This window comes from Aquamicrobium soli (assembly GCF_042646345.1).
GTDB classification, from domain to species: Bacteria; Pseudomonadota; Alphaproteobacteria; order Rhizobiales; family Rhizobiaceae; genus Mesorhizobium; species Mesorhizobium soli_A.
On record NZ_JBHRTK010000012.1, the window covers coordinates 237,481 to 344,744 of the forward strand.

116 protein-coding genes and 1 tRNA gene (2 of these 117 only partly in view) are annotated in these 107,264 nt (G+C 66.0%); 58 read left to right on the forward strand and 59 right to left on the reverse strand.

Annotated features, from left to right (window positions below; genetic code table 11):
• The 6 genes from ACFOHJ_RS10645 to dut all read right to left on the reverse strand — a co-directional run.
• Positions 1–512 carry the start of a GGDEF domain-containing protein gene (locus ACFOHJ_RS10645; protein WP_378220478.1) on the reverse strand. It extends 646 nt beyond the left edge of the window, so 512 of the gene's 1,158 nt are visible here — the first part of the coding sequence; it begins with the start codon at positions 510–512; its stop codon lies beyond the left edge, outside the window.
• A gap of 106 nt (positions 513–618) precedes the next feature.
• On the reverse strand, positions 619–1,611 hold the full coding sequence (locus ACFOHJ_RS10650; protein WP_378220479.1) for an adenosine kinase: 993 nt from the start codon (positions 1,609–1,611) through the stop codon (positions 619–621).
• A gap of 99 nt (positions 1,612–1,710) precedes the next feature.
• A complete protein-coding gene (locus ACFOHJ_RS10655; protein WP_378220480.1) occupies positions 1,711–2,712 on the reverse strand; it encodes a proline racemase family protein in 1,002 nt (333 codons plus the stop codon).
• Positions 2,712–3,512: an isocitrate lyase/PEP mutase family protein gene (locus ACFOHJ_RS10660; RefSeq protein WP_378220481.1), complete on the reverse strand. Its 801-nt coding sequence runs from the start codon at positions 3,510–3,512 to the stop codon at positions 2,712–2,714. The genes ACFOHJ_RS10655 and ACFOHJ_RS10660 overlap by 1 nt, the downstream gene beginning before the upstream one ends.
• A 126-nt stretch (positions 3,513–3,638) precedes the next feature.
• Positions 3,639–4,295 carry an HAD family hydrolase gene (locus ACFOHJ_RS10665; protein ID WP_378220482.1) on the reverse strand — a complete coding sequence of 219 codons (657 nt, stop codon included), beginning with the start codon at positions 4,293–4,295 and terminating at the stop codon, positions 3,639–3,641.
• A complete protein-coding gene (gene dut / locus ACFOHJ_RS10670) occupies positions 4,296–4,778 on the reverse strand; it encodes a dUTP diphosphatase (protein ID WP_378220483.1) in 483 nt (160 codons plus the stop codon). It lies immediately after the preceding gene.
• Positions 4,779–4,931: 153 nt separating this feature from the next.
• On the opposite strand from dut, the gene ACFOHJ_RS10675 reads away from it, so the two are divergent.
• The gene (locus ACFOHJ_RS10675) at positions 4,932–6,521 is read left to right on the forward strand and encodes a peptide chain release factor 3 (RefSeq protein ID WP_378220484.1); all 1,590 of its coding nucleotides are present in this window, start codon (positions 4,932–4,934) and stop codon (positions 6,519–6,521) included.
• Here ACFOHJ_RS10675 and ACFOHJ_RS10680 read toward each other — a convergent pair.
• From ACFOHJ_RS10680 to ACFOHJ_RS10695, 4 genes are read right to left on the reverse strand one after another with little or no spacing between them, the layout of a single operon-like run.
• Complete coding sequence (locus tag ACFOHJ_RS10680; protein WP_378220485.1) at positions 6,500–6,889, reverse strand: helix-turn-helix domain-containing protein; 390 nt, start codon at positions 6,887–6,889, stop codon at positions 6,500–6,502. The two genes, ACFOHJ_RS10675 and ACFOHJ_RS10680, sit on opposite strands and share 22 nt — an antisense overlap.
• A 10-nt stretch (positions 6,890–6,899) precedes the next feature.
• On the reverse strand, positions 6,900–7,427 hold the full coding sequence (locus tag ACFOHJ_RS10685; RefSeq protein ID WP_378220486.1) for a Smr/MutS family protein: 528 nt from the start codon (positions 7,425–7,427) through the stop codon (positions 6,900–6,902).
• Entirely contained in the window at positions 7,424–8,521 is a 1,098-nt protein-coding gene (gene mltA, locus ACFOHJ_RS10690) for a murein transglycosylase A (RefSeq protein ID WP_378220487.1), read from the reverse strand. The genes ACFOHJ_RS10685 and mltA overlap by 4 nt, the downstream gene beginning before the upstream one ends.
• Positions 8,522–8,544: 23 nt before the next feature.
• Positions 8,545–9,249 (reverse strand): Tim44/TimA family putative adaptor protein, encoded by a 705-nt coding sequence (locus tag ACFOHJ_RS10695; RefSeq protein ID WP_378220488.1) that lies wholly within the window; start codon positions 9,247–9,249, stop codon positions 8,545–8,547.
• A gap of 187 nt (positions 9,250–9,436) precedes the next feature.
• Here ACFOHJ_RS10695 and ACFOHJ_RS10700 point away from each other — a divergent pair, with 187 nt between their 5' ends.
• Positions 9,437–9,937 carry an FxsA family protein gene (locus ACFOHJ_RS10700; RefSeq protein WP_378220489.1) on the forward strand — a complete coding sequence of 167 codons (501 nt, stop codon included), beginning with the start codon at positions 9,437–9,439 and terminating at the stop codon, positions 9,935–9,937.
• Positions 9,938–10,047: 110 nt separating this feature from the next.
• The gene (secB, locus tag ACFOHJ_RS10705) at positions 10,048–10,545 is read left to right on the forward strand and encodes a protein-export chaperone SecB (protein ID WP_378220490.1); all 498 of its coding nucleotides are present in this window, start codon (positions 10,048–10,050) and stop codon (positions 10,543–10,545) included.
• Positions 10,546–10,601: 56 nt separating this feature from the next.
• Here secB and dnaQ read toward each other — a convergent pair whose 3' ends face one another.
• From dnaQ to ACFOHJ_RS10730, 5 genes are all read right to left on the reverse strand, one after another.
• A complete protein-coding gene (gene dnaQ / locus ACFOHJ_RS10710) occupies positions 10,602–11,312 on the reverse strand; it encodes a DNA polymerase III subunit epsilon (protein WP_378220491.1) in 711 nt (236 codons plus the stop codon).
• Positions 11,313–11,377: 65 nt separating this feature from the next.
• Positions 11,378–11,983, reverse strand: a complete 606-nt coding sequence (coaE, locus tag ACFOHJ_RS10715) for a dephospho-CoA kinase (protein WP_378220492.1) — start codon at positions 11,981–11,983, stop codon at positions 11,378–11,380.
• Positions 11,980–12,831 (reverse strand): shikimate dehydrogenase, encoded by an 852-nt coding sequence (locus ACFOHJ_RS10720; protein WP_378220493.1) that lies wholly within the window; start codon positions 12,829–12,831, stop codon positions 11,980–11,982. The genes coaE and ACFOHJ_RS10720 overlap by 4 nt, the downstream gene beginning before the upstream one ends.
• Entirely contained in the window at positions 12,824–13,423 is a 600-nt protein-coding gene (locus ACFOHJ_RS10725; protein ID WP_378220494.1) for a Maf-like protein, read from the reverse strand. Before ACFOHJ_RS10725 ends, ACFOHJ_RS10720 begins: the two co-directional genes overlap by 8 nt.
• A 124-nt stretch (positions 13,424–13,547) precedes the next feature.
• Positions 13,548–14,375: a pyruvate, water dikinase regulatory protein gene (locus ACFOHJ_RS10730; RefSeq protein ID WP_378220495.1), complete on the reverse strand. Its 828-nt coding sequence runs from the start codon at positions 14,373–14,375 to the stop codon at positions 13,548–13,550.
• Between the two features lie 403 nt (positions 14,376–14,778).
• Here ACFOHJ_RS10730 and hemE point away from each other — a divergent pair, with 403 nt between their 5' ends.
• The 8 genes from hemE (at position 14,779) to ACFOHJ_RS10770 (ending at position 23,662) form a co-directional block, all read left to right on the forward strand.
• Positions 14,779–15,810: a uroporphyrinogen decarboxylase gene (hemE, locus tag ACFOHJ_RS10735; protein WP_378220496.1), complete on the forward strand. Its 1,032-nt coding sequence runs from the start codon at positions 14,779–14,781 to the stop codon at positions 15,808–15,810.
• Entirely contained in the window at positions 15,810–16,346 is a 537-nt protein-coding gene (hemJ, locus tag ACFOHJ_RS10740; protein ID WP_378220497.1) for a protoporphyrinogen oxidase HemJ, read from the forward strand. The genes hemE and hemJ overlap by 1 nt, the downstream gene beginning before the upstream one ends.
• Positions 16,347–16,539: 193 nt before the next feature.
• Positions 16,540–17,805, forward strand: a complete 1,266-nt coding sequence (gene rho, locus ACFOHJ_RS10745; protein WP_378220498.1) for a transcription termination factor Rho — start codon at positions 16,540–16,542, stop codon at positions 17,803–17,805.
• Between the two features lie 143 nt (positions 17,806–17,948).
• Complete coding sequence (gene mnmE, locus ACFOHJ_RS10750; protein ID WP_378220499.1) at positions 17,949–19,271, forward strand: tRNA uridine-5-carboxymethylaminomethyl(34) synthesis GTPase MnmE; 1,323 nt, start codon at positions 17,949–17,951, stop codon at positions 19,269–19,271.
• A 140-nt stretch (positions 19,272–19,411) separates the two neighbouring features.
• Positions 19,412–21,286 (forward strand): tRNA uridine-5-carboxymethylaminomethyl(34) synthesis enzyme MnmG, encoded by a 1,875-nt coding sequence (mnmG, locus tag ACFOHJ_RS10755; RefSeq protein WP_378220500.1) that lies wholly within the window; start codon positions 19,412–19,414, stop codon positions 21,284–21,286.
• Entirely contained in the window at positions 21,283–21,912 is a 630-nt protein-coding gene (rsmG, locus tag ACFOHJ_RS10760) for a 16S rRNA (guanine(527)-N(7))-methyltransferase RsmG (RefSeq protein WP_378220501.1), read from the forward strand. Before mnmG ends, rsmG begins: the two co-directional genes overlap by 4 nt.
• Before the next feature lie 33 nt (positions 21,913–21,945).
• Complete coding sequence (locus ACFOHJ_RS10765) at positions 21,946–22,746, forward strand: ParA family protein (protein ID WP_378220502.1); 801 nt, start codon at positions 21,946–21,948, stop codon at positions 22,744–22,746.
• Between the two features lie 34 nt (positions 22,747–22,780).
• Positions 22,781–23,662 carry a ParB/RepB/Spo0J family partition protein gene (locus ACFOHJ_RS10770; RefSeq protein WP_378220503.1) on the forward strand — a complete coding sequence of 294 codons (882 nt, stop codon included), beginning with the start codon at positions 22,781–22,783 and terminating at the stop codon, positions 23,660–23,662.
• A 62-nt stretch (positions 23,663–23,724) separates the two neighbouring features.
• Here the strand turns inward: ACFOHJ_RS10770 and holA are convergent, their stop codons facing one another.
• On the reverse strand, positions 23,725–24,768 hold the full coding sequence (gene holA / locus ACFOHJ_RS10775; RefSeq protein WP_378220504.1) for a DNA polymerase III subunit delta: 1,044 nt from the start codon (positions 24,766–24,768) through the stop codon (positions 23,725–23,727).
• Between the two features lie 282 nt (positions 24,769–25,050).
• On the opposite strand from holA, the gene ACFOHJ_RS10780 reads away from it, so the two are divergent.
• The 4 genes from ACFOHJ_RS10780 to lpdA are packed head-to-tail and all read left to right on the forward strand — an operon-like array spanning position 25,051 to position 30,067.
• Positions 25,051–26,283, forward strand: a complete 1,233-nt coding sequence (locus ACFOHJ_RS10780; protein WP_378220505.1) for a 3-methyl-2-oxobutanoate dehydrogenase (2-methylpropanoyl-transferring) subunit alpha — start codon at positions 25,051–25,053, stop codon at positions 26,281–26,283.
• 3 nt (positions 26,284–26,286) lie between these two features.
• Positions 26,287–27,300 (forward strand): alpha-ketoacid dehydrogenase subunit beta, encoded by a 1,014-nt coding sequence (locus ACFOHJ_RS10785; RefSeq protein WP_378220507.1) that lies wholly within the window; start codon positions 26,287–26,289, stop codon positions 27,298–27,300.
• 3 nt (positions 27,301–27,303) lie between these two features.
• Positions 27,304–28,665, forward strand: a complete 1,362-nt coding sequence (locus ACFOHJ_RS10790; RefSeq protein WP_378220509.1) for a dihydrolipoamide acetyltransferase family protein — start codon at positions 27,304–27,306, stop codon at positions 28,663–28,665.
• Between the two features lie 4 nt (positions 28,666–28,669).
• Positions 28,670–30,067, forward strand: a complete 1,398-nt coding sequence (gene lpdA, locus ACFOHJ_RS10795) for a dihydrolipoyl dehydrogenase (RefSeq protein WP_378220510.1) — start codon at positions 28,670–28,672, stop codon at positions 30,065–30,067.
• A gap of 116 nt (positions 30,068–30,183) precedes the next feature.
• Here the strand turns inward: lpdA and ACFOHJ_RS10800 are convergent, their stop codons facing one another.
• Entirely contained in the window at positions 30,184–31,287 is a 1,104-nt protein-coding gene (locus ACFOHJ_RS10800) for a saccharopine dehydrogenase C-terminal domain-containing protein (RefSeq protein ID WP_378220511.1), read from the reverse strand.
• A 114-nt stretch (positions 31,288–31,401) separates the two neighbouring features.
• Between ACFOHJ_RS10800 and ACFOHJ_RS10805 the strand changes: the two genes are divergently transcribed.
• Positions 31,402–31,830, forward strand: coding sequence for an Lrp/AsnC family transcriptional regulator (locus ACFOHJ_RS10805; protein ID WP_378220512.1), 429 nt, complete (start codon positions 31,402–31,404; stop codon positions 31,828–31,830).
• A 113-nt stretch (positions 31,831–31,943) separates the two neighbouring features.
• Positions 31,944–33,170 (forward strand): argininosuccinate synthase, encoded by a 1,227-nt coding sequence (locus ACFOHJ_RS10810; RefSeq protein ID WP_378220513.1) that lies wholly within the window; start codon positions 31,944–31,946, stop codon positions 33,168–33,170.
• A 71-nt stretch (positions 33,171–33,241) separates the two neighbouring features.
• Here the strand turns inward: ACFOHJ_RS10810 and ACFOHJ_RS10815 are convergent, their stop codons facing one another.
• Positions 33,242–34,042 carry a lytic murein transglycosylase gene (locus ACFOHJ_RS10815; protein WP_378220514.1) on the reverse strand — a complete coding sequence of 267 codons (801 nt, stop codon included), beginning with the start codon at positions 34,040–34,042 and terminating at the stop codon, positions 33,242–33,244.
• Between the two features lie 160 nt (positions 34,043–34,202).
• The gene (locus ACFOHJ_RS10820) at positions 34,203–35,003 is read right to left on the reverse strand and encodes a DUF2270 domain-containing protein (RefSeq protein WP_378220515.1); all 801 of its coding nucleotides are present in this window, start codon (positions 35,001–35,003) and stop codon (positions 34,203–34,205) included.
• 241 nt (positions 35,004–35,244) lie between these two features.
• Between ACFOHJ_RS10820 and ffh the strand changes: the two genes are divergently transcribed.
• From ffh to rpsP, 3 genes are all read left to right on the forward strand, one after another.
• Positions 35,245–36,828 carry a signal recognition particle protein gene (ffh, locus tag ACFOHJ_RS10825; RefSeq protein ID WP_378220516.1) on the forward strand — a complete coding sequence of 528 codons (1,584 nt, stop codon included), beginning with the start codon at positions 35,245–35,247 and terminating at the stop codon, positions 36,826–36,828.
• Positions 36,829–36,836: 8 nt separating this feature from the next.
• Positions 36,837–37,154: a chorismate mutase gene (locus tag ACFOHJ_RS10830; protein WP_378220517.1), complete on the forward strand. Its 318-nt coding sequence runs from the start codon at positions 36,837–36,839 to the stop codon at positions 37,152–37,154.
• A 72-nt stretch (positions 37,155–37,226) separates the two neighbouring features.
• The gene (rpsP, locus tag ACFOHJ_RS10835; RefSeq protein ID WP_378220518.1) at positions 37,227–37,619 is read left to right on the forward strand and encodes a 30S ribosomal protein S16; all 393 of its coding nucleotides are present in this window, start codon (positions 37,227–37,229) and stop codon (positions 37,617–37,619) included.
• 82 nt (positions 37,620–37,701) lie between these two features.
• On the opposite strand, the gene ACFOHJ_RS10840 is transcribed toward rpsP, so the two are convergent.
• The 14 genes from ACFOHJ_RS10840 to ACFOHJ_RS10905 form a co-directional block, all read right to left on the reverse strand.
• A complete protein-coding gene (locus tag ACFOHJ_RS10840; protein ID WP_378220519.1) occupies positions 37,702–38,016 on the reverse strand; it encodes a glycine zipper domain-containing protein in 315 nt (104 codons plus the stop codon).
• A gap of 154 nt (positions 38,017–38,170) precedes the next feature.
• Complete coding sequence (locus ACFOHJ_RS10845) at positions 38,171–38,623, reverse strand: GNAT family N-acetyltransferase (RefSeq protein ID WP_378220520.1); 453 nt, start codon at positions 38,621–38,623, stop codon at positions 38,171–38,173.
• A gap of 68 nt (positions 38,624–38,691) precedes the next feature.
• Complete coding sequence (locus tag ACFOHJ_RS10850) at positions 38,692–39,726, reverse strand: aspartate-semialdehyde dehydrogenase (RefSeq protein ID WP_378220521.1); 1,035 nt, start codon at positions 39,724–39,726, stop codon at positions 38,692–38,694.
• 112 nt (positions 39,727–39,838) lie between these two features.
• Positions 39,839–39,961, reverse strand: a complete 123-nt coding sequence (locus tag ACFOHJ_RS10855; protein WP_378220522.1) for a hypothetical protein — start codon at positions 39,959–39,961, stop codon at positions 39,839–39,841.
• Positions 39,962–40,007: 46 nt separating this feature from the next.
• Entirely contained in the window at positions 40,008–40,889 is an 882-nt protein-coding gene (locus tag ACFOHJ_RS10860) for a DMT family transporter (RefSeq protein ID WP_378220523.1), read from the reverse strand.
• Between the two features lie 88 nt (positions 40,890–40,977).
• Positions 40,978–42,081 (reverse strand): 3-isopropylmalate dehydrogenase, encoded by a 1,104-nt coding sequence (gene leuB / locus ACFOHJ_RS10865; protein ID WP_378220524.1) that lies wholly within the window; start codon positions 42,079–42,081, stop codon positions 40,978–40,980.
• A 130-nt stretch (positions 42,082–42,211) separates the two neighbouring features.
• A complete protein-coding gene (locus ACFOHJ_RS10870) occupies positions 42,212–42,697 on the reverse strand; it encodes a peroxiredoxin family protein (protein WP_378220525.1) in 486 nt (161 codons plus the stop codon).
• Positions 42,694–43,284: a peptide-methionine (S)-S-oxide reductase MsrA gene (msrA, locus tag ACFOHJ_RS10875; protein WP_378221531.1), complete on the reverse strand. Its 591-nt coding sequence runs from the start codon at positions 43,282–43,284 to the stop codon at positions 42,694–42,696. The genes ACFOHJ_RS10870 and msrA overlap by 4 nt, the downstream gene beginning before the upstream one ends.
• Positions 43,281–43,730, reverse strand: a complete 450-nt coding sequence (msrB, locus tag ACFOHJ_RS10880) for a peptide-methionine (R)-S-oxide reductase MsrB (RefSeq protein WP_378220526.1) — start codon at positions 43,728–43,730, stop codon at positions 43,281–43,283. The genes msrA and msrB overlap by 4 nt, the downstream gene beginning before the upstream one ends.
• 120 nt (positions 43,731–43,850) lie before the next feature.
• Complete coding sequence (locus ACFOHJ_RS10885; protein WP_378220527.1) at positions 43,851–44,255, reverse strand: RidA family protein; 405 nt, start codon at positions 44,253–44,255, stop codon at positions 43,851–43,853.
• A 24-nt stretch (positions 44,256–44,279) separates the two neighbouring features.
• A complete protein-coding gene (locus ACFOHJ_RS10890; RefSeq protein WP_378220528.1) occupies positions 44,280–45,134 on the reverse strand; it encodes a hypothetical protein in 855 nt (284 codons plus the stop codon).
• Between the two features lie 30 nt (positions 45,135–45,164).
• Positions 45,165–45,770 (reverse strand): 3-isopropylmalate dehydratase small subunit, encoded by a 606-nt coding sequence (gene leuD, locus ACFOHJ_RS10895; RefSeq protein WP_378220529.1) that lies wholly within the window; start codon positions 45,768–45,770, stop codon positions 45,165–45,167.
• A gap of 119 nt (positions 45,771–45,889) precedes the next feature.
• The gene (locus ACFOHJ_RS10900; RefSeq protein WP_378220530.1) at positions 45,890–46,399 is read right to left on the reverse strand and encodes a glyoxalase superfamily protein; all 510 of its coding nucleotides are present in this window, start codon (positions 46,397–46,399) and stop codon (positions 45,890–45,892) included.
• Between the two features lie 223 nt (positions 46,400–46,622).
• Positions 46,623–47,792 carry an NAD(P)/FAD-dependent oxidoreductase gene (locus ACFOHJ_RS10905; RefSeq protein ID WP_378220531.1) on the reverse strand — a complete coding sequence of 390 codons (1,170 nt, stop codon included), beginning with the start codon at positions 47,790–47,792 and terminating at the stop codon, positions 46,623–46,625.
• Positions 47,793–47,888: 96 nt separating this feature from the next.
• Between ACFOHJ_RS10905 and ACFOHJ_RS10910 the strand changes: the two genes are divergently transcribed.
• Positions 47,889–48,770, forward strand: a complete 882-nt coding sequence (locus ACFOHJ_RS10910) for an HpcH/HpaI aldolase/citrate lyase family protein (protein ID WP_378220532.1) — start codon at positions 47,889–47,891, stop codon at positions 48,768–48,770.
• 28 nt (positions 48,771–48,798) lie between these two features.
• Positions 48,799–49,008 (forward strand): DUF1737 domain-containing protein, encoded by a 210-nt coding sequence (locus tag ACFOHJ_RS10915; protein ID WP_378220533.1) that lies wholly within the window; start codon positions 48,799–48,801, stop codon positions 49,006–49,008.
• A 12-nt stretch (positions 49,009–49,020) separates the two neighbouring features.
• On the opposite strand, the gene ACFOHJ_RS10920 is transcribed toward ACFOHJ_RS10915, so the two are convergent.
• Positions 49,021–49,443, reverse strand: a complete 423-nt coding sequence (locus ACFOHJ_RS10920; protein WP_378220534.1) for a metallopeptidase family protein — start codon at positions 49,441–49,443, stop codon at positions 49,021–49,023.
• 182 nt (positions 49,444–49,625) lie between these two features.
• On the opposite strand from ACFOHJ_RS10920, the gene ACFOHJ_RS10925 reads away from it, so the two are divergent.
• The 3 genes from ACFOHJ_RS10925 to ACFOHJ_RS10935 are packed head-to-tail and all read left to right on the forward strand — an operon-like array spanning position 49,626 to position 55,412.
• On the forward strand, positions 49,626–50,597 hold the full coding sequence (locus tag ACFOHJ_RS10925; protein WP_378220535.1) for an ImuA family protein: 972 nt from the start codon (positions 49,626–49,628) through the stop codon (positions 50,595–50,597).
• On the forward strand, positions 50,539–52,056 hold the full coding sequence (locus ACFOHJ_RS10930) for a Y-family DNA polymerase (RefSeq protein ID WP_378220536.1): 1,518 nt from the start codon (positions 50,539–50,541) through the stop codon (positions 52,054–52,056). The genes ACFOHJ_RS10925 and ACFOHJ_RS10930 overlap by 59 nt, the downstream gene beginning before the upstream one ends.
• Positions 52,053–55,412, forward strand: coding sequence for an error-prone DNA polymerase (locus ACFOHJ_RS10935; protein ID WP_378220537.1), 3,360 nt, complete (start codon positions 52,053–52,055; stop codon positions 55,410–55,412). The genes ACFOHJ_RS10930 and ACFOHJ_RS10935 overlap by 4 nt, the downstream gene beginning before the upstream one ends.
• Before the next feature lie 36 nt (positions 55,413–55,448).
• On the opposite strand, the gene ACFOHJ_RS10940 is transcribed toward ACFOHJ_RS10935, so the two are convergent.
• The 4 genes from ACFOHJ_RS10940 to ACFOHJ_RS10955 all read right to left on the reverse strand — a co-directional run bounded on the left by ACFOHJ_RS10940 (position 55,449) and on the right by ACFOHJ_RS10955 (position 58,062).
• Positions 55,449–55,685, reverse strand: a complete 237-nt coding sequence (locus ACFOHJ_RS10940; protein ID WP_378220538.1) for a Trm112 family protein — start codon at positions 55,683–55,685, stop codon at positions 55,449–55,451.
• 39 nt (positions 55,686–55,724) lie between these two features.
• Positions 55,725–56,393: an LON peptidase substrate-binding domain-containing protein gene (locus tag ACFOHJ_RS10945; protein ID WP_378220539.1), complete on the reverse strand. Its 669-nt coding sequence runs from the start codon at positions 56,391–56,393 to the stop codon at positions 55,725–55,727.
• A gap of 114 nt (positions 56,394–56,507) precedes the next feature.
• Positions 56,508–57,479, reverse strand: coding sequence for a thioredoxin (gene trxA, locus ACFOHJ_RS10950; RefSeq protein ID WP_378220540.1), 972 nt, complete (start codon positions 57,477–57,479; stop codon positions 56,508–56,510).
• An 85-nt stretch (positions 57,480–57,564) separates the two neighbouring features.
• Positions 57,565–58,062 (reverse strand): prolyl-tRNA synthetase associated domain-containing protein, encoded by a 498-nt coding sequence (locus tag ACFOHJ_RS10955; protein WP_378220541.1) that lies wholly within the window; start codon positions 58,060–58,062, stop codon positions 57,565–57,567.
• A 232-nt stretch (positions 58,063–58,294) separates the two neighbouring features.
• Between ACFOHJ_RS10955 and ACFOHJ_RS10960 the strand changes: the two genes are divergently transcribed.
• Both ACFOHJ_RS10960 and ACFOHJ_RS10965 read left to right on the forward strand, forming a co-directional pair.
• Positions 58,295–58,369 (forward strand) — tRNA-Gly (locus ACFOHJ_RS10960).
• A gap of 248 nt (positions 58,370–58,617) precedes the next feature.
• Complete coding sequence (locus tag ACFOHJ_RS10965; protein WP_378220542.1) at positions 58,618–59,919, forward strand: hypothetical protein; 1,302 nt, start codon at positions 58,618–58,620, stop codon at positions 59,917–59,919.
• A 133-nt stretch (positions 59,920–60,052) separates the two neighbouring features.
• Here the strand turns inward: ACFOHJ_RS10965 and ACFOHJ_RS10970 are convergent, their stop codons facing one another.
• On the reverse strand, positions 60,053–60,226 hold the full coding sequence (locus ACFOHJ_RS10970) for a hypothetical protein (RefSeq protein WP_378220543.1): 174 nt from the start codon (positions 60,224–60,226) through the stop codon (positions 60,053–60,055).
• Between the two features lie 260 nt (positions 60,227–60,486).
• Between ACFOHJ_RS10970 and nirK the strand changes: the two genes are divergently transcribed.
• Positions 60,487–62,055: a copper-containing nitrite reductase gene (gene nirK, locus ACFOHJ_RS10975; RefSeq protein WP_378220544.1), complete on the forward strand. Its 1,569-nt coding sequence runs from the start codon at positions 60,487–60,489 to the stop codon at positions 62,053–62,055.
• Between the two features lie 68 nt (positions 62,056–62,123).
• On the opposite strand, the gene ACFOHJ_RS10980 is transcribed toward nirK, so the two are convergent.
• Positions 62,124–62,996 carry a LysR substrate-binding domain-containing protein gene (locus ACFOHJ_RS10980; protein ID WP_378220545.1) on the reverse strand — a complete coding sequence of 291 codons (873 nt, stop codon included), beginning with the start codon at positions 62,994–62,996 and terminating at the stop codon, positions 62,124–62,126.
• A 193-nt stretch (positions 62,997–63,189) separates the two neighbouring features.
• Between ACFOHJ_RS10980 and ACFOHJ_RS10985 the strand changes: the two genes are divergently transcribed.
• From ACFOHJ_RS10985 to ACFOHJ_RS11025, 9 genes are all read left to right on the forward strand, one after another.
• A complete protein-coding gene (locus tag ACFOHJ_RS10985) occupies positions 63,190–64,392 on the forward strand; it encodes a 2-aminoethylphosphonate--pyruvate transaminase (protein WP_378220546.1) in 1,203 nt (400 codons plus the stop codon).
• A 32-nt stretch (positions 64,393–64,424) separates the two neighbouring features.
• Positions 64,425–65,684: a phosphonoacetate hydrolase gene (gene phnA / locus ACFOHJ_RS10990; RefSeq protein ID WP_378220547.1), complete on the forward strand. Its 1,260-nt coding sequence runs from the start codon at positions 64,425–64,427 to the stop codon at positions 65,682–65,684.
• 10 nt (positions 65,685–65,694) lie between these two features.
• On the forward strand, positions 65,695–67,149 hold the full coding sequence (gene phnY / locus ACFOHJ_RS10995) for a phosphonoacetaldehyde dehydrogenase (protein WP_378220548.1): 1,455 nt from the start codon (positions 65,695–65,697) through the stop codon (positions 67,147–67,149).
• 131 nt (positions 67,150–67,280) lie between these two features.
• Positions 67,281–68,642, forward strand: a complete 1,362-nt coding sequence (gene pbfA, locus ACFOHJ_RS11000; protein WP_378220549.1) for a (R)-1-hydroxy-2-aminoethylphosphonate ammonia-lyase — start codon at positions 67,281–67,283, stop codon at positions 68,640–68,642.
• Between the two features lie 70 nt (positions 68,643–68,712).
• Positions 68,713–69,723, forward strand: a complete 1,011-nt coding sequence (locus tag ACFOHJ_RS11005; RefSeq protein WP_378220550.1) for a 2-hydroxyacid dehydrogenase — start codon at positions 68,713–68,715, stop codon at positions 69,721–69,723.
• Positions 69,724–69,914: 191 nt separating this feature from the next.
• On the forward strand, positions 69,915–70,949 hold the full coding sequence (locus ACFOHJ_RS11010; RefSeq protein ID WP_378220551.1) for a 2-aminoethylphosphonate ABC transporter substrate-binding protein: 1,035 nt from the start codon (positions 69,915–69,917) through the stop codon (positions 70,947–70,949).
• Positions 70,949–72,106: an ABC transporter ATP-binding protein gene (locus ACFOHJ_RS11015; RefSeq protein ID WP_378220552.1), complete on the forward strand. Its 1,158-nt coding sequence runs from the start codon at positions 70,949–70,951 to the stop codon at positions 72,104–72,106. Before ACFOHJ_RS11010 ends, ACFOHJ_RS11015 begins: the two co-directional genes overlap by 1 nt.
• Complete coding sequence (locus ACFOHJ_RS11020; RefSeq protein ID WP_378220553.1) at positions 72,099–72,977, forward strand: 2-aminoethylphosphonate ABC transporter permease subunit; 879 nt, start codon at positions 72,099–72,101, stop codon at positions 72,975–72,977. The genes ACFOHJ_RS11015 and ACFOHJ_RS11020 overlap by 8 nt, the downstream gene beginning before the upstream one ends.
• A complete protein-coding gene (locus ACFOHJ_RS11025) occupies positions 72,961–73,758 on the forward strand; it encodes an ABC transporter permease subunit (protein WP_378220554.1) in 798 nt (265 codons plus the stop codon). Before ACFOHJ_RS11020 ends, ACFOHJ_RS11025 begins: the two co-directional genes overlap by 17 nt.
• 19 nt (positions 73,759–73,777) lie before the next feature.
• Here ACFOHJ_RS11025 and ACFOHJ_RS11030 read toward each other — a convergent pair whose 3' ends face one another.
• The 6 genes from ACFOHJ_RS11030 to ACFOHJ_RS11055 form a co-directional block, all read right to left on the reverse strand.
• Positions 73,778–74,338, reverse strand: a complete 561-nt coding sequence (locus ACFOHJ_RS11030; protein WP_378220555.1) for a cytochrome b — start codon at positions 74,336–74,338, stop codon at positions 73,778–73,780.
• A gap of 5 nt (positions 74,339–74,343) precedes the next feature.
• Positions 74,344–75,132, reverse strand: a complete 789-nt coding sequence (locus ACFOHJ_RS11035; RefSeq protein WP_378220556.1) for an anti-sigma factor family protein — start codon at positions 75,130–75,132, stop codon at positions 74,344–74,346.
• A complete protein-coding gene (locus tag ACFOHJ_RS11040; RefSeq protein WP_378220557.1) occupies positions 75,129–75,641 on the reverse strand; it encodes a sigma-70 family RNA polymerase sigma factor in 513 nt (170 codons plus the stop codon). The genes ACFOHJ_RS11035 and ACFOHJ_RS11040 overlap by 4 nt, the downstream gene beginning before the upstream one ends.
• A 16-nt stretch (positions 75,642–75,657) precedes the next feature.
• Entirely contained in the window at positions 75,658–76,044 is a 387-nt protein-coding gene (locus tag ACFOHJ_RS11045; RefSeq protein ID WP_378220558.1) for a COG4315 family predicted lipoprotein, read from the reverse strand.
• A 93-nt stretch (positions 76,045–76,137) separates the two neighbouring features.
• Positions 76,138–76,707 carry a YceI family protein gene (locus tag ACFOHJ_RS11050; RefSeq protein ID WP_378220559.1) on the reverse strand — a complete coding sequence of 190 codons (570 nt, stop codon included), beginning with the start codon at positions 76,705–76,707 and terminating at the stop codon, positions 76,138–76,140.
• Positions 76,708–76,859: 152 nt separating this feature from the next.
• Complete coding sequence (locus ACFOHJ_RS11055; RefSeq protein ID WP_378220560.1) at positions 76,860–77,102, reverse strand: helix-turn-helix domain-containing protein; 243 nt, start codon at positions 77,100–77,102, stop codon at positions 76,860–76,862.
• A 124-nt stretch (positions 77,103–77,226) separates the two neighbouring features.
• On the opposite strand from ACFOHJ_RS11055, the gene ACFOHJ_RS11060 reads away from it, so the two are divergent.
• The 10 genes from ACFOHJ_RS11060 (at position 77,227) to ACFOHJ_RS11105 (ending at position 86,543) form a co-directional block, all read left to right on the forward strand.
• A complete protein-coding gene (locus ACFOHJ_RS11060) occupies positions 77,227–80,145 on the forward strand; it encodes a monovalent cation/H+ antiporter subunit A (RefSeq protein WP_378220561.1) in 2,919 nt (972 codons plus the stop codon).
• Complete coding sequence (locus ACFOHJ_RS11065; protein WP_378220562.1) at positions 80,145–80,486, forward strand: Na+/H+ antiporter subunit C; 342 nt, start codon at positions 80,145–80,147, stop codon at positions 80,484–80,486. Before ACFOHJ_RS11060 ends, ACFOHJ_RS11065 begins: the two co-directional genes overlap by 1 nt.
• Positions 80,486–82,108 (forward strand): monovalent cation/H+ antiporter subunit D, encoded by a 1,623-nt coding sequence (locus ACFOHJ_RS11070; protein ID WP_378221532.1) that lies wholly within the window; start codon positions 80,486–80,488, stop codon positions 82,106–82,108. Before ACFOHJ_RS11065 ends, ACFOHJ_RS11070 begins: the two co-directional genes overlap by 1 nt.
• On the forward strand, positions 82,108–82,593 hold the full coding sequence (locus ACFOHJ_RS11075) for a Na+/H+ antiporter subunit E (RefSeq protein ID WP_378220563.1): 486 nt from the start codon (positions 82,108–82,110) through the stop codon (positions 82,591–82,593). Before ACFOHJ_RS11070 ends, ACFOHJ_RS11075 begins: the two co-directional genes overlap by 1 nt.
• Positions 82,590–82,871: a K+/H+ antiporter subunit F gene (locus ACFOHJ_RS11080; protein WP_378220564.1), complete on the forward strand. Its 282-nt coding sequence runs from the start codon at positions 82,590–82,592 to the stop codon at positions 82,869–82,871. Before ACFOHJ_RS11075 ends, ACFOHJ_RS11080 begins: the two co-directional genes overlap by 4 nt.
• Positions 82,868–83,218 carry a monovalent cation/H(+) antiporter subunit G gene (gene mnhG, locus ACFOHJ_RS11085; protein WP_378220565.1) on the forward strand — a complete coding sequence of 117 codons (351 nt, stop codon included), beginning with the start codon at positions 82,868–82,870 and terminating at the stop codon, positions 83,216–83,218. Before ACFOHJ_RS11080 ends, mnhG begins: the two co-directional genes overlap by 4 nt.
• Positions 83,219–83,357: 139 nt before the next feature.
• Entirely contained in the window at positions 83,358–84,197 is an 840-nt protein-coding gene (locus ACFOHJ_RS11090; protein WP_378220566.1) for a transporter substrate-binding domain-containing protein, read from the forward strand.
• Positions 84,198–84,321: 124 nt separating this feature from the next.
• Positions 84,322–85,044 carry an ABC transporter permease gene (locus ACFOHJ_RS11095; RefSeq protein ID WP_378220567.1) on the forward strand — a complete coding sequence of 241 codons (723 nt, stop codon included), beginning with the start codon at positions 84,322–84,324 and terminating at the stop codon, positions 85,042–85,044.
• A gap of 5 nt (positions 85,045–85,049) precedes the next feature.
• The gene (locus ACFOHJ_RS11100) at positions 85,050–85,751 is read left to right on the forward strand and encodes an ABC transporter permease (protein ID WP_378220568.1); all 702 of its coding nucleotides are present in this window, start codon (positions 85,050–85,052) and stop codon (positions 85,749–85,751) included.
• Positions 85,752–85,772: 21 nt separating this feature from the next.
• Entirely contained in the window at positions 85,773–86,543 is a 771-nt protein-coding gene (locus tag ACFOHJ_RS11105) for an ABC transporter ATP-binding protein (protein ID WP_378220569.1), read from the forward strand.
• Between the two features lie 130 nt (positions 86,544–86,673).
• On the opposite strand, the gene ACFOHJ_RS11110 is transcribed toward ACFOHJ_RS11105, so the two are convergent.
• Positions 86,674–86,820: a hypothetical protein gene (locus tag ACFOHJ_RS11110; RefSeq protein ID WP_378220570.1), complete on the reverse strand. Its 147-nt coding sequence runs from the start codon at positions 86,818–86,820 to the stop codon at positions 86,674–86,676.
• A 204-nt stretch (positions 86,821–87,024) separates the two neighbouring features.
• On the opposite strand from ACFOHJ_RS11110, the gene ACFOHJ_RS11115 reads away from it, so the two are divergent.
• The 3 genes from ACFOHJ_RS11115 to ACFOHJ_RS11125 all read left to right on the forward strand — a co-directional run bounded on the left by ACFOHJ_RS11115 (position 87,025) and on the right by ACFOHJ_RS11125 (position 91,421).
• Positions 87,025–89,700, forward strand: a complete 2,676-nt coding sequence (locus ACFOHJ_RS11115; protein ID WP_378220571.1) for a DNA translocase FtsK — start codon at positions 87,025–87,027, stop codon at positions 89,698–89,700.
• Between the two features lie 111 nt (positions 89,701–89,811).
• Positions 89,812–90,483 (forward strand): outer membrane lipoprotein carrier protein LolA, encoded by a 672-nt coding sequence (locus ACFOHJ_RS11120; protein ID WP_378220572.1) that lies wholly within the window; start codon positions 89,812–89,814, stop codon positions 90,481–90,483.
• 131 nt (positions 90,484–90,614) lie between these two features.
• Positions 90,615–91,421: an exodeoxyribonuclease III gene (locus tag ACFOHJ_RS11125; protein WP_378220573.1), complete on the forward strand. Its 807-nt coding sequence runs from the start codon at positions 90,615–90,617 to the stop codon at positions 91,419–91,421.
• Here the strand turns inward: ACFOHJ_RS11125 and ACFOHJ_RS11130 are convergent.
• From ACFOHJ_RS11130 to ACFOHJ_RS11140, 3 genes are all read right to left on the reverse strand, one after another.
• A complete protein-coding gene (locus tag ACFOHJ_RS11130) occupies positions 91,408–91,908 on the reverse strand; it encodes a GNAT family N-acetyltransferase (protein WP_378220574.1) in 501 nt (166 codons plus the stop codon). The two genes, ACFOHJ_RS11125 and ACFOHJ_RS11130, sit on opposite strands and share 14 nt — an antisense overlap.
• A 4-nt stretch (positions 91,909–91,912) precedes the next feature.
• Positions 91,913–92,365 carry a cyclic nucleotide-binding domain-containing protein gene (locus ACFOHJ_RS11135; protein ID WP_378220575.1) on the reverse strand — a complete coding sequence of 151 codons (453 nt, stop codon included), beginning with the start codon at positions 92,363–92,365 and terminating at the stop codon, positions 91,913–91,915.
• Positions 92,366–92,505: 140 nt separating this feature from the next.
• On the reverse strand, positions 92,506–93,189 hold the full coding sequence (locus ACFOHJ_RS11140) for a response regulator transcription factor (RefSeq protein ID WP_378220576.1): 684 nt from the start codon (positions 93,187–93,189) through the stop codon (positions 92,506–92,508).
• Positions 93,190–93,332: 143 nt separating this feature from the next.
• Between ACFOHJ_RS11140 and ACFOHJ_RS11145 the strand changes: the two genes are divergently transcribed.
• On the forward strand, positions 93,333–93,869 hold the full coding sequence (locus tag ACFOHJ_RS11145) for a L,D-transpeptidase family protein (RefSeq protein ID WP_378221534.1): 537 nt from the start codon (positions 93,333–93,335) through the stop codon (positions 93,867–93,869).
• Between the two features lie 3 nt (positions 93,870–93,872).
• Here the strand turns inward: ACFOHJ_RS11145 and ACFOHJ_RS11150 are convergent, their stop codons facing one another.
• Positions 93,873–94,124 (reverse strand): hypothetical protein, encoded by a 252-nt coding sequence (locus ACFOHJ_RS11150; RefSeq protein WP_378220577.1) that lies wholly within the window; start codon positions 94,122–94,124, stop codon positions 93,873–93,875.
• Positions 94,125–94,257: 133 nt separating this feature from the next.
• Between ACFOHJ_RS11150 and ACFOHJ_RS11155 the strand changes: the two genes are divergently transcribed.
• Positions 94,258–95,175, forward strand: a complete 918-nt coding sequence (locus tag ACFOHJ_RS11155) for a LysR substrate-binding domain-containing protein (RefSeq protein ID WP_378220578.1) — start codon at positions 94,258–94,260, stop codon at positions 95,173–95,175.
• Between the two features lie 13 nt (positions 95,176–95,188).
• Here the strand turns inward: ACFOHJ_RS11155 and ACFOHJ_RS11160 are convergent, their stop codons facing one another.
• The 5 genes from ACFOHJ_RS11160 to tsaD are packed head-to-tail and all read right to left on the reverse strand — an operon-like array spanning position 95,189 to position 98,684.
• Positions 95,189–95,845, reverse strand: a complete 657-nt coding sequence (locus ACFOHJ_RS11160) for a class I SAM-dependent methyltransferase (RefSeq protein ID WP_378221536.1) — start codon at positions 95,843–95,845, stop codon at positions 95,189–95,191.
• Complete coding sequence (locus ACFOHJ_RS11165) at positions 95,842–96,267, reverse strand: EVE domain-containing protein (RefSeq protein WP_378220579.1); 426 nt, start codon at positions 96,265–96,267, stop codon at positions 95,842–95,844. The genes ACFOHJ_RS11160 and ACFOHJ_RS11165 overlap by 4 nt, the downstream gene beginning before the upstream one ends.
• A gap of 23 nt (positions 96,268–96,290) precedes the next feature.
• On the reverse strand, positions 96,291–96,587 hold the full coding sequence (locus ACFOHJ_RS11170) for a YciI-like protein (protein WP_378220580.1): 297 nt from the start codon (positions 96,585–96,587) through the stop codon (positions 96,291–96,293).
• A 19-nt stretch (positions 96,588–96,606) separates the two neighbouring features.
• Positions 96,607–97,602, reverse strand: a complete 996-nt coding sequence (locus ACFOHJ_RS11175) for an NAD(P)H-dependent glycerol-3-phosphate dehydrogenase (protein ID WP_378220581.1) — start codon at positions 97,600–97,602, stop codon at positions 96,607–96,609.
• Entirely contained in the window at positions 97,599–98,684 is a 1,086-nt protein-coding gene (gene tsaD, locus ACFOHJ_RS11180; RefSeq protein ID WP_378221537.1) for a tRNA (adenosine(37)-N6)-threonylcarbamoyltransferase complex transferase subunit TsaD, read from the reverse strand. The genes ACFOHJ_RS11175 and tsaD overlap by 4 nt, the downstream gene beginning before the upstream one ends.
• 94 nt (positions 98,685–98,778) lie before the next feature.
• On the opposite strand from tsaD, the gene hemC reads away from it, so the two are divergent.
• The 6 genes from hemC to ACFOHJ_RS11210 all read left to right on the forward strand — a co-directional run bounded on the left by hemC (position 98,779) and on the right by ACFOHJ_RS11210 (position 104,866).
• A complete protein-coding gene (gene hemC, locus ACFOHJ_RS11185) occupies positions 98,779–99,705 on the forward strand; it encodes a hydroxymethylbilane synthase (protein ID WP_378220582.1) in 927 nt (308 codons plus the stop codon).
• Positions 99,706–100,572: a uroporphyrinogen-III synthase gene (locus ACFOHJ_RS11190; protein WP_378220583.1), complete on the forward strand. Its 867-nt coding sequence runs from the start codon at positions 99,706–99,708 to the stop codon at positions 100,570–100,572. It abuts the gene before it with no gap.
• Between the two features lie 104 nt (positions 100,573–100,676).
• Positions 100,677–102,017, forward strand: coding sequence for a COG4223 family protein (locus ACFOHJ_RS11195; RefSeq protein WP_378220584.1), 1,341 nt, complete (start codon positions 100,677–100,679; stop codon positions 102,015–102,017).
• Positions 102,018–102,022: 5 nt separating this feature from the next.
• Positions 102,023–103,600: a heme biosynthesis protein HemY gene (locus ACFOHJ_RS11200; protein WP_378220585.1), complete on the forward strand. Its 1,578-nt coding sequence runs from the start codon at positions 102,023–102,025 to the stop codon at positions 103,598–103,600.
• A 49-nt stretch (positions 103,601–103,649) separates the two neighbouring features.
• Positions 103,650–104,117, forward strand: a complete 468-nt coding sequence (locus ACFOHJ_RS11205) for a tellurite resistance TerB family protein (RefSeq protein WP_378220586.1) — start codon at positions 103,650–103,652, stop codon at positions 104,115–104,117.
• 35 nt (positions 104,118–104,152) lie between these two features.
• Entirely contained in the window at positions 104,153–104,866 is a 714-nt protein-coding gene (locus ACFOHJ_RS11210; protein WP_378220587.1) for a glutamine amidotransferase, read from the forward strand.
• A 7-nt stretch (positions 104,867–104,873) separates the two neighbouring features.
• On the opposite strand, the gene ACFOHJ_RS11215 is transcribed toward ACFOHJ_RS11210, so the two are convergent.
• From ACFOHJ_RS11215 to ACFOHJ_RS11225, 3 genes are all read right to left on the reverse strand, one after another.
• Positions 104,874–106,115, reverse strand: coding sequence for an MFS transporter (locus tag ACFOHJ_RS11215; RefSeq protein ID WP_378220588.1), 1,242 nt, complete (start codon positions 106,113–106,115; stop codon positions 104,874–104,876).
• A gap of 48 nt (positions 106,116–106,163) precedes the next feature.
• The gene (locus tag ACFOHJ_RS11220) at positions 106,164–106,913 is read right to left on the reverse strand and encodes a YebC/PmpR family DNA-binding transcriptional regulator (protein WP_378220589.1); all 750 of its coding nucleotides are present in this window, start codon (positions 106,911–106,913) and stop codon (positions 106,164–106,166) included.
• A 143-nt stretch (positions 106,914–107,056) separates the two neighbouring features.
• Positions 107,057–107,264: the 3' portion of an ArsR/SmtB family transcription factor gene (locus tag ACFOHJ_RS11225; RefSeq protein ID WP_378220590.1), read on the reverse strand. It continues 116 nt past the right edge of the window; the window shows 208 of its 324 coding nt (coding positions 117–324); its start codon lies beyond the right edge, outside the window; the stop codon is at positions 107,057–107,059.

Sequence of the window (107,264 nt, forward strand, 5' to 3'; positions counted from 1 at the left end):
GCTCCGCAGGCCAGGAACGAAGACGCAGCCAACAAATAGAGGACGGTGACGCCGGCAATGGAAGCGGGAGCCTCAGAGCGGACCGACCAGTATCGCCACGCCGTCGCGCTAAGCAGGCCCGCCACGAGGAAATTGTAGACCATGATGCCGAAGCCGTCGAAGCCGAAGGCGATCGGCACGGCGACGGGGAGGGCAACCGCGAAACCCAGCGTCGCCACGCCAGTCCAATCTACGGTTTTGCCGCAGAATTGCCCGGCGGCGACGAAGACCGCGACGAAACCGACGATCTCCAGCGTGAAGGCGAGCGCTGCCGCCTCGACATATTTGGGCGGAACGGTCGCGTAGAGGATGACGCCGGCTCCGATCAGCGCCATGCCGGCCATCCAGCCGATGAGGAAGCGATCCATGCGGTTCTGGAACCACACGCCGAGCATGGTCATGGCCAATGCGGCCGAGCAGATTCCCGCAGCGAAAAACAGCGTGTCGGGATCGAATGACACGAGCACCCCCATTGTATCGTCTGCCTTTGTACCATGCGGGCGCGACCGCGGGCGCAGCCTATGGAAACGAGGTGAACGAAGCGTATCCGACCAGGAGAGCGTCGTGGGAAGGCCGCGGCTACAGCAGCCCGGCCGCCTTCGCTTCCTCGCGCAGGTTCTGGCGCGGGCGCGGGCCGATCTGCTGGATGACCAGCCCGGCGGCCAGCGAGCCGAGGTCGCCGCAGGCCTTGAGGTCGCGCCCCTGGGTGTAGCCGTGCAGGAAGCCGGCGGCATAGAGATCGCCCGCCCCGGTGGTGTCGACCAGTTCGCGGATCGGCGCGGCCTTTATCGTCACCGTCTCGTTGCCGCGCACGATCACCGAGCCTTCCTCCGAACGGGTGACGGCGGCGAGCCTGCAATCCTTGCGGATCAGTTCCACCGCCCCGTCGAACGATTCCGTCTGGTAGAGCGAGCGGATTTCCTGGCTGTTGGCAAAGACGATGTCGACGGTGCCGGAGCGCATGAGGTCGAGGAACTCGTCGCGGTAGCGGTCGACGCAGAAGGAGTCCGACAGCGTCATGGCGACCTCGCGGCCCGCCTCATGCGCCAGCCGCGCCGTCTGGCGGATCGCCTCCTTGGCCTTCGGCGGATCCCACAGGTAGCCTTCGAAATAGGTAACGCTGGCGCCTTTCGCCTTGTCTGCTTCCACGTCGTCCGGGCCAAGCTCGACGCAGGCGCCGAGATAGGTGTTCATGGAGCGCTCGCCGTCCGGCGTGACGAAGATCATCGAGCGCGCCGTCGGCGGCGTGCCCTGCAACGGCTTCGTATCGAAGGCGACCCCCTGGGCGTGGATGTCGTGGGTGAAGATGCCGCCAAGATGATCCTTGGACACCTTGCCGAAATAGGCGGCGCGGCCCCCGAAGGAGGCGATGCCGGCCGCTGTGTTGCCGGCGCTGCCGCCCGACGCTTCGACCGCCGGCCCCATGCGGGAATAGAGCAGTTCGGCACGCCGCGCGTCGATGAGGTTCATCGCGCCCTTGACGATGCCGTTGGTTTCCAGAAAGGCATCGTCGCATTGCGCGATGATGTCCACGATCGCGTTGCCGATGCAAAGCACGTCAAAGTCGGCCATCAATATCTCCGAAGAAGCCCCGAAGCCGGCGGCTGCGTGCCACGCGGACCGCGTGCGGTCTATCGCATCGGCCGCGCTTTGCAAACCCGCCCCCGGCGCTCAGCGCAGCAGGAAGCCGCGCCCCAGCTCGTCCTGCGGCTCGACGCTGAACTCGGCCTTGCCGCTGTAGAACGCCCGCCCGCCGACGCGCGCGACGATAGCATCGTGGCCGCCTTCGGTCGTGGTGCGTTCCACCGCGCCGGAAAACCGCGAGCCGGTGATGCTCTCGAACAGCCGCGTCTGGCCGAGGCCGATCTGGCCCTTGGCGTACATGGCGGCCAGCCGGGCGGTGACGCCGGAGCCGGTCGGCGAACGGTCGACCTCGGCCTCGGCGAAGACGCAGACGTTCTTCGTCGGCTCGCTGGAAAACGCGTCCTTTCCATCGGTAAGGATGGTCCCGTAGAGAAAGCCGAGATCGGCATGGGCGGGATGCGAAAGCGGGAACTCGGCCTTCAGCTTGTCGGTCAGCGCGGTCGCGGCATCGACGAAATCGCGCACACGGCTCCTTCCGAACTCCAGCCCGAACTGCCGGCAATCGGCCAGAGCGTAAAAGGCGCCGCCATAAGCCACGTCGAAGCCGACCTTGCCAACGCCGGGCAGCGTGACTTCCCGGTCGCGGGCATAGAGGAAAGCCGGCACGCTTTCGAACGACACCGCGCCGGCCTTGCCGTCGCGCACCTCGACCGAGGCGACGACGAGGCCGCACGGCGCCTCGATGTTGACGACCGTCACCGGCTCCTTTTTCTCAACCAGGCCCTGGTCCACGGCATAGCGCCCGAGCGCGATGGTGGCGTGGCCGCACATGGTGGAATAGCCTTCGTTGTGCATGAACAGCACCGCGAGGTCCGCGCCCGGCAGGTCCGGTTCCACCGGCAGCACTCCGTACATATCGTAGTGGCCGCGCGGCTCGAACATCAGCACCTTGCGCAGGTGGTCGAGATGGTCGCGCACATAGGCGCGCTTCTCAAGGATCGTGCCGGCAGGCACGGCGGGATAGCCGCCGGTGACGATGCGCACCGGCTCGCCGCCGGTGTGCATGTCGGTTACCGTCAATGTCTGCATCACGCCTGACCCGAAAACATCTGCTGCAGCCGCGCGAACGGCATGGCGTCGCAGCTGAATTCGAACGTGCCGTCCTGCAGCATCTCGTTGGCGGCCCGTTCGAGCATGCCGAAGGCGAAGTTGGTCAGCTTGGAGCCGACCGAAATGCGCTTCGCCCCGGCCTCGGCCAGCGCCGCCCGCGAAAAGCCGGGCACGGCAAGCACGTTCACCGGCTTCGACACTGCCGAGCAGATCGTGCGCACGATTTCGATGTCGGTGATGCCCGGCGCATAGAGAACGTCGGCGCCGGCCTTCTCGAAAGCCTGCAGGCGCTTGATGGTGTCGTCGAGGTCGGGGCGCCCGTGCAGGAAATTCTCCGCCCGCGCGGTGAAGACGAAGTCGTTCTTCAGCGCGCGCGCCGCCTCCGCCGCTGCCGCGACCCGTTCCACGGCATGCGAGAACTCGTAGATCGGCTTGTCGCCGTCGCCGGAAAAATCCTCGATCGAGCAGCCGGCGAGGCCCGCCGCGTCGGCGGCGAAAATCGTCTCGGCGGCGCGCTCGGCGCTGTCGCCCTTGCCCTTCTCCAGGTCTGCCGACACCGGAAGGCCGGTCGCGGCCACCAGTTCCTTGCAATGGGCGATCATCGCCTCGAAGCCGACGCCGCCGTCCGGCAGGCCGCGCGAGAAGGCGTAGCCGGCGCTGGTGGTGGCCAGCGCCTTGAAACCGAAGGCTGCCAGAAGCTTCGCCGTGCCGGCGTCCCAGGGATTGGGAATGATGAATGTAGAAGCGTGAAGGTCGCGGAAAATCCTGCCCTTGTCCATGGAAGTCCATCCTTGTCCGAGCGATACAGGCGCAGAACCTAGTCTCTCAGCGGGCGCCGGGCAAATGGATGTGATTGGCTCAAGGCCGACTTCTTGCCGCGTGCTGACAGGACGACGGCAGCACGCTCATGCCAGCGGCACCAGGGCCGCAAGATTGCGCATGTCGTCGAACAGGATGCCGCCGGCCCGGGCGAGCCCTTCCCGGTCGGAATGCGGGTCGCCATGATAGGAAAACACGCGCATGCCGGCCGCGATCCCGGCCTGCGTTCCCGGCACGCTGTCCTCGATCACGATGCAGTCGGCCGGCTCAAAGCCCATCCTGCCGGCCGCGTGGAGGAAGAGATCGGGGGCGGGCTTGCCGCGCTCGACCATCGAGGCGCTGAACAGCACGTCGCGGAAATGCGCCAGGAGGCCGGTCTGGCCGAGCGTCATCAGCATCTTTTCGGTACGGGCGGAGGAAGCGACGCAGTGGGCGATGCCCGCCGCCTTCACCGCTTCGATGAAAATCTCGACGTGAGGAATCATCTCGACGCCGCTGCCAAAAGTCTGCGGCAGTTCGCGGTACCAGCGCCCGACGAAATCGTCGCCGACATCTGTGCCGGCGGCCTTCAATTCGTCGCGCACCGAGGCCAGGCTGCGGCCGCAAAACCGCAGCCTGCATTCCTCGTAGGTGATCGGAAGGCCGGCCTCGCAGATCAGTCGCGCCAGCCGGCGGTTGGCGAGCGTCTCGGTGTCGACGAGCACGCCGTCGCAATCGAAGATGACGAGCTTCGGCGGGGCCATTCAGGCGATACCGGTCGAGCCGAAGCCGCCGGCTCCGCGCGCCGTGCCGCCGGCGGCGTCGCGCTCCTCGACCTCAACCTGCGTCACCGGGGCAAAGACGACCTGGGCGATGCGCATGCCGCGCGTCACCAGAAAGTCCTCGTCGCCGAGATTGACCAGCAGCACCTTGACCTCGCCGCGATAGTCGCTGTCGACGGTGCCGGGCGTGTTCAGGCAGGTGATGCCGTGCTTGAAGGCCAGTCCCGAGCGCGGCCGGACCTGCCCTTCCATTCCCTCCGGGATTTCCATCACCAGCCCGGTCGGCACCAGCGCGCGCCGGCCCGGCAGGATCAGGAGCGGCCTGTCTTCCGCCACGGCGGCGCGCAGGTCCATGCCGGCGGCACCGGCGCTCTCATAGGCGGGAAGCGGCAGGTCGGCGCCGTGTGGCAGGCGAACGATGCCGACGGCGGGGCCGATGACGGAGGATTTCAGGGAAGCAGACATGGCGAACCTATCGGACGGAGCGGCGTCGGGGTCAATCGCCGCGCCGCGCCATCAACGGCTTTGTTTCCGGCCACACCATGGCAACAACTTGATTTCCGTTCGACACGGCGGAAGGGGGCTGGTAAAAGCCGCCGCGACAACGGATTCCCGAAAATGACCGAGACGATAACAGCCGCCGTGCCGCGCCGCCGTACCTTCGCGATCATCGCGCACCCGGACGCCGGCAAGACGACGCTCACCGAAAAGCTGCTGCTGTTCGGCGGCGCCATCCAGCTTGCCGGCGAAGTGAAGGCGAAGAAGGACCGCATCCAGACGCGCTCCGACTGGATGAAGATCGAGCGCGAGCGCGGCATCTCGGTCGTCACCTCGGTGATGACCTTCGAATATGGCGACAACGTCTTCAACCTGCTCGACACGCCCGGCCACGAGGACTTCGCCGACGATACCTATCGCACGCTTTCGGCGGTCGACAGCGCGGTGATGGTCATCGACGCGGCCAGGGGCATCGAGCCGCGCACGCTGAAGCTTTTCGAGGTCTGCCGGCTACGCGACATCCCGATCGTCACCTTCGTCAACAAGATGGACCGCGAAGCGCGCGACACCTACGAGATCCTGGACGAGATCGAGCAGAAGCTGGCGCTGGACACTGCGCCCATCACCTGGCCGATCGGGCAGGGCAAGACCTTCGCCGGCACCTATCACCTGGCCGAGAACGCCGTGCGGCGCGGCGACGCCGAAAAGGACCGCACGCCGGTCAATGGTCCCGATTCCAACCGCGCCGCCGGTCTCCTGCCCGAGAACGACCGCCCCGCCTTCATCGAGGAAGTGGAACTGGCGCGCGAGGCGTGCCGGCCGTTCGACCTCGAGGCCTTCCGCCAGGGTCACATGACGCCGGTCTATTTCGGCTCGGCGCTGCGTAATTTCGGCGTGCGCGACCTGATCGAGGCGCTGGGCAGCTACGGGCCGCCGCCGCGCGCGCAGGAAGCCGACATCCGCACGGTCGAGGCGATGGAAGACAGGATGACCTCCTTCGTCTTCAAGATCCAGGCCAATATGGACCCCAACCACCGCGACCGCATCGCTTTTGTGCGCGTCTGCTCGGGCAAGCTGGAGCGCGGCATGAAGGCCAAGCTGGTGCGCACCGGCAAGCCGATGAGCCTGTCGGCGCCGCAGTTCTTCTTCGCTCGCTCCCGCATCACCGCCGACGAGGCCTTCGCCGGTGACGTGGTCGGCATCCCCAACCACGGCACGCTGCGCATCGGCGACACGCTCACCGAGGGCGAGGAGCTCCTGTTCCGGGGCGTGCCGAATTTCGCGCCGGAAATCCTGCGCCGCGTGCGCCTCGGCGACGCCATGAAGGCAAAGAAGCTCAAGGAAGCGCTGCACCAGATGGCGGAAGAGGGCGTGGTGCAGTTGTTCTCGCCCGAGGACGGCTCGCCGGCGATCGTCGGCGTCGTCGGCGCGCTACAGCTCGACGTGCTCAAGGAACGGCTGAACATCGAATATTCGCTGCCGGTCGATTTCGAGATGTCGCGCTTTTCCGTCTGCCGCTGGATTGCCGCCGACGACAAGGCGGAGGTCCACCGCTTCATCGAGGCGCATCGCGGCGACATCGCCCGCGACCTCGACGAGGACCCGGTGTTCCTGGCGCAGCACGCCTTCTCGCTGAACTACGAGGCCGAGCGCTGGCCACAGATCCGCTTCACCGACGTGAAGGACTATCAGGTGCGCGACGCGGCCTGACGGCGGCGTTTCGCCAGCGCCTCGCGGACCGACGAGGTCAGGCGAAGCAAGTCCTCTTCGCCAAGCTTGCCGATCTCGCTGGCCAGCAGGTTGGCGAGTTCGGTCGCGGCCGGCGTCAGGCCGGAGGTGTCGATCACGACTCGCGGCTGCGAGGTTTCGGCCAGTCGCTGGAGCTCCTCCGCGTCGTCCCAGATGATGTTGAAATAGCCGATGATCTTCTGGATCATCGTCCAGTTCGGGGCACCGCGGTGGCCGTGTTCGAGGGCCGACAGATAGGCCGCGCTCACGCCAAGAGCCGCCGCCATGTCCTTCTGGCTGACGCCGCGCTCGCGCCGCAGCGCGCGAATCCGCTCGCCGAGCGGGGTCACGGCCGCTCCCTCATGGCCGCGTCCGCCGCAGCCGCACATAAAGCGCGCCCGAGCCGCCATGCTGGCGCGACGCATGGTCGTGGCTGGAAACCAGGTGGCGGAAGGCCGGCGTCGACAACCAGGCCGGAACGGACCGGCGCAGCACGCCGTCGCCGCCCGACGACGAGCCCTTGCCGGTGATGACCAGCACGTAGCGGGCTCCGCCGGCATGGGCGCGGTAGAGGAACGAAAACAGGAGCGAATAGGCCTCCTGCTGCGTCAAGCCATGCAGGTCGACGCGGCCCTCGATCGGCAGCCGCCCCCTGGACAGTTTTTCCAGCGTCGGCTCATCCAAGTTGTGCGAGACGCGCGGGGCCTTTGCCTTCGGGGTGGGCGCGGCAGTGCCGGGCACAGGTCTTGTCGCGGCAACGGGCGGCTCGGGTGCCGACGGCACCGGCTCGGGCACCGCGACCGCCACCTTGCCCTTGAGCGGCGTGGCTGTTTTCGCCACGAGTGACCAGAGAACCCGGTCCTCGTCCTTCAAAGCGCCGCGAGTCATCGATTCGCCCCCGAAACGAGGCTTTTCGGCAGCAGCGCATGAAAGGTCGCGGCATGACGCACCACGCCGGCGATCTCGCCGGCCGCATCGCCGCTGCCGGCGAACAGGTCGCCGCGCGCCGGACCGGTGATCGCCGACCCGGTATCCTGCGCGATCATCAACCGCTGGAATTTTTCGCCGCCAAAGGCCGTGAGCGCCGGCGCATCGATGTGGAACGGGGTGCCGAAGGTATGCAGAAGCCGGTCCACGGCGATCGAGCGGCCGGGCACCAGCGGCACTTTCGCCGCCGCGATCGGGCCCAGCGCCGGATCGTCCACCGGCGCCTCGCGAAAGAAGACGTAGGAGCGGTTGCGCCACAGGATTTCGTCGACCCGGTCCGGATGCGCCTTGAACCAGGCGCGGATCGACTGCATCGTCACCTCCTCCAGCGGAATCTCGCCAAGATCGGCCAGCACCCTGCCCGGCCCGGTGAAGCGCTGGCCGGTTTTGGCGACATAGGTGACGCGCAGCAGCCGGCCGTCGGTCATTGCCAGCCTTGCCGCGCCCTGCACGTGAATGAAAAAGGCATCGACCCTGTCGGCCAGCCAGGCGATCTCCAGCCCCCGGCCCGCCAGCGCGCCGCGCTCGATCGATTCGCGGTCGAAATAATCGACCAGGCCGTCCGGCGTCGCACGGGCGAAAGCGAGGTAGGAATCCATTCCTTGCGGTCGATTGCTATCGTCGACGTCGACGAGGTCCGACGGCCGCGCCAACAGCGGCACGCGATGCCGGCTGGTCGGCACCGGCGAGGCCTCGACCTCCGGTTCGTAAAACCCGGTGACAAGACCCGGCTCCGCGCCAACCCGCGCCGGGACAAAAAATTCCTCGAAAAAGGCCCGCGCCTGCCGTCGATTCGCCGGCGAAACGTTGCGCGCCGCCTCATGACACTCGGAAAAGGCATCGAAAACGACGCCGAGCGAGCCGCTTCGATATGGTTTTTTCAGCCCCTGAAAGGCGCAACGCCGAAAGGCCTCGAAGGCCGCAAGCTGGTCGTCCTCGCGCCAGCCGGGCAATGCGGCAAAGGTTCCGGGTTGAAAAAGAGGGGAAAGCGACACGGGAGCCTCGCCGCCGCCAGGGATCAGTCTTCCTCTTCGGTCGCCACCAGCTTCCAGTTCGGATCGCGCGAGCGCGTGTCGCGGGCGAAGGTCCACACGTCCTTGACCTCGGCCACGGTTTCCGGATCGCCGTCGATGACGGTGCCGGCCTTGTCGCGGGTAGCCGAAATCAGTTCGCTGACGATGCGCAACGTCACATGGGCCTCGCTGCCCTTCATCTCGGCCGATACGATGTCGGCCTTGTCGATGCCGACGAAGGAGGACTGGATCTTTTCCGACTTGGACTCGCGCTCGCCGATCGCCGCGACGAAGCCGTCATAGACCTCCTTGGAGAGCAGGTTCTTCAGCGTCTTGCGGTCGCCGTCGGCATAGGCCATGACGATCATCTCATAGGCCATTTTCGCACCGTCGACGAAGGTCTTGGGGTCGAAGGACGCATCGGCGTCCTTGATGGCGCGCAGGCCCTTGTTGAGGTCCGTATCCGGCTTGGCGAAGGCGTCGATCGCCGCATAGGGATCGACCGCCGGATCGCCCGGCGCGCGCTTGCGCGGCAGCGAGATCACGTTTTCCGACGTGTTGGCGGCGTTCTTGGCTGGATCGGCGGGAGAATAGGGATCGAAAGGCGGACGCTCGTTGCCCGTCCGACGACCCAGGACGTTGCGCAACTGGAAAAAGATCACGACCGCCGCGACCAAAAAGAAAATCGTGCCGAAGTCGAAAAATCCCATGTCTTGCGCCATCAATCCCTGTTGCGGCCCCGCGGGCCGTTCACGCCGCAGCATGGCGTTCCACTATCAAAGCATATAGAACGCGCGGTGCAATCATTCAAATCACGGGCAGCCATACCTATCTAATGGCCTCAATGCCAGCCGCGAACGCCCGCAGGCCGGCCAATTCGAACCGATCGGGTTTAAGGTGCGCATCTTCCCCCTTCCCCTGCTGCTGCTTGCGCTTCCGCTGCTGGAAATCGCCGGTTTCGTCATCGTGGGCCGGCAGATCGGCGCGCTGGCGACGGTGGGGCTGGTGCTCGCCTCGAGCGTCGCCGGATCGCTGCTGCTGCGCCGCCAGGGGTTCGGCGTCATGCGCCGCGTCCAGGCCGAACTGGACGCCGGCCACGACCCGAGCCGGCAACTGGCGCATGGCGCGATGATCGTGCTGGCCGCGCTGCTGCTCATCATCCCGGGCTTCATCACGGATATCGCCGCACTCCTGCTGCTGCTGGCTCCGGTGCGCGACTTCGCGTGGCGCGCCATCGGCCGGCGCATCGCGGTTTTCAGCCATGTTCGCGGATTCGGCAAAGGCGATTTCGGCGAGCGGCGGCGCGGCACGACCATCGAGCTCGACGAAGACGATTTTTCGCGCACCGGCTCGAAGCCCGATCCCAATTCGCCCTGGCGCCGTCTCGACGACGAGTGAACCGGCAGGCGCCGCCAGCAGCGGAAAACCTTGTCTTGTCCTGCTGGCCATGGTAGCCAACGCCCGATTTTAATCCGGGCCTGAACGGTCCAGGCAAAAGGACAGGGCTGATGGCCGAAGATAACGAAGCGCCCGCCAACGCGGCAACCAACGGAAACGGCACGCCGTCTTCGCTGAGCGTACTTGCCCAGTACATCAAGGACCTGTCGTTCGAGAGCCCCGGCGCGCCCAACTCGCTGCGCGGCCGCGACAAGGCCCCCGGCATCGCCATCAACGTCAATGTCAACGCCAACCCGCTGTCGGATGACCAGTTCGACGTCAACCTGACGCTGAACGCCAAGGCCTCCTTCGACAAGGAAGTGCTGTTCAACGTGGAACTCGTCTATGGCGGCGTGTTCGCCATCAGCGGCTTCCCGCAGGAGCACATGCTGCCGATCCTGTTCATCGAATGCCCGCGGCTTTTGTTCCCGTTCGCCCGCCAGATCATTGCCGACGCGACGCGCAACGGCGGCTTCCCGCCGCTGATGCTCGACCCGATCGATTTCGCGCAGATGTTCCAGCAGCGGATGGCGGAGAACCAGGCGGCAGCGAAGGTCAAGGCCAGCTAAGCCTCGGGCTCGATCCTGCACGAACAGACAAAACCCGGCCTCGCGCCGGGTTTTTTTCATTGTGGCTGCGCGGTCTTGAGCCAGACGGCCTTTTCGCCCAGCGTTTCCACCATGAGGGCGTGGGCGGCGCGGTCCTGCTCGGTCAGGCGCGGCGCCAGCGCGGCCGGGCGCGGACGGATCGTAACGACGAGTTGCCCGATCTCCGGCCGCCGTGCCGCCTCAGGCGCCGCCGCGCTGTCCAGGCCGAGCGCCGCCTGCTTGCCGCCGATCAGCTCGATATAGACCTCGGCCAGCAATTCCGAATCGAGCAGGGCGCCGTGCTTGGTGCGGTGGGTGTTGTCGATGCCGTAGCGCCGGCACAGTGCATCGAGCGAGTTCGGCCCCATCGGGTGCTTTCGCTTGGCCAGCGCCAGCGTGTCGATGACGCGCTCGGCTGCGATCGCCGGATGGCCGAGCCGGCCGAACTCGACATTGAGAAAGCCGATATCGAAGCCGGCATTGTGCGCGACCAGCTTGGCGCCGTCGATGAAGGCGAGGAACTCCTCGACGATCTCATGGAAACCCGGCTTGTCGGCGAGGTCGGCGGCGCTGATGCCATGTACCGCCTGCGCATCCGGATGGATCGCGCGGCCCTGGGGGTTGATGTATTTGTGGAAGGTGCGGCCGGTCGGGAAACGGTTGATCATTTCGATGCCGCCCAGCTCGATGACGCGGTCTTCCCGCGAATCGAGGCCGGTAGTTTCCGTATCGAAGATGATTTCCCGCAAAAGACTGATTCCGCTGAATACCTGCCGACAGGTCAAAATGGCGATTCGTTCCGGGCCCGGCAAGGTCAGGCCGGCCGCGTGCTTCCCTTATCCCCCGCAAGTTCGGCGACGATCTTCTTCACCGCCGCACGGGTACGGTCGAAACCGTCGCCGGTATCGATGACGAAATCAGCCTGCCGCCGCTTCTCTTCATCGGGAACCTGCCGCGCCAGGATCGACGCAAGCTTTTCCTCGCTCATGCCCGGCCTGCGCAGCACGCGCTCGCGCTGGATCGCTGCCGGGGCGCTGACGACGACGACCTTGTCAACCCGGTCGCGGCCGCCGGTCTCGAACAACAGGGGAATGTCGAGGACGACGAGCGCGGCACCGGCAGCCCGGTGGCGCTCGACGAACACATCGGCATCGGCGCGCACCAGTGGATGGACGATGGCTTCGAGCCGTTTCAGCGCGGCCGCATCGCCCAGCACCTTTTGCGCCAGCCGGCCACGGTCGACGGCCCCGGCGACGACGGTTCCGGGAAACGCCGCCTCCACCAGCGGCGCGGCGGCGCCCGCATAAAGCCGGTGCACGGCCTCGTCGGAATCGTGTACCGCGACGCCCTCGTCGGCAAACATCCTTGCCGCGGTGGATTTGCCCATGCCGATCGAGCCGGTCAGCCCCAGCACGATCATGCCGTCTTGCCTCCGAGGTCGGCGACGATCAACGCGCGCAGCGCCGGCGTCACCTGCGGGCGCACGCCGAACCAGCGCTCGAAACCCGGCGCGGCCTGGTGCAGCAGCATGCCGAGCCCATCCACCGTCGCCAGCCCGCGTTGCCGGGCAGCGGCCAGCAGCGGCGTTTCCAGCGGTACATAGACGATGTCGGTGACGATGGCATGTGCTGGCAGGCGGCTCGGATCGGCCGGAAGCCCCTGCCCTTCATGGCCTTGCAAGCCGAGCGAAGTGGTGTTGACCAGCAGGCCGGCATCCGCCATCAGCGCCTCGGTCGCCGCGACCTCATGCGCGGAAACGCCGACACCGAAACGATGCGCCAGTTCCTTGGCCCGGGCCGGGGTGCGGTTGACGATGCGGATATCGCCGACGCCCCTGGTTCTCAGCGCATGGACGACGGCGCGTGCCGCGCCGCCGGCCCCGAGCACGAGCGCCGCGCCATTGCGGTCCCAGCCGGGCGCGTGCTCGTCCAGGTTGGCGGCAAACCCATGGGCATCGGTGTTGCCGCCGCACACCACGCCGTCTTCGAGCCACAGCGTGTTGACCGCGCCGATCTGCTCGGCCGCCTCATCGCGCCGACCGACCAGTTCGAAGGCGGCTTCCTTGTGCGGAATGGTGACGTTGCCGCCGCGAAATCCTCCAGCCGCCAGGCCGGCCAGGAAAGCGGCGAAGTCGGCCGGCGCGATATCGACGGCCTCATAGCTGCCGCCGATCCCATAATGCTCCAGCCAATAGTTATGGATCTTCGGCGAGCGCGAATGCGCGATCGGATGGCCGGTGACGAACGCCTTCATGGCCGGATCAGGCATCGATCGCTCCAAGCTGGCGAAGTTCGGCCAGGACGGCCAGCAGCGGCAGGCCGACGATGGTGAAATAGTCGCCCTCGATCTTCTCGAACAATTGTACCCCCTCGCCCTCGATCTGGTAAGCGCCGACGCTGCCCAGCGCCTTATGGCCGACCCGCGCCAGATGGCGGCCGATGAAGGCCGGCGACAACGGACGCATGGTCAGGTTGGCGATGCCGACATGGCGCCACAGGACGTTTCCATCCCGCGCCAGCACGGCGGCGCTGTTCAATTGATGCGTCTTTCCCGACAGGGCAAGCAGATGTTGGCGGGCGCCTTCCATGTCGGCCGGCTTGTGGAACACCTCGTCGCCGAGCGACAGCGTCTGGTCGCAGCCGAGTATCAGCGCGCCGGGGTGTTTTTCGCTGACATCGGTGGCCTTCGCCTCGGCCAGCACCAGCGCGACATCTTCTGGCGAGACGCCGCTGTCCTGCAACGGCGCTTCCAGCGCCCGTTCGTCGACATCGGCCGCGATCGCCTCGACATCGACGCCGGCATTGACCAACAGCGCCTTGCGGAAGGGACTCGACGAAGCGAGGATGGTTTTTTCAGCCATGGCATTCTCCGGTCCGAGTATTCCGTTGCGAGAACGCTGGCCTCACTAAATTGGCAAAACCAGCCTATCTCTTTGTTCTGACTGCATTTCCCAGCGATAAACCAGTCCAGGTTCGCCGAAATGCCTAAAATCCCTGCCGTTTACCGCGCAGTGCCAAGATGGCGGCCGCCGTTTCCTCGATGGAACGGCGGCTGACATCGATCATCGGCCAGCCGTGACGCGTGCAGATCTGGCGCGCATAGGCCAGTTCCTCGTTGATCGTCGCTCGGTCGACATAATCGTTCGGCTCGTAGTCGGCGGTGGTGCCGAGCGTCCGGCTCTGTCGTACATGGGAAATGCGTTCGGCCGTGGCCACAAGGCCGACGACGAGCGGCTTTTTCGCTTCGATCAGGCTTTGCGGCATCGGCACACCGAGCACGATCGGGATATTGGCGGTCTTGATGCCGCGGTTGGCGAGATAGATGCTGGTCGGCGTCTTGGACGTGCGCGAAATGCCGATGAGGACGATGTCGGCGTCTTCCATGTCGGGCGGCAACTGGCCGTCGTCATGGTCCATGGTGAAATTGAGCGCGTCGATGCGCTGGAAATAGTCGGCATCAAGCACGTGCTGGGCACCGACGCGGCGACCGGCCGGCGTGCCGAGATAGGACTGGAAGACGCTGATCACCGGTTCCAGTACCGAGACGCAGGGCAGCCCCATGGCGGCGCAGCGCTCGTCGATGCCCCGGGCGAGGTTCTGGTCGACCAGCGTATAAAGGACAATGCCCGGCTCTTCCTCGATGTCCTCGAACACTTTCATCAGCTGCTTCTCGGTGCGGATCAGCGGATAGATGTGCTCGATGGCGCGCGCATCCTTGTACTGCGCCGCCGCCGCCCGCCCGGCCGCCAGCAGCGTCTCGCCGGTCGCGTCGGAGATCAGATGCAGGTGAAAGAAACTCTGGGGTTTGTTCACAAGGTTCATCGGCGGATTGTGGGTTGTTGTGGACAGATCGGACTGCCGGGAAACGCAAATTCGGAGCGACTGTATCAGACGCGGACTTGTCCACAATTCGGCCACCGTGTGGATTGCCCGGCCGCTGGGGAAAATTCCGGGGAAGGATTTAGCACTTCCTGGATTATCCACAAGCCGCCTGATTCCAGATATCCAGGCAACAGTTTGATTCAAGTGGAGAATTTCGATTTCATCACCCAGTTTTCCAGCGAGGAGGAAAACACCGCGCGACAATATGATGCCTAGCATTCCGGACTCGGATTCTGGACAGAAGCAAATCACCACAACCAACAGAGTCGTAGAATCAGAAGACTCTCTTTCAATAGGTTTTTTAGTTTAGAGTGGCCTGTGCATGAGGGACGTGATGGCAGCGAAGCGTAGCGTACTGAAGGTGCTGAGCGGCGAAACGGTGTTTCCGCCACCGATCTGGATGATGCGACAGGCTGGCCGCTATCTGCCGGAATATCGGGAAACGCGCCGCCGCGCCGGATCGTTCCTCGACCTTTGCTATAATCCGGACTTCGCCGTCGAGGTGACGTTGCAGCCGATCGAGCGCTTCGGCTTCGACGCCTCGATCCTGTTCTCGGATATCCTCGTGGTGCCGCATGCGCTGGGGCGCGACCTTCGCTTCGAGGAAGGGCGGGGACCGATGATGACGCCGATTGATGACGCCGAGATCGCGGCGCTGGACGGCGCGATGTTTCACGTGAATCTCGAGCCCGTCTACGAGACGGTGCGGCGGCTGCGGGCGAAGCTGCCGCAGGAGACGACGCTGATCGGCTTTTGCGGGGCGCCGTGGACGGTCGCGACCTATATGATCGCGGGGCACGGGACGCCGGACCAGGCGCCGACACGGCTGTTCGCCTATCGCGAGCCGGAAGCCTTCGCCCGGTTGCTGAAGACGCTGACCGATCACTCGGCTGCCTATCTCATCCGCCAGATCGAGGCCGGTGCCGACGTGGTGCAGATTTTCGATTCCTGGTCGGGCGTTCTCGATCAGTCCTGTTTCGAGGCGTTCTGCGTCGCCCCGGTAGCCGAGATCGTGCGGCAGGTGCGCGAGGTCCATCCGACGGTTCCGATCATCGGCTTTCCGAAGGGGGCCGGCGCCAATTATCACGGGTACCGGGAAAAAACGGGGGTTACGGCGCTCGGGCTCGACTGGACGGTGCCGTTGGAGGCCGCACGCGACCTCCAGCGCAAGGGTGCGGTGCAGGGAAATCTCGATCCGCTGCGGCTGACGGCCGGCGGAAAAGCGCTTACCGATGGAGTCGGTGCCATTCTCGAGAGTCTGGGCAAGGGGCCGCTGGTGTTCAATCTCGGCCACGGCGTCACGCCGGAGACGCCGGTCGGCCATGTCGAGACGATGGTGAAAACGGTACGGAGCGCGCTGGGCTGATGGCAATGGATGCTCGGGAAAACAGCGGCGCCCATGCGCTGAAGCGCGCCGCGGTGTCGGTCGTGATCGCCGCGGCGCTCATCGGCCTGCTGTTCTGGCTGTGGCCGGTGTCGCTCTATCCATGGGCGAAGGCCGTGCATGTCATCGCCGTCATCTCCTGGATGGCCGGCATGCTCTATCTGCCGCGGCTGTTCGTCTATCATGTCGATGCCGAGAAAGGCTCCGTGCAGTCCGAGACCTTCAAGACCATGGAGCGGCGCCTGCTGCGCGGCATCATCAATCCGGCGATGGTGCTGACCTGGGCTTTCGGCCTGTGGCTTGCCTGGAACGGCTTCGCCTTCCAGGGCGGATGGCTGCATGCCAAGATCGCGCTGGTGATCGCGATGTCGGCCGTGCATGGCTATCTTTCGGGCGCGGTCCGCAAGTTTGCCGCCGACCGCAACGAAAAGTCGGCGCGGCACTGGCGTGTCGTCAACGAAATCCCTACATTGCTGATGATCGTCATCGTGATCCTGGTGATCGTGAAGCCGTTCTGAAGATCTTCCGGTCGGGAATTCGTCGCGAAGGCGTGGGGCCGGCTTCTTGAAAAGCCCGCTTGCTCTTTCGCCGGCGCGGCGATAAAAGGCGGGTCTTCCTTCCCGCCATGCGCCGCCTTCGTTCCCTTACGGCCGCGCCGGCTATCCTCGCTTTCGCCGATCATTCTCTCCCGTTGCCATTCAGAGTCCGTCCATGCAGGAAATGAAGCTCACCGAGTTCAAGAACAAGAAGCCGCCGGAGCTGATCGCCTACGCGGAATCGCTCGAGGTGGAGAACGCCAGCGTCATGCGCAAGCAGGAGCTGATGTTCGCGATCCTGAAGAAGCTGGCCACGCAGGATGTCGAGATCATCGGCGACGGTGTCGTCGAAGTGCTGCAGGATGGCTTCGGCTTCCTGCGGTCGGCCAACGCCAACTACCTGCCGGGCCCGGACGACATCTATATCTCGCCCTCGCAGATCAGGCGGTTTTCGCTTAAGACCGGCGACACGGTCGAGGGACCGATCCGCAGCCCCAAGGAAGGCGAGCGCTATTTCGCGCTGCTGAAGGTCAATACGATCAATTTCGACGATCCCGAAAAGATCCGCCACAAGATCCACTTCGACAATCTGACGCCGCTTTATCCGACCTCGCGGCTGAAGATGGAATTGGAAGTACCGACTTCCAAGGATATCTCGCCGCGCGTCATCGACCTGGTGGCGCCGCTCGGCAAGGGTCAGCGCGCGCTGATCGTCGCGCAGCCGCGTACCGGCAAGACGGTGCTGCTGCAGAACATCGCCCATTCGATCACCACCAACCATCCCGAATGCTATCTGATCGTGCTGTTGATCGACGAGCGGCCGGAAGAAGTCACCGACATGCAGCGCTCGGTCAAGGGCGAGGTGGTTTCCTCGACCTTCGACGAACCCGCGGCGCGTCACGTCCAGGTGGCCGAAATGGTGATCGAGAAGGCCAAGCGCCTGGTCGAACACGGCCGCGACGTGGTCATCCTGCTCGATTCGATCACCCGCCTCGGCCGCGCCTACAACACCGTAGTGCCGTCCTCGGGCAAGGTGCTGACCGGCGGTGTCGACGCCAACGCCCTGCAGCGCCCCAAGCGCTTCTTCGGCGCCGCCCGCAACATCGAGGAAGGTGGGTCGCTGACCATCATCGCGACGGCGCTGATCGATACCGGCAGCCGCATGGACGAAGTGATCTTCGAGGAATTCAAGGGAACGGGCAACTCGGAAATCGTGCTTGACCGCAAGGTCGCCGACAAGCGCATCTATCCGGCCATGGATATCCTGAAGTCGGGTACGCGCAAGGAAGACCTGCTGGTGCCGCGTTCCGACCTGCAGAAGATTTTCGTCCTGCGCCGCATCCTGGCGCCGATGGGCACCACCGATGCCATCGAGTTCCTGATCGACAAGCTCAAGCAGACCAAGTCGAACGCCGACTTCTTCGATTCGATGAATACCTGAGCTGGCTCGAGGCCACGGCCTCTCGATTCGTTCCCGTTACGAAGTGCTGGACGCTGAATGTTAAGAGTTTGATTCGGCGGCGGAACGATATCCGGAATCCAGGCTTGTTTGATGGAGTTGGCGGATGACTCCGGACAAAAAACATGTCGTTTGCTGACAGCATAATCGCTCTGTCGAGCGGCCGGTTGCCTGCTGGCGTTGCCGTTGTCCGCTTGTCCGGCCCGCATGTTCGATTCGTCCTCGAAACGATCGCCGGCGCGGTGCCGGAACCGCGCCAGGCAGTTTACAGGGCTTTGCGGCGACGGGACGGGGAGGTTCTGGATAAGGGGCTCGTCCTGTTCTTTCCGGGTCCTCATAGCTTTACCGGCGAGGATGTTGCCGAGCTACAGGTGCATGGCGGCAGGGCGGTGGTGTCCGCGGTTCTGGATGAACTGACGTCGATTCCCGGTGTGCGCGCCGCGGAGCCCGGCGAGTTCACGAAACGGGCCTTTCTTAACGGGAAACTCGATCTTACCGAAACCGAAGCGCTCGCCGATCTGGTCAATGCCGAGACCGAGGCGCAGCGGCGCTTTGCCGTTCTCAACGCCTCGGGCGCCCAGGCCGACCTCTACGCCGGTTGGCGACAGCGGCTGGTCGAGGCAAGGGCGATGATCGAAGCCGATATCGATTTTTCCGACGAGGAAGACGTTCCCGCTTCGGTCGCCGAGATGGTCTGGACGGATGTCGAAGCAATTCGGTGCGAGATCGAGGCTCATATCGAGGGATATCGTTCGGCGGAGATCATCCGTGACGGCTTCGATGTCGTGATCCTGGGCGCGCCGAATTCGGGAAAGTCGAGCCTGTTCAACGCACTGGTGAAGCGCGAGGCGGCGATCGTGACCGGCGAAGCCGGCACCACCCGCGACCTGCTCGAAGTGGCGCTCGACCTGGGCGGTATCCGGGTACGTATAACCGACACCGCGGGAATACGGGAAGAAGCCGGTACGGTTGAAGCTATCGGAATTTCTCGAGCGTTGGCACGAGCCGAGACGGCCGACCTGCTGCTGATCCTGGAAGACATGCAGACACCCGTGAGCTTCGATCCCGGTCAATCGGTGGTTCCGCGCCTTTCGATCGGAACCAAGGTTGACCTGATTGCCGACGCCGATCGTAGTTCTTCCTATGATCTTGTCATCTCGGTGGAGGACGATACCGGTATACAGGCTCTGCTTGGCGAGATTGGACGGCGCGCGGAACTGGCCATCGGAACAATGGGGGAGGTACTGCCGTCGAGGCTCCGACATGTCGACCTGTTGAGGGAAACGGTATCGCATCTGGCTGAAGCCGTGGCCGCTGGAAATTTACCGCTTGAACTGCGCAGCGAAATGCTGCGGCTGGCCACTCGCTCGCTGGGCCGCATCGCCGGTGACGTCGAGACGGAACATCTTCTCGACGTGATCTTCTCCCAGTTCTGTATCGGGAAGTGACTCACGTGAAACACGCCCTGGGGCTTGTGATTCACGTGAAACATGAGCTTGGACAAACACGGTCCGTGTTTCACGTGAAACGAGTCCCGGCTTGACACCGCGCTCGTGGCGAGTACACCCGCTGTTCCCTGGAGCACGAGATGCTGGAAAAATATGATGTGATCGTTGTCGGTGGCGGCCACGCAGGTTGCGAGGCCGCAAGTGCGGCTGCACGCGCCGGTGCCTCGACGGCCCTGGTGACGCTGCGGTTCGACACGATCGGCGTGATGTCCTGCAATCCGGCCATCGGCGGGCTTGGCAAGGGCCAGCTCGTTCGCGAGATCGATGCGATGGACGGCCTGATGGGCCGCGTCGCCGACGCAGCGGGGATCCAGTTCCGGATGCTCAACCGCAAGAAGGGTCCCGCCGTTCGCGGCCCACGCGCGCAGGCGGACCGGAAGCTTTACCGGCTCGCCATGCAGGCGGGGCTGCGGGAGCAGCGCGACCTGGACATTATAGAAGGCGAAGTCCTGGATTTCGACCTAGCCGATGGCCGCGTCACCGGCGTTCTGTTGTCGGGCGGGCGCAGGCTGAGATGCAGCGCGGTAGTGCTGACGACTGGCACCTTCCTGCGCGGCCTGATCCACATTGGCGAGCGAAAGATCGTTGCCGGACGCATGCACGAGCAGGCATCGGTGGGCCTTTCGGAGACGATGGCGCGCGCCGGATTCCAGCTTGGGCGGCTGAAAACCGGAACTCCGCCGCGTCTGGACGGGCGGACGATCGATTGGCAATCGCTGGAAAGCCAGGCGGCGGACGAGGAGCCGGTGCCGTTTTCCCTGATGACGGATCATATCGGCAATCCGCAAATCTCCTGCGGCATAACCCGTACGACCCCGCGCACGCATGACGTTATCCGCGCCAATATCGGCCGCTCTGCGATGTATTCGGGGTCGATCAAGGGGGTTGGCCCGCGCTATTGCCCGTCTGTCGAAGACAAGATCGTCAAATTCGGCGACCGCGACGGCCACCAGATTTTCCTGGAGCCGGAGGGGCTGGATAACGACACGGTCTATCCGAACGGTATTTCGACTTCGCTGCCGGAAGAAGTTCAGCTCGAATTGTTGACCACCATTCCGGGATTGGAACGTGCCCGAATGCTGCAGCCGGGCTACGCCATCGAGTACGACCATATCGATCCGCGGGAACTGGAACCGACGCTGGAAACCCGGCGGGTGCGCGGACTGTTCCTGGCCGGCCAGATCAACGGAACCACGGGATATGAAGAGGCCGCCGCGCAGGGCCTGCTGGCGGGCGCCAACGCAGCCCGCGTGGCCGGAGCCGGATCGCTGGTCGTTCTTAGCCGCACTGAAGCCTATATCGGCGTGATGATCGACGACCTTACCAGCCGAGGTATCAGCGAGCCTTATCGGATGTTCACATCCCGTGCGGAGTTTCGACTGTCCTTGCGCGCGGACAATGCCGACGAGCGGTTGACGCCGCTGGCAGACCACCTCGGGATGGTGTCCGCAGAGCGGTCGGCGCGTTTCGACCAGCAGATGCAGCGACTCGAGTCGGCTCGTCGGCTCGCGAAGGAGATCACGATCACGCCGTCGGCCGCGGCGCGGCTCGGCCTGACCATCAACCAGGATGGGGTCAGGCGCTCTGCCTATGAACTTCTGACGCACCCGGAGGTCGACGTGGCATGGTTGGCGAGGGTGGATCCGGCGTTCGCGCAGATTGATGGAAAAACGGCAGAGAAACTTGAAACGGAAGCGAAATATTCCGTTTACCTGGACCGCCAGCAGGCCGATGTCGAGCAAATTCGTCATGAAGAGAGCCGACTTATCCCTGCCGAGTTCGAATTCGGGGGAATTATTGGTCTGTCGAACGAGCTGAAGCAGAAGCTTTCGGCACGCCGGCCGCGGTCGGTTGCCGACGCCCAGCGCATGGAAGGAATGACACCAGCGGCCTTGGCGCTGCTCGTCGCGCACTTGGCGCATGGAGCGCACAGCCGGCAGAAAGGTGCGGCGTGAGCGATCGTTATCGACGGCTATGCGAGGTCGCGGGGCCGGTTTCACGTGAAACATTCGCGAGGCTGGAAGCCTTCGAACGCCTTTTCCATAAGTGGAATGCGAGCATCAACCTGGTGGCGCCTTCGACGCTGGCCGAGGCCTGGGAACGCCATATTCTCGACAGCGCGCAGTTGTTCAGGCTGTCGCCATCGGCCACCCGCTGGGTCGATATCGGCTCCGGCGGCGGCTTTCCGGGATTGATTCTCGCCATTCTGCTGCACGAACGCGAAGGTGGCGAAATCCATCTAATCGAGAGCAACCGGAAAAAGGCATCTTTCCTGCAGACCGTGACCGGGCAACTCCAACTTCCTGCCAAGGTGCATGCAAAGCGGGTGGAAGATTGCTATTCCCTCGTGGTCGATCCGGAAGTGGTGACGGCCAGGGCTGTCGCCCCCCTGCCGATTTTACTGACCTTAGTGGCGCCATGGCTCGGCAATCAAGCCGCCGGCCTGTTCCATAAAGGACGGGATTACCAGAGCGAGGTGGCAGAAAGTGCTCACCGCTGGTCGTTCGATCTGGTAGAACATCGAAGCTCGATCGATCCGCAAAGCGTCGTGCTGGAGATTCGCACGCTGCGGGCGGTCTGAGCCGGTTGGAATAATTCGAGGCGCGGCGCACGAATGATCATGAGCACTCCACGCATCATCACCGTGGCAAACCAGAAGGGCGGCGTGGGCAAGACAACCACCGCCATCAACCTGGCGACGGCGCTGGCCGCCATCGGCGAGCAGGTGCTGATCATCGACCTCGACCCGCAAGGCAATGCCAGCACCGGTCTTGGCATCGAACGGCGCGATCGGTCGGTCTCGTCCTATGACGTGCTGACCGGTTCGCTGGGGATCGAGGAATCGGCGATGCCGACCGCCGTGCCCGGCCTGTCGATCGTGCCGTCGACCCTTGATCTGCTCGGTGTAGAAATGGAGCTGTCGGCTGCGCCCGATCGCGTGCTGCGGCTGCGTTCCGCCATTCGCACCGCTTTCGAGCGCTCGGCGCCGTTCAGCTACGTGCTGATCGATTGCCCGCCGTCGCTGAACCTGCTGACGCTGAATTCGATGGCGGCGGCGGATTCCGTCCTCGTGCCGCTGCAATGCGAGTTTTTCGCGCTCGAGGGGCTCAGCCAGCTGCTGGAAACGGTCGAGGAGGTCCGACGGACCATCAATCCAGACCTGTCGATCCAGGGCATTGTCCTGACGATGTATGACGGTCGCAACAATCTGGCCAACCAGGTGGTGCAGGACGTACGCGAGCATATGGGCGACAAGGTCTATGAAACCGTCATTCCGCGGAATGTCCGGGTTTCCGAGGCGCCTTCCTATGGCAAGCCGGCGATCCTGTACGATCTCAAATGCACCGGCAGCCAGGCCTATCTGCAGCTGGCGTCCGAGGTGATCCGGCGCGAGCGCCGGTTGCGGGCCGCGTAATTCCGTTCGGATACGAAACGAAATTGGATAGATCATGAGCGAAGACCAATCGAGAAAGCGGCTGGGCCGGGGCCTGGCTGCCCTGATCGGCGAGATGGATCGCCCGGCGCAGCCTGAGCGCCAGGCCATGGCCGCCGATGGAAAGGTGCCGATCGAGTTCCTGTCGCCCAATCCGCGCAACCCGCGCCGCCAGTTCGGGGACGCCGATCTCACCGATCTCGCCCAGTCCATCCGCGAGCATGGCGTCGTGCAGCCGGTGGTCGCCCGCCCGTCGCCGACCGAGGCGGGGCGTTACGAGATCATCGCCGGCGAGCGGCGCTGGCGGGCCGCACAGCGCGCAGGCCTGACCGAGATCCCGATCATCCTCCGCGACGTTTCCGACCGGACCGCGCTCGAGCTCGCGATCATCGAAAACGTCCAGCGTACCGATCTCAACGCGGTCGAAGAAGCGCTCGGCTATCAGAACCTCATGGACGAGCACGGCTATACGCAGGCGGACCTCGGCCAGGTCATCGGCAAGAGCCGCAGCCATGTCGCCAATACGCTGCGGCTGCTGCGCTTGCCGGAAGTCATCCGCGACATGCTGGTGGACGGCACGCTTTCGGCCGGCCATGCGCGCACGCTGGTGACCGCCGAGGATCCGGCCGGGCTTGCCAAGCGCATCGTCGAGGGCGGGCTTTCGGTGCGCCAGGCGGAAGCGCTTGCGCAGATGCCGGCCGGTGCCACGGCAACCCGGCAGCCAGCCAAGCCGGCGGAGAAGGATGCCGACACGCTGGCGCTCGAAAAGCTCTTGTCGGACGCCATCGGCATGAGCGTTTCCATTGCCCACAAGGGCGGGGGCGGCGAGGTTCGCGTCGCCTATCGGACCCTCGAACAACTCGACGATCTGTGCCGGCGGCTCAAGCAGGAGCCCTGATAGAGGACGGGCAGCCTTTCGACGAACGGGCCAGCGGGTCACGATTAGCCGGCTAATCCCGGCTAACGCCGGTTGAGGCGAGCGCTTTCCACCGCCAAGCCAAGCAGCGCCTGGCGGGCCACGGCAATCGCCAATTCCGGACGCCGGCGTGTCTGCAGGATCGCCGTTTGCAGCCGATTCAATGCGCGTTCCAGCGCGCCGCTGTTCCAATGTTCGACGGCCTTTTCGACAAGCTTGCGGCGCGCGAAAAAGACCGGGGGGCGCTGGGTGGCAACGGCGCCGGCCGGGTTCTGCCGGCCGGTTTCGACCGTCCCGCGCATGGCATGAAGCGCCTGGAACTGCCGCAGCGCCGCGGCAAGTGCCTGGTACGCCTGTCCCGTCCCGTTCTGGCAGCAGCGGGTGAAAATCGTATCGAAGGCTCCGATCCTGCCTTCAAGTAGCGCATCGACCGCATCGTCGAGCGATTGCCCGGAAACGTCGCCCGTCAGGGCCGCGATATCGTCCAGCGTTATTTCGCTGGAACCATGCGCGTAGAGCACGATCTTCTCGATCTCGCCGCGGGAAGCCAGACGGTCGCCGCCCAGGTTTCGACGCAGCGCCTGGCGCGCTTCCAGCGTCATCGTCATTCCCGCCTTGCCGAGTTCCTCGTCGATGACGGTGGCGATGTCCCTGTCTTCGTCGGCGTAGCAGGGCAGCGCTATCGCCGAGCGCGCGCCTTCGACGACGGCGCGCAGGCCGGTCCCTTTCTTCAGCTCTCCGGCCTCGATCAGGATGATGGCATCGCGCGGAGGCTCGGCCGTCAGCAGCTTGATGTCGTCGGCCAGCCGCTTCTGTGCACCGGCGTTGCGGACCCACAAGAGCCGGCGGTCCGAGAACATCGATACGGTTCGCGCCTCGTCGATCAGCCGGCTTTCCTCCCGATCGATCTCGGCTGCGTCCAGCCGCACTACGGAAAACGGATCGTCCAGGGCCAATCCCGTCTTGCCGGCGAAGGTGCGGGCCCGTTCAGCGACCAGGCCGCGGTCCGGGCCATAGAGCAGGACGATGGCCACGGCCGGGTCCGGTCGCGCCAGCCAGGTGTCGACTTCGTACGCCTTCTTCTGCATGCCTGTTCCGCTGCTTCCCGAAAACGAAGCATTAGCATCATCCGTCGGTGGAGAGAACGGCCTTGCCGGCTGTCGGAATTTCGGGGCGCCGCGCAGCAATCGTTCATCGCGGGCTCGTTTCGCCGTCGCTTTGTTGCCGGCGGAGCATATTGAAAAAACGGAACTTGCGCGAAACTGCGGGCATACTAGGCTGGTAGTGATCACTTTAGCGAGCCGGCTGCCGTTGGTGCCGGCATGGGCGTGGATGTGCGAGCATCCTGCCGCGATATCGGAGTGACGGTTATGGCCGACGCCGGAATGCTGCGTTTCCACGTTCCCGAGCCGGAAGTCCGGCCGGGGGGGACGCCGGACTTTTCCAACGTGCCCATCCCCAAGGCCGGCTCGGTGCCGCGCCCTGAGATCGATGTCGATCCGCGCAGCATCCGCGACCTGGCCTTTTCCATCATCCGCGTGCTGAACCGCAGCGGCGAGGCGACCGGTCCGTGGGCCGGCCTGCTTTCCGAAGACGAACTGCGCGCCGGCCTGCGCGATATGATGACGCTGAGGACGTTCGACGCACGCATGCAGATGGCGCAGCGCCAGGGCAAGACCTCGTTCTACATGCAGCATCTCGGCGAGGAGGCGGTGAGTTGCGCCTTCCGCAAGGCGCTCGAACCGGGCGACATGAATTTCCCGACCTATCGCCAGGCCGGCCTGCTCATCGCGTCCGGCTATCCGATGGTCACGATGATGAACCAGATCTATTCCAACGAGAAGGATCCGCTCAAGGGCCGGCAACTGCCGATCATGTATTCCTCCAAGGAACATGGATTCTTTTCGATCTCCGGCAACTTGGCGACGCAGTACATCCAGGCGGTGGGCTGGGCGATGGCCTCGGCGATCAGCAAGGATTCGCGCATCGCGGCCGGCTGGATCGGCGACGGCTCGACGGCGGAATCGGATTTTCATGCGGCGCTGGCGTTTGCATCCACCTACAAGGCGCCGGTCGTCCTCAACGTCGTCAACAACCAGTGGGCGATTTCGACCTTCCAGGGCATCGCGCGCGGCGGCTCCGGCACGTTCGCGGCGCGCGGCCTCGGCTTCGGCATTCCGGCTCTGCGGGTGGACGGCAACGATTACCTCGCCGTCCATGCGGTGGCGAAATGGGCGGCGGAGCGGGCGCGGCGCAATTTCGGGCCGACGCTGGTCGAATATGTGACCTATCGCGCCGGTGCGCATTCCACCTCGGACGACCCTTCCGCCTATCGGCCGAAGGCCGAATCCGATGCCTGGCCGCTCGGCGACCCGATCATCCGGCTGAAGAACCATCTCATCCATCTCGGCGCGTGGTCTGAGGAGCGCCACAGCCAGGCCGAGGCCGAAATCCTCGACACCGTGATCACCGCGCAGAAGGAAGCCGAGAGCCACGGCACGCTGCATTCCGGCAACAAGCCCTCGATGCGCGACATGTTCGAAGGCGTCTATGAGGAAATGCCGCCGCATCTGCGGCGCCAGCGCCAGCAGGCGGGGGTGTAGGAGATGCCGCGCAAGACCATGATCGAGGCGATCCGCGACGCCATGGACGTGTCGATGGAGCGCGACGAGAAAGTCGTCGTGTTCGGCGAGGATGTCGGCTTCTTCGGTGGCGTGTTCCGCTGTACGCAGGGGCTGCAGGCGAAATACGGCACCAGCCGCTGCTTCGACGCGCCGATCAACGAAAGCGGCATTGTCGGCGCCGCCATCGGCATGGCCGCCTACGGCCTGCGGCCTTGCGTCGAGGTGCAGTTCGCGGACTATGTCTACCCAGCCTACGACCAGATCGTTTCGGAAGCGGCACGATTGCGTTACCGCTCCAACGGCGACTTCACCTGCCCGATCGTGGTGCGCATGCCGGCCGGCGGCGGCATTTTCGGCGGCCAGACGCACAGCCAGAGCCCGGAAGCGCTGTTCACGCATGTTTCCGGGTTGAAGGTGGTGGTCCCTTCCAACCCGCACGACGCCAAGGGCCTTCTGGTGGCTGCGATCGAGGACCCTGATCCGGTGATCTTCCTGGAGCCGAAGCGGCTCTATAACGGTCCGTTCGACGGCCATCACGAGCGGCCGGTGACGCCGTGGTCCAAGCACAAGCTGGGCGAGGTGCCGGACGGCCATTTTTCGACGCCGCTCGGCAAGGCGGCGATCCGCCGGGCCGGCTCGGCTCTGACGGTGCTCGCCTATGGCACCATGGTCTATGTCGCGGAAGCCGCCGCCGAGGAAACCGGCATCGACGCCGAAATCATCGACCTGCGCACGCTGCTGCCGCTCGACCTCGACGCCATCGTCGCCTCGGTGCAAAAAACCGGGCGCTGCGTGGTCGTGCACGAAGCGACGCTGACTTCCGGCTTCGGCGCGGAACTGGCCGCGCTGGTGCAGGAAAACTGCTTCTACCACCTGGAGGCGCCGGTCAAACGGGTCGCCGGCTGGGACACGCCTTATCCGCACGCGCAGGAGTGGGATTATTTTCCGGGGCCGGCGCGTGTCGGCCGCGCGCTGATCGAAACGATGGAGGCCTGAGGCATGGACGAGCATGTCGTCAAGCTGCCCGACGTGGGCGAGGGCGTGGCGGAAGCCGAACTGGTCGAGTGGCACGTGAAGGTCGGCGACCTGGTGCGCGAAGACGCGCTGCTCGCCGCGGTCATGACCGACAAGGCGACCGTCGAGATTCCCTCGCCGGTGGAGGGCGAGATCCTGTGGCTCGGCGCCGAGATCGGCGACACGGTGGCCGTCGGCTCGCCGCTGGTACGGCTGGGGGTCGCTGGCGAGGGGAATGCGGCGACAGTTGAGGTGGGGAAGAAAGATACCCCCACCCCTGACCCCTCCCCGCAAGGGGGAGGGGAACCGGCCCCGGCCGTCAAAGCCGATCCCGCTTCCAACACGTTGACCTCGGCTGAAGCGAAAAGTTTGCAGCCGGCAACGACTGAATCCTCCTCTCCCCTGAGGGGAGGGGTCAGGGGTGGGGGTAACACCCTCTCCGCAGGCAGGGGCGCCCCCCGTCCCGAGGGCGAAAAGCCGCTGGCCTCGCCCGCCGTTCGCCTGCGGGCCAGGGAGGCGGGCGTCGACCTGAGGCAGGTTGCGGGCAGCGGTCCGGCCGGCCGTATCGGTCATGAGGACCTCGACGCGTTTCTTGCGCGCGGCGCGCAGCCGGCCAAAGCGACGGGTCACGGACTCGCCCGTAACGAGGCGGTCGAAGAGGTGAAGATCGTCGGCCTGCGTCGCAAGATCGCCGAGAAGATGGCGCTGTCGGCGTCGCGCATTCCGCACATCACCTATGTCGAGGAAATCGACGTCACCGCGCTGGAGGATTTGCGGGCCGCCCTCAACAAGGAAAAGCGCGCTGACCGGGCGAAGCTGACGCTGCTGCCGTTCCTGATGCGGGCCATGGTCAAGGCGATCGCCGAGCAGCCGCAGGTCAATGCGCTGTTCGACGACGAGGCCGGCATCGTGCGCCAGTATGGCGGCGTCCATATCGGTATCGCTGCGCAGACGCCCACCGGGCTGATGGTGCCGGTGGTGCGCCATGCCGAGGCACGCGACCTGTGGGAGTGCGGCGCGGAAGTCTCGCGCCTCGCGGAGGCCGCCAAATCCGGCACGGCGACGCGCGAGGAGCTTTCCGGCTCGACCATCACCATCACCTCGCTCGGCGCCATGGGCGGCGTGGCGACGACGCCGGTCATCAACCATCCGGAAGTGGCCATCGTCGGCGTCAACAAGATCATGGTGCGGCCGGTGTGGGACGGGACGCAGTTCATCCCACGCAAGATGATGAACCTGTCGTCCAGCTTCGACCACCGCGTGATCGACGGCTGGGACGCCGCCGTCTTCGTCCAGCGCATCAAGACGCTGCTGGAAACGCCGGCGCTGATTTTCGTCGAGGGGTGAGGACATGAAGGACATTTCCTGCAAGCTTCTCGTCATCGGCGCGGGTCCGGGCGGCTATGTCTGCGCCATCCGCGCCGGGCAGCTCGGGCTGGACACCGTCATCGTCGAGGCCGGCAAGCCGGGCGGCACCTGCCTCAATGTCGGCTGCATCCCTTCCAAGGCGCTGATCCATGCGGCGGAAGAGTTCGACAAGGTCTCGCATTTCGCCAAGGGCGGCAGCCCGCTCGGCATTTCGATCAGCACGCCTGCGATCGATCTTGGCCGAACTGTCGGCTGGAAAGACACGATCGTTAGCCGACTTAACAGCGGCGTCGCCGGCCTGCTCAAGAAGGCCGGCGTGAAGACCGTGCCGGGATGGGCGAAATTCCGGGACGGCAAGACGGTGGAGGTCGAAACGGAAACCGGCGTGCAGGTGATCCGGGCCGAAACCATCGTCATCGCCACCGGCTCGGTGCCGGTGGAACTGCCGTTCCTGCCGTTTGGCGGGCCGGTGATCTCGTCTACCGAGGCGCTGGCGCTGACCGATCTGCCCAAGCGCCTCGTCGTGGTCGGCGGCGGCTATATCGGGCTCGAACTGGGAACCGCCTTCGCCAAGCTCGGTGCGAAGGTGACGGTGGTGGAGGCGCTGCCGCGTATCCTGGCGCAATACGATGCGGAATTGACCCGGCCGGTGAGTAAGAGGCTCGCTGAAATCGGCATCGAGGTGCTGGTAGGCGCCAAGGCCAGGGCGCTTTACTCGAAAGGCAATGCGCTGCTGGTCGAGACCGCCGATGGCAAGGAAAAGAAGATCGAGGCCGACAAGGTTCTGGTCACGGTCGGCCGCAAGCCGGCCATCGAAGGCTGGGGCCTCGAGGAGATCGACCTCGCCATGAGCGGCCGGTTCATCCGCATCAACGACCAGTGCCGCACTTCGATGCGCGGCGTGTTCGCCATCGGCGACGTGACCGGCGAGCCGATGCTGGCCCACCGCGCCATGGCGCAAGGGGAGATGGTGGCCGAGATCGTCGCGGGCCGCCGGCGCAGCTTCGACAAGCGGGCGATTCCCGCCGTCTGCTTCACCGACCCGGAGGTCGTCACCGCCGGCCTGTCCCCCGAGGAAGCCCGAAAGCAGGGACGGGAAGTCAAGATCGGCCAGTTTCCGTTTTCCGCCAACGGCCGCGCCATGACCCGGCAGGGCGAGGAAGGTTTCGTGCGCGTGGTGGCGCGGGCCGACAACCATCTGGTGCTGGGCATCCAGGCGGTCGGGCAGGGCATCTCGGAACTGTCGGCGGCCTTCTCGCTGGCCATCGAGATGGGCGCGCGGCTGGAAGATATCGCCGGCACCGTCCACGCCCATCCGACTCAAAGCGAGGCTTTTGCCGAAGCGTCGCTCAAAGCTCTCGGCCAGGCGCTGCATATCTGAGGCAAGGGGCCAGCTTCGCACAATCGGCAGCGTCGGTTTCCGCCGCAACGAGAAAGGCTCGCTCCGCACTCGGAACGAGCCTTTCTTTCTCCCCCTCGTTATAGGCTCTGCGGGGCTTAGCTTGCCAGGCGCATCAGGGCTTCATGCTGGACGTAGGCGCGGCCGAAGCGGTTGGCGAGGAAGGCGTCGAGCTTGATGTCCTCCTGGCGGACAAAGCCCTTCGCCGGCAGGCTGCCGTCGGCCAGCATGTCGAGCACGGCGCAGATGCCGGAAGCCGTCGTGATCTGGATGGCGCTGCGGGTCGTGCCGCCGATACGCTGGCTGTAGACCTTGTTGGCGTAGGTTTCCTGCATCAGCCGGCCTTGTCTGCGGCCGGAAACGGTGACGAAGACGATGACCACGTCCTGCATCGTCGCCGGCAGGGCGTTCTCGAAAATGTCCTTGATCAGGTCGCGGCGATGGCGCAGGCCGAGGTCGTTCAGCAGCGCCTTCATGATCGCGGCGTGGCCGGGGTAGCGGATGGTGCGGTAGTTCAGCGTGCGCACCTTGCCCTTCAGCGTCTCGGCCAGCGTGCCGAGCCCGCCGGAAGTGTTGAAGGCCTCGTAGGTGACGCCGTCCAGCGAGAATTCCTCGCGTTCCTCCAGCGGCGGCACTTCCACCAGCTTGCCCTCGACGATCGCCTCGCACGGCTCGCAATATTCGTTGATGACGCCGTCCGTGCTCCAGGTCAGGTTGTAGTTCAGCGCGTTCGACGGGTATTGCGGCAGCGCGCCGACGCGCATGCGCACGCTGTCCAGCGTGTCGAAGCGGCCGGCGAGGTCGGCGGCGACGATGGAGATGAAGCCCGGCGCCAGCCCGCATTGCGGGATGAAGGCGGCCTTGGCGTCCTTTGCCAGTTCCTTGACGCGGCGCGTCGAGGCGACATCCTCGGTGAGGTCGAGATAGTGCACGCCGGCGCTCGCGGCAGCCTCGGCGATGCGGGTCGTGAGGTGGTAGGGCGCGGCGCTCATGACCGCGAACTTGCCGGCCAGCGCCTTTTCCAATGCGCCCTCGGCCATGATGTCCAGTTCCAGCGCGGTCACGTTCCCTGGCAGGTCGAGCGCGCTCAACTGGGCAGCCGCGCGGTCGACGATGGTGACGTGGTAGTCGCCGGTTTCGGCCAGCATGGCGGCGATGGTCGAGCCGATCTTGCCGGCGCCGATGATGACGATTTCCTTCATGATGCCCTCCGGATGGTGTTTGCCTGAGCATCGCACCTTGCCTGACGAATGGAAGCGTGCGATGCGTCGAAACAAAGTGCCGTATTGTGCAAAACGCCGACGAAGGTCGTCATTATGCTAACCGCTGCCGAACAGGCCCTGCTTGCCCTGCTGCGCGAGAACGCGCGGGCGTCGACGGCCGAGCTGGCGCGGCGGCTGGGCGTTTCCCGCACCACGGTGCAAAGCCGGATCGAGCGGCTGGAGGCGCGCGGCGTGATCGCCGGCTATGGCGTGCGGCTTTCGCGCGACTACGAAAAGGGCCTGGTGCGCGCGCATGTGCTGCTGACCGTGACGCCGAAGCTTGCCGACCGGGTGGTGCGCGGACTGCGAGCGCTGCCGTCCGTCGAGACGCTGCACTCGGTCAGCGGCAATTTCGACATGATCGTCATCGTCGAATCCCCCTCGATCGGCGACCTCGATGCGCTGATCGACCGGATCGGTGCGATGGAGGGGGTGGAACGCACGCTTTCCTCCATTATCCTTTCCACGCGGATCGATCGCTGAGGCGCTGACACAACGCCTCGTCGTCCGATGCCCTTGCAGGAACCGGAAGCGGCGTGATACCTCGCCCCCAATCCTCAATCGTGGCCCTAAACCTATCTGGAATGGCGGAAACAATGTCCAAGCTGAAAGACGTCAAGAAGGTCGTGCTCGCCTATTCCGGCGGCCTCGACACTTCCATCATCCTGAAATGGCTCCAGACCGAACTCGGCGCGGAAGTCGTCACTTTCACCGCCGACCTCGGCCAGGGCGACAGCGACCTCGAGCCGGCGCGCAAGAAGGCCGAGATGATGGGCGCCAAGCAAATCTACATCGAGGACGTGCGCGAGGAGTTCGTGCGCGACTTCGTGTTTCCGATGTTCCGTGCCAACGCCCAATATGAAGGCCTCTACCTGCTCGGCACCTCGATCGCCCGTCCGCTGATCTCCAAGCGGCTGGTGGAGATCGCCCGCGAGACCGGCGCCGACGCGGTCGCCCACGGCGCCACCGGCAAGGGCAACGACCAGGTGCGCTTCGAACTGTCGGCCTATGCGCTCAATCCCGACATCAAGGTGATCGCGCCGTGGCGCGACTGGTCGTTCAAGTCGCGCACCGACCTGCTGGACTTCGCCGAAAAGCACCAGATCCCGATCGCCAAGGACAAGCGCGGCGACGCGCCCTTTTCGGTCGACGCCAACCTTCTGCACTCCTCGTCCGAGGGCAAGGTGCTGGAAGATCCGTGGATGGCCCCGCCGGAATTCGTGCATCAGCGCACCATCTCGCCGATGGATGCGCCGGACCAGGTGACGGAGATCGAGATCGACTTCTCGAAGGGCGATCCGATCGCCCTCAACGGCAAGGCGCTGTCGCCGGCGGCGATGCTGGCCGCGCTCAACGACCTCGGCTGCGACAACGGCATCGGCCGCCTCGACCTGGTGGAGAACCGCTTCGTCGGCATGAAGTCGCGCGGCGTCTACGAGACCCCCGGCGGCACCATCCTGCTTGCGGCGCATCGCGGCATCGAGTCGATCACGCTCGACCGGGGTGCGGCGCATCTCAAGGACGAGCTGATGCCGCGCTATGCCGAGCTGGTCTATAACGGCTTCTGGTTCTCGCCCGAGCGGCATATGCTGCAGGCGGCGATCGACAAGAGCCAGGAAGATGTCGAAGGCACGGTGCGCCTGCAACTCTACAAGGGCAACGTCATCGTTTCCGGCCGCAAGTCCTCGAAGTCGCTCTATCGCAACGACCTCGTCACCTTCGAGGACGACCGGGGCGCCTACGACCAGAAGGATGCGGAAGGGTTCATCCGCCTCAATGCCCTGCGGCTCCGCACCCTGGCGGCGCGCAACCGCAAGTCCTGAGAAGTCCGCTCTTCCTACGAAAAAGCCCGGCTTTTGCCGGGCTTTTTTGTCGGTCGCTGCCGCTGGTGCGGTCAGTCGTTGTCGATGGCCGTGGCGATGCGGGCAATGGCCTGCTGATAGACGCTGGCGGAGTTCCAGCCGGCGATGGCGCCCATGTTGCCCTCGGCCCCGACGCCGGGACGCCAGCCATGGCCCTTGAGGAAATTGGCGGTGGAAGCGAGCGCCGTGCCCTTGTCGCGCAGGTTGGCGCCGCCGACGCCGTATTTGAGGACGTTTCCGGGCAGGAACTGCGTGTGGCCGATCTCGCCATGCATGGCGCCGACGGAGGTGGAGCTCAACGCACCGCGATCGACCAGCTTCAGCGCCGCGATGGCGTGGGGCGTGAAGAAGTCGGGACGCCGGCAGTCATAGGCGAGCGTCACGATGGCCGAAACCGTGTTCTGCTTGCCCATGACGGCGCCGAAACCGGTTTCCATGCCCCAGATGGCAAGCAGCACGCCGGGCGAAACGCCGTAGTTGCTTTCGATCTTGTTGAAGAGGGCGGCGTTGGATCTCTTCAGCGACTTTCCCTTGGAGATGATCGTGGCGGCGCCACGGCGGCGCATGAAATCCTCGACCGAGCCGCTGAAGGCCTTGTGGATGGCGCGATCCGCCTTGATGGTCGCAGTGGCGTAGCTGGCCCCGGCCAGAGCCGAAAGCCCCTTGCCCTGGACGCCGGCGGCCTTCGCCTCCTGGGCGAACTCCGCTTTCCACTGTTCGAATCCGGCCGCGCTCTTGCCGCAGCTTGCAGCCTGGGCGGCGCCGCTCAGCAGGCCGAATACGGCGGCAGCGCCCACCGCCACCAAAAACCTACCTTTGGCAAAAAATGCCATGCTTGTCTCCTGATTGCCTGAATTACGTCCCTGAGTTGAACTTGCCAGCGAAATTCCGGTTTGTCACCGCCGTTTGCGCCCTCGGCCGTTGGGCGAACTTGCCCAAGATATCGGGATAATTGTGGCGAGCGGGGATTTTTTGCCGTCTGCGGGGCGGACATCAGACATGCACTTCGCCGAAATCGCCTTCGCCGGTGTCGCCGGGAGAACGCAGGCAGGCATAGAGCAACCACAGGAAGAACGTCGCCACGCCACCGACCACCAGCCAGCCGGGAATGGAACCGAAGGCGGCGTTGGCCAGCACCTCCCATACCGAATGGGCCAGCCGGAAGCCGGCGGCCTGGTCCTGTAGGCGTGGGGTCGAGATTTTCAGCACCCAGGCTAAAAGCAGGATCAGGAACATCCAGATGTAGTTGCGGCGCAGGCGGCGCGACAGCGCATCGCCATAGGAAATGAAGAATTTCGGCTCACGCAGGCTCTGGCCCAGAATCTGCGTCCAGTTCGCCGAAAAGTGCTCCATCGGCGAAAAGACCTGCGCGAAGTAATACCGCTCCATCTGGCGTACCCGGAAGCGATAGACATCGAAAAAGCGATAGCGCCGGGCCTCGATCATCAGAAGCAGGTAGACGAGCAGCATGGCGAACAGCAGAACGCCGTGATGGGCGGAAGCCGTCGAAAGCGACACGGAAAGCAGGGCGGCGACCACGGTGATGGCCCAGTTGGTGGTGCGGTCGATGCGGTCGCGCCAGCCGGCCATGCGGGCGAGTTCGGCGCGATAGTAGTGGACGGCCGCGGTGACGGCCTGGCCATGGGTTTCGGGCAGGGCGGCGACTGTACCTTCTGCTTGTCGTCTGCCATTGTCGTAGCGCCTCGCCCTGATGCGACCGGTGCAAATCTCCCGAAAAGCGGGGGCCGGTTTCGGGCGAATGGCAGCGTACGCTTCCTGGCCGCCGCGCACCATCCTTGACTCTTGGCCGTTTTTCCTGTCTACAGCGCGCAAATTCCGCGACGAGACCCTCTCCGAGCACGCCGACCGGGACGCCCGACCTTTCGAGGCCAGGCCATAAATCGATCCCGGAGGTCAACACCCGGCAGCGCTGTGCGCCCCCGGGTGCTTTTTGGCTTTGGGCTTCGTTTGGGTAATCGGCGCGGAGGCATTACCTCTTGGGCTTCACCCGGGTGCCCGAGAATGAGGAAATGGAATGTTTGAATCGCTTCAGGAACGCCTTGGTTCCATCCTGAACGGCCTTACCGGCCGCGGTGCGCTGTCGGAGGCCGATGTCTCGGCCGCGCTGCGCGAGGTGCGCCGCGCGCTGCTGGAAGCCGACGTGGCGCTGGAAGTCGTGCGCTCGTTTACCGACAAGGTGCGCGAGAAGGCCGTCGGCGCGGCGGTGCTGAAGTCGATCAAGCCCGGCCAGATGGTGGTCAAGATCGTCCATGACGAGCTGGTCGCCATGCTGGGCGAGGAAGGCGTCGCCATCGACCTCAACGCGCCGGCGCCGGTCGTCATCATGATGGTCGGCCTGCAAGGCTCCGGCAAGACCACCACCACCGCCAAGATCGCCCGCCGCCTCGGCGAACGCCAGGGCAAGAAGGTGCTGATGGCCTCGCTCGACACGCGTCGGCCGGCGGCACAGGAGCAGCTGCGCCAGCTGGGCGAGCAGGTGAAGGTGGCGACGCTGCCGATCATCGCCGGCCAGTCGCCGGTCGATATCGCCGGGCGCGCGGTGCAGGCGGCAAAGCTCGGCGGCCATGACGTCGTCATCCTCGACACGGCCGGCCGCACCCATATCGACGAGCCGCTGATGGTGGAGATGGCCGATATCCGCAAGGTATCGGCGCCGCACGAAATCCTGCTGGTCGCGGACTCGCTGACCGGCCAGGACGCCGTCAACCTCGCCCGCAGCTTCGACGAGCGCGTCGGCATCACCGGCCTGGTATTGACCCGCATGGACGGCGACGGCCGCGGCGGCGCCGCCCTTTCCATGCGCGCCGTCACCGGCAAGCCGATCAAGCTGATCGGCACCGGCGAAAAGATGGATGCGCTGGAGGAATTCCACCCCAAGCGCATCGCCGACCGCATCCTCGGCATGGGCGACATCGTCAGCCTGGTCGAGAAAGCCGCCGAAACCATCGACGCCGAACAGGCGGCGGCGATGGCCAAGAAGATGCAGTCGGGCAAGTTCGACCTCAACGACCTTGCCCAGCAGTTGCAGCAGATGTCGAAGATGGGCGGCATGGGCGGGCTGATGGGCATGATGCCCGGCATGGGCAAGATGAAGGACCAGCTTGCCGCCGCCGGCCTCGACGACCGCATGTTCAAGCGCCAGCTCGCCATCATCTCCTCGATGACCAGGGCCGAGCGCGCCAATCCCGACCTGCTCAAGCATTCGCGCAAGAAGCGCATTGCCGCCGGTTCCGGCACCGACGCCGCCGAGATCAACAAGCTCCTCAAGATGCATCGCGGCATGGCCGACATGATGAAGGCGATGGGCGGCAAGGGCAAAGGCGGCGGCATGATGCGGGGCCTGATGGGCGGCCTGGCCTCGAAGATGGGCATGGGCGGCATGGTGCCGGGCATGGGCGGCCTGCCCGACCTGTCCAAGATGGATCCGAAACAGCTTGAAGCCCTGCAGAAGCAGGCCGAAGCCGCCGGTCTGGGCGCGGGCCTGCCCAAAGGTTTGCCGGGCGGGTTGCCGGGTGGCGGGCTTCCCGGCTTGCCGGGCGGCCTGAAGCTGCCGGGTCTTCCGGGCGGCGGCTTGCCGGGCCTGGGCAAGAAGAAGTGAGGGGTGTCATGAACGACGATGACAGCGTGACGCGGGCGCGGAAGATCCTGGCGGATTACCGCGCTTCCATCGACAACATCGATGCCGCCCTAATCTACATGCTGGCCGAACGTTTTCGCTGCACCCAGGCGGTCGGCGTGCTCAAGGCGACGCATGGATTGCCGCCGGCCGACCCCAGCCGCGAGGCCGAGCAGATCGCCCGCCTGCGCCGGCTGGCCGACGAGTCGCAGCTCGATCCGGACTTTGCGGAAAAATTCCTCAACTTCGTCGTGCGCGAAGTCATTCGCCACCACGAACAAATTGCCGCCGACAAGAACGGCGGATGACGAAAATGCCGGTCACGCCATTCGGTGGCCGGTACAACCAACCCCCAAACACGGAAATCCAGGAGACCAAAAATGTCGTTGAAGATCAGACTGTCCCGCGCCGGTTCCAAGAAGCGCCCCTACTACCACGTCGTCGTCGCCGATGCGCGCAGCCCGCGCGACGGCCGTTTCATCGAGACGCTCGGCTCGTGGAACCCGCTGCTGCCGCGGGATGGCGAGCGCGTCAAGGTCGATGCCGACCGCGTCAAGCACTGGCTGTCGCAGGGCGCGCAGCCGACCGACCGCGTGCTGCGCTTCCTCGATGAGGCAGGCATTGCCAAGCGCCCGGCCCGCTCCAACCCGAAGAAGGCCGAACCGGGCAAGAAGGCGCAGGAGCGCGCAGCCCTGCTGAAGAAGGCGCAGGAAGACGCCGCCGCCGCGATCGCTGCTGCTGCCGCCGCCCCGGAAGAGGCCGCTTCCGAGTAAGCAGCGCCTATCTGCCAGACTAGAAAAGGCCGCGTGGCTGATGTCAGCCGCGCGGCCTTTTCTCTATCGGCGGGTGTATCTCTCAGTAGCCGCCGTAATAATGCCGGCGCGGGTAGTAGCGGCGGTTGTCGTAGCGATAGTTGGACGGGCAGCGGGCGATGTAGACCCGGCCGTAGCGGCCGCGGTAGCGGCACTGGCCGCGTTCGCTGGCATTGCCGATCAATGCGCCGCCGACGGCGCCGATCGCACCACCGATAACCGCACCCTCGACAGGATCGTTCGCGACCGCGCTGCCGATGGCGGCGCCGCCAAGACCGCCGATCGCGGCCCCTCGCTCGGTCTGTGAACAGGCGGCTATCGGCAACAGCAGTGCCGCAAGCACCAGAATCTTTTTCATCACGGTTCTCCCTAACGATTTGCGGCCTTGGACGGCGATTAAACGCGCGATCGAAGGATTCGATCCCAATCGGGCCGATCGAGGACCGCCGCTGGCGCGCACTTTGTCAAACGTGGTGAATCAAACCGTTACGATGCCGACGGGGGGAACTGTCCTATCGGCTGGTGCGGACATAGAGGACATCCGGCAGCCCTTGCCTTGCGCCGGCACCGCCGGAATGAGCCTGCGCGCGGAAGCCGTGCCGCTCATAGAAACGGCAGGCGCGCCGGTTCGACCGGAAGCAGTAGAGCTTGGCCTGCGGCAGGTTCGCTGCCGCCAGCAGCCGACTGCCGATGCCGCGCCCGGTCCATTTGGGGTCGACGTAGAGCAGGTCGATCCAGGCGCCATGCGTGGCGATGAATCCCACGATGCTTCCGGACGCTTGCGCCACCGTGACGGTCCGGTGGGCAAGCACCGCTTCGCGAACGAAGGCAAGGTCCTCTTCCGCGCTGCGGCATGGCTGTTCCTGGAGGGAGTCCAGCGACCGGCGCAGCACCTGCGCGATGGCCGCCGCGTCGGGCGCTGCCGCCCGGCGCAACGCGATCGTTTCAGGATGGTCGACGGTCATCGCCCGGCCCGCAGGCGAGACGGACGGCAGGCCGTCCGGTCGCACTGCAAGGCGGTGCAGGGAGCGGATCAGGCCGCCTTCTGCTTCGGCTGGATCAGCCCGCGCGCCACCAGCAGTTCGGCGATCTGCACGGTGTTGAGCGCCGCGCCCTTGCGCAGGTTGTCGGAGACGATCCACAGGTTCAGGCCGTTGTCGATGGTCGCGTCCTCGCGGATGCGCGAGATGTAGGTGGCGTCCTCGCCGGCGCTCTCGATCGGGGTGATGTAACCGCCGTCCTCGCGCTTGTCGATGACCAGGCAGCCCGGCGCCTCGCTCAGGATCGCGCGCGCCTCGTCGGCCGTGATCGGCTTCTCGAACTCGAGGTTGACGGCTTCCGAATGGCCGATGAACACCGGCACGCGCACGCAGGTGGCGGTCACCTTGATCTTCGGGTCGAGCATCTTCTTGGTCTCGGCCACCATCTTCCACTCTTCCTTGGTGGTGCCGTCCTCCATGAAGACGTCGATGTGCGGAATGACGTTGAAGGCGATTCGCTTGGTGAACTTCTTGGCCTCGACCGGGTCGGCCACGAACACGGCGCGGGTCTGCGTGAACAGCTCGTCCATGCCTTCCTTGCCGGCGCCCGACACCGACTGGTAGGTCGAGACGACGACGCGCTTGATGGTGGCGGCGTCATGCAGCGGCTTGAGCGCCACCAGCATCTGCGCGGTCGAGCAGTTCGGATTGGCGATGATGTTCTTCTTCGAGAAGCCGGTGACGGCATCCGGGTTCACTTCCGGCACGATCAGCGGTACGTCCGGATCGTAGCGGAAGGCCGACGAGTTATCGATGACGATGCAGCCCTGCTTGCCGATCTTCGGCGACCATTCCTTGGAAACGTTGCCGCCCGCCGACATCAGGACGATGTCGGTATCGGAAAAGTCGTAGCTGTCGAGCACCCTGGTCTTCAGCGTCTTGTCGCCGAAGGACACTTCCGTGCCGAGCGAGCGGCGCGAAGCCAGCGGCACGACCTCGCTGACGGGGAAGCCGCGCTCTTCGAGGATATTGAGCATTTCGCGGCCCACATTGCCCGTGGCACCGACTACCGCAACCTTGAAACCCATTGAAAATTCTCCTGTCGCTCTCCGCTTGTTCTTCTGGAGAAACCCGCCGGCCGTTGCGGGTCCCGCCTCCCTCGGGCCAGACCCGGGGAGAGGGCGGAGAGGCCAAGGGAGATCAGACCGTGGTAGCGGTCGTTTTTTTGGCCGTGGTTTTGGTGGAACGGGCGCGCGTGCGATCCTGCCCCGACACAAGGCCGGAAGCGTTCATCGCCAGAAATGCCATCAACAGGGCGCGCATGCGAAGCTCCGTAACGCGCGGCATATGGCGCGAACGCGCGCAAGAGTCAATGCACCGCGCTTGCGACCTTTGCGCCGGCGCGCCGCCGCTGGACGAGGATCAGCCCGCCCGCCACGATGAGGACCGCGCCGATGAGGATGCGGATGCCGGGCAGGTCGCTGAACACCAGATAGCCGATCACGGTCGCGCCGATCAGTTCCAGGTAGGACAGCGGTGCGAGCAGGGAGGCTTCCGCGTGGCGGAAAGCGGAGATGGTCATGAAATGGCATGCCGCCGAGATCAGGCCCATCAGGAACAGCAGGCCGAGTTCGCCCATCGACGGCAGCGACCAGTTCCAGATCGCCAGCGGCGACAGGATGGCGGCGCCGAACAGGCATTGGAAGGCCAGCGTGCTGACCGGGTCGCTGGCGCGGGTCTTGCGCGTCGCGATCATGTAGAGGGCGAAGAAGACGCCGGCGACGACGCCCAGCAACAGGCCGGCATCGATGCCGCCGGCCGGATTGACGATGATGATGGCGCCGACGAAGCCGAGGGCAAGGGCGGCGATCTTGCGGGTTGTCAGGGCTTCGCCCAGAAGCAGCACCGACAGGACGGCGGCGACGATCGGGCCGACGAAATAGGCGCTGGTCACGTCGGCGATCGGCGAGACGGCGATGGCGGCGAAAAAGAAGCACATCGAGGCCGCCGCGAAGAAGGTGCGCATGGCGTGCGCCGGAAGTTCCTCGCGCGGAAGAAAGTGGACGCCGCGTTGCGCCAGCACCCAGGGCAGGACGAAGACCGAGGCGAAAGCGTAGCGCGCCCAGCTTATGTAGAGCGGCGAATGCGCCGCGCTCAGCGTCTTGGCGATGCCGTCGACGCCGGGCACCAGCAGCATCGCGGCCGCCATCAGCGCGATGCCGAGCAGGGGAGAGGAGGATTGCTGGTTCATGGTCCGGCCTGTCTTGCCCGCCGTCGGCGGCGAGGTTTCGGCTGGATCCGGCGGCTGTCGCGATCCGGCAGCCACCGGAGGGAATCAATCAGGCCAGGAAACGCTCGCGGATCGCCTCACCCATCGCCGTGGTGCCGACCTCGGTCATGCCGGGCGACATGATGTCCCTGGTGCGCAGGCCGGCTTCCAGCGTGTCGGCAATGGCCTTCTCCAGCCGGTCGGCCTCCGCCACCATGTTGAAGGAATAGCGCAGGCACATGGCGAAGGAAGCGATCATGGCGATCGGGTTGGCGATGCCCTTGCCAGCGATGTCGGGAGCCGAACCATGCACCGGCTCGTAGAGGGCGCGGCGCTTGCCGGTCTTGGCGTCGGGAGCGGCCAGCGACGCCGAAGGCAGCATGCCGAGCGAGCCGGTCAGCATCGCCGCCACGTCGGAAAGCATGTCGCCGAACAGGTTGTCGGTGACGATGACATCGAACTGCTTGGGCCAGCGCACGAGCTGCATGCCGCCGGCGTCGGCCAGCATGTGGGTCAGCTCCACGTCGGAGTATTTGGCCTTGTGGGTCTGCGCCACCACTTCTTTCCACAGCACGCCCGACTTCATGACGTTGTTCTTTTCCATCGAGCAGACTTTGTTGGCGCGCGTGCGCGCCAGCTCGAAGGCGACGCCCGAGATGCGCTCGATCTCGAAAGTGTCGTAGACCTGCGTGTCGATGGCGCGCTTCTGGCCGTTGCCGAGGTCGATGATCTGCTTGGGCTCGCCGAAATAGACGCCGCCGGTCAGCTCGCGCACGATCAGGATGTCGAGCCCTTCGACGACTTCCGGCTTCAGCGAGGAGGAAGCGGCGAGCGCCGGATAGCAGATGGCGGGGCGCAGGTTGGCGAACAGTTCGAGGTCCTTGCGCAGCCTGAGCAGGCCGGCCTCGGGACGCACCTCATAGGGCACGCCGTCCCACTTCGGGCCGCCGACCGCCCCGAACAGCACCGCGTCTGCCGCCAGCGCCTTCTGCATGTCGGCTTCCGAAACGGCCTGGCCGTGGGCGTCATAGGCCGAGCCGCCGACCAGCCCTTCGTCGGTGGCGAAGTCGCTGTTCCATTTCTCGTTCATGGCGGCGATGATTTTTTTCACCTCGCCCATCGCCTCCGGGCCGATGCCGTCGCCGGGCAGGAGGAAAAGCTTCTTCGCAGCCATGAAATCACCCTTGGGAAAATGTCTCGATCCGCGGCCTTGCTAAACGTCGGGCAGGCGGCGTGCAAGATGGATCGGTAGAGCCAAGCGGCCAAACCGGCGGGGCGGGAGCGAATTTCTCGCGAAAAACGGCTCAGGTGGTTGCCGTGGCTTCCAGTCCGAGGGCGCGCAGGAAGTGATCGGCGTCGAAGTGGAAATTGCTGAACAGCACCGAGCCCTTCGGATCGATGAGGATGAACCACGGCGTGCCGCCGGTGCCATAATCCTCCATCAGGGTCGGATAGCCGCCGTCTTCGCGCAGCGGGTCATGGCCGAAGGGCAGCTTCAGACCGTAGCGTTGCTGCTCCTCGCGCAGGCGCTCGACCGTGTTCTCCTCGGCGCCCTCGAATACCGTCTGGATGACGGCGAAGCCGAAACCCTTGTCGCCCAGCGCATCGACCAGGCGCTGAAGCGTCGGGAAGCCGCTCGAATGGCAGCCGGAGCACCAGTGCTGGAAGCAGAAAAGAATCTTGTAGCCGGGACCGAGGTCGGCAAGCTTGAGCGGCGACAGCGGGTTTCCGTCGGGATCTATCCAGGTCGGCACCCGCAGTTCGGGTGCCTGATTGCCCACGATGCTCATGGCAGGGGCCTCCTTGATGGGAGCGGGCGCCGATCGGGGTGCCCGCTCGTTCGGTTTATGCCCGGCGGCTCAGGCGGCCGCCTCGGCGCGGCGCGGCGCGGCAGTTTCCAGCCGGGCCGCACGAAGTGGCAGGTGTAGCCGTCGGGAATGCGCTCCAGATAGTCCTGGTGCTCCGGCTCGGCTTCCCAGAAATCGCCGGCGGGCGCGACTTCCGTCACCACCTTGCCCGGCCACAGGCCAGAGGCGTCGACATCGGCGATGGTCTCCTCGGCAATCTTCTTCTGCTCGTCGTCGGCATAGAAGATCGCCGAGCGGTAGCTGGTGCCGCGGTCGTTGCCCTGGCGGTTCGGCGTGGTCGGATCGTGGATCTGGAAGAAGAATTCCAGAAGGGTGCGGTAGCTGGTCTTCTGCGGGTCGAAGACGATCTCGATCGCCTCGGCATGGGTGCCGTGGTTGCGGTAGGTGGCGTTCGGCACGTCGCCCCCGCTATAGCCGACGCGGGTCGAAATCACGCCGGGAAAGCGGCGGATCAGATCCTGCATGCCCCAGAAACAGCCACCGGCAAGAATGGCGCGTTGTTCGCTTATGATACTGCCTCCACCTGGTCGAGATAGGCCCCGTAGCCTTCCTTTTCCATGTCGGCGCGGGGAATGAAGCGCAGCGAGGCCGAGTTGATGCAATAGCGCAGGCCGCCGCGATCCGGCGGTCCATCGGGAAAGACGTGGCCGAGATGGCTGTCGCCATGGGCCGAACGCACCTCGGTGCGGACCATGCCGAAGGTGGTGTCCCTGAGTTCGTTGATATGGGCGGGCTCGATCGGCCGGGTGAAGCTCGGCCAGCCGCAATGCGAATCGAACTTGTCGGCGGAGGCGAACAGCGGCTCGCCGGAAACGACATCGACATAGATGCCGGGTTCCTTGTTGTGGAGATATTCGCCGGTGCCGGGCCGCTCGGTGCCGCTTTGCTGGGTGACGCGGTATTGCTCGGGCGTCAGGGCGGCAATGGCTTCCGCCGACTTGCGATAGTCAGGCATCACATCCTCCATGCGGAATTGGTTTGCTGCCCTAAGATGGTTATTCGCGGGCCGCTGTCCAAGATCGTCAGGGGAATATACGCCGCTTCGCCGCAAAGGGAACGGCCGGCTGTGCCCGCATCAGTCGCGGGGCGATGGCGCCGCAGCGGTACGCCGAAGCGCCGTCACCTCGATCTCGATCTTCATCCCGGGCCTGGCAAGGCCGCAGACGATCATGGTGGCGGCCGGGCGGATGTCGGCGAAATATTCGCCGACGATCGGGAAGACCTGATCCACGAAGGCGTCGTCGGTCACGTAATAGTGTACGCGCACCACGTCGCGCAGGTCGAAGCCGCCGTCCGCCAGCGCCCTGGCGATCGTCGCCATGCAATTGCGAGCCTGCGCCTCCACCGTCTCCGGCATCGTCATGGTGGCGTAGTCGTAGCCGGTCGTGCCCGCCACGAAACACCAGTCGCCCTGGACCACGGCGCGCGAGTAGCCCGCGACCTTTTCAAAGGGCGAACCGGTCGAGATCAGTCTTCGCATCGCGTGCCTTTCGCCGTCGGAAATTTATTGGGGCGGCGCCAGCGCCTTTTCCATCGCATCGCGCAGTTCCGCCGGCCATTCCTTCAGGTCTGGCCAGGCATCGGCGCCGCCGGCGCCCTGCTCGTCCTTCTGCTGCGCGAAATAGAGCTTCTTTTCCGCCGCATCGATGGCCATGAAGCCATCGCTGACGCCGCAGGCGTGCGGTACGCAGCCGGAGGCGTAAACGATGCCGGACGCCGTCTTTTCGGTGCCGCCGCCGACCAGAAGCGCCGTCGTCACGTCGCCGAGCTTGTCGCCCAGCAGCTTCTGCGCCGCCTGGTAGACGGCTTCGTTGTGGAAGGCGTCGATGATGTTGTCGTATTTCGACGGATCGATATCCGCCCATCCGGTTCCCGGATCAGCCATGTAGGTCAGCTCGCCGGCGAGCGCGAATCCCTGCTGCGGCGACCATGTCTTCACCTGTGCCGAGCCGCCCGGCTGCAGCCACGGCACGAAGTAGATCATGTCGTCGGTGAGGGCGGCCGGCGGCGCGCCGCAATCGTCCGCGCCGATGCTGGCGCTCTCGACGTCGCCGTTCTCCGGCTTCCACACCATGACCTTGGCCGGACCGCAGGCGTTGCCGCCGTCGCCGACGTCGAGCAGCGCGACATCGGTTCCGCCGACCTTGGCGATGCGGTCGAAATAGACGACGAAGTTGCTGGCCAGCGCCTTGCCGTCAAAGGACAGGGTCTTTTCGCCGTATTCTTCCGTCTGCGTGACGGTGAGCTGGCCGCCAGCGAAGGGGATCGGCTCCTGCTTGTCCTCTTCCTGGGCGACGGCCGCGCCGCACAGGACAGCCGACAGCACCGCCAGACCAGCCAGCCGTGAACCCAAGCGCATTTCGCTCCTCCGTCGCAGGCGGTGGAAAGATCAGGCCCAGGGGCGGCTGGCGGCGTTTTTGGCCTCGAAGCTGGCGATGGCCGGTGCCTTTTCCATGGTCAGGCCGATGTCGTCGAGGCCGTTCAGCAGGCAGTGGCGGCGGAAGGCGTCGAGGTCGAACTTGATTACGCCGCCGTCCGGGCCGCGGATTTCCATGGCCTCGAGGTCGACCGAGAGCGTGGCGTTGGAGCCGCGCGAGGCGTCGTCCATCAGCTTGTCGAGGTCCTCGTGGCTGACGGTGATCGGCAGGACGCCGTTCTTGAAGCAGTTGTTGTAGAAAATGTCGGCGAACGAGGTGGAGATCACGCAGCGGATGCCGAAGTCGAGCAGCGCCCACGGCGCGTGCTCGCGGCTCGAGCCGCAGCCGAAATTGTCGCCCGCGACCAGGATCTGCGCGTTGCGGTAGGCCGGCTTGTTGAGCACGAAATCCGGGTTCTCCGAGCCGTCCTCGTTGTAGCGCATCTCGGCGAACAGGCCCGTGCCGAGCCCGGTGCGCTTGATCGTCTTCAGGTAGTCCTTGGGGATGATCATGTCGGTGTCGACATTGACGATCGGCAGGGGCGCGGCGACGCCGGTGAGCTTGGTGAACTTGTCCATGACGGTTGCCCCATATCTCGGTTGCGGCAGATTGCTGGAGACGGTTTACACAAGGTCGCCGCCAAATAAAAGACGGCAAGGTCGCCGCAGCCGCCTTGCCGTCCTTGTTGCCGAGACCCTCAGGCCCTCGCCAGCGCCATGACGCCGGTTTGCGTGCCGGTCAGCCGGCGCGAGCGGCCATCGGCGCCGACCACCATCTGTACCCGCCGGCGCTCGGCCGAAAACAGCTTCGAGGTCGCCACGTCGACCGGCGGGTCGAAGGCGATGGTGACGCGCCACAGATCGGGCTTGATCGTCTCTTCGAGCCCGATGACCCGGCCCCGCGCCTCGCGGCCGTTGAACGTGCCGGAGACCGTCTCGCCGACGCCGAAAGGCGCGGCGATGCCGGTGTCCGCCGTCTCGGCCGGGGTGTCTTCGGCGGGCCGCGCGACGAGCGTGTTCCAGTCGCGGACGCCGTTCTGCCGGGCCACCAGTTCCAGCGCCTTGGCGTGGCTGATGGCGATGCCGTCGGCGGCGAGCGCCGCGCGCAGCCGCTTTGCGCTGGTCTTGTGGGCGCTGGTTCTGTGGGTAGCGCTCTCCCGGGTGCCGGGCGCAGTGGTTTTCGTAGGGATAGTGTGACCGATGGCCATGGCTTCGCTCCTTGCGAATGACGAACGGCTTTTGTCGAACGGGTGCCCGCATTGCCGTTTCGGCCGTCGCGTCGACAGGAACGAACGCTCATGGGAAGCTTCACCGGGCCTTGCGGCTGCGGGCGGCAGGGGCTTCCCGCCCTTGCCGCCGCCAGATAGGGGGCCGCGAGGGCAAGGTCAATGGGCTGCCGGGCGTCTGACGCCCGGCTGTGGCAGGCTTGCCTCAGATAACGTTCAGTTCGCGGAACGCGCGCCCTTCGGCGACGCGGCTATAATCGAAGGCCGTGCAGTCGATGGTCCGGTAAGCTCCGTGGACGATGAGTTCCGACAGCGCCTTGCCGACCGCCGGCGCCTGTTGCAGGCCGTGGCCGGAAAAACCGTTGGCGAAGATGAAGTTTTCCACCTCCGGGTGCGGGCCGATCACCGCGTTCTGGTCGAGCGTGTTGTAGTCGTAGTGCCCGGCCCAGGCGCGCGTCATCTTGATCGCCTCGAAGGCGGGGACGCGGGTGGCCAGCACCGGCCAGATGTCGTTTTCGAACAGGCCCCACTGCGGCTCGAAATCGGCCGGATCGGCGGCCTGCTCGCCGTCCTCGATCTCGGCGCCGCCGGTGATGTAGACCGACCCTTCCGGCCGCCACCAGACGCCGCCCGGATCGACGGTCAGCGGCATGTCGTCGAAGCGGTCGCGCGATTCGAACACGAAGACGGTGCGCTTGCGCGGCTCGACCGGCAGCGCCAATCTCGCCATTTTCGCCACAACGCCGGCATTCGGTCCGGCCGCGTTGACGACAAGGCCGGTTTCCAGCGTCTCGCCATTGTCGAGCATGACCCCGGTGACGCGGTTGCCCTCGCGCCTTATGTCCGCGACCGAGGCGGTGATCAGGTCGACGGCCATCGTACGCAGCGCCTTGCGGAACAGGTGCAGATAGGCGTGGGCGTCGAACCAGCCTTCGCCGCTGCGCCCATAGGTGCCGGCAGTGAGGCCTTCGGTCGACAGCCAGGCAAAGCGGCGGGCGAGCGTGGCGGCATCCTCCAGCACGATGTCGGCGCCCTCGGCGACCTGCGCCGCGTGGTTGGCCGCAAGCACCGGCAGCCCCTCGTCGCTGGCCAGGATCAGGTAGCCGCCTTCGCGGAAGCCGATGTCGGCATCGGCGCCGAATTCATCCTTCAGCCGGCGGAACAGGCCCAGCGTATATTGCGACAGGCGGATGTTCTCGGGAATGGAGAATTGCTGGCGGATCGAGGCGGCCGACAACGTGGTGGCCGAGTGGGTGAATTGCGGGTCGCGTTCGACGAGCGCGATGGAGCCGGCAAAGCCCTCCTTGCGCAGGTGATAGGCGAGCGAGGAGCCGACGATCGCCCCGCCGATGATCACGATGTCGTAGTGTGGCATGTCGTTCGTTCCGTGGCTTGATTCGTAGAGATGACAGCTTTCGCCGCCCTGCCGCAAGGTCTTGCAAGGGCCAGCGTTGCCGGGCAAGAAGACCAGATGAGCGAAACATCCTATCGTCCGCGCCGCTCGGTGCTCTATGTGCCCGCCGTCAACGACAAGGCGCTGGCCAAGATCGCCTCGCTTGCCTGCGACGCCGTCGTCATCGACCTGGAGGACTCGGTCGCCCCTACCGAAAAGGTCGCCGGTCGCGCAAAGCTCAGGAATATCCTCGCCAACCGCCCCGGGCGCGCGATCGAGATGGTGGTGCGCATCAATGCGCTGTCCAGCGAATGGGGGCGCGACGATCTTCTGGCGGCAGCGGCATGCGAGCCCGACGGCATCCTTCTGCCCAAGGTCGATACGGCGCGCGACGTGCTGGAAGCGGGCGACGCGCTGGACGAGGCCGCCGCGCCGGAGGTGCTGAAGCTGTGGGCGATGGTGGAGACGCCGAAGGCGATGCTCAATCTCGGCGCGATCGCCGAACTGGGGCGCGATCCCGCCTCGCGGCTTGCCTGTTTCGTGGCCGGAACGAACGATTTGGTCAAGGAAACCGGCGTTCTGGCGACGCCCGACCGACGCTACCTGATGCCCTGGCTGATGCAGATGGTGCTGGCGGCGCGAGCCGGAGGGCTCGACCTGCTCGACGGCGTCTACAACGATTTCCGCGATGCGGAAGGCTTCGCCCATGAATGCGCCGAGGCGGCCGCGATGGGCTTCGACGGCAAGACGCTGATCCATCCGGCGCAGATCGAGGCGGCCAATGCGGCGTTCTCGCCGTCGGCGGCAGCCCTTGCCGAGGCGCGGGCCATCCGCGATGCCTTCGCCCTTGCCGAGAATGCCGGCAAGGGCGTGATCGCGCTCAACGGAAAAATGGTCGAACGGCTGCACCTGGAGCAGGCGAAAAAATTGCTGGCGAAGGCGACCGTCGTCGGGGCATGATGGCCCACCTTCATCACGGGGCAGACCCATGCGCCTTTACCGTTTCCTCACCGCCATCGACGACGCCACCTTCTGCCACAAGGTGACGGCGGCGCTGAACAAGGGCTGGCATCTCTACGGCTCGCCGACCTATGCGTATGACGAGAACGAAAAGATCATGCGCTGCGGCCAGGCCGTGGTGAAGGATGTCGAAGGCGAGGAATACGAAGCCGGCAAGACCAAGCTCAGCGACTGGTAGGGCGGTCCGGCCTTATTCGGCCTCCTCCTCGAGCTTTTCCATGTCGTCGTCCGACAGGCCGAAATGGTGGCCGATCTCGTGGATCAGCACATGGGTGACGATATCGCCCAGCGTTTCCTCGTTCTCGGCCCAGTAGTCCAGCATCGCGCGGCGATAGAGCGTGATGCGGTTCGGCCCCTCGCCGGTCTGCGGATTCCAGCGCTCGGCGATGCCACGCCCCTCGAACAGGCCGAGCAGGTCGAAGGGCGTCTCCAGCGACAGGTCGTCCATGATCTCATCGGTGGGAAATTCCGCGACCTGGATGACGATCTCGCCGGTCAGCTTGCGGAATTCGTCCGGCAGATGCGCATAGGTCTCCATGGCCAGGAACTCGATCTCCTCCAGCGAGGGTGAGAGTTCGTCGTGCCAGGTGCGGGTCTTATAGATGCGGGCCATTCGGTTTCCTTTGTCGGGCGCATATAGGCTTTTGCGCCGGAATCGGCAAATGGCGACGGCGTGAGCACCTGCGCCGGAAGCGGGAGAGGAATAAATTCTTTTCTGTTCCGCTTGACTCTCGGGCCGGGCTCTGGAATCCATAAGAACATAACAGGAACAACTTTGCTGGAAACCGAACCGTCATGGCTAAAGGCGCCGTGGCGCGGGCAACTGTTTTTGCCTTGCGCCACCAGATCGCACGGATCGAAGGGACGCTGCCCGAGCGCCTGGAAAATCCCCTTGCCGCTGGCGCAGGCCGCCGGCAGGGCAGCGATGCGCTGGCGACCGGGATCGATGGTCTCGACGCGGCGCTGGGCGGCGGCCTGCCCAAGGCGGCGCTGATCGAGATTCACGGCGCCGGAACCCGCGATGCCGGCGCGGTCACGGGGTTCGGGCTGGCGCTCGCCGCTCTCCTGGCTGCGGATTCGGGCTCGGCGGGGGCTCCGGTCCTGTGGGTCGGCACGGCGGAGCTTTTCCACGAAGCCGGCTTTCCCGATGCGGCGGGGCTTTGGAAGACTTTCGGGATCGAGCCGCAGGCCCTGCTGCTCTGCACGACGAACAAGACCGCCGATGCGCTGTGGATCGCCGAGGAGGCGGCGCGGCTGGCGACGCCGGCGGCGGTCGTTGTGGAAATGCGCGGCAATCCGCGGCAACTCGATCTCACCGCCACCCGGCGGCTGCACACGCGGGCGCGCGATAGCGGCCGGCCGCTGCTTTTGCTGCGGCAGGCGGCGGTGGCTGAACCGACGGCCGCACCGGTGCGCCTCGTCGTCAGCCCGTCGCCGTCGGCACTGCGCGAGACGATGGCCGGGCCGCTCGCGGGATCGATCGGCCGCCCCGCTTTCACGGTGGCTGTCGACAAGGGCAGCCATGCAGGACCTCGACAATTCACACTGGAGTGGAACCGCGATGAACGCAGATTCGAAGAACAGCGACGGGACGAGCGGGCAAAGAATCCTCTCCCTGTGGTTTCCGTACCTCGCCACGGAGCGGATATTGCGGCAGCGCCTGGGAAGGTGCTGGCGTTCGGACGGGGCCGCGGATCGCGCGCCGCTGGTGATCAGCCGGCTCGACAGGAACAGCCGCTTGATCGCGGCCCTCGACGAGCGGGCTGAGGCGCTCGGCCTCAAGCGCGGCATGGGCGTTGCCGATGCGCGCGCCATGTATCCGGCGATCGACGTCGTCGAAGCCGATCCCCAGGCCGAGCGGCGGCTGCTCGAAGGGCTTGCCGACTGGTGCGACCGCTATACGCCGCTGGTGGCGCTGGATGGCGCCGACGGCCTTTTCCTCGACATCACCGGTTGCGTCCATCTTTTCGGCGGGGAGGAGGCAATACTGGCCGAGATGGTAACGCGGTTTCTCCACCAGGGTTTTTGCGCGCGCGCCGGCATTGCCTCCACGGTCGGGGCGGCCTGGGCGGCGGCGCGGTTTTACAGCGGCCGCTCCGTCGCCGCCGGCGGGGAGGAAGAATTTCTTGCGCCATTGCCGCTGGCGGCCCTTCGCCTGGAACCCGGCGTGCGCGACCGCCTGGAGAGCGTCGGCCTGCGCACCATGGGTGCCGTCATGGCGATGCCGCGCGCGCCGCTTGCCCGCCGCTTCGGCGCGCCGCTGCTTGCCCGCCTCGACCAGGCGCTCGGCCGTTTCGACGAAGCGGTCTCGCCACGCCGGCCGGCGGCGGCGCTGTCGGTCGAGCGGCATCTGCCCGAACCGGTAGCGCGGGCCGACGATGTCGAGCACCTTACGAAAAGCCTGGCGCAGGCGTTGAGACCGGATCTCGAACGGCGCGGCGAGGGCGCCCGCTCGCTCCATCTCGTGCTGTTTCGCGTCGACGGCGCCGTCAGCCGCATTGCCGTCGGCACGTCGCGGCCGTTGCGCGACCCGGTGCTGATCCAGAAACTGTTCCATGAGCGCCTTGTCGCCATCAGGCAGGAGTTAGATGCCGGTTTCGGCTTCGATCTCGTGCGCCTGTCGGTGCTGGCCGCAGCGCCTTTTTCCCTGCAGCAGACCGACCTGGCCGGGGATACGGGCGGGGAAGGCGCGGATCTGGAGCAGTTTGCGGACCGCGTGCGGGCGCGGTTGGGGGAAAGTGCCGTGCTGAGGTCCCTCCCCGTGGCAAGCCACCTGCCGGAACGCGCCGCCCGCCTGGTGCCCTTCGCGCAGGCTGCGCGGGAACGTCTGAAGGCCGCTTCGTCCCTTGCCCTTTCCGAGCGGCCGATCCGCCTTTTGCGCCCGCCCGAGCCCGTCGAGGTGCCGGTGACCGAATTGCCGGAGGGGCCGCCCCTGCGCTTCCGCTGGCGGCGCGCCGTCTACAGCGTCAGGCGGGCCGAAGGGCCGGAGCGCATCGGCTGCGAGTGGTGGCAGGAAAATCACTTCATTCCCAGAAAGGAGAACGAGAAGGAGGAGGCCTACGAAAGCCGCCGTCTGAGACTCATCGCGGAGAGGACGGTCTCTTCAGCCCGTGACTATTTCCGCGTCGAGGACAGCGAGGGGCGCCGCTACTGGCTTTACCGGCAGGGGCTTTACGGGGCCGCGAAAGTGCCGCCGCGCTGGTTCATGCACGGGTTCTTCGCATGACACCCGAACCGCCCTGCAACACGCCGGAGGAACCGCGCTATATCGAGTTCGGGGTGCAGTCGAATTTCTCCTTCCTGCGCGGCGCCTCGCGCCCGGAGGAACTGGTGGTGGCCGCCTGCGCGCTCGGCCATGCCGGCATGGGTCTTGCCGACCGCAACAGCGTGGCCGGCGTGGTCCGCGCCTGGAGCCAGTCGGGGCACATTCGCGTCGAGAACGAGGAAGAGCCGGAGAAATCCTTCGGTCCTGTCCACCTGCCCTATCATCCGGGCTGCCGCCTCGTCTTCGGCGACGGCACGCCGGATGTGCTCGCCTATCCGCGCGACCGCGAGGGTTGGGGGCATCTGTGCCGCCTGCTGACGCAGGCCAATCTGCGCGAGGAGACGGAAAAAGGCGCCACCCTGCTGCGCCAGGCCGATCTCCTCGAATGGGGCGATCGGCTGTCGCTGGCGGTCCTGCCGGATGTGTCGCCGAACGCGCCAGACCAGATGGACCTGCTTCGCCGGTTCAAGGACCGTTTCGGCAGCGCGCTGCGGCTGGCCGTGGCGCCGCTTTATCAGGGCGACGACCGCTTCCGCATCGAGCAGGCGGCGGCCATGGCGGAAGTGCTCCGCCTGCCGCTGATGGCGAGCAACGACGTTCTCTACCATGCCGCCGACCGCCGGCCGCTTCAGGACGTGCTGACGGCGATCCGCCTCAACGTGCCGGTGGCCGAGGCCGGGTTCCGGCTTGCCGCCAATGCCGAGCGCCATCTGAAGCCGCCGGCGGAGATGGCACGGCTGTTTCGCGCTTATCCGCAGGCGATCGCGGAAACGACGCGTTTCGCAGAGGAGCTTTCCTTCTCGCTCTCGCAACTGAAGCACAATTATCCGGATGAGCCGACGCGGGACGGCGCTACCCCGCAGCAGGAACTCGAGCGCCTGGCGCAGGAAGGGGCGGCGGAAAAATATCCCGGGGGCGTGCCGGCGTCGGTGTCGCAGCGTATCCGGGAAGAATTGGCGCTCATCGACCGCATGGGCTATGCGCGCTACTTCCTCACGGTCCACGACATCGTCCGCTTCGCGCGCAGCCGGGGCATCTTGTGCCAGGGACGCGGCTCGGCGGCCAATTCCGTGGTCTGCTTCTGCATCGGCATCACGCCTGTCGGGCCGGACAAGATAGACACGCTGTTCGAGCGCTTCATCTCGGTCGAGCGCAACGAGCCTCCCGATATCGATGTCGACTTCGAACATGACAGACGCGACGAGGTCATCGAATATATCTACGAAAAATACCAGCAAAAGCACACGGCGCTGGCCGCGGCCGTCACCAGCTACCGGGGGCGCTCCGCCTTGCGCGAGGTGGCCAAGGCGATGGGCCTGTCGGAGGACGTGCGCAGCGCGCTTTCCGGCTCCATCTGGGGCTGGTGGTCGTCGAAACTCGGCAAGAAGGAAGCGAGCGCCGGCGGCCTCGATGAAGCCGACCCCCTGGCGAGGCGGGTGATCGATCTTTCCAACGAGATACTGGGGTTTCCGCGCCACCTCACGCAGCATGTCGGCGGCTTCGTCATCACCCGGGACCGGCTGGACGAGATCGTGCCCATCATCAAGACGGCGATGGACGAGCGCAAGATGGTCGAGTGGGACAAGGACGACCTGGACGCCGTCGGCCTGCTCAAGGTGGACGTGCTGGCGCTCGGCATGCTGTCGTGCATTCGCCGCGCCTTCGGTCTGCTCGAGCGGCATTATCCCGAGGCGCGCGATGCTCACGGCCGGCCCTACACCCTTGCCACCCTGCCGGAGGAGCGGCTCGAAGTCTACGCCATGATCTGCCGGGCCGATACGCTTGGCGTGTTCCAGATCGAATCGCGCGCACAGATGTCGATGCTGCCGCGCCTGCGGCCAGAAAAATTCTACGACCTCGTCATCGAGGTGGCGATCGTGCGGCCCGGCCCGATCCAGGGCGACATGGTGCATCCCTACCTGCGGCGGCGAATGGGCAAGGAGAAGCTCGACTATCAGAGCCCGGTATTGGAACAGATTCTTTACAAGACGCTCGGCATCCCCCTGTTTCAGGAACAGGCGATGAAGATCGCCATCGAGGCCGCCGGCTTCCCGCCCGGCAAGGCCGACCAGTTACGCCGCTCGATGGCCACGTTCCGGCGCAACGGCACGATTGACGGCCACCGGCAGGATTTCATCGAGGGCATGGTCAAGAACGGCTATGAGCGGGATTTCGCCGAACGCTGCTTCCGGCAGATCGAGGGTTTTGGCGATTACGGCTTTCCCGAAAGCCACGCCGCCTCCTTCGCGCTGCTGGTCTATGCGTCGTGCTGGTTCAAGACGTTTTATCCCGATGTCTTCTGTGCCGCGATCCTCAATTCCCAGCCGATGGGCTTTTACGCCCCCGCGCAACTGGTGCGCGATGCCCGCGACCACGGCATCGAAATCCGCGAGGTCGACGTGAATGTCTCGGTGTGGGATTGCACGCTGGAGGCGGCTCCCTTCGACCCAGGCAGGATCATCGGGCGCCATGCCTCCATGCGCGGCGTGATCAAAAGCCGCCATGCCGTGCGCCTGGGCTTTCGCCAGGTTAAGGGGCTGTCGGAAGACCGCATCGCCCTTTTCGTGGAAAGACGCGGGGACGGCTACGTGTCGGTGCGCGATGTGTGGCTGCGCTCCGGCCTCGATGCCGGGGAGATCGAGAAACTGGCCGAGGCGGACGCCTTTCGCTCGCTCGGCCTCGACCGCCGTCAGGCTCTGTGGGCTGTGCGGGCGCTCGGCGGCAGGAGCGCGGCCGAAAAACTGCCCTTGTTCGACCGGCCGGGCATTCGCCTTCGCGACCTGGAACCGGCAGCGGTGCTGCCGTCGATGCCGCTCGGCGAGCATGTCGTCCACGACTATCGTTCGCTCGGCCTGTCGCTCAAGGCACATCCGGTCGGCTTCCTGCGCGCCCGGCTCGATCGCCATGGCGTCATACCGAACGCCCACTTGCCGTCGGTGAAGGACGGCCGGCGCGTGCGCGTCGCCGGCCTGGTGCTGGTGCGCCAGCGCCCCGGCAAGGGCAACGCCATCTTTCTCACGCTGGAGGACGAGAAGGCGATCGCCAACGTCATTTTCTGGCCGCGTGTGTTCGAGCGCTTCCGGCCGGTCGTCATGGGGGCGAGACTGGTCTGCGTTTCCGGCAAGCTGCAATCGGAATCGGATGTCATCCACATCGTTGCCGACACGATCGAAGATCTGACGCCGTGGCTGGCGGCGCTGCGCGAGGAGGCCGGGTCGGCTGACCAGGACGCAGGCGAGCCCTTGCCGCCGCGCGATAGCGCCGTGCTGGCGGAAGAAACGCGCAAGGTCATGCCCAAGGGCCGCAATTTCCAATAAAGGGCTGCGGCTTCCGGATGGCGCGGCGGATGGCGCCTACCGGCCCGGACCCTTCTGTGGCGAAGGATCGTCGATGGCGATGGCGCGCGCTTCCGAGGGCAGCATGATCGGGATGCCGTCGCGCACCGGATAGGCGAGCTTGGCCAGGCGCGATACCAGTTCGCCCCGCTCCGGGTCCCAGGAAAGCGGCCCTTTGGTCAGCGGGCAGGCCAGCAACTCCAGCAGCTTCGGGTCCACCGGCGTTTTCCTGCCGCTGCGTTCGTCCATCGCCATCGGTCGTTCTCCCTGTACGGGTCGCGGCGAAGCCGGCCCCTATTGAAGGCTCGATCCGGAGTCGTCGTTGCTGCGCACCATCGCCATTTCGGTAATGGCGATCAGCGTCTCGGCGCGGGCCTTGAGGTCGGCGGCTTCCAGCAGGGCCTGCTTTTCCGCCGGCCCGAAGGGCGCCATCATCGACAGCGCATTGACCAGCATCGCGTTGTCGGCACGGCTGATGCCTTCCCAGTCCGCTTCCAGTTCGTTGGCCTTGAGATAGGCCCGCAGCGCCTTGAGCAAGGCCGGCCGGTCGACGTCCTCCCCGAGTTCCTCGTCGAGGTCGGCCAAAAACGGCACGATCTGGCATTGCCGGAACGGTGTCTTGACGGAAAGCTCATGGGCGACGCGGAAGCGGCAGACGCCCTGAAGCGAGATCAGGTAGCGGCCGTCGCCGGTTTCGGCAAAAGAGGTCACCCGGCCGATGCAGCCGACGTCGCAGAGCGCCGGCACGCCGTTGTCGTCGGCCGATCCGTCGAGACTGGGCTGGATCATGCCGATCAGGCGCGTGCCGGCGATCGCGTCGTCCAGCATCTCCAGGTAGCGCGGCTCGAAAATGTTGAGCGGCAGCCGGGTGCCGGGCAGCAACAGCACCGCCGGAAGCGGAAACACAGGCAGCACGGAAGGCAGGTCCCTCTTGCGGCGATAATGCGCGTTCCCCGCCTGCATGGCGTATCTCCCGTTGCCTCCTGAGATCGTTCGCGCCGCGCTGCCGTGCAGCGGCGCTGCCCCTTTATCTGGCGTGGCGGCGCCCGCCAGCAAGCCCTCGCGCCGTGTTCCGCCCTATGAAAACAGCAGCGACGACAATTTGCGCCGCGCCGAAAGCGTCGCCTCGTCCGCCATGCCCCATGCCTCGAAGAACTGCAGCAACTGCGTGCGCGCGGCGTCGTCGCGCCAGCTGCGGTCGGCCTTGATGATGGCCAGCAGGTTGTCGGCCGCCGCCATGCGTTCGCCGCGTGCGCTCTGGATCATGGCAAGGTCGAAGCGGGCCTCATGGTCCTTGGGATCGGCGGCCAGCCGGCGCTCGAATTCCTCGGGATTGCCGAGATCGGCGGCCTGGGCCGCCAGCGCCATCCTGGCCCGCAGGGCGGCAAGCGCCGGCGCGTCCTTGCCGGTTTCGGGCACCTGCCCCAGCAGGGCTTCCGCGCCCTCGACATCGCCTTCGTCGAAGGCCATGCCGGCCAGCGCGACCAGGGCCTCCACCGTTTCCGGGGCCCGTTCCAATATGGCGTGATAGATGTCTGCGGCCGTCTGCGTGTCGCCGGCGCCAAGCGCCTCGGCGGCTGCCGCCAGCGCCTCCGCGACCTGCGCCTGGCCGTCCTCCTGGCCGCCGCCGATCTTGTCCAGGAAGGCGTTGATCTGGCTTTCGGGGATCGCGCCCATGAAGCCGTCGACCGGTTGGCCGTCCTTGAAGGCGATGACAGCGGGGATGGACTGGATGCCGAGCTGGCCGGCGATCGAGGGATGCTCGTCGATGTTCATCTTGACCAACTTGACCCGCCCGCCCGCGGCCTGGACGGCCTTTTCAAGCACCGGGCCGAGCTGCTTGCAGGGCCCGCACCACGGCGCCCAGAAATCCACCAGCACCGGCTGGCGGCGCGATTCCTGGATCACGTCGGCGGCAAAGCCCGCCGTGGTCGTGTCCTTGATGAGATCGGCCGGGGCCGCCTTCGTACCGGCGGCGTCGGCAGCTCCGTAGCTGACGCTGGTGGCGTACTGGCCGCTCATTCCGCCGAACGGGTTGTCGTTGCTCATGTCTTGTCCTTTCGCTCACGCGGCGGTCGCGATTTGCCTTCGCCCCGATTTGGCCTGTTCTGCGGTTTGCACCACCATGTGGCGATCAGGCCGATACTTTCAAGATAACAGGCTCGTGCCCCGTCGCCCTGGCGAAACGAACGAGATCGGCGGCCGCGATCGAGGTCGTCGCCTCGTTGGTCAGCGGGTGGGCGTTGATGACCTCGTTCTCCATCAGGGCGGCGTCGAGGACGAGGGTAACCCGATGGGCGGTGTCGTTGATCAGGCCGAAGACGGTGACCGCGCCCGGCACGACGCCCAAAAACTCCATCAGCATCTCCGGCTTGCCGAAGGAGACGCGGCTGGAGGCGCCGATCAGGTGATGGATCTGCTTGAGGTCGACGACCGCCTCCTCGTCGACGGTGACCAGAAAGAAGCGGTCCTTCTTGTCCTTGAGGAACAGGTTCTTGGTGTGACCGCCGGCGATCTCGCCGCGCAGCGCCTGCGAATCGGCGACCGTGAACAGCGGCGGGTGGCGCCGCGTCTCCACGCTGATGCCGAGATCGGCGAGAAAAGCGAAAAGTTCCGTCTCGGTCCTGGGCAAGGGGCACCTGTCATTTCAAGTTTTGGCATGCTGTTTATGGCCGAACCGGCGGCCGTGACAAGGGCCGGCGCCTTGCGCCAGGCGCGCTGGAACGATTTCGGCAATGCCGGCAGGCGGCTTCGGGCGGGGAAAACGGATTCGTCGTCACGATTGTTTCGCCGGTGCGATTTCCCTGTTGCAATCGTAAAACTCTTCAGCCATATAGGCGCGGCTTGCGGCGAGAGCCGCGCGAGCGGGTGTAGCTCAGGGGTAGAGCACAACCTTGCCAAGGTTGGGGTCGAGGGTTCGAATCCCTTCGCCCGCTCCAAGTAACCTCACCGAAAAGCCGCGGGAAACCGCGGCTTTCGTGTTTTCTGGCCAGTTGAAATCGCAAGGCGCGCAAGCGGGCCGGAAAGGCCCGGTTACACGCGCGTTACCATTTTACGGAATCGACGGAGCGTGAAATCGCGGCGGCGGCGGGGTGCGCGGCGGTTCAGCGAAGTTCGTCACGCTCACCATCGATTCGATTGACGAAACCACGAAGCTGTGTTCGCTTTCCAAGCTGGGGGAGCAAATATGGCCTACAGGAAGCTGCCGCTAGCATCGTTGATCGTAAATCCAGCTAATGATCGACATGGTGAGCTTGAGAACGAAACGGCCGCGATCGCGCAGCTCTTTGCCGCGCAAGAGCAGCATATGCGCAATCTTGCCAAGGACCTTGTCTCAAAGGGCGAGATCTTCGAGCCGCCGCTCGTCTTTCCCTCAGGCGACAAATATATTGTCGCCGACGGCAATCGCCGCACCACCTGCCTCAAGTTGCTGGCCGCGCCGCGCCGTGCGCCGACAGTCGAGCTTCAGAAATTCTTTGCCGACTGCCGCAAGAACTGGCAAGGCACCTTTCCCGACAAGATCGAATGCCGGATAGAGAGCAACCGTGATCGAGTCGACGACATTCTGTTTCGGCGCCACACCGGTGTGCAGGGCGGCATTGGCCAGAGCACTTGGAACGACCGGATGAAGGCCAACTTCGTCATCCGCACCGGCAAGAGCAGCGGCCTCAACGTCGCCGACGAGATCGAGAAGCGGCTGAAGGAGGCGAAGCTGCTGCCGGTGCGTAAGATACCGCGCTCCAATCTCAACCGCTTACTCTCAGCGGAGTCGCTGCGAAATCGGCTCGGCATCTCGGTACGAAAGGGCAAGCTCGAAATCATACGTGACGAGGCGGGAACGCTGGCCGCGCTGCAGCGGGTGGCGAACGATCTTGCGGACCGCATCATTACCCTGGACAATATCTGGGATACCGAATCCAAGCTTGCCTATATCGACGCACTTGAGGCCGAAGGCATGCTGCCGAAGGCCGCGCGCAAACCGCAGCCAAAGACGCTGGCCGCGCCTGCTCCCGCGCCGCCTCAATCTCGCCCGGCGCCGCCGCGTCCACCGGCTTGGCCGCATCTGATCCCCGACGTTAGCTACGGCGTCACTTGGCCGGCTCATCTTCAGCGGCATCGGGCGATCTGGGAGGAACTGCAGTACAAGCTCGAACTCGGCGAGACACCCAACGCAGTATCGGTGCTGCTGCGTGTGCTGCTTGAGCTATCGATCGACAATTATGTGAAGCGCCGTCAGCTCACAGGGGCGTTGGAAATCGACAAGCTGGCAGTCAAGGCTGGCAAGGTCGCCGCCGATCTCCATGCCACGGGTAAGATCGACAAGAAGTATCTCGGCGCGATTACCAAACTCAAGCAAGGCGAGGAAATCGTCTCGCTCGACACCCTCAATCGCTATGTCCACTCGCCCAACTTCAGCGTGTCCCCCGACCATTTGAAGATGCTCTGGGCGACGCTCGCCGACTTCATCGTACTCTGCCTTGAGGCGTGACGCGCAGATGAGGCTGAATGTCGGCCGCGCACAAAAACGCGTCAGCTGAATTTAAACTTCAAGAGTGCCTGCTTTGCACCTCAATCCACCAGCGCACTGAGCAGTTTGCAGGCGCGAGCCGACTGATCCTCATTTATCGGGATAGCTGCGTCTGAATTTTCGAGAGCTGACGCGTCCGCGCGTTGTCGCTGGTCACTACCAAGCCGACGCCGAAGAATGCCACCTCAGGCACTTCAAGCACCTCGGACGATTTCTCCACCGTGGCAAAGGATGGTGCGGCGATCCCGCGTTCGATCTTGCTGATCATTTCCGAAGACGTTCGACCTTCTCGGTAAGCTGGCCTTGCGTGAGATGCTTCGCCTTTCGATCGGCTGGCATCAATATGCCAGAGATATCGCCGATTATCGCACGTAAGCAGCACTATCCACTGGCTGGCGTTGGCGCTGTTGTGGCCGCCTGCCCCGCGCCCATCCCAGCGCTTCCCCTCGTTGCCTTTCGACAAAGAGCCGTTTCGGCAAATGGCCTAAGCGTTCCGCCAAAGCCCCATGCCGTGACAAGGAGATCTCGATGTTCGACAGAGGCACAAGCAAAGCAGGTTGGCGGGAGGGATCAGGCCTCTCGCGGTTCGCGGAGGAACCGACAGCCGGCAAGGTGAGGCGCGGCTCGTGGGTCGTGGCGCTGGCGGCGGTGCTGGGGCTGTTTGTGGCCCCGGCATTCGCGCAGGAGCACCACCAGCACGGGGCTGCGGCGCAGCCCGCGCAGGCCGAGGCGACCGTCGCGCAGGCGGACAACGCCACGGCGGAGACGCCGGCCGACAAAGAGGCGGCCAAGGCGGCGCCGTCCACCAGCTACCATACCCCCACCACGTTCACGCTGCGCACGGGCATCGCCGGCGGGCGCATGGTCTATATCGGCGTCGGCGGCGACATCGACGGCAAGGTCAATCCCACCCTCATGGTGCATGAGGGTGAACTGGTGCAGGTCAACCTGATCAACGGCGAGGGCGCCGAGCATGACGTCGTCATCGACCAATATGCCGCGCGCTCCTCGATCGTGGTCGGCAAGAACGCTTCGTCGACGTTCTCCTTCACCGCTTCCAAGGTCGGCGAGTTCGCCTATTTCTGCTCCATCGCCGGGCATCGGCAGGCGGGCATGGAAGGGTTGATCCAGGTGATGGCCGGCCCGCGCGAAACGATGTCGAGCGAAGGCGCCGACATCGTGCGCGATCCCGCCGACCTACCCGGCCCGATCGGCCAGCGCATGCCGCAGGTGGTCCGCGTCGACCTCGAGACGGTGGAACTGGTCGGCAAGCTCGACGACGGCAGCACCTACACCTACTGGACGTTCAACTCCAAGGTGCCGGGGCCGTTGGTGCGCGTGCGCGTCGGCGATACCGTCGAGGTGCACCTGAAGAACGCCTCCGACAGCGTCATGGCGCATTCGGTGGATTTTCATGCGGCGACCGGCCCCGGCGGCGGCGCGCATGCCACGCAGACCGATCCGGGGAACGCGACGGTGGTCACCTTCAAGGCGCTGAAGCCCGGCATCTATGTCTATCACTGCGCGACGCCGAGCGTGGCCCACCACATCACCAGCGGCATGTACGGCCTCATCCTGGTCGAGCCGGAAGGCGGCCTGCCGCAAGTCGACCGCGAGTTCTACGTCATGCAGGGCGAGCTCTACACGGTCGAACCGTTCGGCTCGCAGGGCGAGATGGAGATGGACTACGACAAGCTGATCTCGGAGCGGCCGGAATACTTCGTGTTCAACGGCGCGGTCGGCTCGCTGACCAAGTCGCACCCGCTCTACGCCAATGCCGGCGAGACGGTACGCATCTTCTTCGGCGTCGGCGGCCCGAACTTCACCTCGTCCGTCCATGTCATCGGCGAGATTTTCGACAGCGTCTACTCGATGGGCAGCGTGATTTCGCCGCCGGTCAACGGCGTGCAGACGGTGACGGTGCCTCCCGGCGGCGCGACCATCGTCGACTTCAAGGTCGATCGCGGCGGCAGCTACGTGCTGGTCGACCACGCCCTGTCGCGCGCCGAGCGTGGCCTTGCCGGCTACCTCGTCGTCGACGGCCCGGAAAACGACAACGTCATGCATTCCGGGCCGGCCAGCGAGATGCCTGAGTAAAGGCAGGGCTAGCGACCGCCCGAAGGCCGGGACCCGGAAACGGGTTCCGGCCTTTGTACTTGATGGTCTTAGTGCTGCTCAGAGAACCGGCGCGCGATGTCGAGGAAGGCGTGCATGGTCTTGCCGTGGCTGCGCTCAGCCAGGCACACCAGCGCCTCGTCCATCAGCATGGGCGGGCCGTCGATGGCGATCTTGGCCAGGCGCGAATCGTTGCCGAACTCGGCCTCCGAGACGAAGCCGATGCCGGCGCCGGCGGCGACGATCTCGCGCACCGCCTCGCGCCCCTCCGCCTCGATCGCCGGCTTCAGTTCGATGCCGGCGGCGGCCGCCCCCTCTTCCAGCTTCTTGCGGGTCCGCGACCCGCGCTCGCGCATCACCAGCGGCAGTTCGGCGAGGTCGGCGAAGGAGAGCAGCTTGCGCCGGGCCACCGGATGGTCGGCGGCGGAAAAGGCGATGATGGGCGAGGAGTTCAGCCGGATCACGTCGAAATCGCGGCTCGTGGGCACGTCGCCCAGCACGCCGATGTCGGCGTCGTAGCTGTACAGGCTTTCCACCACCGTCTCGGTGTTGCCGGCGCGGATGGACACCTTCACGCCGGGATATTTCTGCCGGAACTCGCCCATGATGTGCAGCACGTGGTGGGCGGCGTCGGCGATGATGCGCAGCGTGCCGGCGCGCAGCGCCCGCGATTCGGAAAGCAGTTCCAGCGCCTGGCTCTCGGTGTCGAACATGCGCAGCGTGATCGCCAGCAGCTTTTCGCCGGCCGGCGTCAGCGTCACCTGCTTGCGCTGCCGGTTGAATAAGAGAATGTCATATTCTTCCTCCAGCTTGCGCACCTGGTCGGAAATCGCCGGCTGGGTCAGGAACAGTTCTTCGGCCGCGCGGGAAAAGCCGCCCGAGATAGCGACATAGTGAAAAGCCCGAAGCTGCACGTAGCGCATGGGCGTTCCTCCGCCGGTTGGCCCGGCCCGCCGAGGGCGGGACAGGCATGGTTGCTTGCGCCGCCAGGGCATTCCGGCGGCTCAGGGAATTCATGTATCTGGAAAATCTATCGATGGATACAAAATAACGATTTCACGAATACATTTGCCGGAGCGATAAGGACAGGCAACGGTTTCACGCGGAGAACGGATCATGGCGGGCGATATGTCGACCTCAGCTTCGGAAGGTTTTGAACCGCCGGCCCTCGGCGAGCCCTATCTGCTGACGCCGGGCCCGCTCACCACCGCCTATTCCGTCAAGCAGGCCATGCTGCGCGACTGGGGTTCCTGGGACGCGGATTTCCGCACCATGACGGCCGACCTGCGCCGCGGGCTGCTCGCCCTCATCGGCGATGCCAGGGGCGAATATGACTGCGTGCCGCTGCAGGGCAGCGGTTCCTATTGCGTCGAGGCGATGCTGGGCTCGTTCGTGCCCAGGGACGGCAAGGTGCTGGTGCTGGCCAACGGCGCCTATGGCCTGCGCGCCGCGCAGACGATGAAATATCTCGGCCGCGCCCACACGCTGATCGACAAGGGCGACTACCTGCCGCCGCGCGGCGACGAGGTGGGTGCTGCGCTCGACGCCGATCCGTCGATCACCCATGTGCTCGCCATTCATTGCGAGACGAGTTCGGGCATCCTCAACCCGGTCGCCGAGATTTCGCAGGCGACCTATGCGCGCGGGCGCAAGCTCCTGGTCGATTCCATGAGCGCTTTCGGCGCGGTGCCGCTGGAAGTCGGCCAGATCCGCTACGAGGCGATGGTTTCCTCGGCCAACAAATGCATCGAGGGCGTGCCGGGCTTCGGCTTCGTCATCGCCAAGAAGAGCGAGCTGGAAGCCGCCAAGGGCAACAGCCATTCGCTCGCCCTCGACGTGCATGCGCAGTGGGCAACGATGGAAAAGACCGGCCAGTGGCGCTTCACGCCGCCCACGCATGTGGTGGCCGCCTTCCTGGCGGCGCTGAAGATGCATGCGGCCGAAGGCGGCGTGCCTGCCCGTGGAGCACGCTACGCGAAGAACCGCGACGTCATGGTGGACGGCATGCGCAAGCTCGGCTTCGAGACGCTGTTGTCCGACCGCTGGCTGTCGCCGATCATCGTCACCTTCTTCTGCCCGGCGCACGAGAAATTCGTGTTCTCCCGCTTCTACGAGCTGATGAAGGACAAGGGCTTCATCATCTATCCGGGCAAGCTCACCGTGGTGGATAGTTTCCGCGTCGGCTGCATCGGCCGCATGGACGAGCATGTCATGCGCCGCGTGGTGGAGGCCGCCGCCGCCTCGCTCGCCGAAATGGGGGTCGACACCGCCGCCCCGCCCGCCTCGGCGATCGCCGAACGCGCAAAGCTCGCCGCCTGAGGCGGACCAGTCAACCAAAGGACCCACCAGCCATGAACCAGATGTCTCCCGTCACCGTTTCCGTCAATGGACGCGACTATGCCTGGCCGCGGGTGTCGGCGATCGCGATCTGCCTGGACGGCTGCGAGCCGGCCTATCTCGACGAGGCGATCAAAGCGGGGCTGATGCCGGCGCTGGTGAAGATCAGGGAGAAGGGTACGGTGCGCTTCGCCCATTCGGTGATCCCGTCCTTCACCAACCCCAACAACCTGTCGATCGCTACCGGCCGGCCCCCGGCCGTGCACGGCATCTGCGGCAACTACCTCTACGACCGCGAGACCGGCGAAGAGGTGATGATGAACGACCCGCGTTTCCTGCGCGCGCCGACCGTGTTCCAGGGCTTTTACGACGCCGGCGCGAAGGTGGCCGTCGTCACCGCCAAGGACAAGCTGCGCGCCCTGCTCGGCAAGGGCCTGAAGTTCCACGACGGGCGGGCGCTGTGCTTCTCGGCGGAGAAGTCCGACACCACGACCAAGGCCGAGCACGGCATCGACAACGCCTCGAAGCATTTCGGCCTGGCCGTGCCGGAAGTCTATTCGGCCGAACTGTCGGAATTCGTGTTCGCCGCCGGCGTGCAGCTCTTGAAGGAGTTCAAGCCCGACGTCATGTACCTGACCACGACCGACTATGTGCAGCACAAATACGCGCCGGGCGTGCCCCAGGCCAACGCCTTCTACGAGATGTTCGACAAATATCTCGCCCAGCTCGACGCGCTTGGCGCGGCCGTTGTGGTCACCGCCGACCACGGCATGAAGCCCAAGCATCACGAGGACGGCTCGCCGAACGTGGTCTATGTGCAGGACATTCTCGACGAGTGGCTCGGCAAGGATGCCGCCCGCGTCATCCTGCCGATCACCGACCCCTATGTCGTGCATCACGGCGCGCTGGGTTCGTTCGCCACCGCCTACCTGCCGAAGGGCGCCGACCAGGCCGATATCATGGCCCGGCTCGCCAAGGTGCCCGGCATCATGCTGGTGGTCGACAACGCCACCGCCTGCGAGCGCTTCGAACTGCCGTCCGACCGCATCGGCGACATCGTCATGATCTCCACCGAGAACAAGACCATCGGCACCAGCGAGCACCGCCACAACCTCGCGGCGCTGAACGAGCCGCTGCGCTCGCATGGCGGCCTGACCGAGCAGCGGGTGCCGTTCATCGTCAACCGGGTGATGCCCGACCTGCCCGACGCGCCGAGCTTGCGCAACTTCGACGCCTTCTACTACGCCGTGATGGCGGCGGCGCAGCCGAACTGAGGACAGGGCGATGACCAAGGCAGAAACCTCGATAACAGTGCGCCACGAGCCGATGCGCATCGCCGGCAGGAAAGTCGATGCCGACGGCGTCGTCGAGGTGCGCTATCCGTGGAACGACACGGTGATCGGCACCGTGCCGGCGGGCGGCGCCGAGCACGCCCGCGAGGCGTTCCGCATCGCCGCAAGCTACCAGCCGAAGCTGACGCGCTACGAGCGGCAGAAGATCCTGCTTCGGACGGCGGAAATCCTCAATTCCCGCAAGGAGGAGATTTCCGACCTGGTGACGCTGGAACTCGGCATCTCCAAGCAGGATTCGCTCTACGAGGTCGGCCGCGCCTTCGACGTGTTCACGCTGACCGGGCAGATGTGCCTCATCGACGACGGTGAGATCTTTTCCTGCGACCTCACCCCGCACGGCAAGCAGCGCAAGATCTTCACCACCCGCGAGCCGCTGACCGCGATCTCGGCGATCACGCCGTTCAACCATCCGCTCAACATGGTCTCGCACAAGGTGGCGCCGGCGATCGCCACCAACAACTGCATCGTGGTGAAGCCGACCGAGCTGACGCCGATGACGGCACTGGTGCTGGCCGACATCCTCTACGAGGCGGGGCTGCCGCCGGAAATGCTGTCGGTGGTCACCGGCTGGCCGAAGGACATCGGCGAGGAGATGATCACCAATCCGAACATCGACCTCATCACCTTCACCGGCGGCGTGCCGGTCGGCAAGATGATCGCGTCGAAGGCCGGCTACAAGCGCCAGGTGCTGGAGCTCGGCGGCAACGACCCGCTGATCATCCTCAACGATTTGTCCGACGACGATCTCGCCAAAGCGGCCGATCTGGCGGTGGCCGGCGCGACGAAGAACTCCGGCCAGCGCTGCACGGCGGTCAAGCGCATCCTCGTCCAGGAAAGCGTCGCCGACCGCTTCGTGCCGCTGGTGCTGGAGCGGGCGAAGAAGCTGCGCTTCGGCGACCCGATGGACCGCTCGACCGACCTCGGCACCGTCGTCCACGAGAAGGCTGCGACGCTGTTCGAAGCAAGAGTCCACATGGCGGCGGAGGCGGGGGCCGACGTGCTCTACAATCCCGGCCGGCAGGGCGCGCTGTTGCCGCCGATCGTGGTCGATCGCGTGCCGCACAAGTCGGAACTGGTGATGGAGGAGACGTTTGGGCCGATCGTGCCGATCGTGCGCGCGCCCGACGACGACGATGCGCTGATCGCCCTGTCGAACTCGACCGCCTTCGGCCTGTCGTCGGGCGTGTGCACCAACGACTATCGCCGCATGCAGAAATACATCGCCGGCCTGAAAGTAGGCACGGTCAACATCTGGGAAGTGCCGGGCTACCGCATCGAGATGAGCCCCTTCGGCGGCATCAAGGATTCGGGCAACGGCTACAAGGAGGGCGTCATCGAGGCGATGAAGTCCTATACCAACGTCAAGACTTTCTCCCTGCCCTGGTGACCGGCGCTGGCCGGAACCGGGCGACTTGACTGCTGGCGGCGGGCCGCGTCCCGCCTCCGGTTCTTTTTTGAAGCGATCGATCTGTTCCGGAAGCCAGACGTCCGGATTTTTGCATTTTCAGGGAAGAGACCATGGCGCGCATGCAGGCAACACTGGTTCACACCGAGGGCGAATCCAACAAGTCCGCGGCACGCAGCACCTGGTCGGCCAAGCAGGACGACCCGGCCACCCGGCGCCTGCTTGCCCGCGACGCCGACGCCTTCCTGCACCAGAGCCTGTCGTCCCCCTGCGTGTCGGCCATCGCCAAGGCCGAAGGCATCTGGATCGAGGACACGACGGGCCGCCGCTACATGGATTTCCATGGCAACAGCGTCCACCATATCGGCTACGGCCATCCGCGCCTGAAGGAAGCGATCAGGAAGCAGCTCGATGAGTTGCCCTTCGCGCCGCGCCGCTTCACCTGCGAGCCGGCGGTGGAACTGGCCGAGACGCTGGGGCGGCTTGCGCCCGGAACGCTCGACAAGGTGCTGTTCACCACCGGCGGTTCCGACGCCATCGAGGTGGCGCTGAAGGTGGCGCGCGCGGCAACCGGCCGCTTCAAGACGCTGTCGTTCTGGGACGCCTTCCACGGCGCCGGCTTCGGGGCGGCCAGCGTCGGCGGCGAGGCGACGTTCCGCTCCGGCATCGCCGGCCCGCTGATGACCGGCACCGAGCATGTCGCCCCCTGGGCCAGCCACAACTGTCCTTACGGCACCAATTCGCTCGAGGAATCCGCGCGCGCCTGCGCCAGCATGATTTCCTATGTTCTCGCGCGCGAGGGCGATTTCGCGGCCTTCGTCGCCGAGCCGATGCGCGCCACCCCGCTGGTGCCGGCCCCCGGCTTCTGGAAGGCGGTGCGCGAGGCCTGCGACCGCCACGGCACGCTGCTGATCTTCGACGAAATCCCGACTGGCCTCGGCAAGACCGGAAAGTTCTTCTCGTCCGAGCATGACGGCGTCACGCCCGACATCCTGGTGCTGGGAAAATCGCTCGGCGGCGGCATCCTGCCGATCGCCGGCGTCATCGCCCGTCATGACCTCGACGTCGCCGGCGACTACGCCATCGGCCACTACACGCACGAAAAGAACCCGGTGACGACGCGCGCGGCGCTGACCACCATCGCCATCATTCGCGAGGAAGGACTGGTCGAGCGTTCCGCCGAACTGGGCGAGTATGCGATGAACCGCATGCGCGACCTGATGGCGCGCTCCCCCTTCGTCGGCGACGTGCGCGGCCGCGGCCTGATGTTCGGCGTCGAACTGGTCGAGGACAAGCAGACGCTCGCGCCCAACAACGCGCTTGCCGAAAAGGTCTACTACCGCTGCCTGGACGAGGGGCTTTCCTTCAAGATCAGCCTCGGCAACGTGCTGACCCTGTCGCCGCCGTTGGTGATTTCGCGGCAGGATCTCGACCGCGCGCTCGACATCGCCGAAGCCGCCGTGCTGGCGGGGTAGGGGTGATTACAAGACCTTTCCGTCGCGCACGGAGAGGTGGAGCGGGGCACGGCAGCAAATGGGGGATTTGATGAAAGCCGTACGCACCGACCAGGAACTGGAATGCCCCGGCATCGATGCCGCCTTGAGGACCCGGGGTGTCGAACTGGTGACGCTGCCCGACGGCATCCCCGAGGCCGAGCTGATGCGCGCGGTCGCCGACGCCGATCTCCTGCTGATGTGCTACACGCCGATCACGGCGCGGGTCATCGAGGCGGCGCCGAAGCTGAGGGCAATCGTCAAATACGGCGTCGGGGTCGATGCCATCGACATACCGGCGGCGATCCGGCGGGGCGTCCCGGTGGTCAACGTGCCGGAATATGCCGAGGAGACCGTGGCCGAGGGCGCCTTCGCGCTGATGATTGCGCTGGCCAAGCGGCTGCCAGCCATCGGCGGCGCCGTGCAGCGCGACGGCTGGGTCTGGCCGCAGCGGCGCTGGCTCGGCCGCGATATTTCGGGCGCGACCGTCGGCCTCGTCGGCTGCGGCAAGATCGGCCGCTCGATGGCGCGCATGACCGGGCAGGGGTTTCGTGCCCGGGTGCTGGCCTATGATCCGAATGCCGATCCGGTTGCCCTTGCGGCGCTCGGCATCGAGAAGGTCGACGACCTTCGAGCGATGCTTTCAGCCTGCGATTTCGTCTCCGTCCACTGTGTGCTGAACGAGCGAACGCGCGGGCTGATCGGGCGGGCCGAGCTTGCCTGCATGAAGCCCGACGCCATCCTGGTCAACGTCTCGCGCGGCGCGCTGATCGATGAAGCCGCCCTGGTCGAGGCGGTGCTGGCCGGACGCCTCGGCGGCGTCGGGCTCGACGTCTACTCGCAGGAGCCGCTGGCGACCGCCGGCCATCCGATGAGTCCGCTGTTCGGCCGCGACGACGTCATCCTGTTTCCGCACCTCACCTTCTTCACCGCCGAGGCCATGCAGCGCCTGGAGGAAGACACGCTGGCGCGGTGCTTCGAGGCTCTTGACGGCCGCCCGGTCACGGTTCGCTCGCGCGATCCCCGGCTGAGGGCGCAGCAGGCCGGCGTGGCCTTCGCCTGAGGTGTGGCGACGGCGGGTTGCTATCCCGGAATCTATAAGCCAAGCTTTCGGCTTCATAAATTAAATAGATTTTACTTATCCTTGTACCGACAACACTATCCAGTCGAGGATGGCTTGGCCGCACGAGAACGGACCGCAGCAAGCACGAAGCCATCGGGTCGCCTGGGTGTGCTCAAACAAAGGGAGATATCATGAAATCGAGGTTTACGTTGGCCGCCGCGGCGGCTTGCCTGCTCGCCGCGACCGCCTTGCCGGCTTTTGCCGAAGGCGTCGTCACCATCTACAGCGCCGACGGCCTGCATGACGGCGAGCCGAGCTGGCTCGGCAGCCAGTTCGATGCGTTCACGGAAGCGACCGGCATCAAGGTGCAGTTCGTCGAGGCGGGCTCGAGCGGCGTCGCCGACCGCATCGCCAAGGAGAAGTCCAACACCCAGGCCGACGTGCTTATCACCCTGCCGCCCTTCATGCAGAAGGCGGCGGCCGACGGCTCGCTGCAGGCCTACACGCCGGCAGGCGCCGACCAGATCGACGCCGGCAGCAAGGACGCCGGCGGCATGTTCTATGCGCTGGTCAACAACTACCCGAATTTCATCTACAACACCGCCGTCCTGAAGGAAGCGCCGAAGACCTACGACGACCTGCTCGACCCGAAGTTCAAGCAGAAGATCCAGTATTCGACGCCCGGCCAGGCCGGCGACGGCACGGCGCTGATGCTGCAGACGTTCCACGCCTTCGGCAGCAAGGAAGCGGGTCTCGACTACCTGAAGCGGCTTCAGGTCAACAATCTCGGCCCGTCCGCCTCGACCGGCAAGCTGACGGCGCTGGTCAACAAGGGCGAAATCTATGTCGCCAACGGCGACATGCAGATGAACCTCGCGCAGTCCGAGGCCAATCCGAACATCAAGATCTTCATTCCCGAAGGGCCGGACGGCAAGAAGAGCGTCTTCTCGCTGCCCTACTATATCGGGCTGGTGAACGGCGCGCCGCAAGCGGAGAACGGCAAGAAGCTCATCGACTTCCTGCTTTCCGAGGAAGCCCAGAAGCAGGTCAGCGTGGTCGCCAAGGGTCTTCCCTCGCGCGGCGACATCCATCCCGACGACGAAAACTACAAGAAGCTGCACGAAGCGCTTGACGGTGTCGAAATCTGGACGCCCGATTGGAACAAGGTGCTCGAAACCCTGAAGGATGACGTAGCCGCTTATAACGAAGCAATCTCGAGCAACTGATGTCCGGGGTCATGACGGTGAGTGAAAAGGTGCATGGTTCGGCTTCTGCCGCACAGGGAGCGGTTGCGGGAAACACCGGCAGCCGGATCGGTTTCGAAAACGTATCGGTCGCCTATGGCAGCCTGGTCGTCCTTGAATCCCTGAACCTCACCGTCAACCCCGGCGAAATCGTCGCCCTGATCGGCCCGTCCGGCTCCGGCAAGACGACGGCACTCAGGGCCGTCGCCGGTTTCGTGCGCCCGTCCGCCGGGCGCATCACCATCGGCGACCGCGACGTCACCCACCTGCCGCCCTATGAGCGCAACATCGGCATGGTGGTGCAGAACTACGCGCTGTTCCCGCATATGCGGGTCGAGGAGAACGTCGCCTTCGGCCTGCGCGCCAAGGGCGCCTCGGAAGACATCATCCGCGCCCGCGTGCCGGAATCGCTCGCCATGGTCGGCATGGCGCCCTACACCAAGCGCTACCCGCGCGAGCTTTCCGGCGGCCAGCAGCAGCGCGTCGCCATTGCCCGCGCGCTGGCGATCCGCCCGCAGGTGCTGTTGCTGGACGAGCCGCTTTCGGCGCTGGACGCGCAGATCCGCCGCTCGATGCTGGACGAACTGGCCAAGCTGCACCGCGACCTGCCCAACCTCACCGTGCTTTACGTGACGCACGACCAGACCGAGGCGCTGACGCTCGCCAACCACATCGGCATCATGCGCGGTGGCAAGCTCAAGGCGTTCGGCAGCGCGCAGTCGCTGTTTCGCCACCCGCCGAACCGTTTCGCGGCGGAGTTCCTCGGGCGCGCCAACCTCATTCCGGTTACCGGGCTCGACGGCGCCGACGGCGCGCGCGCCGGCGTGAAATTCGGAGCCCAAGCGCTCAGCGCACAGAACCACCACCGCCTGGCGAAGGGCAGCGATTGCCTGCTGTGCGTGCGGCCGCACGACTTCAAGCTGCAGAAGGGCGAGAACGACACCAACTCCCTGACCGGCGTGGTGCAGAGCGTGCAGTGGCAGGGCGACGTCCACAACATCACCTTCGAGGTCGCCGAGCAGGTGCTGCGCATGACCTCCGCGCCGATGAGCAACCCGCCCGAGCCGGGCGCGTCGATCACGGTGCATTTCAACCCCGCCGACGTTACCCTGGTGCCGGAGGACAAGGTAGATGGCTGAGGCTGCCGCGACCGCGCTGGCACGGCCGGCGCCGAAGGCCGGGCCGACCGGACTGTGGGTGGCGCCGCCGCTGCTCATCCTGGCCGTCATCTTCTTCTACCCGTTGTCGCTCATCGTGCGGCAATCGCTGGGCGACAGCGGCGTCCTGTCGCTGCAGCACTTCCAGGAAGTGCTGTCGTCGCGGCAGTTCCTCGACGGGCTCTACTACACCCTCGTCATCGCGGTCAGCGCGACGATCGGCTGCCTTGTGCTCGGCTTCGTGCTGTCGCTCACCATCGCCTTCGTCCCGTTTCCGGGGGCGAAAATGGCGGCGCGGCTGATCGACACCATCATCGCCTTCCCGACCTTCCTGGTCACGCTCGCCTTCACCTTCATCTACGGCTCGGCCGGCATGCTCAACGGCTCGCTGATGCATTTCTTCGGCTTCGAACTGCCGCCGGTCGACTTCCTCTATTCGCGCTGGGGCGTCATCCTGGCCGAGATCACGGTGTTCACGCCGTTCGTCATGCGCCCGCTTCTGGCGACGTTCTCGCAGATCGACCAGGCGCAGATCGAGGTGGCGAGCAGCCTCGGCGCAAAGCCGCTGCGCATCGTGCGCCAGATCATCCTGCCGGCGTCGCTGCCGGCGCTGCTGGCCGGGGGCAGCCTGTGCCTCCTCTTGACCGTCAATGAGTTCGGCATCGTGCTGTTCATCGGCGCCAAGGACGTCATCACCCTGCCGCTGCTCGTCTACAGCAAGGCGATCCAGGAATTCGACTACACCACCGCCTGCGTCATCGCCGTCGTCAACATCGTGCTGTCGCTCGGGCTCTACGGGTTCTATCGCACGGCCATCGGATATTTTGGAGGCGCACGTGCTGGTGTGGTCTAAGTCCGGTCGCCTGCTGACCTGGGCGTTCATCGTCCCGCTGTTCCTGATCGTCTACGGCCTGCCGATCGGCGTCATCGCGCTGGCGAGCTTCAGCGCCCAGTGGAACGATTTCCTGCCTTCCCACTACACCTTGTCGAATTATACCGAGGCCTTCCGCAACGCCTCCTTCGACAGCCTGAAGGCGAGCTTCGTCACCGGCATCGCGGCGAGCCTGGCCGCGCTCGTCAGCGGCACATGGGCGGCGCTGGCGCTGCGCAACATGAAGGGCGTGCCCAAGCGGGTGCTGGACATCTGCTTCTTCATCCCTAGTGCGGTGCCTTCGGTCTCGATCGGCCTTGCCATGCTGGTCGCCTTCAGCCAGCCGCCTTTCCTGCTCAACGGCACGACGATGATCGTCATGATCGCGCATTTCGTGCTGATCTCGGCCTTCACCTACGGCAATGTCACCGCCGGCCTCAGCCGCATGCCGGTGGATTGCGAGCAGGTGGCCGAAAGCCTCGGCGCGCGTCCGTTCTACCGGCTGCGGCGCGTGACCCTGCCGCTGCTTTTGCCCTATCTGATCGCGGCCTTCAGCCTGTCCTTCGCGCTGTCGATGGGCGAACTCGGCGCCACCGTCATGATCTACCCGCCGGGCTGGATCACGCTGCCGGTCCGCATCTTCACGCTGTCCGACCGTGGCGCGATCTTCGATGCGGCGACGCTGGCCATGATCCTCGGCACCGCAACGCTAATCATGCTGATCGCGCTGTCGCGCATCTCGTCGAAGGCCTCGGTGCGCTGAGGCGCGCCGCGGCGAAATCCTATCGCCGTCGCAAGCCGAGCATCCGCGTCAGCGTGGCGTCCCTGCGCGCCGCGTGATGGTGGAGCGCCGCGCCGGCATGGGCGAGCGCGAGCAGCCCGGCGCCGTAGGCCAGCAGCGCATGCGCCTGCGACCAGAACGCCTCCATGGCATCCGAGCGTGCCAGCGGCAGGTCGGGGACGACCACGAGGTCGAAGGCATAGCTCGGGATTTTCAAGGGCGAGGTCGACGCGATCGCCCAGCCCGCGAGCGGCACGGCGATCGTCAGCGCCAGAAGCAGGAAATGGACGGCCCGCGCCGCCGCCGCTTCCCAGCGCGGCATGCCGGGGACCGGTTGGGGCCGGGTGCCGGAAAAACTCCAGGCGAGCCGCGCCAGCGCCAGGCCCAGCACCAGGAAGCCGAACGATTTGTGCCACTGGAAAAGGTTGAACTGCAGCCGCGGGCGGTCGGCCACCGCCTGCATGAGATAGCCGAGCGCGATCTGCCCGAAAAACAAGAGCGCGATGGCCCAGTGCAGGGCAATCGCCACCGTTCCATAGGATGCGCGGCTGTTGCGCAGCATCGGTGCTACCCCAGTTGCTTGTACGCCTGGGTGGCGATCTCCTGCAGCTTGTCGCGCGGCAGGTCGCCGACAAGGGCGCAGCTGATCGCCTCGTCGGTCCAGAAGAACGCTTCGAGCCGGTCGAGCGAGGCGTAGCGGAAGGAGGTTTCCCGGCCTTCCTTCGCCGGGATGATATAGAGCGTCACCCGGCGTCCGGTATTGTCCTCGTACATGAACTGGGCCGCCGGGCCGTTCGCCGCCGGCAACAGCCGGCCGCCGACGAGCGTGAACCCGCCGGCCCTGAGGTCGGGCACGTTGAGCGGGCGGGCCAGGCGCTTGGACAGCCAGGCGCGAAGATGGTCCTTCTCCCCCGCCCACACCTCCACGGGGTGGACGACTTCGCCGGAATAGACCCGGTGTGCCTGCATCGCCTCGTCCACCAGCGTCTCGTCGCCCAGCGCGGCCTGCACCGGTCCCGCCGAGGCGAGAAGGTCGCGTCCGTACCAGCCGGCGGCTATTCCAACGCCAAGCAGCAGCACGGCAGCGGCGGCCATCCGGCTCCAGCGGGTGGTTGCGATCCGATTCTCGCGCTCGAGGCGGTGGACGTTCAGGCGCGGCGGCACGGGTTCCGCGGCGCGGTGGCCGTAAAGCGCACGCAGCGTTTCGTTCTGCCGCTTCCAGCCTTCGACTTCGTCGGCAATGGCGGGGTTGTCCGCGAGATAGGCTTCGACCGCCGCGCGCGCCGGACCGTCCAGCGCGCCGTCGACATAGGCGTGCAGGTCGTGCTCGGGAATCTTGTGTTCCTCGCGGTTCATTTTACGGACCTCAGTTTCGGCGCTCCCGTTTCCGTCAGGCCGCGCAGTGCGGCGCGCGCCCGCGCCAGGCGCGACATGAGCGTGCCGACAGGAATGGAAAGCACCGCCGCCGCCTCGGCATAGCTCATCTCCTCGACGGCGACGAGCAGCAGCACCTCGCGCTGCTCGTCCGGCAGCGCCTGCATGGCCCGCGCCGTTTCGGCAAGCGCCAGCCGGCCCGGCTGCACGTCGGGGCCGGCCGGCTCGTTTCCCGGCATGGCATCGTCGAGCGACAGCGGCATGGGCGCCCGCCGCGCCCGGCGCAGGTCGTTGCGGTGGACATTGAGCAGGATGCGGAACACCCATGAGCGGACGGAGCCCGATGGGCGCCAGAGGCCGCGTTTGCGGATGGCCCGCTCCAGGCAATCCTGGACGAGATCGTCGGCGCGATCGGGATCGTGGGTCAGCGCGCGCGCATAGCGTCGCAGCGCCGGCACGCACCCTTCGATCTCATCCAGGACCTGTGACATCGGTGGCCTCTCGAGGCTACTCCTTGGCGACGTGCCAGACGCCGCCGACCCCATCGCCGCTCACGTCTCCCGGCTTCTTGTCGTTCTGCCACAGATAGAGCGGCTTGCCATCATAGGCCCATTGCTTGGCGCCGTCCTTGCGTTCGATAAGGGTGTATTTCCCGTCCGCCGCGGCATCTGCCGCTGCCGCCAGCGGCGGCCATTTTTTCGCGCAGGCATCGTAGCAGTTCGAGGTGCCGGCCGTATCCTTGTCGAACGTATAGAGCGTCATGCCCTTGGCGTCGGTGAGAACCTCGCCCTTGGCGGTGTCCATCGACTTGATGGCGCCGGAGGCATAGTCGTCGGCTTGGGCAAGCGGCATCGAGGCCGCCATCACGGCGGCGGCCAACAGCAGGGAGCGCATGGTTGAATCCTCTCTTTGCGGTTTTCGGCGGGCGATTATGCGCCCGTATTCATGAGAACACCGCGCGGCCTCGAATAATCCCGGACCGCAGCATTATTTGCGCCGGCCGTTGAGGATCATGTCGAAGCGGGCGACGTTGGAATAGATCGGCGTCCCGACATCCATGCCGTAAGGCGAGCGCATCAGGTCGCCCACCACGTGGAACGCGATGGTGCGCCCCTGCCGCTTGACCAGCGTGGCCTCGAATGTCTCGCGGTGGGTGATGCCACGGGCCGTCAGCATACCCTGGATGAGCGCGCGGTTGGAACCCTCCTGGCGCACGGCGGTCGAACGGAAGCTGATGACCGGATAGGCGGCCGCGTCGAAGACGGCGGAGGAGCGCAGGAAGTTCTCGACCCGGGGCTGCCCGGTCATGACGCTGCCCGGGTCGAGGGAAAAGGTCACGCTCGAGCGCGCGATATCGTCGGGGCGCAGGTCGAAGCTGCCGGAAAAGCGCGAAAAGGCGCCGTCGATACCGCCGCCGCCGACCTGCGCGACCGAGAACGCAATCCTGGAAGACGGCTCGATGACGTAGCGGCCGTGAAGGGCCGACAGCGTGTCTGCATGGGCCGGAGCGACGGCCATCAGCGCGAGAAGGCCAAGTGCGGGCAATGTCCTGGGCATCGGACTATCCTTCCATGACCGCAAGGAACGGACTTGAAAGGAGAACACCGTGCCGGCGGCGATAATCCGTCGGCCGCGCCGATATTTTAGTCAGGCCGGGTTTTTCGGGCGGCCAGCGACGGGGGACCGGTGTTCGGCGCCGCCGGGAAACTTCACGGCACAGGCCGGGCTTTCAGTCGTACGCCCGGCCCTTCCGTGCCGGCCGCGAGCAGATGCACGCCGCCGTTTTCCAGCGCCCGGATTAGCAACCCTTCCGTCGCGCGATGCAGCGCGTGGCGGTTGCACTCGAAATCCTTGATCGTGCTGCGCGACACCCCGGCGAGCGCCGCCAGGTGTCCCTGCGTCCAGTTGAGCAGCCCGCGCGCGGCGCGACATTGCTCCGGAAACAGCTTCATCGATAAAATCCTTGAACAAGGCCCTTGCCGAATCCGGCCGGACTCAACCATAATGGGCGAGATTAGGCAAGACGGCCCGATTTCCTTCTGGCCCAATCTCCTCTGGTCTGAACAACGGTAGGAAATGGCGAACGAAACATCGCTGGTGCTGATGATCGTGCTGCCCTTCGTGGGCAGCGTCTTCGCCGCAGTCATACCCTCGAACACCCGCAATCGCGAATTCTGGCTGGCCGGTTCGGTGGCCCTTGCCGTCCTTCTCCTCGCTTCGGCCTGCTATCCGGCGATTTCGGCCGGCTCGGTGGTGCGGGCGCATTTCGAGTGGGTGCCGAGCCTCGGCCTCGATTTCACGCTGCGCATGGACGGCTTCGCCTGGCTGTTTTCCATGCTGATCAGCGCCATCGGCTTCCTCGTCGTCCTTTACGCGCGCTACTACATGTCGCCGGACGATCCGGTGCCGCGTTTCTATTCCTACTTCCTGTCCTTCATGGGCGCGATGCTCGGCGTCGTGCTTGCCGGCAACCTGATCCTGCTCGTCATTTTCTGGGAACTGACCAGCATCTTCTCCTTCCTGCTGGTCGGCTACTGGCACCAGAACGCCAATGCCCGCGACGGCGCGCGCATGGCGCTGACGGTGACCGGCATCGGCGGCCTGTCGCTGCTGGCCGGTGTGCTCATCCTTGGCCAGGTCGTCGGCAGCTACGATCTCGACCGGGTGCTCGATTCCGGCAATCTGGTGCGCACCAGCGACCTCTACGTGCCGATCCTGGTGCTCGTCCTCGGCGGCGCGCTGACCAAGAGCGCGCAGTTCCCGTTCCATTTCTGGTTGCCCAACGCCATGGCCGCGCCGACGCCGGTGTCGGCCTTCCTGCATTCGGCGACCATGGTGAAGGCCGGCGTCTTCCTGATGGCGCGGCTGTGGCCGGTACTGGCCGGCACCGAGGAATGGTTCTGGATCGTCGGTCTCGCCGGCATGATGTCGTTCGTGCTCGGCGCCTATTTCGCCATCTTCCAGCAGGACATAAAGGGGCTTTTGGCCTATTCCACCATCAGCCATCTCGGCCTGATCACCATGCTGCTCAGCCTCGGCAGCCCGCTGGGTGCCGTCGCCGCCATCTTCCACATGATGAACCACGCGACCTTCAAGGCGTCGCTGTTCATGGCGGCCGGCATCATCGACCACGAGAGCGGCACGCGCGACATCCGACGGTTGAGCGGGCTGTTCCGCTTCATGCCGATAACCGCGACGCTGGCCATGGTGGCAAGTGCGGCGATGGCCGGTGTGCCGCTGCTCAACGGCTTCATCTCCAAGGAGATGTTCTTTGCCGAGGCGGCCGCGACCCATCAGGTTTCCATCCTCGATACCGCCGCGCCCTATGCGGCCGTGCTCGGCAGCGCCTTTGCCGTCGCCTATTCGATCCGCTTCATCCACGGCGTCTTCTTCGGGCCGCCGCCGCATGACCTGCCGCGCACGCCGCACGAAGCGCCGTTCCTGATGCGCTTTCCCATGCAGTTGCTGGTGCTGGCCTGCCTGGTCGTCGGCATCGTCCCGGGCCTCACCATCGGCCCGTTCCTGCATGTCGCCGTCGCCTCGGTGCTGGGGTCGTCCACCCCGGAATACAGCCTCGCCGTCTGGCATGGCTTCACGCTGCCGCTGGCGATGAGCTTCGCCGCGCTTGCCGGCGGCGCCGCGCTGTTCTTCGCCCTCAAGAACTATCTCGCGCATTGCGCGGAAGGGCCGCCGGTCTTCCGCAACATCAGGGGGCAGTGGATCTTCGACCAGGCGATGGTGACGGTATCTTGGCGCTGGGCGCGCTCGCTCGAAGCCTTGCTGGGCACGCGCCGGCTGCAGCCGCAACTCAGGCTTCTGGTCGGGGTGGCGTTCCTGGCTGCGTTGCTGCCGCTCTACCGGGCGGGCTTCGATCCGGGGCGCTTCTCCTTCTCCGGCGTCGATCCGGCGTTCGCGGCACTCTGGGCCATCGGCATCGTCTGCGCCGTCACTGCTGCCTGGCAGGCCAAGTTCCATCGGCTGGCCGCCCTCATCCTGATGAGCGGCGCGGGGCTCGCAACCTGTATCACCTTCGCCTGGCTCTCCGCGCCGGACCTCGCCCTGACGCAGTTGCTGGTCGAGGTGGTCACCACGGTGCTCATCCTTCTCGGCCTGCGCTGGCTGCCGAAGCGCTTCGCCGACCCGTCGCTCGAGCGCAGCACGCTCGGCGCGCGGCTGCGTCGCTATCGCGACCTCGCCCTGGCCGTCGGCGCGGGAGGCGGCATGACGCTGCTCGCCTATGCCGTGATGATGGGCGACGCGCCGGAAGGCATCGCCGCCTATTTCCTGAAGAACGCCTATGCGGAAGGCGGCGGCAAGAACGTCGTCAACGTCATCCTCGTCGATTTCCGCGGCTTCGATACGTTCGGCGAAATCACGGTGCTGGCCATCGTGGCGCTGACGGTGTTCGCGTTGCTGCGCCGCTTCCGGCCGGCGCCCGACAGCGTCGGCTCGCCCGAGCAGCAGCGCATCCAGGCCGCCAACGACGAGGCGCGGCCCGATCGCAATCCCGGCGACACGGTGGGCGACTACCTGCTGGTGCCGGCCGTCATCATGCAATGGCTGTTCCCGGTCATCATCGTGTTGGCCGTATACCTGTTCCTGCGCGGCCATGACCTGCCGGGCGGCGGCTTTGCCGCCGGCGTCGCCATGGCGGCCGCCTTCATCCTGCAATATCTGGCGGCCGGAACGGCCTGGGTGGAGGCGCGGCTCAGGGTATTGCCGGTGCGCTGGATGGGGCTCGGCCTGCTCACGGCCGCCGGCACCGGCGCCGGCTCCTGGCTGGTCGGCTATCCGTTCCTGACCTCGCACTCCCAATATGTCGACCTGCCGCTGATCGGCGCGGTGCCGGCGCCGACCGGCGCGCTGTTCGACCTCGGCGTCTTCCTGCTGGTCATCGGCGCGACGGTGCTGATGCTGGTGGCCATCGCCCACCAGTCGGTGCGCCGGCTGCGCGCCTCCAAAACCGCCGCCGCGGCAGAGCAGGAGGCCGCCTGATGGAACTCGTCCTCGCGCTCGCCATCGGCGGCCTGGTCGGCTCGGGTGTGTGGCTGCTCCTGCGCCCGCGCACCTACCAGCTGGTCATCGGCCTGTCGCTGATCTCCTATGGCGTCAACCTGTTCATCTTCTCGATGGGGCGGCTCAGGACCGGGTCGCCGCCGCTTCTGGGCTCGGACAAGGTGGCCGAGGCCGCCGCCTTCGCCGATCCCATCCCGCAGGCGCTGGTGCTGACGGCCATCGTCATCGGCTTCGCCACCACGGCGCTGTTCCTGGTGGTGCTTTTGGCCGCGCGCGGGCTTACCGGCAGCGACCATGTCGACGGGCGGGAGCCGCGATGATGGGTTGGAGCGACCATCTGCTGATCGCGCCGATCATCCTGCCGCTGGTGACGGGGGCGCTGCTTCTGTTGCTGGACGAGCGCCGGCACGCGCTGAAGGCGCTGATCAACGTCGCCTCCACGCTGCTTCTGGCGGCGATCGCGATCCGGCTGTTGACGATGGCCGGTGAAACGGGAGAGGCGGCGAGCCGCGTGTACCTTCTCGGCAACTGGCCGGCGCCCTTCGGCATCGTGCTGGTGCTCGACCGGCTGTCGGCGCTGATGCTGGTGCTTACCTCCATGCTGGCACTTGCCGCGCTGGTGTTCTCGCTGGCGCGCTGGCACCGCAGCGGCCCGCATTTCCATACCCTGTTCCAGTTGCTGCTGATGGGGCTGAACGGTGCGTTCCTCACCGGCGATCTGTTCAACCTGTTCGTCTTCTTCGAGGTACTGCTCGCCGCCTCCTACGGGCTCATCCTGCACAGTTCGGGTCCGTTCCGGGTCAGGGCGGGCATGCATTACATCGCCGTCAACCTTGCCGGCGCGGCCTTGTTCCTGGTTGGCGTAAGCCTGGTCTACGGTGCGTCGGGCACGCTCAACATGGCCGACCTGGCGGCCAGGATTCCCGAACTCGGCGCAACGGACCGCACGCTTCTGGAGGGCGGCGCGGCCATCCTCGGCGTCGCCTTCCTCATCAAGGCCGGCATGTGGCCGCTCGGCCTGTGGCTGCCCAATGCCTATACCGCCGCGGCCGCCCCGGTTGCCGCCATCTTCGCCATTTTGAGCAAGGTCGGCATCTATGTGATCCTGCGCCTGTCGATCGTGCTGTTCGGCGCCGATGCCGGCGCGTCGGCCAGTTTCGGCAGTTCGTGGCTGCTGGCCGGCGGGCTGGCGACGATCGCCTTCGGCGCCATCGGCGTGCTCGCTTCGCAGGCGATGGGCCGCCTGGCCGGCTTCTACGTGCTGGTGTCCTCCGGCACGCTGCTTACGGCCATCGGCATGGAGAATGCGGGCGTCACCGCCGGCGCGCTCTACTACATGGTCTCCTCGACGCTCGCCATCAGCGCCTTCTTCCTGCTGATCGAACTGGTCGAGCGCGCGCAGGACCCAGCCGCCAACGTCCTGGCCGTCACCATGGAGGCCTATGGCGACGACTTGGACGAGGAGGAACAAGAGGAGGAGGTCGGCGTCGCCGTCCCGGCCACGCTGGCGGTGCTCGGCGTCTGCTTCGCCTCCTGCGCCATCCTACTGGCCGGCATGCCGCCGCTGTCCGGCTTCATCGGCAAGTTCGCGCTGCTTGCCGCCGCGATCCAGCCGGCCGATGCCAGTCCCGCCATGCGAGTGGCGACGTGGACGTTCTTTTCGCTGGTCATCTTTTCGGGTCTGTCGGCCATGCTGGCGATGATGCGCGCCGGCATCCGCACCTTCTGGGCGCCGGTCGAGGGGGTGGTGCCGCGCGTGCTGGTCATGGAAATCGCCCCGGTCGCCTTCCTGCTGCTGCTTTGCCTGGCGCTGACCGTGCAGGCGGGCGCGGCGATGCGCTACATGGAGGCGACCGCTTTGTCGCTGCACCAGCCGTCGGCCTATCTGCACGACGTGCTGTCGGCAGCCCCCGTTCCGGGCGTGAAGGCGGGAGGGCACTGATGAGGCGCATCCTGCCCTATCCGCTGCTGTCGGCCGCCCTGCTTGCCATGTGGCTGCTGCTCAACGGCCTGTCGCCCGGCCATGTCATCCTCGGCGCGGTCATCGCGCTGGCGGCGGCCAAGGCGATGACGGCGCTGGAGCCGGCCAAGCCGAGAATAGGGCGCTGGAGCAGCATACCGGCGCTGGCCGCCGACGTGCTGGTGGACATATTGCGCTCCAACATCGCGGTCGCCGGTATCGTGCTCAGGGGCCGGCGCGGGCTCAGGGATTCCGGTTTCCTCGTCATCCCGCTCGACCTGCGCGACAAGACCGGCCTGGCGATCCTTGCCTGCATCATCACCAGCACGCCGGGTACGGCCTGGGTGGACTATCATTCCGGGCGCAACGAACTGGTGATCCACGTGCTCGACCTGCGCGATCCCGAGGGTCTCACTCGTGAGATCAAGCAGCGCTACGAGCGCCGGCTGATGGAGATTTTCCAATGAGCGCGATCGTCCTCATCCTCGCCTTGTCGCTGTCGCAGTTCCTGCTGGTGGTGGCGATGGGCTGCGCGGTCTACCGCATGGTGCGCGGGCCGCGCGCGCAGGACCGGGTGCTGGGGCTGGACGCGCTGTACGCCGCCGGCATGATGCTGCTCTTGACGCTCGGCATCCGCTCGGGCTTCACGATCTATTTCGAGATGGCCCTGGTGATCGCGCTGCTCGGCTTCGTTTCCACGGCGGCGCTGGCCAAGTTCCTGATGCGCGGCGAGGTGATCGAATGAACCAGTTCGCCGAAATTCCGCTGTGGGTGGCGCTGCTCGTCGCCTTCTTCCTGGTCCTGGGGTCGGTACTGACGCTGCTCGGCGCCATCGGGCTGGTGCGGTTCGAAACCTTCTACCAGCGTGTCCATGCCCCGACGCTCGGCACCACCTGGGGGGTCGGCGCCATCCTGATCGCCTCGATGATCTTCTTCTCGGTCGCCCAGTCGCGTCCGGTGCTGCACGAGATCCTGATCGCGGTGTTCGTGACCGTCACCACGCCGGTTACCCTGATGCTCCTGGCGCGCGCGGCCTTCTATCGCGACCGCGCCGAAAGCGGCAACCCGCCGCCGGGCATGCCGAAGCTGTAGAACGGGCGGGTGGTGGCGAGACGGCGCTTGCAGATAGACAAACGGCCTCGATAGGCAGATAGATTTCCGGGTGAAGCAAGGAGACGCCGGGCCGGACGTTTGTTCCGGCAAGACCCGTCGCGACTGGGAGGAAAACTGAATGAAGATACATGCAATGCTGCTGGCGGGCGCGGTCGCGCTTTCCGGCCTGGCCGGCCCGGCCATGGCCAAGGACTGGAAGACGGTCACCATCACGCTGGAAGGCGCCTATGCGCCGTGGAACATGACCAATCCGGACGGCACGCTGGGCGGCTTCGAGCCGGAACTGGCCAAGGTGCTGTGCGAGCGGGCGAAGGTCGAATGCAAGCTGGTCGCCTCCGACTGGGACGGCATGATCCCGGCGCTCAACGCCGGCAAGTTCGACATCATCATGGACGCGCTGTCGATCACCGGCGAGCGCAAGCAGGTGATCGATTTCACCATCCCCTACGCCCAGACGCCGGCCGCCTTCGCCACCGTCAAGGACAGCGCGCTCGCCAACGCCGCCGGCAGCGGCACGGAAGTGAAGATGGATGTCGGCCAGACCGGCGTGAAGGAAGTCGACGCGCTGAAGGAAGCCTTCAAGGGCAAGACCATCGGCATCCAGGCCTCGACCGTCTACGCCAAGTTCATCTATGACAATTTCGGCGATACGGCCACGATCCGCGAATACAAGACCGGCGCCGACCGCGATCTCGACCTGCAGAACGGCCGCATCGACCTCGGCTTCGACGACAGCGTCTATTTCCAGAGCGCGTTCGACGCGGCCAAGGGCGAACTTGCCTTCACCGGCCCGCAGATCGTCGGCCCGATCTGGGGCGAAGGCGAAGGGCTCGGCGTGCGCAAGGCTGACACCGACTTGCGCGACATGTTCAGCGCGGCGATCAAGTCGGCTCTCGACGACGGCACCGTCAAGACGCTGTCGGAAAAGTGGTTCAAGACCGACGTTTCCCCGAAATAAACGGCCGCACGCATGCCCTCCCGGCCGCTGGCCGGGAGGGCAGGCCCGGTTTGCCGCTTTCGCGACGGGAAGCCCATGCTATTGTCCCCGCCGCGAGGGCGTTGCGTGAAGGGGAGGCTTCGCGATGTCGACACTGGAACTGCTCGGCTTCGGCTCGACCGGGTGGGGCGCGCTGCTTCTGGCCGGCGCCGGCATCACGCTGGCGGTGACGGCGGCGGCGCTGGCGATCGGCGCGGTGCTCGGCGCCATCGTCGCGGCTGCCAAATTGTCCGGCAGCGTAGTGGCGAGGGCGCTCGGCAGCGCCTACACCACGGTGTTTCGTGGCATTCCCGAACTCCTGATCATCTACCTCATCTATTTCGGCGGCTCGTCCGCCGTCACCGCGATCGGCCAGGCGATGGGCTATGAGGGCTTCCTCGGCCTGCCGTCCTTCATCGCCGGCGCACTCGCCGTGGGCATCATCTCGGGGTCGTACCAGGCGGAAGTGTTTCGCGGCGCCTATCTGGCCGTGGCCAAGGGCGAACTGGAGGCGGCGTCCGCCATCGGCATGAACCGGGCGCTGCGCTTCCGGCGCATCATCATGCCGCAGGTGATGCGCTATGCGCTGCCGGGCATGGGCAATGTGTGGCAGCTCAGCCTCAAGGATTCGGCGCTGGTCTCGGTGACGGGGCTGGCCGAATTGATGCGCACCAGCCAGGTCGCGGCCGGCTCGACGCGGCAGTATTTCCTGTTCTTCGTGGTCGGCGGCGCGCTCTATCTGGTGCTGACCAGCCTGTCCGACCAGGTGTTCGACCGGGCCGAACGGCGCGCCAACCGCTCGATGCCGTCGGCCATGGGGCAGGTCTGAGCGCCATGGATTTCGACTTTCTCTCCTCGACCATGGTGACGCTGATCAAGGCCTTGCCGGTGACGCTGGCGCTGTTCGCGCTTTCGGTCAGCATCGGCTGCGTGCTGGCGCTGCTCATTCTATGGATGCGCGTCGGCGGCAACCGCTATCTGTCGGCCTTCGCCAAGGCCTATGTCTTCGTATTCCGCGGCTCGCCGCTTCTGATCCAGATGTTCCTGGTGTTCTACGGGCTGGCGCAGTTCTCCTTCATCCGCAACGGCCCGCTGTGGCCGTTGCTGCGCGAGCCCTTCGTGTGCGCGGTGCTGTCGCTGGCGCTGTGCACGGCCGCCTATTCGGCGGAAATCTTTCGCGGTGGGCTGCGCTCGGTGCCGCCGCGCGAGATCGAGGCGGCCCGCTCCATCGGCATGTCCGGCTTCCTGCTGGTTCGCCGCATCATCGCGCCGATCGCTCTGCGCTACTCGCTGCCGGCCTATTCGACCGAGGTGGTGCTGATGATGAAGTCGACCTCGCTGGCAAGCCTCGTCACCGTGTGGGAGGTCACCGGTGTCGCCCAGCGGCTGATTTCGCACTCCTATCGCACCATGGAAGTGTTCCTGTGCGCGGCGGCGATCTACCTCGTCCTCAATTTCATCGTGCTGCAGGCCATGGCCCTGCTCGAATATTCGCTTTCACGCCATTTGCGCGCCCCGGCAGCGCGCAAGGCCTGAGGCATGAAGGAGAGCCCGCCCATGGCCGATACCGCCCGCCTCTCGGTTCGCGACATCCGCAAGAGCTTCGGCGCGCATGAGGTGCTGCGCGGCATCTCGCTGGAGGCGCGGGACGGCGACGTGATTTCGGTGCTGGGGGCCAGCGGATCGGGCAAATCCACGTTCCTGCGCTGCATCAACCTGCTCGAGATCGCCGATGCCGGGGAGATCTGGGTGGATGGCGAACAGATCCGCATGGCGCAGAAAGGCGGCAGGAACCACCCGGCCAGCCAGAGGCAGGTCGACCATATCCGCTCCGAACTCGGGATGGTGTTCCAGTCGTTCAACCTGTGGTCGCACATGACGATCCTGCAGAATGTCATCGAGGGCCCGGTGCATGTCCTGAAACGGCCGCGCGCCGCCTGTGTCGAGGAGGCGCATGCACTGCTGAGGAAGGTGGGCATCGCCGACAAGGCCGACAGCTACCCGGCGCATCTTTCGGGCGGCCAGCAGCAGCGCGCGGCGATCGCGCGGGCGCTGGCCATGAAACCCAAGGTGATGCTGTTCGACGAACCCACCTCGGCGCTCGACCCGGAACTGGTGGGCGAGGTGCTGCGCGTCATGCGGGCGCTGGCCGAGGAGGGCATGACCATGCTGGTGGTCACGCACGAAATGAGCTTTGCCCGCAACGTCTCCAACCGCGTCATCTTCATGAAGGAAGGGCAGATCGAGAGCAGCGGCGCGCCCGAGGCCATGTTCGGCGCCGGTGCAACCCCGGCTTTTCGCCAGTTCTTCGGGCACTTCGGCGGCTGAGGCCCGCACATCCGCGGACATGCGGGCCCCGTCGCCTGAGACGCTCCCGTGACCGGGTGCGCACAGAAATGAGCGACGAGGTGTTCGGTTCCCTTGCTTGCCGACAAGGCTGGCCGCGCTGGCTCCGCCCTCAGCCTTTATGGCCGCCGAAGAAAACATACCGGGCGAGCGCCGCCGCGGCGAGGATGAGCACGAGCGCGAGAAGGACCCAGACCAGGCCCATGCCCCACATCATCATGCCCATGCCCTCCATCATGCCGTCATATCCGTTCATCATGGCCTTGTGCCTTTCCTTGCCTCCCAGAAGATAGGAACGCCGGCACGCCACGGCACCGTGAAAAATCGTCCCGGAGCCTCGCGCATCGCCAGCGGCCCAAAATTTTCATGGTTAAAGCAGTCTTAACCTTCGCCCCGATAGTCTGGTGGCCGAATCTGCCGGACGCGTTGCGCCCGACCAGGCAATGACAGACGGGGAACGACGATGCGTTCAGGGGCTTCAGCACAGATGGCGCTGACCGACACGGTAGGACATGGCATCCAGGCGTTCGCCCGGCGCCAGGTCGGGCGGCTCGTCGGGGTGGCGCTGTTCGCGGTGGTCGCCTTCGGCGTTGCCAGCCTGGCGACGTGGAACGTCGCCGATCCGAGTTTTTCGCACGCCACCGATAATATCGTCACTAATGCGATGGGCTATCCGGGCGCGGTGTTTTCCGACCTCGCCATGCAGTTCTTCGGCCTGTCGGCGGTGGCGGCGCTGGTCCCGGCGGTGATCTGGGGTTTCCTGCTGTTTTCGGCGCGCGGCGTCGACAAGATGGCGAAGCGGGGCCTGGCCTGGTTCGGCTTTGCCCTTCTGGCGGCGGCGATCGCCGGCTGCGTGGTTCCGCCCAAGACCTGGCCGCTGCCCACCGGGCTCGGCGGCGTTTTCGGCGACATGGTGCTTCATGTGCCGGGGCTTTTCGTCGGCGGCTATCCGACCGGCACGATCGCCAGCGTGCTCGCCGTCCTGTTCGTGGCGCCGGCCTTGTGGTTCTTCGCCTATGGCTCGGCATTGACGGCGCGCAAGAACGGCTTCGCGGTGATGGAGCCGGAGGTCGCCGAGCCGCGGGTCGAGCCCGAGCAGGCATTGTTCGAGAAGGACGAGGACGACGACAGCGAAGGCATGCTGGCGCTGGGGGCGATCACCCATTGGTGGCTGTCGCTGCGCGCCTATATCCGCCGCCACAGGGCGCGCCGGCGCGAACGCGAGGACGACGGCCTTGGCTTCGACGCCGTGCCGCGCGAGAGCGCATGGCGTCGCGCGGCCGAACGGGTCGAGGTAGCCGAGATCGAGGAAGCGCGGATGAGCCCGCATGGCCGCGCGCGGGTCGAGCCCGAATTCTTCGCCGCAATGGTCCATGAACGGGGTGCGCCCGCAGCCGCGCACGAAGACGACTTCCTCGACGATGAGGAGCACGACGACGGCCAGGGCGTGGATTTCGTGCCGGAGCCGGTGGAGCGCCGCCGCGCCGCGCCGCAGGCCAGCGTCCAGGCGTTTCGCTCGCCGGCGGGAACCAAGATCGAGGCGCCGGCCGCGCGGCCGGTGCAGGGCGGTCGCGTCCAGCGGGAGGCGCAGGCCTCGCTGATCGGCCACGACCATTTCGAGATGCCGACGCTGCACTTCCTGTCGCAGCCGCCGAACGTGGTGCGCGACGCCAGCCTTTCGCCCGAGGCGCTGGAACACAATGCCCGCATGCTGGAAGGCGTGCTGGAGGATTTCGGCGTCAAGGGCGAGATCATCCATGTCCGGCCGGGCCCCGTGGTCACCCTCTACGAGCTGGAGCCCGCGCCGGGCATCAAGTCCAGCCGCGTCATCGGCCTGGCCGACGACATCGCCCGCTCGATGAGCGCGATCGCCGCGCGCGTCGCCGTGGTGCCGGGCCGCAACGCCATCGGCATCGAACTGCCGAACACCAAGCGCGAGACCGTCTACCTGCGCGAAATCCTCGCCAGCCGCGATTTCGAGCAGACCAAGGCCAAGCTCGGCCTGGCGCTCGGCAAGACCATCAACGGCGAGGCCGTGATCGTCGACATCGCCAAGATGCCGCACGTGCTGGTCGCCGGCACCACCGGCTCGGGCAAGTCGGTTGCCATCAACACCATGATCCTGTCGCTGCTCTACAAGATGACGCCCGAGCAGTGCCGCCTGATCATGATCGATCCGAAGATGCTGGAACTTTCGGTCTATGACGGCATCCCGCATCTCCTGACGCCGGTGGTCACCGATCCGAAGAAGGCGGTGGTGGCGCTGAAGTGGACGGTGCGGGAAATGGAAGACCGCTACCGCAAGATGTCCAAGGTCGGCGTGCGCAACATCGACGGCTTCAACGCCCGCGTCACCCAGGCCGGCAAGAAGGGCGAAAAGATCACCCGCACCGTGCAGACCGGCTTCGACCGCGACACCGGCGAGGCGATCTACGAGACGGAGGAGTTCGATCTCGCGCCGATGCCCTACATCGTCGTCATCATCGACGAGATGGCCGACCTGATGATGGTCGCCGGCAAGGATATCGAAGGCGCGGTGCAGCGGCTGGCGCAGATGGCGCGCGCCGCCGGCATCCACGTCATCATGGCGACGCAGCGCCCCTCGGTCGACGTCATCACCGGTACCATCAAGGCCAACTTCCCTACCCGCATCTCCTTCCAGGTGACGTCGAAGATCGACAGCCGCACCATCCTGGGCGAGCAGGGCGCCGAGCAACTGCTCGGCATGGGCGACATGCTCTACATGGCCGGCGGCGGCCGCATCCAGCGCGTCCACGGCCCGTTCGTCTCCGACGACGAAGTGGAAAAGGTGGTCGCGCACCTGAAGCTGCAGGGCGTGCCCGAATATCTCGACGCCATCACCGAGAGCAACGACGAGGACGAGGAGGAGGCGTCGGGCAAGGGTGGCTCCGGTGGGGGCGGCAACTTCGAGGATTCGGACGACCCCTACGACCAGGCGGTGGCGGTGGTGCTGCGCGACGGCAAGGCCTCGACCAGCTACATCCAGCGCCGTCTCGGCATCGGCTACAACAAGGCCGCCTCGATCATCGAGCGGATGGAGCAGGAAGGCGTCGTCGGCCCCGCCAACCATGCGGGCAAGCGCGAAATCCTGGTGCCGACGGAGGAAGACAAGTTCTGAGCTCCCTTGTCGGAACCTGACGCCCGCGACCGAGTTTCAGGAAGGGCGTCAAATTAACGCCCAACTGGAAGGCCACCAAGACGTCCAGTGAACCAGACGAAAGTGAACGGCATGTCCAAATCATCCTTTGCCCCGACCCGCCGCCAGGCCCTCGGCCTCGGCCTGGCTCTTGCCGGTGCCGCGGCGATGAACGTGGTCCCCGGCTTCCGCCTGCTCGCCCAGGCACAGGCCGCCGTGCCGCCCACGGCCCAGAAGATCGCCGACCATTTCTCGTCGGTGAAGTCGATGACCGGCGAATTCGTGCAGTTCGGGCCGAGAGGCGAGCAGACCGGCGGCAAATTCTACCTGGAGCGGCCAGGCAAGATCCGCTTCAACTATGACGGCTCGTCGAACTTCCAGGTGATTTCGGACGGCCAGTCGGTGGTCATCCTCAACAAGAAGATGCGTACCTCCGACCTCTACCCGCTGTCGAAGACGCCGCTCAAACTGCTGCTTGCCGACCGCATCGACCTTTCCGGCGACAAGGTGCGCGCCGTCAAGGAAGAGGACGACCTCACCACCATCAAGCTGGCCGACAAGTCGGTGTTCGGCAACTCGACCATCACCATGATGTTCGACCCGAAAACCTACGAGCTGCGCCAGTGGACGATCACCGACGCGCAGGGCAAGGACACGACGGTGATGATCTTCAACGTCAAGGAAGGCGTCAGCTTCGCCGCCAACACCTTCGCCATCGACTACGCCGCCAACCGCGTTCTCAACACCAAGAAGTCGTCGCGCTGACCGCGGCGGCTTCCGGCAGCGGCTGATAGCTGTGGAAAGCCAGCGCCACCGCCCCACGGGGCGGCGTCCGGCTTGTCTTTGACAAGCGAGGCTGGCAGGTTCCGGGCAATTTCCGGACGGACCTGCCACCCATGCCTTTTTCGATTGCCACCTGGAACATCAATTCCGTTCGCCTGCGCATGCCGCTGGTGCAGCGCCTCCTGGAGGAGAGGGCGCCCGACGTCCTGTGCCTGCAGGAGACCAAGTGCCCGGACGATCTGTTCCCCACGGCCGCGTTCCGCAAGCTCGGCTATGAGCATATCGCCTTCCATGGCCAGAAGGGCTATCACGGCGTCGCGACGGTGGCGCGCCGGCCGATCGAGATCGTCGAGAAGCGGCGCTTCTGCGGCATCGAGGACAGCCGCCATCTTTCGGTGCGGGTGAAGGCCGGCGGCAAGGCGCTGCTCCTGCATAACTTTTATGTGCCGGCAGGCGGCGACGAGCCTGACCCCGAGATCAACGTCAAGTTCCGGCACAAGCTTGATTTCGTCGCCGAAATGAACGCGATCCGTGCCGACCACGACGACGTCTCGGGCTCGATCCTGGTCGGCGACCTCAATATCGCGCCGCTGGAGCACGATGTCTGGTCGCACAAGCAGCTTCTCAAGGTGGTCAGCCACACGCCGGTCGAGACGACGAATTTCGAGGCGATGCGGGCGGCCGGCGGCTGGGTCGACCTCATGCGCCACGGCATTCCGCTCGACCAGAAGATCTACACCTGGTGGAGCTACCGGGCGCAGGACTGGGCGGCTTCCGACCGCGGGCGGCGCCTCGACCACGTCTGGTCCTCGCCCAACCTGACGTCGCTGTTCCTCGACTATGAGATTTTGCGCGAGGCACGCGGCTGGGACAGGCCGTCCGACCATGTGCCGGTGATCGCCCGCTTCAACCTCGATTGAGCGCTTTCCACTCCGGCCGCAGCAGGCTCATGACCAGTTCGTCGCGGAAGACACCGCCGAAGAAGGCGCTGCCGCGCGAGATGCCTTCCGCGACGAAGCCGACCGCCTCATAGGCGCGGCGGGCGCGCAGATTGTCGGGAAACAGTCCGATCTGGAGGCGATGGACCTCGGTTTCGCGAAAGGCGTGCGCCACGACCGCCGACAGGAGCCGCCTGCCGTCGCCATGGCCGGGGGTCGTCACCGCCACGCGCCGCACCAGCGTCACCCGTTCCGGCGCGTTCCAGAAGCGCAGCAGGACGAAGCCGATGGGCATGCCGCCGCTGCGGCCGATGAAGCAGGCATGGCTGCCGTCGGCGAGCGCGGCCCGGTGGCGCGCTTCCTCCCAGTGCCCGACCAGCGCCTCGTAGCCGGGGCGGCGCTCGGTGGCCATGATGAAGCCGAGGTCGCCTTCGCTGGCGCGGCTGACGGTGAGGGCCGGTCCGGCCATGCCGCTAACGCGAAAAGCGCGGCGCGAGACCTTCGATGCGCCGGATCATCGACTGGAATTCCTCGGAAATGCGATGGTGAAGCTGGACGGCCAGTTCGGGATATTCTTCGAGGATGCGGCGAAACATCTGGCGGTTGAGCCGCAGCACCTGCGAATCGGTCTCGGCCGAAGCGCTGGTCAGCCGCCTCGTGTCGGCGATCAGCGCCAGTTCGCCCATGATGGCGCCGGGGCCGGCGCGGCCGATGATGCGCTGCTCCTCGCCCTCGCGGTAGAGCACGAAGCTTCCCGAAACCACGACATAGGCCGAATCGGCGGTGTCGTCCTCGCGATAGAGTTTCTTGCCGGCGGCAAGCGTCGTCGCCTCCGCGCCGAAGGCGAGCAGACGCAGTTGTTCCTGCGTGAAGCTTTCGAAAAGCCCCACCACGGAAAGGGTGCGGATATCGTCATCCAGCGCCATAATGTCCCCGAACCGTCAGGCCAGTCCCCTTTCCGTGCCATGGTCCCGAGCCGGATCATGCTAGTCGTGCGATGCGGCCCCGCCCCGAACCGCGTTTGGATAAAATATGAAGCAAACGTGGTTACCCGGCGGTTACCCGATCAGGGAATCAGTTTGTAGCCGCCGCTTTCGGTGACGAGAATTTCGGCGTTGGAGGGATCGCGTTCGATTTTCTGGCGCAAGCGGTAGACGTGGGTTTCCAGCGTGTGCGTGGTGACGCCCGAGTTGTAGCCCCACACTTCTTCCAGAAGCACGTCGCGCGTTACCACCTTCTGCTCGGCGCGGTACAGATATTTGATGATGGAGGCCTCCTTTTCGGTCAGCCGCACCTTGGCGCCGTGCTGGTCGATCAGAAGCTTCTGGCTGGGCTTGAAGGTGTAGGGGCCGACCGAGAAGGTGGCGTCCTCGCTCTGCTCGTGCTGGCGCAGTTGCGCGCGGATGCGGGCGAGCAGCACGGCGAAGCGGAACGGCTTGGTGACATAGTCGTTGGCGCCGGCTTCCAGCCCGAGGATGGTGTCGGAATCGGTGTCGTGGCCGGTCAGCATGATGATGGGGGCCTTGTAGCCGCCCTTGCGCAGGATTTTCACCGCCTCGCGGCCGTCCATGTCGGGCAGGCCGACATCCATGATGAGCAGGTCGACCAGCCCGGCACGCGCGGCGGCGATGCCCTTGGCGGCGTTCGCTTCCTGCGCGATATCGAATTCCTCGTAAAGCGAGAGCTGCTCGACCAGCGTCGCGCGCAGGTCCTCATCGTCGTCGACAATCAGAATTGTGCGTGATGTCATGGATCAATCCGTTGTTTTTCAATGAATTTCAATTGACCGCTGCCTGTTTATGCGGAAGCTGACTGGGACAACAGCCCATCACGGTGATTTGTTCCTTGGCGCGATCATACCTGAAAAAACGGCCTTGCAATGCTTCCGGTGCAATTTTGCCAACAGGTCTTGGCGTCGTCACCGTGCGCGCGCGGCCGGGGCACCCCACGCAAGGGCTGCTGCAGGCCGGCAACCGGGTGTTTTCCTGCGCACTCGGGCGCGGCGGAATCTCGGCCATCAAGCGCGAAGGCGACGGCGCGACGCCGCTGGCCGGGATGCGGATTTTGGAGGGCTATTTTCGCGACGACCAGTTCGCCGGCGCCCGGCGCACACGGCTGGCGATGACGCCGATCGGCGCCGATCTCGGCTGGTGCGAGGTGCCGGGCGACCGCAACTACAACCGGCCGGTAAGGATCCCCTACGGCGCCAGCCACGAGCGCATGCGGCGCGACGATCGCCTCTACGACGTCTGCCTGGTGCTGGACTGGAACATCCGCCCGCGCCGCAGGGGATGCGGCAGCGCCATCTTCTTCCACCTGGCGCGGCCGGGCTATACGCCGACGCTGGGCTGCGTGGCGGTGAGCGCCCGGACCATGGCGTGGCTGCTGCCGCGCCTGTCGGACCGGACGGTCGTGAAGGTGGTGCGCTGAACCTCAGCGCCGGTAGGGCCGCCTCGGCGGTATCCAGCCGCGCTCGGTCAGCCCGAGGCTGACGGCTTCCTCGAGCGAGGGACGTGGCACGCTGCGCGGGTCGATGCCGATGTCCTCGAGAAGGCTGTCGCTCAATCCTTCGATCTCCCGAAGCGGCACCGCAGGCGCGTTTCGGGCGGCGGGTCGGCGGTCGACGAGGACATCGAGCAGCCTTTTCCAGACTGGGACCGAAGGGGTCAGGATATAGCTGGCCATGGGTTTGTTCCTTTCATGCCAGGCATCAAGCCTGGCTTTCCGTTTGTGTGGTGAAGGAACTATGAGCCATTGAAAGGAAAGGGGGAAACGAGTAATCCTTGCCGGATCATCAAGTATCCCTTGAAGAATGAGAATGCACCCGACACCCGGAACACGTGCGCTGAGAACGCTGGAAGCGGCGGGCCGCCACCTCAACTTCACTCGTGCGGCGGACGAGCTTGGACTGACGCCGGCGGCGGTCAGCTACCAGATCAAGGAAATCGAGGACCAGCTCGGGCTGGTCCTGTTCATCCGCACCAGCCGCTCGATCCGGCCGACGAAAGCGGGCGAACTCGTGCTGGAAGCCACGGCCGAGGCGCTCGACATGCTCGGCCGGGCGGTCGCCCGCGCACGCAGGATGGAGCGCGGCACCAGCCAGCTGCGGGTCAGCGCCGACGCGCAGTTCGCCGCCAAGTGGCTGATGCGGCGGGTCGAATCCTTCCGCGAGGCCCATCCTGATATCGAATTGCGCTTCGACATCTCGTCCGACCTGCGCGACTTCGAGCAGGACGACGTCGATGTCGGGGTGCGTTTCGGCGGCGGCAAATATGCCGGCCTTGCCGCGCACCGGCTGTTCGACAACGAGATCGGTCCCGTATGCAGCCCGGCGCTGCTGCGGCCGGATTCGCCGGTCAGGGAGCCGCGTGACCTACTCCGCTATACGCTGGCGCATATCGAATGGGAGCAGCAGGGCATCGTCTGGCCGAACTGGCGCATGTGGATGGCCGCCGCCGGCGTCGACGATTTCGATGACGGTCGTACCGTCGTCTTCGGCACTTCTTCCGAACTGGTGCAGGCCGCGCTCGAAGGCAGCGCCGTCGTGCTGGCGGAATTCGCCATGGTCGCCGGCGACCTGGCGGAAGGCCGCCTGGTGCGGCCGCTCGAACTCAGCCTCAGGATCGCGCCGGAGTTCGCTTATTTCCTCGTCTATCCGCAGGGAGCCGCCGCCGATCCGCGCATCGTTGCCTTTCGCGACTGGATTTTGGCGGAAGCGGCGAAGACGCAGACCTGACCTGCGGCGGCCGTCAGCCGAAGCGCCAGACGGTGGTGCGCTTCACGTCGGAATCCTCCAGCGCACGGGTGACCGGCACCTCGTAGACCGCCAGCTTTTCCAGCCCGGTCCGAGGAAGGTAGGAGCGGCCGGGGTCGCCGACCAGGATCGTTGCCCCGCGCGCGGCCAGCGTCTCGAACCAGGGAACCAGCCGTCCGGCAAACGAGGCGTCGTAAAAGACATCGCCGGCCAGCACCACGTCCCAGCCCTGGTCGCTGCCGATCAGGTCGTTGCCGGTGAAGGTCACGGACACGCCGTTGGCGTTCGTGTTCAGCCGGATGGCGGCCTCGCAGAACGGGTCGATGTCGGCCGCGACCGTGCCCGCCGCGCCGGCCATCGCCGCCGCGATGGCGACGAGGCCGGAACCGGAGGCGAAATCGAGGACGTGCCTGTCCCGGACCGTTTCCGGATGGTCCAGCACGTAGCGGGCAAGTCCCTGCCCGCCGGCCCAGGCGAAGGCCCAGAAGGGCGGCGGCAGGCCGATCTCGGCCAGTTCCTCCTCGGTGCGCAGCCACAGTTCGTGCGCCTCGTGAGCCAGGTGCAGGCGGATTTCCGGCACGTGCGGCGGCCTCACCAGCGCGGTGTTGTCCGCTATGAACTTTTCCGCCGTGGCCGGCGACAGGGCCATCAGGGCGCGGGGTGGAGGCCGGCCATGCGGCAGACTTCCCGCCACTCGTCCTCCAGAACCGGCTGCACGGAAAGCCGCATCGAGGTGACCAGCGACATCTTGGCGAGTTTCGGGTTGGCCTTCACGTCGGAGAGTTTTACCGGCTTCGGCAGGTCGCGCACGGCGCGGATGTCGACGCATTCCCAGCGCGGGTCGTCGGTGGTGGTGTCGTGGTGGGCGAGCGCACAGACCTCGACGATGCCGACCGCCTCGAGGCCGATATTGGAGTGGTAGAAGAAGCCGAGGTCACCGATCTTCATGGCGCGCATGTTGTTGCGCGCCTGGTAGTTGCGCACGCCGTCCCACTGCTCGCCGGCTTTGCCCTTGGCCTTGAGCATGTCGAAGGAAAAGACGTCCGGTTCGGACTTGAACAGCCAGTAATTCATTTTACGCCCCGCCGTCCTTCGTCTCAGCCGTTGGCCGGGTTGTTGATGCCCCAGTTCCACTGCCGGATCTCGACCTTTTCGAACAGCCCGGCCTTGGCATAGGGGTCGGCGTCGGCCAAAGCCCGGGCGGCTTCCATGTCGGGCGCATCGAGCACCACCATGCTGCCGTTCGGCTTGCCCTCGGCGCACAGGAACGGCCCGGCGAAGGCCAGCTTGTTGTCGTCGTTCAGCGCCTGCAGATGGGCCAGGTGCTCGGGCCGGGTATCGGCGCGCAACTGCAGTTTTCCGGGCTTGTCGGTGCAGATCAGGGCAAACAGCAATTCGTTCTCCAGTCGATTTTCAGATTTCGTTTTCGGTCTTGAGCGGCCGCGTCATCAGCGCCGCCACCGCTTCGCGGATGGTGAGCGTGCCGTCGAGGATCGCGGCGACGGCGGCGATGATCGGTGCGTCGATCGCGTGATCGGCCGCGATGCGCGCGGCGATCGCCGCCGTCGGCACGCCTTCGGCGAGCGGCCGGCCGGCCAGTTCCTCGTGGCGTCCGAGCGCCAGCCCATAGGCGAAATTGCGCGACTGGGCGGACGAGCAGGTGAGCAGGAGGTCGCCCAGCCCCGACAGGCCCATCAGCGTTTCCGGCTTCGCGCCGAGGGCTGCGCCTATGCGCCGAAGTTCGACGAAGCCGCGCGTCACCATGGCCGCCTGGGCGCTGGCCCCAAGCCCCGCGCCCGTCACCGCGCCGGCGGCGATGGCGAAGACGTTCTTCAACGCGCCGCCGATCTCGACGCCGACGAGGTCGTCGCTCGAATAGCAGCGCAGGTTCTCGGCGGAAAAGCGGGCCGCGAGGTCGGCCGCCAGTTCCTCGCTGCGGGCTGCGACCACAACTGCCGTCGGCAGGCCCTTGGCGACATCGGTGGCGAAACTCGGCCCGGAAAGCGTGGCGATCGGGTTCTCCGGCAGCGCCTCGGCCGCGATGGTGGAAAGCAGCGCGCCGGTGTCGCGCTCGATGCCCTTGGCGCACAGCACCAGCGGAACGCCTTTCGGCATGAGCGGCCGCGCCGAGGCAAGCACACTGCGCAGCGATTGCGCCGGCGTCACCGCCAGCACGCAATCCGCGCCGGCCAGCGCCGCCGCCATGTCGGTGGTCGCCGCGATGCCGGGGGCCAGCGCGATGCCGGGCAGATAGGCCGGATTTTCGCCGCGATTGAGGGCGGCGACGGATTTTTCCTCGCGCGCCCACAGCCGCACGGCGTGGCCGGCCCGCAGCATGGCCAGCGCCAGCGCCGTGCCCCAGGCGCCGGCGCCGAGCACGGCGACCTGCCACTGCCTGTCCTGCGTCATGCCTTGGCCCCCCGCCTTCCGGAGCCGACCACGGGCGCCGACACGCCGTCCAGCGGCCAGCGCGAACGCGGCGCGAAATCGAAGGCGTCCTCGTGGCCGAGATCGGCGCGCAACCGCTCGATGCCGGCCCAGGCGATCATCGCGGCATTGTCGGAGCACAGTTTGAGCGGCGGCGCGACGAAGGCGAAGCCGTGTCGGGCGCACAGCGTGTGCAGTGTCGCCTTGATCTCGGCATTGGCCGCGACCCCGCCCGCCACCACCAGCGTCGGCTGTGCCTCGTCCGGGAAGGTTTCGCGAAACCGCTTCAGCGCGCGGGAAACCCGGTCGGCCAGCGCGTCGGAGACGGCGGCCTGGAACGAGGCGCAGATGTCGGCCACGTCCTGCTCGCCGAGCGGCGCGATGGCGCTGGCCGCCTGCCGCACGGCGGTTTTCAGGCCGGAGAAGGAGAAGTCCGGCTGCGCCGAGCCCTTCATCGGGCGGGGAAAGGCGAAATGGGTGGCGTCGCCGTTTCTGGCCGCCTTTTCCACGTTGGGGCCGCCGGGATAGGGCAGGCCGAGCATCTTCGCCGTCTTGTCGAAGGCTTCGCCCAGCGCGTCGTCGATCGTCGTCGCCCAGCGCTGGTAGTCGCCGACGCCGCGCACCAGCACGATCTGGGTATGGCCGCCCGACACCAGCAGCAACAGATAGGGGAAAGCGACATTGTCGGTCAGCCGCGCCGTCAGCGCGTGGCCTTCCAGATGGTTGACCGCGATCAGCGTCTTGCCGGCGGCGGCGGCGATCGCCTTGGCCGTCATCAGCCCGACGATCAGCCCGCCGACAAGACCCGGGCCGGCGGTGGCGGCGACGGCGTCGATGTCGTCGAGCGACGTGCCGGAATCGGCGAGGGCCGCCTCGATGATGCCGTCCAGCGCCTCGACATGGGCGCGCGCGGCGATCTCGGGCACGACACCGCCGAAGACCGCATGTTCCTCGATCTGGCTGAACACGACGTTCGCCAGGATTTCCGGCGCCGAATCGGCGTCGAGCGCGACCACGCTGGCCGCCGTCTCGTCGCAACTCGTTTCAATGCCCAGAACGCGGATCAATTGGTCGCTGGCCTTCAAGATTGTGCGGGGGTCCGATCCCCGGTAGGAATAGCACGCCCTGCTGACCGGGGGGTATCACGGACCGAGCGCTATGCAAACACCATTGAAAATCGGGACTCGCGCCAGCCTGCTGGCGATGGCGCAGGCGCAGGAGGCGCGCTCGAGGCTGATGGCGGCCCATGGCCTGCCGGAAGAAGCTTTTGCGATCGTGCCGATCGCCACCACCGGCGACAATATCCAGGACCGTGCGCTGGCGGAAGCCGGCGGCAAGGGGCTGTTCACCAAGGAACTGGAGGACGCCCTGTTCGATGGCCGCATCGACATCGCCGTGCATTCCTCCAAGGACATGCCGACGCAATTGCCGGACGGGTTGGAGCTTTCCGCCTTCCTGCCGCGCGAGGACGTGCGCGACGCCTTCATTGGCAGGACGGTGAAGTCGATCATGGACCTGCCGCAGGGGGTCAGGCTCGGCTCGTCTTCGCTGCGCCGGCAGGCGCTGATCCGCCGCATGCGGCCGGACCTCGACGTGGTGCTGTTTCGCGGCAACGTGCAGACGCGGCTGCGCAAGCTGGAAGAAGGCGTCGCCGAGGGCACCATGCTGGCGCTGGCCGGCCTCAACCGGTTGGGGCTTTCGCATGTCGCCACCGAAATCATGCCGGTGGAGGCGTTTCCGCCGGCGCCGGGGCAGGGCGCGATCTGCATCGAAAGCCGTATCGGCGACGAGGCGGTCGGGGCGCTGCTGGCCGCCATCCACCATGAACCGACCGGGCGGGCGCTGGCTTGCGAGCGTGCTTTCCTCGCCGCGCTGGACGGCTCCTGCCGGACGCCGATCGCGGGCTATGCCACGCTTGCCGGCGACGAGCTGTCGTTCAACGGCCTGATCATCACGCCGGACGGAACGCAGTCGCATACGGTGGCGGCGCAAGGTCCGGCGGCGGATGCCGCCCGCATCGGCGCGGAGGCCGGCGCGGAGGTGCGGGCGCGGGCCGGCGAGAACTTCTTCGACTGGTGGCAATGAATGGCACGCCGTGTTCTGGTGACGAGGCCGGAACCGGGTGCCGCACGCACGGCGAAACGTCTGGCGACGCTGGGATTCGAGCCGGTGCTTTTGCCGCTGACGCACACCATTGCGCTGCCGGTTGCGATGGACCGTCTGGTTTTGCCGGGTGCTGGAAGACCCCCACCCCTAACCCCTCCCCACAAGGGGGAGGGGAACACGGGCACCCCAATTTTCCCTAAGATCGCCGGTGCAGACCGCCGTGATACACCCGCAGAATCCCCCTCCCCCTTGTGGGGAGGGGTTAGGGGTGGGGGTACGGCGTTGGCGGTTGCCGTGACGAGCGCCAACGCGATCCTTCATGCGCCGCCGGAACTGGTGGCGGCGCTGGCGCACCTGCCCTGCCATGCGGTGGGCGAAAAGACCGCGCAGGCGGCGCGCAGGGCGGGTTTTTCGGCTGTACGGGCAGGGCCGGGCAATGCGGAAGCGCTGGCCGGCGAGATCGCGGTTGCGCTTACCGGGCAAGGCCTCGTTTATCTGTGCGGGCGGGTAAGGTTTTCCGGTTTCGAGCAGAAGTTGCGGGCTGCCGGCGTGCGGGTTTTCCCGGTCGAAACCTACGATACGGTGGTGCTGCCGCATGACGACAAAGCGGTGGCGGCGTGCCTTGACGGACGACCCGTGGATGCGGTGCTGCTCTATTCCGCCAAGGCGGCCGAGGCGATGGCGGCGTTCGCCGGCCGGCCGGCGCTTGTCCCCCTGCTCGGGAACGCTACATTTGCCTGCCTGTCCAGTCGCGTCGCAGGCGCCCTCGCTACCGTTGCAGGAGATCGGATTCGTGTCAGCCGGGAACCGAACGAAGAAGCCTTGTTCCGTCTTCTGTCGCCCTGAGCCACGGGCGCGCCAATACGCCGCCCCTTTTCACCCGACAGAGGTATGGTAGACCGGTCACGAGCCGGAGCGGTCGAGACGAAGCGAAAAAAGCGGAGCCAGGCATGGTCAAGACACCGAAGACGCGACACTCGAAGAGCCAGCGCGAGCCGGTGACCATCGAACTTGGGCCCGGCGAGGTATCGCGCGTGACCGATCCGCAGGCCGACGAGGCGGAGGCCGCCGCGTCCGAGAGCCCCGAGGCGGTTGTGCAGGGCGAAGAGACGCCCGCAGCCGACGAGGCGCGCGCCGAAGCGGAGAAAAGCGAAGAGACCGCCGCACCCGCGCAGGAACCACCTGCCGCAAGTTCCGCTTTCGACGATTTGCCGCCCAGGCCGGCGGCCGACGGCGACGAGGACGGCCGCGCGCCGGCCGATCTTCCCCGGCCGGAACGCGGGGGTCTCGGCCCGATCGCGGCCGGCCTTGCCGGCGGTCTCATCGTTCTGGCGGGCGCTGCCGGCCTGCATTATGCCGGCTTCCTCGGCGGCTCCACGGCTTCGCTCGATAGCGTCAACAGCCGGATCTCGGCGCTGAAGACGCAGATGGACACGCTGTCGAATACCGAAAAGGGCGGCGAAGCGATGGCGCGGGTGAAAATGCTCTCCGACGCGCTGGAGCAGGTCAAGACCGATGTCGGGGCGCTGAAGACCGGGCAGGCCGACGCCGCGCAGGCGCTCGGCGAGCTGCGCGACAAGATGGCGGCGGTGGAAACCGGCGTTTCCGGATTGCAAAAGGACGGCGGCCCGAGCGCGGCCGACTTGGCGCCGCTCAACGACAAGCTTGCCGCGCTCGATGGCCAGATCAAGGGCGTGGCCGATGCCGCCGACGAGCGGCAGGCCCGTCTCGGCGCGCTCGAACAGTCGGTGTCGAGCCTTTCGGCCAAGGTCGAGGCGCAGGCCTCGCAACCGAAAATCGCGCTTTCCATCGCCGCCGCGGCGCTGAAGGCGGCGCTGGATCGCGGCGGCCCGTTCTCCTCCGAGCTCGAAACCTTTGCCGCGGTCGCGCCGGATGCGCCGCAGCTCGCCGTGTTGCGGCCCTATGCGGAAAAGGGCGTGCCGATCCGCGCCGCGATCGCTTCGGGCGTGGCGGCGGCCGCCTCCGCCATGATCGACGCCGCCACGCCGGTAGACGAGAACGCCGGCTTTTTCCAGAGCCTGATGGCGAGCGCCGAGAAACTGGTGAAGGTGCGCCCGGTCGGCGCGGTTTCCGGGTCGGGCGTGCCCGAGACGGTGGCTCGGCTCGAAGCGGCGGTCGAGGAGGGCGACTATGCCCGGGCGATCGCCGAATATGACAGCCTGCCCGATGCGGTGAAAGCGGCCGGGGCCGATTTCGCCGGCCAGTTGAAGGCGCGGCTCGACGTCGAGGCCGCCATCGATGCGCTCGTCGCCGATGCCATGAAAGCGTGACGCCGATGATCCGCATTCTTACCTTCCTCGCCGTGGTCTTTGCCCTCGGTCTCGGCTTCGCCTGGCTGGCGGACCGGCCGGGCGACATGGTGGTTACCTTCAACGGCTATCGCTACGAACTGAGCCTGATGGTGGCGGCGGTGGCCGTGGTTGCGGTCGTCGCGGCGGTGATGATCGTGTGGTGGTTGGTCCGGTCGATCTGGAACAGCCCCTATGCGCTTGCCCGGCACTTCCGCGTGCGCCGCCGCGATCGCGGCTACCAGGCGCTGTCGACCGGCATGATCGCCGCCGGCGCCGGCGACGGCGTGCTGGCGCGCCGCAAGGCCAAGGAAGCGGCCAAGCTGATCAACGCCGACCAGGAGCCGCTGATCCATCTGCTGGAGGCGCAGGCTTCCCTGCTCGAAGGCGACCATGAGGCGGCGCGCAACCGCTTCGAGGCGATGCTCGACGATCCCGAAATGCGGCTTCTCGGCCTGCGCGGCCTCTACCTGGAGGCGGAGCGGCTGGGCGACCGCAATGCCGCCCGCCATTATGCCGGGCGCGCGGCGCAGGCGGCGCCGCAACTCGGCTGGGCGGCCGAATCGACGCTGGAGGACCTGGCGCGCGCCGGCGACTGGGACGGTGCGCTGAAGCTGGTCGGCGCGCAGAAGTCGACGCGCCAGATCGACCACGAAACCGCCAACAACCGGCGCTCGGTGCTGCTTGCCGCCAAGGCGCAGTCGTTGTTCGACAGCGATCCCGACGCGGCGCGGGCGGCAGCGCTGGAGGCCAACCGGTTGCGGCCCGGTTTCGTGCCGGCGGCGGCGATGGCGGCCAGGGCGCTGTTTCGCAACAACGATGTGCGCAAGGGCTCGAAAATCCTCGAAGCGGCGTGGAAGGCCGAGCCGCATCCCGAGATCGCCGACCTCTATCTTCACGCCCGCCCCGGCGATGCCGCGCTGGATCGCCTGCACCGCGCCCGCAAACTGCAGGATTTGAGGAAGAACAACGCCGAATCGGCGATGGCCGTGGCGCGTGCCGCGCTCGATGCGCAGGAGTTCGACGAGGCCCGCCGCTCGGCGGAAGCGGCGATCCGCATCGACCGGCGCGAGGGCGCCTATCTGCTCCTGGCCGATATCGAGGAAGCCGAGACCGGCGACCAGGGCAAGGTGCGGCAGTTGCTGGCCAAGGCCGTGCGCGCGCCGCGCGATCCGGCATGGGTGGCCGATGGCCTGGTTTCGGAACGCTGGGCGCCGGTTTCGCCGGTCACCGGCCGCCTCGATGCCTTCGAGTGGCGGGCGCCGGTGGAACGGCTCGGCCAGTTGATCGAAAGCGATGAAGCGGAAGCCGGCGCGCCGGTGCTCGCCGCGCCGGTGAGGCCGGCGGCGCCGAAACCGTCGCTCGCGACGGTGGATGCCGGCGAGGACGAGGGCGCAGGGGTCATGGCGCCGGTGACGGCGGCCGAACGTGCCGCCGCTCCCGCCGAGGCCGAGGAGGCGGAGGAAGCGCCGGGCCTGCCGACGCGGCTTCCGGACGACCCCGGCATCGACCCGGACGAAGCGGAAATGCAGGAGAAAGCGGCCAATCGCTTTCGTTTGTTTTGATCGTGATCCGTTTATTCGCTAAATCCTGTAGCGAATCGGGATGAAGCGGATGTTCGAACGCGTATTGTCCTTCCTGAGAGACTTGCCCGGCGGGCGCGGGCATGACGATGCGCGCGAGGAAGACCCGCGCGTGGCCGCCTCGGCCCTGCTCTACCATGTCATGGATGCCGACGGCGTTCGCCAGGACGTCGAGTGGGCGCGCTTCAAGGCGGTGCTTTCCAAGACCTACGGCGTCGTGGGAAATGAACTCGATGCTTTGGCCAAGGCCGGCGAGGCGGCCGACAATGAGGCGATCGACCTCTATGCCTTCACCAGCGTGCTCAAGCGCCATCTCGACGCCGACGCGCGCAAGGCCTTCATCGGCCTGATGTGGGAGATCGTCTACGCCGACGGCGAACTGCATGAACTGGAAGACAATGTGGTGTGGCGCGTCGCCGAACTGCTCGATGTCGAGCGGCGCGACCGGATAGAGGCGCGGCAGAAGGCTGCGGGCGGGGACGTGGCCGGCGACGACTAGGCCGGGCGCAGGAATTTCGGGGCTTTTTCAGGAACATGCCAATATCGACTGACCGGCCGCAGATTCTGATCGTGCTGCATCAGGAAACGTCGAGCCCGGGGCGTGTCGGCCAGATGCTCGTCGAGGCGGGGTTCGATCTCGATATCCGAAGGCCGCCGCTTGGCGATCCGCTGCCCGGCACGCTGGAGAATCATGCCGGCGCGGTGATGTTCGGCGGCCCGATGAGCGCCAACGACAGCGACGAGTTCGTCCGCCGCGAGACGGACTGGCTGGCGGTCCCGCTGAAGGAAAACCGGCCCTTCCTCGGCATCTGCCTCGGCGCGCAGATGCTGGTCAATCATCTTGGCGGCAAGGTCGCGGGCCATGGCGACGGCCTGGTGGAGATCGGCTGGTATCCGCTCGAGGCGACCGACGAGGGCGCCAGGCTGATGACGTGGCCGCAGCATGTCTACCAGTTCCATCGCGAGGGCTTTTCGCTGCCGCGCGACGCCGTTCTTCTGGCCAGGTCGCAGGCCTATCCGAACCAGGCGTTCCGCTACGGCCAGAACGCCTGGGGCATCCAGTTCCATGCCGAACTGACGCGCATGATGATGCATCGCTGGGTGGTGCACGGCGCGCATCGCTTCGTGCTGCCCGGCGCCCAGCTCGGCCGCGAGCATCTGGGCGGGCGGCTGGTCTGGGACATGCAGCTCAAGCGCTGGCTGGGCGAGTTCCTGACGACCGTCTTCGGCAGGCCGATGCCGCGCTGAGGGTAATTCAGTGGCGGCCGTCCAGGTGTTGCACCTTGCGCAGCGCCGGGAACAGCCAGGCCCACAGGCCGGCGACCGCGACCGCTCCGATCCCGCCGACCACTACCGCGGGCACCGTGCCGATGAGGGCGGCCATGGCGCCGGCGCGGAATTCGCCCAGTTCGTTGGAGGCGCCGACGAACACCTGGTTCACCGCGTTGACGCGCCCGCGCACCGCATCCGGCGTCCATAGCTGGATCAGGGTTTCGCGCACATAGACGCTGAACATGTCGGTTGCGCCGAGCAGCGTCAGCGCCAGGATCGACAGCCAGGTGACGGTGGAGAGGCCGAATACCACGGTGACGACGCCGAACAGGCCGACGAAGCCGAGCATGGTCGCTCCGGCGTGGTTGCGGATCGGATGGCCGGCGAGCCAGACCGCCACGCAGATGGCGCCGATGCCGGGAGCCGAGCGCAGCAGGCCGAGGCCCCATGGGCCGAGTTCGAGGATGTCGCGCGCATAGACCGGTAGCAGCGCCGTCGCGCCGGACAGGAGCACCGCGAACAGATCGAGCGAGATGGCGCCGAGCACGACCTTCTCGCCGCGGATGTAGCTGAAGCCGGCGAACAGGGTTTGCAGCGTCGGGCGGGAAGTTTCGCCGCGCTGCGCCGGCTTCGGGATGGTGAAGATCAGTCCGGCGGCGATCACCATCAGGATGGCCGCCGTCGCATAGGCGGCCTCGGCCGACAGGCCGTAGAGCAGCCCGCCGGCCACCGGCCCGATGATGGTCGCCATCTGCCACGCCGACGAGTTCCAGGCGATGGCGTTGGCGAAGTCCTCCGGCGGCACCAGGTTGGCGAACAGCGAGGAGGAGGCGGGGCCGTAGAAGGCGCGGGCGACCCCGAACAGGGCGAGCACCGCGAAGATTGGCAGCGGCCCCATGCCGCCATGCAAGGTGAGCGCGAGCAGGGCGGCGGCGCAGGCCGCTTCCACCCCGAGCGCGCTGGCCATGATCAGGCGGCGGCCGAAGCGGTCGGCGGTGACGCCAGTGACCAGCACCAGGAGCAGGGAAGGCAGGAACTGGACGATACCGACCAGGCCGAGATCGAACGGGTCCCGGGTCAGATCGTACATCTGCCAGCCGACGGCGACCGAGACGATCTGGGTGGAGAAATTGCCGAGGAAGCGGGCCGCCCAGTAGCTCAGGAACGGCCGGTGCCGGAAGGCCGCATAGCGCTCGGCCGCGGGCGTCTCGCCAAGGGCGGCCATGCGTCGGCTAGCCGCCGTCCGGCGAGGCGGTGATGGTGGCTGCGCCACTCATGCGGCGCTGAGCTTGGCCAGCGTTTCGTCGTCGACTTCGAAATTGGCGTAGACGTTCTGCACGTCGTCGTCGTCCTCCAGCGTGGCGACCAGCTTCATCAGCGATTGCGCGCGCTCCTCGTCCACCGGCACGTTGTTCTTCGGCTTCCAGATGGTCTTGACGGTTTCGGCCTCGCCAAGGGCTGTCTCCAGCGCCTTCGACACCTCGCCGAGCGCCTCGAAGGCACAGTAGACGGTGTGGCCTTCCTCGTCGGACTCGACGTCGTCGGCGCCGGCCTCGATGGCCGCATCCATCAGCTTGTCGGCGCTGCCGGCGGAGGCCGGATAGTAGATCTCGCCGACGCGGTCCCACATGAACGACACCGAGCCGGTTTCGCCGAGCGCCCCGCCCGCCTTGGTGAAGGCGGCGCGCACGTTGGAGGCGGAGCGGTTGCGGTTGTCGGTCAGCGCTTCCACGATCAGCGCGACGCCGCCGGGGCCGTAGCCCTCGTAGCGCACTTCCTCGTAGTTCTCGGTATCGCCGCCGGCGGCCTTGTTGATGGCGCGCTGGATGTTGTCCTTCGGCATCGATTCCGCCTTGGCTGCCTGCACGGCGAGCCTGAGGCGCGGGTTCATCGCCGGGTCGGGCGTTCCCATCTTGGCGGCGACAGTGATTTCGCGCGCCAGCTTGGAAAACAGCTTCGACTTCACCGCGTCCTGACGGCCCTTGCGGTGCATGATGTTCTTGAACTGTGAATGGCCGGCCATGGGACTCCTGTCGTCTTCGCGGCGGTCGGGCTGTCGGGCGCCGGCGGAAGGGCGCACAGGGACATTCCGAGGTGTTTCGATAATGGCGTGGCTTATAGATAAATCGGCTCAATTCGTCCAGCAGGTCGAGGGGCCAGGGGCGATCAACCTTCGAGGTCGGCCTTCAGCCGATCGAGGATGCTGACGGCATGGGCGGCGTATTCGCCGATCCATCGGTCGTGGATGCGCTTGATGGGCAGCGCGTCGAGATGGTTCCAGCGCTCCCGCCCCTCGCGCCTGGCGACCACGAGCGCGGCTTCCTCCAGCACCTTGAGATGCTGCATCACCGTGCAGCGGTCCATGTCGGAGAAG

What these genes read in the sequence shown, in the direction of transcription:
- ACFOHJ_RS10650 (WP_378220479.1), bottom strand. Translation starts at nt 1,611, where the DNA reads ATGGCCGACTTTGACGTGCTTTGCATCGGCAACGCGATCGTGGACATC.
- ACFOHJ_RS10655 (WP_378220480.1), bottom strand. Translation starts at nt 2,712, where the DNA reads ATGCAGACATTGACGGTAACCGACATGCACACCGGCGGCGAGCCGGTG.
- ACFOHJ_RS10660 (WP_378220481.1), bottom strand. Translation starts at nt 3,512, where the DNA reads ATGGACAAGGGCAGGATTTTCCGCGACCTTCACGCTTCTACATTCATC.
- ACFOHJ_RS10665 (WP_378220482.1), bottom strand. Translation starts at nt 4,295, where the DNA reads ATGGCCCCGCCGAAGCTCGTCATCTTCGATTGCGACGGCGTGCTCGTC.
- dut (WP_378220483.1), bottom strand. Translation starts at nt 4,778, where the DNA reads ATGTCTGCTTCCCTGAAATCCTCCGTCATCGGCCCCGCCGTCGGCATC.
- ACFOHJ_RS10675 (WP_378220484.1), top strand. Translation starts at nt 4,932, where the DNA reads ATGACCGAGACGATAACAGCCGCCGTGCCGCGCCGCCGTACCTTCGCG.
- ACFOHJ_RS10685 (WP_378220486.1), bottom strand. Translation starts at nt 7,427, where the DNA reads ATGACTCGCGGCGCTTTGAAGGACGAGGACCGGGTTCTCTGGTCACTC.
- ACFOHJ_RS10695 (WP_378220488.1), bottom strand. Translation starts at nt 9,249, where the DNA reads ATGGGATTTTTCGACTTCGGCACGATTTTCTTTTTGGTCGCGGCGGTC.
- secB (WP_378220490.1), top strand. Translation starts at nt 10,048, where the DNA reads ATGGCCGAAGATAACGAAGCGCCCGCCAACGCGGCAACCAACGGAAAC.
- coaE (WP_378220492.1), bottom strand. Translation starts at nt 11,983, where the DNA reads ATGATCGTGCTGGGGCTGACCGGCTCGATCGGCATGGGCAAATCCACC.
- ACFOHJ_RS10720 (WP_378220493.1), bottom strand. Translation starts at nt 12,831, where the DNA reads ATGCCTGATCCGGCCATGAAGGCGTTCGTCACCGGCCATCCGATCGCG.
- ACFOHJ_RS10725 (WP_378220494.1), bottom strand. Translation starts at nt 13,423, where the DNA reads ATGGCTGAAAAAACCATCCTCGCTTCGTCGAGTCCCTTCCGCAAGGCG.
- hemE (WP_378220496.1), top strand. Translation starts at nt 14,779, where the DNA reads ATGGCAGCGAAGCGTAGCGTACTGAAGGTGCTGAGCGGCGAAACGGTG.
- hemJ (WP_378220497.1), top strand. Translation starts at nt 15,810, where the DNA reads ATGGCAATGGATGCTCGGGAAAACAGCGGCGCCCATGCGCTGAAGCGC.
- rho (WP_378220498.1), top strand. Translation starts at nt 16,540, where the DNA reads ATGCAGGAAATGAAGCTCACCGAGTTCAAGAACAAGAAGCCGCCGGAG.
- mnmE (WP_378220499.1), top strand. Translation starts at nt 17,949, where the DNA reads ATGTCGTTTGCTGACAGCATAATCGCTCTGTCGAGCGGCCGGTTGCCT.
- mnmG (WP_378220500.1), top strand. Translation starts at nt 19,412, where the DNA reads ATGCTGGAAAAATATGATGTGATCGTTGTCGGTGGCGGCCACGCAGGT.
- ACFOHJ_RS10765 (WP_378220502.1), top strand. Translation starts at nt 21,946, where the DNA reads ATGATCATGAGCACTCCACGCATCATCACCGTGGCAAACCAGAAGGGC.
- ACFOHJ_RS10770 (WP_378220503.1), top strand. Translation starts at nt 22,781, where the DNA reads ATGAGCGAAGACCAATCGAGAAAGCGGCTGGGCCGGGGCCTGGCTGCC.
- holA (WP_378220504.1), bottom strand. Translation starts at nt 24,768, where the DNA reads ATGCAGAAGAAGGCGTACGAAGTCGACACCTGGCTGGCGCGACCGGAC.
- ACFOHJ_RS10780 (WP_378220505.1), top strand. Translation starts at nt 25,051, where the DNA reads ATGGCCGACGCCGGAATGCTGCGTTTCCACGTTCCCGAGCCGGAAGTC.
- ACFOHJ_RS10785 (WP_378220507.1), top strand. Translation starts at nt 26,287, where the DNA reads ATGCCGCGCAAGACCATGATCGAGGCGATCCGCGACGCCATGGACGTG.
- ACFOHJ_RS10790 (WP_378220509.1), top strand. Translation starts at nt 27,304, where the DNA reads ATGGACGAGCATGTCGTCAAGCTGCCCGACGTGGGCGAGGGCGTGGCG.
- lpdA (WP_378220510.1), top strand. Translation starts at nt 28,670, where the DNA reads ATGAAGGACATTTCCTGCAAGCTTCTCGTCATCGGCGCGGGTCCGGGC.
- ACFOHJ_RS10800 (WP_378220511.1), bottom strand. Translation starts at nt 31,287, where the DNA reads ATGAAGGAAATCGTCATCATCGGCGCCGGCAAGATCGGCTCGACCATC.
- ACFOHJ_RS10805 (WP_378220512.1), top strand. Translation starts at nt 31,402, where the DNA reads ATGCTAACCGCTGCCGAACAGGCCCTGCTTGCCCTGCTGCGCGAGAAC.
- ACFOHJ_RS10810 (WP_378220513.1), top strand. Translation starts at nt 31,944, where the DNA reads ATGTCCAAGCTGAAAGACGTCAAGAAGGTCGTGCTCGCCTATTCCGGC.
- ACFOHJ_RS10815 (WP_378220514.1), bottom strand. Translation starts at nt 34,042, where the DNA reads ATGGCATTTTTTGCCAAAGGTAGGTTTTTGGTGGCGGTGGGCGCTGCC.
- ACFOHJ_RS10820 (WP_378220515.1), bottom strand. Translation starts at nt 35,003, where the DNA reads ATGGTGCGCGGCGGCCAGGAAGCGTACGCTGCCATTCGCCCGAAACCG.
- ffh (WP_378220516.1), top strand. Translation starts at nt 35,245, where the DNA reads ATGTTTGAATCGCTTCAGGAACGCCTTGGTTCCATCCTGAACGGCCTT.
- ACFOHJ_RS10830 (WP_378220517.1), top strand. Translation starts at nt 36,837, where the DNA reads ATGAACGACGATGACAGCGTGACGCGGGCGCGGAAGATCCTGGCGGAT.
- rpsP (WP_378220518.1), top strand. Translation starts at nt 37,227, where the DNA reads ATGTCGTTGAAGATCAGACTGTCCCGCGCCGGTTCCAAGAAGCGCCCC.
- ACFOHJ_RS10840 (WP_378220519.1), bottom strand. Translation starts at nt 38,016, where the DNA reads ATGAAAAAGATTCTGGTGCTTGCGGCACTGCTGTTGCCGATAGCCGCC.
- ACFOHJ_RS10845 (WP_378220520.1), bottom strand. Translation starts at nt 38,623, where the DNA reads ATGACCGTCGACCATCCTGAAACGATCGCGTTGCGCCGGGCGGCAGCG.
- ACFOHJ_RS10850 (WP_378220521.1), bottom strand. Translation starts at nt 39,726, where the DNA reads ATGGGTTTCAAGGTTGCGGTAGTCGGTGCCACGGGCAATGTGGGCCGC.
- ACFOHJ_RS10855 (WP_378220522.1), bottom strand. Translation starts at nt 39,961, where the DNA reads ATGCGCGCCCTGTTGATGGCATTTCTGGCGATGAACGCTTCCGGCCTT.
- ACFOHJ_RS10860 (WP_378220523.1), bottom strand. Translation starts at nt 40,889, where the DNA reads ATGAACCAGCAATCCTCCTCTCCCCTGCTCGGCATCGCGCTGATGGCG.
- leuB (WP_378220524.1), bottom strand. Translation starts at nt 42,081, where the DNA reads ATGGCTGCGAAGAAGCTTTTCCTCCTGCCCGGCGACGGCATCGGCCCG.
- ACFOHJ_RS10870 (WP_378220525.1), bottom strand. Translation starts at nt 42,697, where the DNA reads ATGAGCATCGTGGGCAATCAGGCACCCGAACTGCGGGTGCCGACCTGG.
- msrB (WP_378220526.1), bottom strand. Translation starts at nt 43,730, where the DNA reads ATGCCTGACTATCGCAAGTCGGCGGAAGCCATTGCCGCCCTGACGCCC.
- ACFOHJ_RS10885 (WP_378220527.1), bottom strand. Translation starts at nt 44,255, where the DNA reads ATGCGAAGACTGATCTCGACCGGTTCGCCCTTTGAAAAGGTCGCGGGC.
- ACFOHJ_RS10890 (WP_378220528.1), bottom strand. Translation starts at nt 45,134, where the DNA reads ATGCGCTTGGGTTCACGGCTGGCTGGTCTGGCGGTGCTGTCGGCTGTC.
- leuD (WP_378220529.1), bottom strand. Translation starts at nt 45,770, where the DNA reads ATGGACAAGTTCACCAAGCTCACCGGCGTCGCCGCGCCCCTGCCGATC.
- ACFOHJ_RS10900 (WP_378220530.1), bottom strand. Translation starts at nt 46,399, where the DNA reads ATGGCCATCGGTCACACTATCCCTACGAAAACCACTGCGCCCGGCACC.
- ACFOHJ_RS10905 (WP_378220531.1), bottom strand. Translation starts at nt 47,792, where the DNA reads ATGCCACACTACGACATCGTGATCATCGGCGGGGCGATCGTCGGCTCC.
- ACFOHJ_RS10910 (WP_378220532.1), top strand. Translation starts at nt 47,889, where the DNA reads ATGAGCGAAACATCCTATCGTCCGCGCCGCTCGGTGCTCTATGTGCCC.
- ACFOHJ_RS10915 (WP_378220533.1), top strand. Translation starts at nt 48,799, where the DNA reads ATGCGCCTTTACCGTTTCCTCACCGCCATCGACGACGCCACCTTCTGC.
- ACFOHJ_RS10920 (WP_378220534.1), bottom strand. Translation starts at nt 49,443, where the DNA reads ATGGCCCGCATCTATAAGACCCGCACCTGGCACGACGAACTCTCACCC.
- ACFOHJ_RS10925 (WP_378220535.1), top strand. Translation starts at nt 49,626, where the DNA reads ATGGCTAAAGGCGCCGTGGCGCGGGCAACTGTTTTTGCCTTGCGCCAC.
- ACFOHJ_RS10935 (WP_378220537.1), top strand. Translation starts at nt 52,053, where the DNA reads ATGACACCCGAACCGCCCTGCAACACGCCGGAGGAACCGCGCTATATC.
- ACFOHJ_RS10940 (WP_378220538.1), bottom strand. Translation starts at nt 55,685, where the DNA reads ATGGCGATGGACGAACGCAGCGGCAGGAAAACGCCGGTGGACCCGAAG.
- ACFOHJ_RS10945 (WP_378220539.1), bottom strand. Translation starts at nt 56,393, where the DNA reads ATGCAGGCGGGGAACGCGCATTATCGCCGCAAGAGGGACCTGCCTTCC.
- trxA (WP_378220540.1), bottom strand. Translation starts at nt 57,479, where the DNA reads ATGAGCAACGACAACCCGTTCGGCGGAATGAGCGGCCAGTACGCCACC.
- ACFOHJ_RS10965 (WP_378220542.1), top strand. Translation starts at nt 58,618, where the DNA reads ATGGCCTACAGGAAGCTGCCGCTAGCATCGTTGATCGTAAATCCAGCT.
- ACFOHJ_RS10970 (WP_378220543.1), bottom strand. Translation starts at nt 60,226, where the DNA reads ATGATCAGCAAGATCGAACGCGGGATCGCCGCACCATCCTTTGCCACG.
- nirK (WP_378220544.1), top strand. Translation starts at nt 60,487, where the DNA reads ATGTTCGACAGAGGCACAAGCAAAGCAGGTTGGCGGGAGGGATCAGGC.
- ACFOHJ_RS10980 (WP_378220545.1), bottom strand. Translation starts at nt 62,996, where the DNA reads ATGCGCTACGTGCAGCTTCGGGCTTTTCACTATGTCGCTATCTCGGGC.
- ACFOHJ_RS10985 (WP_378220546.1), top strand. Translation starts at nt 63,190, where the DNA reads ATGGCGGGCGATATGTCGACCTCAGCTTCGGAAGGTTTTGAACCGCCG.
- phnA (WP_378220547.1), top strand. Translation starts at nt 64,425, where the DNA reads ATGAACCAGATGTCTCCCGTCACCGTTTCCGTCAATGGACGCGACTAT.
- phnY (WP_378220548.1), top strand. Translation starts at nt 65,695, where the DNA reads ATGACCAAGGCAGAAACCTCGATAACAGTGCGCCACGAGCCGATGCGC.
- pbfA (WP_378220549.1), top strand. Translation starts at nt 67,281, where the DNA reads ATGGCGCGCATGCAGGCAACACTGGTTCACACCGAGGGCGAATCCAAC.
- ACFOHJ_RS11005 (WP_378220550.1), top strand. Translation starts at nt 68,713, where the DNA reads ATGAAAGCCGTACGCACCGACCAGGAACTGGAATGCCCCGGCATCGAT.
- ACFOHJ_RS11010 (WP_378220551.1), top strand. Translation starts at nt 69,915, where the DNA reads ATGAAATCGAGGTTTACGTTGGCCGCCGCGGCGGCTTGCCTGCTCGCC.
- ACFOHJ_RS11015 (WP_378220552.1), top strand. Translation starts at nt 70,949, where the DNA reads ATGTCCGGGGTCATGACGGTGAGTGAAAAGGTGCATGGTTCGGCTTCT.
- ACFOHJ_RS11020 (WP_378220553.1), top strand. Translation starts at nt 72,099, where the DNA reads ATGGCTGAGGCTGCCGCGACCGCGCTGGCACGGCCGGCGCCGAAGGCC.
- ACFOHJ_RS11030 (WP_378220555.1), bottom strand. Translation starts at nt 74,338, where the DNA reads ATGCTGCGCAACAGCCGCGCATCCTATGGAACGGTGGCGATTGCCCTG.
- ACFOHJ_RS11035 (WP_378220556.1), bottom strand. Translation starts at nt 75,132, where the DNA reads ATGAACCGCGAGGAACACAAGATTCCCGAGCACGACCTGCACGCCTAT.
- ACFOHJ_RS11040 (WP_378220557.1), bottom strand. Translation starts at nt 75,641, where the DNA reads ATGTCACAGGTCCTGGATGAGATCGAAGGGTGCGTGCCGGCGCTGCGA.
- ACFOHJ_RS11045 (WP_378220558.1), bottom strand. Translation starts at nt 76,044, where the DNA reads ATGCGCTCCCTGCTGTTGGCCGCCGCCGTGATGGCGGCCTCGATGCCG.
- ACFOHJ_RS11050 (WP_378220559.1), bottom strand. Translation starts at nt 76,707, where the DNA reads ATGCCCAGGACATTGCCCGCACTTGGCCTTCTCGCGCTGATGGCCGTC.
- ACFOHJ_RS11055 (WP_378220560.1), bottom strand. Translation starts at nt 77,102, where the DNA reads ATGAAGCTGTTTCCGGAGCAATGTCGCGCCGCGCGCGGGCTGCTCAAC.
- ACFOHJ_RS11060 (WP_378220561.1), top strand. Translation starts at nt 77,227, where the DNA reads ATGGCGAACGAAACATCGCTGGTGCTGATGATCGTGCTGCCCTTCGTG.
- ACFOHJ_RS11065 (WP_378220562.1), top strand. Translation starts at nt 80,145, where the DNA reads ATGGAACTCGTCCTCGCGCTCGCCATCGGCGGCCTGGTCGGCTCGGGT.
- ACFOHJ_RS11070 (WP_378221532.1), top strand. Translation starts at nt 80,486, where the DNA reads ATGGGTTGGAGCGACCATCTGCTGATCGCGCCGATCATCCTGCCGCTG.
- ACFOHJ_RS11075 (WP_378220563.1), top strand. Translation starts at nt 82,108, where the DNA reads ATGAGGCGCATCCTGCCCTATCCGCTGCTGTCGGCCGCCCTGCTTGCC.
- ACFOHJ_RS11080 (WP_378220564.1), top strand. Translation starts at nt 82,590, where the DNA reads ATGAGCGCGATCGTCCTCATCCTCGCCTTGTCGCTGTCGCAGTTCCTG.
- mnhG (WP_378220565.1), top strand. Translation starts at nt 82,868, where the DNA reads ATGAACCAGTTCGCCGAAATTCCGCTGTGGGTGGCGCTGCTCGTCGCC.
- ACFOHJ_RS11090 (WP_378220566.1), top strand. Translation starts at nt 83,358, where the DNA reads ATGAAGATACATGCAATGCTGCTGGCGGGCGCGGTCGCGCTTTCCGGC.
- ACFOHJ_RS11095 (WP_378220567.1), top strand. Translation starts at nt 84,322, where the DNA reads ATGTCGACACTGGAACTGCTCGGCTTCGGCTCGACCGGGTGGGGCGCG.
- ACFOHJ_RS11100 (WP_378220568.1), top strand. Translation starts at nt 85,050, where the DNA reads ATGGATTTCGACTTTCTCTCCTCGACCATGGTGACGCTGATCAAGGCC.
- ACFOHJ_RS11105 (WP_378220569.1), top strand. Translation starts at nt 85,773, where the DNA reads ATGGCCGATACCGCCCGCCTCTCGGTTCGCGACATCCGCAAGAGCTTC.
- ACFOHJ_RS11110 (WP_378220570.1), bottom strand. Translation starts at nt 86,820, where the DNA reads ATGATGAACGGATATGACGGCATGATGGAGGGCATGGGCATGATGATG.
- ACFOHJ_RS11115 (WP_378220571.1), top strand. Translation starts at nt 87,025, where the DNA reads ATGCGTTCAGGGGCTTCAGCACAGATGGCGCTGACCGACACGGTAGGA.
- ACFOHJ_RS11120 (WP_378220572.1), top strand. Translation starts at nt 89,812, where the DNA reads ATGTCCAAATCATCCTTTGCCCCGACCCGCCGCCAGGCCCTCGGCCTC.
- ACFOHJ_RS11125 (WP_378220573.1), top strand. Translation starts at nt 90,615, where the DNA reads ATGCCTTTTTCGATTGCCACCTGGAACATCAATTCCGTTCGCCTGCGC.
- ACFOHJ_RS11130 (WP_378220574.1), bottom strand. Translation starts at nt 91,908, where the DNA reads ATGGCCGGACCGGCCCTCACCGTCAGCCGCGCCAGCGAAGGCGACCTC.
- ACFOHJ_RS11135 (WP_378220575.1), bottom strand. Translation starts at nt 92,365, where the DNA reads ATGGCGCTGGATGACGATATCCGCACCCTTTCCGTGGTGGGGCTTTTC.
- ACFOHJ_RS11140 (WP_378220576.1), bottom strand. Translation starts at nt 93,189, where the DNA reads ATGACATCACGCACAATTCTGATTGTCGACGACGATGAGGACCTGCGC.
- ACFOHJ_RS11150 (WP_378220577.1), bottom strand. Translation starts at nt 94,124, where the DNA reads ATGGCCAGCTATATCCTGACCCCTTCGGTCCCAGTCTGGAAAAGGCTG.
- ACFOHJ_RS11155 (WP_378220578.1), top strand. Translation starts at nt 94,258, where the DNA reads ATGCACCCGACACCCGGAACACGTGCGCTGAGAACGCTGGAAGCGGCG.
- ACFOHJ_RS11165 (WP_378220579.1), bottom strand. Translation starts at nt 96,267, where the DNA reads ATGAATTACTGGCTGTTCAAGTCCGAACCGGACGTCTTTTCCTTCGAC.
- ACFOHJ_RS11175 (WP_378220581.1), bottom strand. Translation starts at nt 97,602, where the DNA reads ATGACGCAGGACAGGCAGTGGCAGGTCGCCGTGCTCGGCGCCGGCGCC.
- hemC (WP_378220582.1), top strand. Translation starts at nt 98,779, where the DNA reads ATGCAAACACCATTGAAAATCGGGACTCGCGCCAGCCTGCTGGCGATG.
- ACFOHJ_RS11190 (WP_378220583.1), top strand. Translation starts at nt 99,706, where the DNA reads ATGGCACGCCGTGTTCTGGTGACGAGGCCGGAACCGGGTGCCGCACGC.
- ACFOHJ_RS11195 (WP_378220584.1), top strand. Translation starts at nt 100,677, where the DNA reads ATGGTCAAGACACCGAAGACGCGACACTCGAAGAGCCAGCGCGAGCCG.
- ACFOHJ_RS11200 (WP_378220585.1), top strand. Translation starts at nt 102,023, where the DNA reads ATGATCCGCATTCTTACCTTCCTCGCCGTGGTCTTTGCCCTCGGTCTC.
- ACFOHJ_RS11205 (WP_378220586.1), top strand. Translation starts at nt 103,650, where the DNA reads ATGTTCGAACGCGTATTGTCCTTCCTGAGAGACTTGCCCGGCGGGCGC.
- ACFOHJ_RS11210 (WP_378220587.1), top strand. Translation starts at nt 104,153, where the DNA reads ATGCCAATATCGACTGACCGGCCGCAGATTCTGATCGTGCTGCATCAG.
- ACFOHJ_RS11215 (WP_378220588.1), bottom strand. Translation starts at nt 106,115, where the DNA reads ATGGCCGCCCTTGGCGAGACGCCCGCGGCCGAGCGCTATGCGGCCTTC.
- ACFOHJ_RS11220 (WP_378220589.1), bottom strand. Translation starts at nt 106,913, where the DNA reads ATGGCCGGCCATTCACAGTTCAAGAACATCATGCACCGCAAGGGCCGT.